The sequence below is a fragment of the Hyphomicrobium sp. genome (assembly GCF_019744875.1).
GTDB lineage: Bacteria > Pseudomonadota > Alphaproteobacteria > Rhizobiales > Hyphomicrobiaceae > Hyphomicrobium_C.
Map to the genome: position 1 here is coordinate 398,747 of NZ_JAIETU010000005.1, position 113,497 is coordinate 512,243.

The following is a 113,497-nucleotide window of genomic DNA, read 5'->3' on the forward strand; positions in this document are numbered from 1 at the left end:
CGAGCCGCTGGAAATGGCAGTGCCGAGCGTGATCGTATCGGCACCCGTGTTGCCGATGATGGTTTCGATGTTCGAGACCGTGCCGGTGTTGGCGAACGCGCCGAGCGTCAGGCTATCCTTGCCGACGCCGAGGTCGATGCTATCCGTGCCGGTCAGCACCTTGCTCAAGGTGACATCGTCAGCGGCCGTGCCGCCGATCAGTGTTTCGACGTTAGCCACCGTGAGCGTGTTGGCGAAGTCGCCAAGGGTCAGCTTGTCGCTGCCGACGCCGAGGTCCACGGATGCCTTTGCCGCGGCTGCGCCGAAGGTGATCGTGTCTGCATCGCTGCCGCCGATGACGGTTTCGACGTTGTAAATCTTGCCCGCGTTGACGAAGTCGCCGAGGGTCAGTTTGTCGTTGCCTCCGCTCAAATCGACGATATTCGACGCGCTGAGCGCCGTTCCGAGCACAACCGTGTCGGACGAGCCCGCACCGCCGATCGTCTCAGCATTCGAGATCGTGATCGAGTTCGATGCTGCCGCGAGCGTGATGCGGTCGTTTCCGGCGCCGAGGTCCACGGAGCTGCCCGTCGCGCTGCGTGCCAGCGTGATGGTGTCGTTGCCGGAGCCGCCGACGACGGTTTCGATTTCGCTGAGCGTTGCGGTGTTGACGCCATCCGCGAAGGTGAGCGTGTCCGCGCCCGCGTCGAGATCGATCGAGGCGCCCGTGACCGCCACGCCGAGCGTGATGGTGTCCACTCCCGTGTTGCCGATGATGGTTTCAATGTTCGAGATCGTGCCGGTGTTGGCGAATGCGGCGAGCGTCAGGGTGTCCTTGCCCGCGCCGAGCTCAATGCTGTCTGTGCCGGACAGCGCTTTGGTCAAGGTCACGGAATCGGAGGCCGTGCCGCCGATCAGCGTCTCGATGTTGCCAACCGTGAGGGTGTTCGCGAAGTCGCCGAGGGTCAGCTTGTCGTTGCCGGCACCCAGATCTACGGATGCCTTCGCAGCCGCGGCGCCGAAGGTGATCGTGTCCGCATCGCTGCCGCCGATGACGGTTTCGACGTTGTAGAGCTTACCCGTATTGGCGAAGTCGCCGAGCGTCAGCTTGTCGTTGCCGGCGCTCAGATCGACGATGTTCGAGGCGCTGAGCGCCGTTCCGAGCACGACCGTGTCGGACCCTCCCGCGCCGCCGATCGTCTCCGCATTCGAGATCGTGACCGAGTTCGATGCTGCCGCGAGCGTGATGCGGTCGTTGCCGGCGCCGAGATCCACGGAACCGCCCGTGATGCCCTTCGCCAGCGTGATGGTGTCGTTGGCAGAGCCGCCGACGATGGTCTCGATTTCGCTGAGCGTTGCGGTGTTTACGCCATCCGCAAACGTGAGCTTGTCCGCGCCCGAGTCGAGATCGATCGACGCACCCGTGACCGCCGCGCCGAGCGTGATGGTGTCTGCGCCCGTGTTGCCGATGATGGTTTCGATGTTCGTGATCGTGCCGGTGTTGGCGAACGCAGCAAGCGTCAGGCTGTCCTTGCCCGCGCCGAGCTCGATGCTGTCCGTTCCCGACAGAGCTTTGGTCAACGTCACGGAGTCAGAGCCCGTGCCGCCGATCAGCGTCTCGATGTTACCAACCGTGAGGGTGTTCGCGAAGTCGCCAAGGGTCAGCTTATCGCTGCCGGCGCCCAGATCCACAGATGCCTTCACCGCGGCCGCGCCGAACGTAATCGTGTCGGCATCGCTGCCGCCGATGACCGTTTCGACGTTGTACAGCTTGCCCGAGTTGACGAAGTCGCCAAGGGTCAACTTATCGCTGCCGGCGCTCAGATCGACGATGTTCGAGGCGCCGAGCGCCGTTCCGAGCACGACCGTGTCGGACGAGCCCGCGCCACCGATCGTCTCGGCGTTCGAGATGGTGACCGAGTTCGACGCCACAGAGAGCGTGATGCGGTCGTTGCCGACGCCGAGATCCACGGAGCCGCCCGTGATGCCCTTGGCCAGCGTAATCGTGTCGTTCGCGGAGCCGCCGAGGATCGTCTCGATGCCCGACAGCGTGGCCGAGTTCGTGCCATCAGCGAAGGTGAGTGTGTCGAGGCCGTTGCCGAGATCGATCGAGCCGCTGGTCACAGCCGTGCCAAGCGTAATCGCATCGGCGCCCGCGCCGCTGACGATCGTTTCGACGTTCGAGATCGTGCCGCTGTTCGCCGACGCGTCGAGCGTGAGCTTGTCCTTGCCAGCGCCGAGGTCGATCGACTGACCGGAGAGAGCGCCATCCAGCGTCACCGTGTCGGCGCCCGTGCCGCCGATGATGGTCTCGACGTTGGCAACCGTGAGGGTGTTGGCGAAGTTGCCGAGGGTCAGCTTATCGTTGCCGGCACCAAGGTTGATCGACGACTTCGGCGCTGCCGATGCAAACGTGATCGTGTCTGCGTCGGAGCCGCCGAGCAGCGTCTCAACGCCCGCGAGCGTGCCGGTGTTGGCAAAGTTTCCGAGCGTGAGCGTGTCGTTGCCGGCGGCCAGGTCGATGCTCGTCGAAGGCGTCAGCGCCGTCGTGATGGTGACCGAATCGGAAGCCGCGCCGCCGATGATGGTTTCCGTGTTGGAAACGGTCACGGTCGAGGCTGACTTGCCCAGCACGAGCTTGTCGATGCCCGCGCCGAGATCGATGACGGACTTGGTCGGGCCTGTGCCGATCGTGATCGTGTTGTTGGCCGAGCCACCGATGATGGTTTCGACGTTGGAAACCGTCGCCGTGTTGGCGAAATCGCCGAGCGTCAGCTTGTCGTTGCCGACTGCGAGATCGATCGAGCCGTTCGAGATCTGCGCGCCGAGCGTGATCGTGTCTGCGCCGGTGTTGCCGAGAATGGTCTCGACGTTCGATACCGTGCCGGCGTTGACGACGGCTGCGAGCGTCAGCTTGTCCTTGCCAGCGCCGAGGTCGACCAGGTTTGACCCGGTCAGCGCTCCGGCGAGAACGACGGTGTTGTCGCCCGTTCCGCCGAGGATCGTCTCGACGTTCGAAACGGTCGCCACGGTGGTGAAGTTGCCGAAGTCGAGCTTGTCGTTGCCGGCGCCGAGATCGAAATTGCCCTTCGAGAGGGCGGAGCCGATCGTAAGCGTATCCGCGCCGGTACCGCCGACGAGCGTTTCAATGTTCGACACCGTGCCGGTGTTCGTGAAGTTGCCGAGGGTCAGCTTGTCGTTGCCGCCGCCGAGATCGACCGATCCGGAGAGCGCGGTCGACAGATTAAGGGTGTCAATGCCGCTGCCGCCAACGATGGTTTCCGCGTTGGAAATCGTCGCGGTGTTGTTGAAGCTGCCGAGGGTCAGCTTGTCGTTGCCGGCGCCAAGGTCGAACGAGCTCTTTACGGCCGCCGTCGACACCGTGATCGTGTTGTTGGCCGAGCCGCCGATGATGGTTTCGACGTTGGCAACCGTCGCGGAGTTCGCGCCGGCGTCAGAGAACGTGAGCTTGTCCAGACCAACGCCCAGGTCGATCGAGCCGTTGATGATCTGCGACGAGATCGTGATGGTGTCCGCGCCGGTGCCGGAGATCACGGTTTCGACATTGGCCAGCGAGCCGGTGTTGGCGAACGCGCCGAGCGTCACCTTGTCCTTGCCGGCGCCGAGGTCGATGTTCTGAGAGTTGGTGAGGGCCTGGGTCAGGGTAACGGTATCAGCGCCCGTTCCGCCTACGAGCGACTCGACGTTCGAGACCGTGAGGGTGTTTGCGAAGTTGCCGAGGGTCAGCTTGTCGGACCCGCCGCCGAGGTCGATCGACGTCTTCGGCGCCGCCGCTCCGAGGGTGATCGTATCGTTCCCCCCGCCACCTATGACCGTCTCGACATTCGAGACCGTCGCGGTGTTTGTTCCGCTCCCCAGGGTCAGCTTGTCGCTACCCGCCGCAAGATCGATGCTTGCGTTGGCCACTGTGCCGGTCACGACCACGGTGTCGGTCGAGCTGCCGCCGATCAACGTATCGACGGTTGCGGCCGTATACTGATTGGCCTTGCTCTTGTTCGGCAGATTAACGACAGCCATTTTAGACCCCGAATTCGCGTTTCCCGCTCACCGCCGATTCATGTCGGCCGGCCCCACACACACTGACCCTCTACATTTCGGTGTCATTTCGCGATGAAAGTCGCCGCTGCCTTGTCGACCCCTTCGACTTGCAGCTACTCGAAATCCAATTTCGAAACACCCTTTACGGGCTTCTTCACCGTACTATTTCAAATAAATGCACGCGTATGCTTTCAAATTAGTAAACTACGGGAAAACGGTGCATTTAACACCTCAAATAAAACTGCTAATTGAAACCAGCTAGTTCGCAACCTTAAGCAATCGTATTATCATCAATGTAGATCCTGTTGAGTCTGCATCATTTTTTAAATTGCATCTAAAACGACAAAAACGGCGTTTCGAGTTGAATATGAATCTCGTCATTTCGGTTTCTATTTCTTACAAATTGGCGATCCGCGCTCGCGCCGGATGATTGCAGCTTGAAATGATGTAGCGTGTGTCGCAGTGGCGTCTTTGATTCGGCATCAGACAATGAACAAGCTTGGTCCCAATGACGCGCGCCCTGCCATCGACTTTTCGCACCGCTTTGTCCGGATATAAGCGCCTGCTTGTATGGGCAGCCGCTTTCAGCGTCTTTGTGAATATCCTGACGCTTTCAATCCCTCTCTATACTATCCAGATGTTCGACCGGGTTTTGCCGAGCGGCAGCGGGGCGACGCTCATCGTGCTGACGATTGCAGTGCTGGGAGGCATCGCGGTCTCGAGCGCGCTCGAGGAAATCCGCGCCCGCCTGCTCGTGGCGCTCGGCGTGCAGTTCGATGCGCAGCTCTCGACGCAGCTCTTCGATCGCCTGGTCGAGCGCGACAGCGCCGCCTCGTTCGGAACCAAGGGGTCGGCGGTTCGCGATCTCGACACGGTGCGCCACGCCCTCACCGGCAGCGCCATCATCTCGCTCTTCGATCTGCCGTGGACGCCGCTGTTCCTCTGCGTCTGCTTTTATCTGCACCCGGTGCTCGGCATCATCTCGCTCGGCGGCGCCGTGACGGTCATGTCGCTGGCCGTGATCAACCAGATGCTCGTCGGGCGGCAAATCGGGGCTTCGGGCAAGCTCAGCGAAGAAAGCTACCGCATGACGGAAGGCGTCATCGGCAACGCGGAGACCGTGCGCGCGATGGGCATGATGCCCGAGATGTCGCGCCGCTGGTCGGCGATCCGCGTGCAGGCCATCGCCATGCAGGCGGACGCGAGCAAGATCAACTCGACGATTTCCAGCGTCATCAAGTTCCTGCGCTACGCGTTGCAGGTGCTTATCATGGGCGCCGGCGCCTGGCTGGCCGTCGGGCGCGAGATCAGCCCGGGCGCGCTGTTCGCCGCCTCTCTCATCTGCACGCGCGCCCTGATGCCCGTCGATCAGCTCGTCGGCGTCTGGCGGCAGATCCTGGCGGCGTGGTCGGCGCTCGGTCGGGTCGAGGAAATCCTTTCCATTCCGCTGCGCCCGGCCGCCATGTCGCTGCCGACGCCCGAGGGGCGGCTCGTGGCGGAGGGACTCTCCTATACCGTGCCTGGCGCATCGGCGCCGACGCTCAACGAGATCTCGTTCTCCGTGAACCCCGGCGAATCGCTCGGCATCGTCGGGCCGAGCGCTGCCGGCAAATCCACACTGGCGCGGCTGATCGTCGGGGCCATCAAGCCATCGGCGGGCAGTGTTCGCCTGGACGGGGCGGAGGTCTGGTCCTGGGCCCGGCCCGAGTTCGGACGCTTCACCGGCTATGTCTCGCAGAACATTGAACTTTTTGAAGGTACGATCGCCCAGAACATCGCCCGCTTCCGGCAGACGGATCCCGAGCTCGTGGTGGCAGCCGCGCGGCTCGCGGGCGTGCACGATCTCATTCTCGGGCTTCCCAAGGGCTACGATACGCCGCTCATGCCCAACGGAGCGCCGCTCTCGGGCGGGCAACGGCAGCGGATTGCGCTGGCCCGCGCCGTGTTCGGAAATCCACGCCTCGTGGTGCTCGACGAACCGAACTCCAACCTCGACGGCGAGGGCGAGGCAGCCCTGCACAAGCTGATGGCGTCACTCAAGGCCAACCGGACCACGGTCATCCTGATCGCGCACCGGCCGAGCGTCCTCGTGTCGCTCGACAAGGTTCTCGTGCTGACGAACGGAGCGGTGGCCGAGTTCGGGCCGGTGGAGCGGGTGATGCCGCGTATCGCACCCGGCTTCCCCATTGGACAACGGCGCATCGCGGAGAGCGCATGAAGCAGGCCCTCGCAAAACTCGAGCTTCTGAAAGCGGAATTCCAGGACGCGGCCTCTCTCGGCGCAACGCCAGGCCCAGGTTCGTCCGATCCTTCGAAGCCGGCTCCGGCCGGCATCGTCGTGCCGCTCGCTCCCACGCCGCAGGCCGCCAGCTCGCGCGATGCCGACCGCCTGATCAAGGCCGGCGTTGCCGTGGTGGTCGGATTCTTCGGCTTTCTCGGCGTTTGGGCGGCGCTCAGCCCGCTCGAAAGCGCCGCCATCACGTATGGAATCGTCAGCGCCGACGGCAACCGCAAGGCGATCCAGCACATCGACGGCGGCATCGTCGATGCGATCCTCGTCAAGGAAGGCGACCGGGTCGAAGCCGGACAGGAATTGATCCGGCTGGATCAGCTTCAGCCGCGCGCGGCCCTCGAAATCCAAAGCGCCGTCGTCGCGACGCAGTCGGCCGTGCTTGCGCGTCTCGAAGCCGAATCCGCCGCAAGGGCCTCGCTCGAGTTTCCCAAGCTCTTGACCGATCGCCGCTCGGATCCCGCGGTCGAGCAACTGCTCCTGTCGCAGACGGAGCTCTTCAAGGCACGGCGCAAGGCAAACGAAACGCAGACCGGCACGCTGCGCGAGCAGGTCAAGCAGGCCAACAGCCAGATCGAGATCTTCGAAGGGCAGGCCCTGGCGGCAGCCGATCAGTACCGCATGGTCAACGAAGAGCTCGGCCCCAAGCAGATGCTGTTCGACAAGGGCTATGCGACCAACGCCGCCGTGATGCAGCTCAAACGCGCCGCCTCGGCGCTGCTCGGCCAGCAGCAGGAATACACCGGCCACGTCGGCCGCCTCCGCCACCTCGTCAGCCAGCTCGAAAGCCAGATCGCCCAGATCGAGAGCGATTTCCGCCTCAAGCTCGCCCAGGAAATCGAGGACGCGCGCAACAAAATCGCCGATGCCCGCGAGCGTCAGCGGGTGGCGCAGGACATCCTGGTCCGCACCAGCATTCGCGCGCCCGTCAGCGGGTTTGTGCTCGGGCTCAACGTCAACACGGTCGGCGGCGTGATCGCCAAGGGCGAACGCCTGCTCGAAATCGTGCCGGCCGAATCAGGCGTCGTGATCAAGGGCCAGCTTCGCCCGGCGGACGCGCTCGAGATCCACGAGGGCATGCACGCCGAGCTCAGGCTCATGACGGCCCAGGGCCGGAAGCTGCCGCTGATCCACGGAATGGTGCGGAACCGCTCCGCGGATGCCCGTCCAAGCGTTGATAATCAAGGGCTTTTCTTCGACGTAAGCGTGGACGTCCCAACCTCCGAGCTGAAGACCCTGGGCGACATCAAGCTGACCCCCGGCACGCCCATCGAGATCATCATCCCGACAGGTTCGCGCACGGTCCTTGAGTACATATTGGAGCCCGTCAAACAGTCGCTCCGTCACGGGATGCGCGAAAAGTAGGATTTTGCGGTCCATTTGCCGGCCGCATTGTTTGGGGGCAAGCAGCCATGGAAGCACTCATCCTTTGCGGCGGTCTGGGCACGCGCCTGCGCGAAGAGACCGAATTCAAGCCGAAACCCATGGTGGAGGTGGGCGGGCGCCCGATCCTCTGGCACATCATGATGCATTATCGCCATCACGGGGTCGGACGGTTCGTGCTCTGCCTCGGCTACAAGGGCGACGCGATCCGCGACTACTTCGTCAACTACCACCAGCGCTCGCACGATCTCGAAATCGATATCCGCACCGGCGGCATCTACACGCGCAGTGCCACGAACTCCGACCGGCTCGACGCCCGCGTGGTGCTGGCTGAAACCGGCCTCGAAAGCCTCACCGGCCGGCGCATTCTGAAGGCGCTGCCGCATATCGAAGGCGATACCTTCCTGGCCACCTACGGCGATGCCGTCGCGGACGTGGACATCGACGACCTGATCGCGACGCACAAGCGCATGGGCCGGCTGGCCACCGTGACAGCCGTGCATCCCTCTTCGCGCTTCGGCGAGCTCGCCATCGACGACGGCATGATCACGAGCTTCGCGGAAAAGCCGCAGGTCACGCAGGGCTGGATCAACGGCGGCTACTTCGTGTTCAATCGCCGCGCCTTCGACATGCTCGATCCGGACTTGAACGAGCCGCTCGAAACCGGCCTGCTGGAGCGCCTCGCCAAGATGGGCGAACTCGCCGTGCACCAGCATGGCGGCTTCTGGCAATGCATGGACACCTTCCGCGAGATGCAGCTCCTCAACGACATGTGGTCGTCCGGCACGGCTCCGTGGCGGGTGTGGAACTAGCATGACGGCGGCGGCCGGCTTATCGCGCACTTTCTGGTCCGGGCGGCGCGTCTTCGTTACAGGACATACTGGATTCAAGGGCGGCTGGCTGATGGGCCTGCTGCAGCGGCTTGGCGCGGACGCGCATGGTTATGCGCTGGCGCCGCCTTCCGAGCCGAATGTCTTCACCGCGGCGGACGTTTCCCGCTTCGGCAGCTCGACCATCGGCGACATTCGCGACGGGACCCGCCTGGCCGCCGCGATGGCGGACGCCGCGCCCGAGATCGTGTTGCATCTGGCGGCGCAGGCGCTGGTGCGTCCGGCACGCGCCAACCCCGTTGACACCTTCTCGACCAATGTCGTCGGCACCGCGCAGGTGCTCGACGCCGTACGCGCCGCGCCGGGCGTCACCGCCTGCGTGGTCGTGACGAGCGACAAGGTCTACGACAACGTCGAATGGCCGTGGGCCTATCGCGAGACCGACCGGCTGGGCGGAAAAGAACCCTACGGCGCCAGCAAGGCGTGCACGGAGCTGGTCGTCGAGTCTTATCGCGCCTCGTACTTTTCGGGCGACGGGCACACGGCGCTTTTAGCTTCGGCGCGGGCCGGCAATGTCATCGGCGGCGGCGACTGGGCCGAAGACCGGCTGATCCCGGATGCCGTGCGGGCCTTCTCGACCGGCGGCAGCCTCACAATCCGCAATCCTTCGTCCGTGCGGCCCTGGCAGCACGTGCTGGAGCCCTTGTCCGGGTACCTGAGGCTCGCGGAAGCGCTCGCGACGGGGGTGTCGCTACCGCCGCCGCTCGCCTACAATTTCGGACCGGCGGCGGACGATGCCGTGCCGGTGCGTGTGATCGCCGACGAGATTGCGTCTCGCTGGGCGGGGGCAGCGAGCTGGAGCCACGATACGCGCTTCCAGCCCTACGAAGCGCGCCTTCTCGAAGTCGACAGCGCGAAGGCGCGGACGCTGCTCGGCTGGCAGCCGCGCTGGCGGCTGGCGCAGGCGCTCGATCGCACCATCGACTGGTACAAGGCATTCTACGCAGGCCACGACATGCACGTCTTCACGCAGCGGCAAATCGATGAGTATCTCAATGGCTGACGTCACGCGCACGATGCCCTGCCGCGCCTGCGGAACGCCGCTCGCGCATGTGTTCGTCGATCTCGGCATGTCGCCGGTCTCCAACGCCATGCGGCGGCCTTCCGAGGCGCACGAGGCGGAAGCTTTCTATCCGCTGCGCACGTTCGTTTGCGAGACCTGCAAGCTAGTCCAGATCGACGACGTGCAGCCGGCGGAAGCGCATTTCCACGGCTCCTACACCTACTTCTCGTCCTATTCGTCGTCGTGGCTCGATCATGCGCGCCGCTACGCGGACATGATGACGGCCCGGTTCGGCCTCTCCGCCGCGTCGAAGGTGGTCGAGGTCGCCAGCAACGACGGCTATCTGCTGCAGTATTTCAAGGCGCAGGGCATCCCCGTGCTCGGCATCGATCCGGCGGCCAACTGCGCCGAGGTCGCCGAGCGGGACCGCGGCGTGCCGACGCTCGTGCGCTTTTTCGGAGTCCAGACGGCCCGCGAAGTCGCCTCCCAGGATGGCGGGCAGGGGAAGGCCGACGTGATCGCCGGCAACAACGTGCTCGCGCACGTGCCCGACCTCAACGACTTCGTCGGCGGCCTCAAGGTGCTGCTGAAGGACGACGGCGTCATCACCATCGAATTCCCCCACCTCCTGGCCCTGATCGACGGCAAGTACTTCGATACGATCTACCATGAGCACTATTCGTATCTGTCGCTGCTCGCTGTCGAGCGGCTGTTCGGAACCCAAGCGCTTGCCGTGTTCGATGTGGAAGAGTTGCCCACGCACGGCGGCAGCCTGCGCATTTTCGCCGGTCACGCCGGCCGCACCCCCGCTGCATCCGAGCGCCTCGTCGCGTGGCGCGCCAAGGAAGCCGCCGCCGGGCTCGACGTTCTCGACATCTACACGGCCTTCGCCGCAGAGGTTCGTCACGCCAAGCGCGCCCTGCTGGCCCAGCTCATCGCCCTCAAGGAGCAGGGCGCAAGCATCGTCGCCTACGGCGCGGCCGCGAAAGGCAACACGCTGCTCAACTACTGCGGCATTCGCGGCGACTTCATCGACTACGCCGTCGACTCGAGCCCGCATAAACAGGGGTTGCTGCTGCCCGGTACGGCGATCCCGGTCTACGCGCCCGACCGCATCTTCGAAACCCAGCCCGATTACGTGCTGATCCTGCCTTGGAACCTCAAGGACGAGATCATGAGCAAGGCGGACGGCATCCGCTCCTGGGGCGGTAAGTTCATCGTGCCGCTGCCCACGCCGCAGATCCTGCCATGATTTTCGAGGCGACGCCGCTCGCCGGCGCGTTCGTGATCGATCCCGAGCCGATCGCCGACAATCGCGGCTTCTTTGCGCGCCTGTTCTGCGCCGCCACGTTCACCACACGCGGGCTCAATCCCCACCTCGACCAGATCAGCATTTCTCAGAACGTCAATGCCGGGACGATCCGCGGTTTTCATCTGCAACGGCCGCCGGCGGCCGAATGCAAGCTCATCCGCGTGACCGCGGGCGCCATCCTCGACGTGATCGTGGACGTGCGGGCGAGCTCGGCGACCTACGGCCGCTGGTTCAGCGTGGAACTCTCAGCGGCCAATCGCCGACTGATCTACGTGCCGGAGGGCTTCGCGCACGGGTTCCAGACGCTGCTGCCCGACACTGAAGTGACGTACCACATCTCGCATCCCCTCTCGTCCGAGCACGCGACGGGGCTTCCCTTCGACGATCCCGATCTCGCAGTGACTTGGCCGATCCCTGAACCGATCACGATCTCGGATCGCGACCGCGCGTGGGCTCCCTTCCGCCAGTTCCAGCCGATCGAGACCAATCATGGCTGATCCGGCGCGCCCACAGGCCACGGTGTTCGGCGCGACCGGGTTCGTGGGCCGCGCGCTCGTGCAGCATCTCACGGCCGAGGGCTACGCGGTCCGCACGCTTACGCGCGGTGACGAGAGTTGGCAGGGCGCGGATCTGGGGCGTGCCTTCTATACGATCGGCCTCACGGCCGATTTTCGCTCGCGGCCGTTCGAGACCATCGACGCGCACGTGAGCCTGCTGACGCGCATCCTGCGCGGAGCCCAGTTCCAATCGTTCGTCTATCTCTCCTCGACGCGCGTCTACGCGACGACGGACACGACGCGTGAGAGCACCGCGATCCCGGTATCACCCGGCAATCCCGATCATCTCTACAACATCTCGAAATTGATGGGCGAGTCGGCCTGCCTCGGGTCCGGCCTCGCCAACGCACGCGTGGCGCGGCTGTCGAACGTGTTCGGCCACGATCTCGCCTCCGAGAACTTCCTGACGGCCGTGCTGCGCGAGGCCGCGAGCGAGAGGCGCGTCTCGCTTCGGACGAGCCTGGCGTCGGAAAAGGATTACGTCTGGGTGGGGGACGTGGTGCGGGCGCTGGAAGCCATCGCGACGCGCGGCACAGATCCGATCACCAACGTCGCGTTCGGCCGCAACGTCACGCACGGCGAGATCATGGATGCTCTGCGCGCCTCTATGGGGGTGGAGATCCGCGTCGCGCCGGGCGCGCCCACGATTGCCTTTCCGATGATCGAAACCGGCAACCTGGACCGGCTCGGGGCCGGCCCGCGCACGTCGCTGTTGTCGATGCTGGACGAACTCGCCGCCGGTTTCCGCAGCTAGTCCTTCAGGGCCCGTCAGTTCATGTCGTCGGGGACGCGCGGGATCGGCAGGAAGGGGACGCCGTCCTCAGCCAAACTCTTGACCTCATCCGAAGACGCCCCGCCGTAGATGCCGCGCGAGGGGCTTTCGTTGAAATGGATCTTGCGCGCCTCTTCCGCGAAGCGACCGCCGACGTACTCGGCCTTGTCCTGGATCTCGTCGCGCACCTTGCGCACCATGCGCCGGATCTCTTCGGGCGGGATTTTCGATGCGTAGGTGTGCGCGGGCTCGGCCGCGACACGCTTTGCAACCGCCGGCGCCATGATGGCCTTGTCGACGGCGTGGCTGCCGCAATGCGGGCACGCGACCTGACTGGCGGCGGACTGCGCCTCATAGGCTGCGCCGCTCTGGAACCACCCTTCGAACTCGTGGCCTTCGCCACACACGAGGCTGAACTTGATCATGACGCGATCTCCTCGGCGGACACGCGCTCCGCCGGTGCGATTTCGAATGATCGGTCGTGCCGCAGGGACGGCACGCGGGATCTGACATCCGCGATCAAGGCCAAATCTACGTCCGCCAAGATGACTGAGGGGTGAACGCCCCCTTCGGCCAGAACCTGGCCCCACGGCGAGACGATCAGGCTATGGCCGTACGTCTCGCGGCCGTGCTCGTGCAGCCCCCCTTGAGCGGCCGCGAACACATAGCATTGCGCCTCGATGGCGCGGGCCCGCAGCAGGGCCACCCAATGGGCTTCGCCCGTCAGGCGCGTGAAGGCCGCCGGGACCGCCAGGAACGAGGCGCCCGCCTTGGCCAGCGCCCGATAGAGGTGCGGGAAGCGCAGATCATAGCAGATCGACAGGCCCAGCCCGCCCCAAGGCAACGGCGCGACGACGGCGCGGTCGCCCGGCGCGTAGTTCGTGCTTTCGCGGTAGACCTCGCCATTCGGCAGGTCGACGTCGAACATGTGGATCTTGTCGTAGCGCGCGACGATCTCGCCCACAGGCGAGATGACGAAGCCGCGGTTGGCGAGTTTCTGGTCATTCGACCCTTCGCCGGTCGCCTTGATCACCAGCGATCCGAGGTGCAGCCAGACCGACAGCTCGCGCGCGAGCGCGCGAAAGTGCTGCAGCGCGGTGCTCGTGCTTTCCGGCTCGGCGGCGGCGAACAGGCGCTCGCGGTCGAGCTCCATCAGGTTCGTAACTTCAGGGGTCTGGATGTAGTGCGCGCCGCCGTTGGCGGCCTCGCGGATCAGTGCGGTCGCGTCGCGGACGTTGCGCGCCTGGTCTCGGCCGGAGCACATCTGAACGAGGCCGACACGAAACGACGCCGGAGAAGCGGGCGATGCCATTGTTTTCCGGGCTCTATTGGCTCGTGCACAGCAGAGGATCGAGCTTGCCGCTGCGATCCAGGCACATCAGGTCGTCGCAGCCTCCGACGTGGCGCTCTCCGATCCAGATCTGCGGAACGGTATTACGGCCGCCGGCCTTGTCGCGCATTTCAGCCCGAAGCCCTGCCTGCCCTGTGACGTCAACCTCTTCGAAAGCCACGCTTTTCGAGCGCAACAGCTCCTTTGCCATGTGGCAGTAGGGGCAGAGGCTGGTGGTGTAGATGGTAACTTTGGCCATATCGTTCAGCGTTCCTCGGCGGCCAGCGCGATCCCGTGCTGAAGATTTAACCTCTCGTGGCGAAATCGCAAAGTGCAGGTGGGCACCATTTCACGGATTTGAGGCCATTTTCCAGCGTGTCCCGCGCTTTGGTTCTAAGCGAGCGGCGCTTTGGCCCGGCGCGCAAAGACGAACCGCGCCCCTAGGCCGGGATCGCGCCGCGATCCGTCACTAGGGCCAGGGCCAGGACATCCACCTCAGCGGCGCCCGCCCGGCTCAGGGCGCGCGCGCAGGCGCCCACGGTCGAGCCGGTCGTGACGACATCGTCGATCAAGAGCACGCGGCGCCCCCGAACCCCGGCGGCGCGGCGCTTCGGGACGGCGAAAGCGCCGGCCACGTTGCGCTGGCGCTCGCCCCGCGACAGGCCGATCTGGCTCGTGGTGGCCCGCGCCCGCTCAAGCGCCATGGGCTCGTAGGTCAATCCCGACACGCGGGCGACCTCGCGGGCCAGAATAGCCGCCTGGTTGAAGCGGCGCACCAGAAGGCGCCCGCGCGCCAGCGGCACCGGCACGACGATGTCACAGTCCGAAAGCAGGTCGCGGCCGGCATCGGCAAGCCACCGGCCGAGCAGGCGGCGGACGTCGTGGCGGTCCTGGAATTTCAGGCCGTGGACGAGATCCTGCATGGCCCCGGTATAGGCCGCGACGGCCCGGGCACGGCGATAGGGCGGCGGGTCTGCGGCCGCGGCGGCGGAGATTATCGGGCCGCCGATATCGAACGGCAGCGGCAGGCCGAGCCGGTCGCAGAGCGGCGGGCGGATAAAGTCGATCCGGCGCCAGCATGAGGCGCACAGGGCATCGTGCGTCTCGATCCGCGTCCTGCAGACGAGACATACGGGGGGCATGACGACGTCCGACAGGGCCATGACCGCGCGGCGGAAGAGACTGTCGCGCGCGCCCGGAACGAGCGGGACCCGCGGCTCGCATTCGCCGTCGCGTTTCCCCTCTTCGGAGGCTGGCTCGCGGCCCACGTCCGACACGTTGCCCCCAATCGCCCCTGGGTTGGACGCCTGCCATTCGCCGCAGGCATGGCGCGGCCTCTGGCGCTCGCTAGAGTGATAGCATAGCCCTTCCCTGACAACGAACCCGCACGCACCGGATGACAGAGCCGCACCGCATTTTCGACAGCGCCCTTCTGGCCGCGCGACGCAACCGCGTCGCGGCGGACGCGCGCGCTCACGACTTTCTGCTCGAACGGGTGGCGGCGGATCTCACCGAGCGGCTCGCGATCGTGCGGCGCGAGTTTCCCGTCGCGCTCGACGCGGGCTCACACCACGGCCTGCTCGGGCGTCAGATCGCGGCGCTCCCGCATGTTGGAGAGGTGGTGTCGTTCGATCCGGCCTTGACGCTGCTCTCGGCTGCGCCCGCGCCGCGCGTGCTCGGCTCGTTCGACGCGCTACCGTTCGCCATGGGATCGCTGGATCTCTGCGTCTCGGGGCTGGCGCTGCATCTGGTCGACGATCTGCCGGGCGCGCTGCTCCAGATCCGCCACGCGCTGAAGCCCGACGGGCTGTTGCTCGCGGCCCTGCTCGGCGGGCAGACGCTCCGGGAGCTGCGTGAAGCGTGGCTCGCCGCGGAGGACGAAGTTCTTGGCGGGGCCTCGCCGCGCGTCGCGCCCTTCGCGGACGTGCGCGACCTCGGCAGCCTGCTGCAGCGCGCGGGCTTTGCGCTGCCGGTGGTGGACGCCGACATCGTAACCGTCACCTACGCCGATCCGCTCGCGCTCATGCGCGACGTCAAGGGCATGGGCGCGTCCAATATGCTGACCGACCGGCGGCGGGTGCCCGTCACGCGCAGGCTGCTGCTGCGGGCGGCCGAAATCTATGCAGACCGGTTCGCCATCGACGAGACGGGCCGCGTGCCGGCCACGTTCGAAATCCTGACGCTGACGGCCTGGGCGCCGCATGAGAGCCAGCCCAAGCCGCTGCGTCCGGGCTCGGCCAAAACGCGTCTCGCGGATGCTCTCGGCGTGCCCGAGCGCAAGCTCTAGGCGGGGAGTTTGCGGACCATGAAACGCGCGTCCGCGTCATAGGTGAGAAGTTTTTCGGCGAGCGTGGGCTCGGCCACCACCTCGAAGCCGAAGCGGCTCCAGAACGGTACCGAATTGTTGACCGCGACGAGCGACAGGTTCGGCACGCCTGTCGAGCCCGCATGCGCAATCACTTCCTGAACGATGGCGGCCGCCGCACCGCTGCCGCGCGCCTCGGGCGCGAATGCGAGGTCGTGGATGTAGTAGGTGCTCGGGTGCTCGGGGATGCGGCCCAACATGACGTTGAGCGCCGGGGGCTTGGCGTAGTGCCAGGGGTGCGTGAGCGTGTAGGCGGAGACCTTTCCATCGACCTCGTACACCGCGCAGCCATCCGGATAAATCCTCTGGCGCTCGGCCACGACCGCGTCGTCCTCGGGATATTTGACATGCACTTGGTCGGCGATCGCCAAGACGGCCGGCAAATCCGCGCTCGTCATTGGCCGCCAAAATCCTTTCGCCGTTTTAACCCGCATACCTAGACCCTTCTGGCGACACATCGGAGACGTCAAAAATGCGCAAGCCCCGAAGTCCGGGTCAAGGCGTCGAAGAGGCCGTCGACGGGACCGCTCAGCCGAGAAGGTCGCGCAGCCAGGGGACGAGCGGCGCATCGGCCGGCGGCATCGGATAGTCGGCAAGGCGCTTGGCGCGCACCCACGCGATCTCCTGGCCTTCCTGCGGCTCGACCTCGCCGTCCCAGTTGCGGCACAGGAACAGCGGCATCAGCAGATGGAACTCGCGGTAGGAGTGGCTCGCGAAGGTAAACGGCGCCAGGCACGTCTCGCAGACTTCGATGCCCAGCTCTTCCTTCAGCTCGCGGCGCAGAGCCTCCTCCGGCGTCTCGCCGGCATCGACCTTGCCGCCCGGAAACTCCCAAAGCCCGGCCAGCGATTTGCCTTCCGGCCGCTTCGACAGGAGAACGCGATTGTCCCGATCGACGAGCGCCGCGGCGGTGACAAGCAGGATCGGCTTGGTCATCGGATGAATTGGACCTTGTGCAGGGAAAACGCGTGCTTATAGGAGAGGCATGGGAACTGCAATTCTCGCGCTCGGACATTATGTGCCCGAGCGGCGCGTTACAAATGCCGAAATCGAAGCGCGGCTCGGCGTGGAACCGGGCTGGGGCGAACAGCGCACGGGGATTCGCGAGCGCCGGTTTGCCGCCGCGGACGAAGCCCTCTCCGACCTGGCCGTCAAGGCGGGCGAGATGGCGCTGGCAAAAGCCGGGATCGACCGCTCCACGATTGGCGCGGTGCTGCTCGCGACCTCGACGCCGGATCATCTGCTGCCGCCGACCGCGCCGCTGGTCGCGCACCGGCTCGGCACGCGGGGCGCAGGCGCCATCGACATGGCGGGCGCATGCGGCGGCTTTCTCTATGCGCTGACGTTTGCCGACGGGTTCGTACGCCAGCACGGCGTGCCCGCGCTCGTGATCGCGGCCAACATTCTTTCACGGCGCTTGAACCTGGACGATCCGACGAGCGCCCTTCTGTTCGGAGACGGGGCGGGCGCGGTTCTGCTGGTGCCGTCCGACCGGGCACGATCGGGCGTGCGCGGCATGCACCTTGCCTCCGATGGGGCGACCTACGACCTGATCCAGATCCCGGCCGGCGGCAGCCGCATGCCGTTTTCTTCCGACCTCGATCCGGCGGCCCTGCTGATGCAGATCCGTGACGGAAAAGCGGTGTTCACGCGCGCAGTTCAGATGATGGGCGATGCGGCGCGCCGCGCCATGGCGCGCGCGAACGTCTCCATCGACGACATCGACTATTTCGTGCCGCACCAGGCCAACGGACGCATCATCGCAGCGGCGCAGCGGCAGCTCGGCGTGCCCGACGAGAAGATGCTGTCGTCCGTCGCGCTCTACGCCAACAGTTCGGCGGCGACCATTCCGCTCACGCTCTCGCTCGCGGCGGAGCGCAAGCCATTTGCGGCGGGCCAGCGGCTGTTGCTCTCCGCCGCAGGGGCCGGCCTTACGGGCGGCGCGATTGTGTTCGAAGTCTAGGTGCTCACTCAGCGGATGGACGCGCCATGCTCTTCACCCTCGCGATTGCTCTCAACGGCTTGTTCCTCGCGCTCGGCGCCTGGGCGTCGCTCAGGCATTTTGCGCGCACGGAGCGTGAACCGCGCGGCGCAAGCCTGCTGACGGCCGCGACCGTGCTCGGCACGGCCCTCAACGTCTGGCTGGCGCTGCGCCATCCCGACCCCACGCCTCTCGAAATCGCGGTCTCGATCGCGCTCATGCTGGTTGCGCTGGCCGTGTTTGCGGCTGCGATCCGCGCGACGCGGCTCGGCGGCCTTTCGCTGGCGTTCAGCGACGCGACGCCGGGCGCCGTGGTCGAAACCGGCATCTACGGCGTGATCCGCCATCCGTTCTACACGTCCTACATTCTCTACTGGCTGAACTGGCTGCCGCTGTCGGCGTTTGACCCGCTCTCGTGCGGGGTGGCGGTTGCCATGATCGCGGCCTATACCGCAGCCGCGCGCAAGGAAGAGCGGCTGCTGACGTCGCGCCTCGGCTCGCCCTATGCCGGGCTCATGCAGCGGACGTGGCGCTTCCTGCCCGGCGTGCACTGAGCGGCCGCACCCGCTTCGCTCATTGAAGCCGCGTGAACTTCGCTCACTGAAGCTGCGTGGGCTTCTCTCACTGAAGCCGTGCGGCGTCAGCAGGCCCATGCGCGTTGGTGGCCAGGGCCGGGCGCGCTTTCCCTGGGCCGAGGTGCGGCTTTGGATTTTGCCGCGCGTGCACCTCGAGATCGGCGAGCAGAATGTTGAGCAACGGGGCAGCGGCGTCGGCGGCGTGCACCTTGTTCGCCCACGGCTGCTGGCCGGAGCCCGTGCCGACGAGCACAACGTAGGAGTAGGCCGCGCCGTTGGCGAACTGCAGTCCGCCCGTCGCCCAGACGTCGACGGTTGCGTTGGGATCGGCCGTGACCTGCGTGCCGGTTTTGGCAAAGTGCAGAGCGAGACCCGGCCGCCGCGTCGCGCACCACGCCGACAGGGACTTCAACGTGCCGACGGACGCGCCGCCCGCCGTGTAGCAGAGCGGTGCTGACAGCAGCGCGCGCAGCAGCGGGGCCGCGCGGCGCTGGATCAGGCGGTTCGGAACGATCGGGGCGCGCACATCGAATCCTGAAACCCGCTTTTCCTCCACATCCGTGAAATCGTAGCGCTTGATGAGCGTGGGCTCGCGCACGGGCGTCGCGCCGCGGCCGATGAGAGACGCCAGGATCACCGCCGACATGTGATGCACCTTGCGCGGCGCGCCCGAGATCTGGCCGAGCACGGCGGCGGTCGAGGGCGGGGTATCGCCTCCCGTTGCATCGCGTGGCGGCATCGTGAAGCCGAACCCGTCGATCAGGCGGCGCATCGGACGCTGGCCCGCGAGCGCGGTGCGATTCAGAAGCGGCGCATTGAGCGAGCAGGCGAACGCGACGATGGCGCGGCGGCCGTGCCGGCCTTGGCCTTTCGCGCACGTTTCGAGCCCGCGATCGGGTGCTGCGGTATCGACGTACAGCGACGCCGCGCTGTCTCGCCCGCTGTTGGCGATGGCGATGGCGGACAGCATCTTGCCGGTCGACGCGATCATGCGCGGGTCACGGGCGGGATCGTAGAGGCCCGTCTCGGGATTGCGGGCCACGGTTGCGCCGAAGTAGGGCGCGGTCTCGCCGCTCTCGAAGTAGCGCACGATGGCCCCCGTCGCGTCGGCGGCAACGACAGTTACGGTCGGCATCCTGCGGCCCGCCCCCTCGCGCGCGGGATCGAGCGTGAAGCCCGGGAGCAGCTTCGGCTGGATGGCCGCGTCGATCTTCGCGAGCTCCGCGCGGATCTTCTCGTGGAAGGCGAGATTGGGCGCGGCGTCGAACGTGGTGGTGACGCCGCGAACATGATCGCGCCAGGCGAAGCCGAAGACCTCCTTCATCTCCTAGCGCAATCCAAAGCGCGCCGACGGCATGAGCGCATTGGCGCGCACCACCGGATTGGCAACGGCCCGCTTCGCCTGATCGGGCGCATAGGCATCGAGCGCCGCCTGCAGCTTGGGTTTCACCTTGGGATCGGGTGGCCCGCCCGCCATGGCGATCAGCTCGAACAGAACCTGCTTTTTCGTTTCCTCGTCCTCAATGAGCGCTTCCGCGCAAACGCGCGCGCGCACCTCGACGATAAAGCGCCAACGGTCGAGACGGACCTCGTTCAGGCGCGCATCGCCCTTGAGGAGAATGATCGGCTTGTTGACGGCGGACGCGAGCACGAACTGCTCGGCCATCGACAGGTCGCTCGAGTCCTTGCCGAACACGACGCGGCTCGTGAGCTCGACGCCGTGCAGCGGCGCGCCGCCCGTGCGTTGCGCAAGCCAGAGATGGTTGGCGACCCACCGCTTGAGGGGCGCGTCGTCGCCGCCGCGGGTCAGCTCGCGATAGATGACGGGCGCCAGCCACCACTCCGCGAGCTTGCGGCGCAGTTTTGTCATGGCGCCTTCGTCCGCGTGCGGCGGTGTGTTGTAGATCACGCGCACGAGCTGCATCGGCAGCGTGGATCCGCCGACGCCGAGGCTCGGCCGCTTGCGCGCGATCGAGCGCAGCAGCGACGAGTAGGGGATTTTGAGAACGCCCGGCAGATCGACGCCGAACGGATTGCGCCACGTGCCGATGTAGCGGTCCTCGTGGTGGACGAGGCATTGCCAGTAGTAGGGCGGCACATCGCGGACGGGGATCGATTTGTGATCGGGGTTGGCGGTGTAGCCGCCGACGTCGATGGCGGTGTCCGTGTAGTTGACGTCGCGCTGGCTATCGAGCCGGGCGTCGAAGGTGCCTACGAAATTGCCGGGGGCGTCGTAGATGGCCGTCGCGATCCAGCGCTCGGCGTCGTAGCGGAGCTTTTCGCCCAGCACGTATTGCCCCGTCATGCCGCGCAACGGCGCGACGACATACACCAGGGCGAGAGCAAAGGTGACGTAGACGGCGCCCGCGACAGCCACATAACGAAGCGGCCCGAGGCGGGGATTGAAGGCGACCCATTCGCCAAACAGGCTCACGATCCGCATCGGAATGCCGATCAGAAGCTCTCGCACGCGGGCGACAAGGCGAAAGAGAAACAGCATGACGCGACAGAAGCCGGAGCGCCCAGCGGGCTGGCTGGCGATTGTGCTGTGGTAGCGGAGGTTTATGGCGGAAGGTCGGGCAAAAGGCGGCGGGCGCCAACGCGGCGGTCAGAAATTGTGTTTTCCGGAGATCGGGTTGTCCGGCGTGTAAGCCCGAGCGCAGAGCGAAACCGCGTCGATGAAAACGCCTCCGGAGATCCCCGCTTCGAGGTCCGGCACTGCTCACGTCAATCGTGGCCGCCCTCGCGGCTCAGGATCCTGACCGCACGTGCGGCTCTTGATCGTGACCGCATGCGCGGCCGGCTATTACATCGTGTTGAGCAACATAAACAGGCCAACGCCGACAGCCGGGCCCAACAATGTGGCCACCACGAGCATCAAAAATGATCGTCCAAGCATAACACTACATACCCCGCACTCAACGCGCCCACCTGCACAGCCGCCCACTGCCCGCAGGTGTAATCCTTGTCCCGCGGAGACCCCTCACCCGCGAAACTTGGAGATAATACAACAAATGAATAATTCCCACACGGGGTTTTCCAATTTTGGCCACAATCTCGTTTCGCAACGGCGAGCGATTTGATGCTGCGTTGCAAATTCAATTCGAAAACGACCAATTATGACTGTTTTTCATAAGCTTTGCGCAAAAGCACTCAGAACATCCGGACACGGATCTTCAGCGCCCGCAGATCCGCGCGCGGCCAAAATATGGGATTTTGTGGCAATTACGCCACGCTCGTTATCCCCCTCAGGATTTTCGAGCCGTGGATAACCTCAGCGCGTCGAACAGGCGGAGCTGGCGCTCGTCCTGCCCTTTCGTTTCGTGCGCGAGCTGCTCGATGCGGTCGAACGGAACCTGCTCGGCCTCGATCAGCGAACGCTGCGCCTTCATCGAGCGGACCAGGCCTTCCTGGACGAGGTGGAACTCGCCGACCGTCTGGCCCGGAAGCACCGCTGCCGGATCGAGACCGCTCTCGCTCTGGAAGGCGGCCTTGAGCTTGCGGAGCGCGGTGTCTTCGCGGACGCGGCCGATGAACCAGCTCGTGATCTGATCGCGGCTCTTGTAGTCGAGGTCGCCCGGCGACTGGGTTGCGAGCATCAGGCCCAGGCCGGCCGAGCGGGCGCGCTTCAGGAGGCTCTGCAGGGGCTCGGCCGTGGCGGGCTTGGCGTTGGCCGGAATGTAGAGGTCGGCTTCGTCGAACATGACGACCGCCTGCAGCTCCTCGTTCGGGTTGCGCTGGCAGAAGCGTAGCGCCTCGGACAGGAACTGCGAGACCCAGAACAGGATGTTCTCGTTGTCGCCGAGGAAGCCCGTGTAGATGATCGAAAGCCGCGTGCGGCCGTCGCGGGTGTAGGGCCCGAGGCCGAGCAGACTTTCCATACGCAGGCTTTCGCCGCCGCCCTCGAAGAGCGCCGAGTTGCGATGGCGGAGGCTGTCGAGCTGGGCGACGAGATCGCGGCGGATACGGCCCGAGGGGTCCATGCGCTGCGTCAGGTCGGTCAGCTCGGGATCTTCATCCTCGAGCAGAAGGATGAGGTCTGCGAGCGTGACCTCGCGGCTGTGGCGGGACCCCAGGATGCGGAGCGCGACCGAGAGCGTGCCGGACTGCTTCTGGTGCGTGGCCGAGTTCTTCAGATGCAGCATGTCGCCGAGGGCGGCAGCCGAGAGGTTGGCCAGGAGCTGCTGTTCATGCTCCGGCAGCTCGTTGATGCCGTTCGGCAGAAGCGTGATCGAGATCGGACGGCCCGACGACCGGCCAGGCGTGTAGACCGCGACGTCGATGGCGTCGGCGAGCTTTTCACGCTCCCCGCGGCGCTCGCCGAACTCGTCGTCGTTGGCGCGCCAGACATCCGGGTTGGCGTAGGAGCACAGGTCGCCCTTGCGGTCGATGAGAACCGCCGGGATGCCCTTGAGCAGCAACTGCTCGATGAGGCAGAGCGCGAGCGTCGTCTTACCGGAGCCCGATCCGCCGAGCACCGCGGCGTGGCGCTTCAGCACGTTCATATTGAGGGTGATCGGCTTGCTGCGTCCGCCGACCTCGCGGCCCGCGAAGATGCTCGTGCCGTTCAGGCCCGTCTCGTCGAGGATGACCGACAGAGGCAGCTCGTCGTCGTTGGCGGGCAGCGGCTCTTCGGATTCGCCGTTGAGCGACCACGGCGGCGGGAGAAGCGCGTTGTTCTCGCGGCGCGCCCCCGGCGCGGCGGCCGTGGCCGGCGCGGATGCTGTCTCCGCGAAGGGTTCGGGCTCACGCGCCGTGCGCGGCAACGTGCGGCCCAGGAGGTCGAGGCGCAGGATGTTGATGATCGGGATGATGTTCGAGAGCAGCTTGGCGTCCTCGAACCAGGCCTGGAAGCCGGGGTCGTTGCGATAGTGGGCGTGGAACTCGCGCACGGTCATCATCCGCTCCCACTCGGGGATCGGGATGGTGAACAGGCGGCCGCCGCCCTCGCGGAATTTGCGGAATGCCTGCGCCGTCTGGTTCTTCTTGTTCGGCGGATAGTCGCTGGCGCGCAGCATCATGCAGCTCTTGCCGGCGATCATCGGCATGACCTTGTCGAGCTGGCGCTTGAGGCCGCCGCCCTGCGTCGGGCGATTGCACAGAAACACGCGCAGCTCGCTCATGTGGCCGGACTTGTGATTGATGCGGACATCGACGCCCGGCACCTCGTCTGAGATTTCGAGACGGCCGACGCTGAGCTTGATGACGCCGCCCCATTCGTCGCGGGCCAGCGACAGCGCCGACGTCAGCACGTCCATCAGCTCGTTTTCGTCGGACGGAATCTCCGCCTCGGACGCACTCTGGAAACGTTCCCACGCGTCGCGGTAGTCGACGGAGGGCGACAGCGGCCGGGACGTGTCGTTGCCCGTATCGGCGCTGCCGAAGATGCCGCCGAGCACCGAGGCCAGCGTCGATGTCCAGGTGCCCTGGTCGGACGGCTCCTCGTCGTCGGTCTGCGGCGAGGTCTTGTCGCGCAGGCGGTTCTGCGCATGTTCGAGCAGGCGGCGTGTGGACAGGCCGCCGAACTCTTCGAAGAACTCGGGGCCGAAATACTGCGCGGGATCGGGGAAGCCGAGGCCGCCGCCCTGGTCCGCCAGATGCTCCAGGCGCTTGGCGATGATGAGGCGCGCTTCCTCGGGCGTGCGCGTTTCGAGAAGCGGCACGGGGCCGGATTTCTCGATGCGATCGATGTAGGACTGCGCGAGCACGCCGCGCACCTGGCCGTAGAAGTCCTCGAGCACGGAAATGATGATGATCGCGTTCGGCAGCCGGTTGGCAATCTGAATGAGATCGCGCGCCGCCTTCTGGAAGCGCTCCTCGGCGTCGTCAAAGAAGCGAAGATCCTCGACCTGATCGATCGAGAACACGAATGCGGCCCGCTCAACGGTCCACATCAGCGTGCCGAGCGCCGTGATGATCTCGAAAGCGCGGTCTTCGCCCGTGTTGGGATCGAGCGCGGCGACAGCCTGGTGGGCGAGCGGCGTCAACTGGCGCGCAAACAGGTACTGGCGCACGCGCTGGTCGATGCGCGGGTCCTTGCGTTCGAGATAGAGCAACGCGCGGACGATGTTGATGTCGAGCTCGAGGTCGCGGAACTTGGCGCTGGCCACGATCTCATCGGCGAGGCGCAGCACGAGCGTGGCGAGGGCTTCGTCCGAAAGGGAGCCTTCGCGCAGCTCTTCAAGCTGCTTGGCGGACAGCACCTCGGAATCCGTCACGAGGCGCGCGGTGAGACGGGCAAGGCCGGTCTCGCCGTCGTGGTCGGGGTGGTAGGGCTTTTCGAGCGAGTGGACGATGCGGCGGAGATAGTAGTCGGCGTAGTTCGAGACGTCCGGCGTCATCTGCGCATAGCCGAAGTAAGCACGGCCTTCCCGATGCGCGGCGGTGCGAAGTGCGCGCAGAAGATGCGTCTTGCCCGCGCCGGACTGGCCATGAAACAGCAGGATGCGCGGCTGCGTGGCGGCACCCTGGCGGGCGCCCGTCGTGATCTCACGCAGGAGGTCTTCAAACTTGCGGCGCGCCTTCGCATGGACGGCCGGGACATCGACGGGATCGGCCCGCCAGATGTCGTCCTCCCATGTGATGCTGTGCTCAAAAGCCTGGGACAGCTTGTCGGTTGCCCCGGCTTCGACGACGTCCTGCTGCATGCTGCCTGCGGTCTCCAACGCGATCGTAACGGCGGGACGCAATCTTCCGAATAAAGAACAACTCTCGGAAGAAACCTCTGCCAACCTCGAATAGACGTGCTTCCAATCGAAGAAAAAATGCCTTTCGGCCGCGCTAGTCTTCGACGCGAACGAAATGCCAAACGGTATTCTTGTAAGCTACGGCCGAGCTCTCGAGGTCCTTGATGGACTTCTTGTCCTTGAGGTCGGCATTGGCGAGAACAATGGCGCCAAGGCGGTGCGCCTCAGCCAGCATGCATTTGAACTCGATCTCGGAGACCTGCCAGGACGGCTCGGTCGTTCGAATCGCTTCCCATACGTGCGAGATAAACGCCTTGCGGCTGCCTGGCCAGCCCTCGGCGCGCGCGGCGGCTGCGGCTTTCACGGCGGTCGCAAACTGCCCAAGATCCGGGCGTTGGGGCTTAGGCTGCGCTTTTGCAGGGGCTGCGTCGTTGGCGACCGGCGCCATCGCCGGGGCCGGCTCGCTGACGCGAACCGGCATGGCCGGGCGCTCGTCCGGGTTCGGAAGCTCCGCTGACCCCGCTTCGAGCGCGCGTGCGCCGAGGGTGCGCAGCACGCCCGTCCGCAGGCCTTCGAGCGTCGAGTCGCGGGCGCCGGCGTTTTCAGCGGCGAGCTCCGCGATGAGCTTGGCGTCGGTCGTGAAGGCGCGCGGGTTTTGTGACAACTGGCCGGCGAGCAGGCGGCCGGCCTTGGCGGAGAGCGACGAGCCTTTGCCGAAGCCCGCCTTGATGCGGTTGCCGAAGGCGCGCTCCAGCGCCAGCACGGCGAGCTGGGCGCGCAGTTTGGTGGGCGCGGCGTTCTTCTTGACCGACAGACCGAAGGCGTTCTGCACGATCATCGTGCGCAGGCCGTCGATACGCGCGAGCTGCTTCAGGCGGGCCGGCGTTTCCTTTTCGAGCCCGAGGCCCTTGGCGATGAGGGCGATGTCGCGCAGTTCGTCCCATGACGCCGGCCACGAAGGTGGCTCGGCCGCCTTGAGGCCCAGATAGCGGGCGGCGGCGCGGGCGCCCATCTCGGTTGCGGACAGGCGGTTCTTGTCCTCGGCGGCGAGGCCGCTGGCGACAAGCTGGGCGATTTCCTTTTCCGCGAGGCGGCGCCAGTCGGCGGGCGATAGCTTGTGCGAAAACAAGGGCGCGAGGTCGGCTACGGCCTCGGCGCGCGTCGCGCCGCCAGTCGCGCTCACACGCACCAGGATCACGTGGCCAACGGCCGTCGCGCGTCCACGACGGGACGCAGCCATGGGGGCACCGCTGCTGAGCGCGGACATCTTCGTACGCCTCCTTCTCGGTGGGCCGCAGAGAGGGGGAAAAGCCAGACGCACGAATCACCGGCTCGATTCGGATAGTTTGCGGGAGAGAGCTTTGACTTCCAAGAGCTTCGGCGGCACGGCGCGAGGTATTTTCCAGCGTTGTAGATGCCGACTTCGGGAAAGCCCAAACCAAGCGCCTACTCGGCTCTACAACACCCGCGTTTTGACGCGTGAGTGCCGCATTCACGACACGTTCATTGGCAAAATTGTAGTTGGGATCAGGGGGGCACGTACCCTTCCGGCAACGTTCGTCATGTCGACACTCGTCATCTCGATGCTGTGCCGGATCAGTCCGTTTCCGTCTCCTGGCCCGTATCCTGGGGGTCTCCCTGTTAGTCTTAACGCCGGGTTAACTGGTTGCTGCGATGGTCGCTAACAGAACCGCGCGTCCACTTGCGGGAGTTACGGGAATGTATCGCGTCACCCTTCGGCTTCTCCTCATCGCCACCCTCGGCGCAAGCCTGTCGGCTTGCAGCCTCAACACGGGCGGCGTCTCCTCCGGCTTCAACGATCTCGGCGGTACGACTGCCTCAATCGATCCGCTTAGCGGATCGCGGGAGCAGACGTCGACCGGCTCCATCGACCGCACGCCTCGCGCGGCGGCCAAGGGCACGCAGGTCGCGGCTTACTCGCCCGACAAGGCGCCCTCCGGATCGTACGAAAAAGCGCCTGCGGGGGCGCTCGCCGATCGCGACTATTCGTCGACCAGCCTCGATCCCGAGATGGCGCGCGACCTGATCAATCAGTATCGCCACGACAACGGGCTCAAGCCGCTGCGGCTCAATGCGACCCTGTCGGAAGCCGCCAAGGGCCATAGCCGCGATCTCGCCAAGTGGGACCGCATCTCGCACTACGGCTCGGACGGCTCCAACCCCTGGGATCGCGTCAAGCGCACCGGCTACAAGCCGCGTCTTGCGGCCGAGAACGTCGGCACCGGGCAGGTCTCGTTCAAGGAAGTTCTCAAGGGCTGGAAGGAAAGCCCCGGCCACAACAAGAACCTGCTGCTCGCGGATGCGAGCGAGATGGGCCTCGCCCTCGTGCAGGATCCCAAGACGGAGTTCAAATCGTTCTGGACGCTCGTCATCGGCGCGCCGATGTAGGCTTCACGGCTTCGGCTTCTTGGCCTCAGTTTCCGACGGCGCGGCCTCTTCTGGAGCCCGCGCCGTTTTCGTTTCGGTGAGCGCGAACTGCAGCAGCACCGTGCGTTGCAGGAACCGGTTGAAGTTGTCGTCCGAGATCAGCGTCAGGATGGTTTCCCCGGCCTCGGTCTCGCTGACGGCCAGGCCTTCGAGATTGTCGATTTCCTGAGACGTGTCGGCTTCGAGCAGCACGTCTCCCGTCGCGGTCGCGCCGGGCTTGATGGCGTCGGCCGGCAGAAGGCGCAGCCGGATGCGCAGCCCTTCGAGCCAGCGGAAGCGGCGCTCGACCAGCACCACCCTGCCGTCGGACAGGCTTGCGGCATCGGTGATGCTGAAGCCCCCGAGGCCCGCGACGGTAAATCCGCGCGGCACGCCGCCGATCCAGATCCAGCCGCGATGCAGCTTCTCGCCGCGCAACGGATTTTCAGCGAACCCGACGAGCGCGCCCTTGCGCGGTCCTCCCGCCAGCACGGTGAGGCTTTCGAAGCCATCCATGCGCATGCGTGACGCCTCTGCCGGCAGCGTCAGATAGGACTTCGGCGGGCCGATGCCCTTCGGCGAGATGTCGAACACGCCGATGCGGTCGTGCTGCTCGAAGGCGATGTAGGCCGTGCCCTTGGCTGGCGATCCGCTGGCGATGGCAATCGCTTCGGCGTCCCGGTCGCGCGCGCGGGTGAGCGGCTTGCCCTTGATGGCCTTGAGCGCGCCGATGCGCGCCGAACGCAAACCCTTGAGGCGCTCGGCGTCGTAGTCGACCTCGGCCGTCATCCAGAGACCAGCATCCGATACGGACACCAGGCTCTTGCCGTCGCGAGAGAGCGCAAGTCCGGACCAGCCGCCGAAGTTTTTCGAGGGCGACGTCAGCACCAGGCCGCCGCGCCAATCGAGACGCGCGTTGACGAACGGCGTGCCGTTCTTCGCGAAGGTCGCGATCGGGCGGGCATTGATCTCGATCGCGTGAGGCGAGATCGTCGTGGTGTCGGGCTTCCATTGTGCCGCGACCGGCGATGCGACGAGCATGGCTGCCGCCGTCACAACGTTCGCTATGCGGCGTGTGCGCACCGGCTTCAGGCGGTCCATCAGCATCCCATCGCAGACCCAGGAGGATAGAATGTGGCCCAGACTTAAGGCGCTTTCGCGTTGGCGCGGCGCGGCCGGCGGCGGCCTGCGCCGGGCTGAACCTTCGGTTCTTCCTCAAACAGCTCGACGAGCTTGTCGGTCATCGCGCCAGCAAGCTCGCCGGGGTCCGAAATCGTCACCGCGCGCGCGTAGTAGCGGGTGACGTCGTGGCCGATGCCGATGGCGATGAGCTCCACGGGAGAGCGCGTCTCGATCTCCTCGATGACCTTGCGCAGATGCTGCTCGAGGTAGCTGCCGGAGTTCACCGACAGCGTGGAATCGTCCACCGGCGCGCCGTCCGAGATCATCATCAGGATGCGGCGCTGCTCCGGGCGCGCCATCAGCCGCTGATAGGCCCAGGCGAGAGCTTCGCCGTCGATGTTTTCCTTCAAGAGACCTTCGCGCATCATGAGTGCGAGCGAGCGCTTGGCGCGGCGCCAGGGCGCGTCGGCCGTCTTGTAGATGATGTGGCGCAGATCGTTGAGGCGGCCGGGTGAGCCGGGCTTGCCGGCGGCGAGCCAATCCTCGCGCGCCTGCCCGCCCTTCCAGGCGCGGGTGGTGAAGCCCAGGATCTCGACCTTGACGCCGCAGCGCTCCAGCGTGCGCGCGAGAATATCGGCGCAGCAGGCCGCAACCATGATGGGGCGGCCGCGCATCGATCCCGAGTTGTCGAGCAGCAGCGTGACGACGGTGTCGCGGAAATCGGTGTCGCGCTCGCGCTTGAACGAGAGCGCGTGCATGGGATCGGTGATGATGCGCGTCAGGCGCGCGGCGTCGAGCGCGCCCTCTTCCAGGTCGAAATCCCAGGCGCGGTTCTGCTGGGCAAGCAGGCGGCGTTGCAGGCGATTGGCGAGACGCGCGACAACGCTCGAAAGCGCCTTCAGCTCCTTATCAAGGAAGGTGCGCAGCCGCTCCAATTCTTCGGGCGTAGAGATCTGCTCGGCGCCGACCTCCTCGTCGTGGGCGCGCGTGTAGACCTTGTAGCCAAAGTTCTCGGGATCATCGAGCACCGAGGTGTTGGGACGCCACGGCTCGGTGGCTTCGATCGCTTCGGGATCTCCGTCGTCGCTCTCGAAATCGTCGGGGTCGGGAAGCTCGGCGGCGCTGGTCGATTCACCGGCGTCACCTTCCTGCTCATCCTGCTCCTGGTCCTGCTCGCCGCCCTCGGCGCCGTCGTCTTCGCTCTCGGCCTCGGCCTCGCCGCCCAGCGGCTCTTCCTCGGTCGTCTCCTCGGTTTCTTCCGAATGGCCCTCAGCCAGATTTTCGGCGAGGTCGAGCGACTGCAAGAGATCTCGGATCAGGCGGCCGAACGCTTCCTGGTTTTCGGCCGTGTCCTTCATGCGGCGGAACACCTGCTCGCCGCACTGCTCGATGTGGGGACGCCAGATGTCGACGAGGGCGCGCGCGGTGTCGGGCGGCGCCTGGCCCGTCAGGCGCTCGCGCACGAGAAGGGCGAGGGCATTGCCGATCGGCGCGTCGGCGCGATCCGTGATGCGATCGAAACGGCCGTGGGCGTATTCATCCTCGCACTTGGCGGTGAGGTTGTCGGCCATGCCGCTCATGCGATTGGAGCCCAGCGCTTCGACGCGGGCGCGCTCCATGGCCTCGAACACCTCGCGGGCGGGACCGGCGGGCGGGGCCAGCTTCCGGTGCACGGCCTCGTCATGGCAGGCGGCCGTGAGCGCGAGGCTGTCGGCCCAACCGCGCAGCACCGCGATTTCACCCGCAGTCGGCACGCGCGACGGCTCGGCGAGGCGCACGACCTTGCCTTCGAGCGCGGGCTTGCCGCCGCCGTAGGTGACTTCGATCTCGCCGTCGCCGGCAATGGCGCGCACGGCGAGGCCGAGCACGCGCTTCAGCGGCTCGGACGGGGCTTCCTTGCGTTTCTGATTTTGCGTCATAGCGACTTGCCGCGCTCGCGCCGGAGAACGCGCTTCCATTCCGCGTCCTCCACCAGCTCGCGCGCTTCGAGGTTGCCCTGGCGGACTTTGAGGAGGGCGAGGCCGAGACCGGCCATTGCTCCGGAGAGACCGCCTGCGATCGAACTCCAGGTTTCGGAGCTTCCCGGCACGAGGACGAGGAGCAGAATGGCGAAGACCACCGATCCGAATGCGGCGCCGACAACCGTCAGCAGGGCCGCGAACAGGATCGCACCGCGCCGGCCGGTGTAGCCGGCGGCGACCAATGCCTCGCGACGCTCGCGATCCTCATCCATGACGGCGGAACCCACGCTTCTCGCCTCAGCCGAGCGCGACGTTGGCTGCGCTCTCCGGCAACTCTTCTCCGAACGAGCGCTGGTAGAACTCCGCCACGAGGGGGCGTTCGAGCTCATCGCACTTGTTCAGGAAGGTGAGGCGGAAGGCGAAGCCGATGTCGTTGAAGATCTCCGCGTTCTCCGCCCACGTCATGACGGTGCGCGGGCTCATGACGGTGGAGAGGTCGCCGTTGATGAAGGCCTGGCGCGTGAGGTCGGCCACACGCACCATGCTCGACACCTGCTTGCGCTTGGCGTCCGTCTTGTTCCACGACTTCACCTTCGACAGCACGATGCGTGCCTCGTCGTCGTGCGGCAGATAGTTCAGCGTGGCGACGATGGACCAGCGGTCCATCTGGCCCTGATTGATCTGCTGCGTGCCGTGATAAAGGCCGGACGTGTCGCCGAGGCCGATGGTGTTGGTGGTGGCGAACAGGCGGAAGGCCTGATGCGGGCGAATGACCTTCGACTGGTCGAGCAGGGTCAGGCGGCCCGAGACCTCCAGCACGCGCTGGATGACGAACATCACGTCCGGGCGGCCGGCGTCGTACTCGTCGAACACGAGCGCGGTGTTGGACTGCAGCGCGAACGGCAGAATGCCCTCGCGGAATTCCGTGACCTGCTTGCCATCCTTGAGGACGATCGCGTCCTTGCCGACGAGATCGATGCGCGAAACGTGGCTGTCGAGGTTGACGCGGATGCACGGCCAGTTGAGGCGCGCCGCGACCTGCTCGATGTGGGTCGATTTGCCGGTGCCGTGATAGCCCTGGATCATGACGCGGCGGTTGTATTTGAAGCCTGCCAGGATCGCGAGCGTGACCTCCCGGTTGAAGAGATAGTCCGGATCGAGATCCGGCACGTGGTCGTCCGCCTTGGAATAGGCCGGCACTTCGAGATCGGAGTCGATCCCGAACACCTGACGAACCGAGAGCTTCATGTCGGGGAGGCCGGAGGAGGCCGGGGCAGTGCTGGTTTGCGCGCGCATTGAGACCCTAAATCGGCAATTGAGGCATCCGAGACTTGGTTCGGACGGGCTGGTTCAGGGCGCTCTAGTCTTCGCCAACGGCAAAGAGGCCCGGGGAGGTTCTGGCGGAGGTCCGATCCGGCGCAGCAAGCTGCCGCGCTCGCCGTCGGAAGGGCTCAGACGAGTCCCGCCTTCTTGAGATAGTTATAGGCTTGGATAATTTCACGCAACGTGTCCGCAGACCGCGTGTCCCCGCCATTCGCGTCCGGATGGTGCCGCTTAACCAACTCCTTGAACCGAGCCTTGATTTCGGCCTTCGTCGCGGTCTCGGTCAGATGTAGCGCATCGAGGGACTTGCGCTCGATCGGCTTCAGCACCCGGCGGCGCTCGACGGGCTCCTCGCGACCCTTGCGCGGGCGCTCGGTAAACAGGCCGTGCGGGTCCTGGTCGCCGCCGCCCCGGGCCTTGCCGCCGGTGGGGGCGCCTTCGCTGGTGCCGTGCGCCCACGAGTTCGCGCCCACCTTCCAGGTCGGGCGGTGGCCGGTGATGGCGTCCTTCTGGAAATCGCTCACCTCGGCATCGCTCATGCCGTCAAAATAGTTGTAGGCGGCATTGTATTCGCGCACATGGTCGACGCAGAACGCGAAGTACTCGCCGTCGCGGCCACGGCCCATCGGCGCGCGGTGCGGAGCCGGGCGATCACACCCCTTCCACTGGCAGGTGGGGTACTGTTGCTTGGACTTCTCTTCAGCCGCGCGTTTCGGGCCGACGCGGATCGAATCGAAGTATTTCGAATTGAGTTTCATGGCTTGGATTATGATCCGCTCGACACCGTCGCACAAGACGAACGCGGCAACGCCATTGCCACATCTCGATCCGTCCGCCTCTCAATGAAAGGATGCTCTATGTCAGCGGAAGCGCGCTTGCGCGAAAAGCTCATGGTGGCCCTCGAACCTACTCGTCTCGACATTGTGAACGAAAGCGAGCTGCACGCGGGCCATCGCTCGTCGCCGAACACCGGCGAGAGCCATTTCCGGATTCTCATCGTGTCACCTCGTTTCGCGGGAGTTTCGCGCGTCGGCCGCCATCGCCTCGTCAACGAGGCGATCGCGGACGAACTGTCCGGGCGCATCCACGCACTCGCGCTGTCGACTTATGCGCCCGGCGAAAGCTTGGGATAGGACGACGTCTCGTCCGCGCCCTCGCGCATCCTGGCCTCGAATTCCGCAAAACTCAGGCCCTTGCCGCCGCGCCTGTGGAAATAGACATGCTGGGCCAGCCAGCGCATCGGCGGCAGCGTCAGCGCGAGATCGATGAGCGGATTTGGCGGGGCCATGTCGAGCGCCGCGCGCATCAGCTTCTTGGCGGTGAAGGCGGGAAGCTCGGACGCCAGAGCGACCGGGGGAGGCGCGCCCATATCCTGCAGATGATCGGCAATGAGCTGCGCAGACCGCCGGCCCAGCTCGAAGGCGAGCTTGATGCCGCCGCCGGTAGCGGGCGAGACCTGCCCGGCCGCGTCGCCGACGAGCATTACGCCGTCGGCTGACCAGGGCGAGACGAGGCCGCCCGCGGGAATGCGGCCCGACCGGCGCTCGACGGCGCGCGCTTCCGCATAGCCGAAGATCGGCTCGGTCGCGGCCAGGAAGCGCTTGAGATCCGGCCGGCGGCCGGGGCCGACCGCGAGACCCGCCTGCGTTACGGAGGGGCCGGGCGCGACCCAGCCCAGATAGCCGGGGGCGAGTTTCGAATCCAGGAAGCAGTGGAGGAAGCGCGGGTCTGCGCGGGACAGGCCTTCGTATTCCACCTCGATGCCGGTCAGAAAGCGCGTGTTGCGCCCGAGACCGAAGGCGCGCGCGACGGCCGACCTGGCGCCGTCCGCGCCGAGGATGTAGCGGGCCGCGATGTTGAGGCCGTGGAAGCGAAACACGCCGCCATCGCGCGAGGCACCTTCGAAGCGCGCGCGATAGAGAATTTTTGCGCCCGCGCGCATCGCCTCACTCGCCAGCCAGCGCAGCACGTTCGCCGTGTCGGTCGTCAGGAAGAAATAGCCGGGCGCGAACAGATCGATGGACCGGTGGTTCGGCGCGTAGAGCCGCACACCATGCACGCGGCGCGTGAGCGCATGAGGAATGTCGATCTCGTCGGCCGCTTCCTTGACGAGGATGCCCGTGGTGGCGACGCGATGGCCGGCTTCGGGCTTTGCGTCGAGCACCGCTACGGAAAGGCCGCGCATGGCCGCCGTGCGTGCCGCGACAAGCCCCGCGAAGGACGCGCCGACGATGACGAGATCATAGGGACGGACCGTTTCCTGCATCCAACTCTCCGCTTCCAAGCGGGCGAAGTGTGCCGCGGGATTGTGGCGTCCTCACGCTATCGAGAGGGATGCGCGATCATTTACGCGGCGTCGCGACCGCCATTGCGCGGTCGGCGGATTTGGCGGGAGCCGCGTCCTGCTGGCCCAACCGCTTGATGCGAACGGCGGCGATCTTGTTGCGGCTTCGGCGCAGGATCTCCATGCGGTAGCCATGGAACGTGAACACCTGTCCGGGCTCCGGGATCATCTGGGCTTCGTGCACCACGAGCCCGGCGATCGTGGTCGCTTCGTCGTCCGGCAGGTCCCAGTCCATCGAGCGGTTGAGATCGCGGATCGGCACGGTGCCGTCGACGTTGATCGTGCCGTCGGCCTGCGGGCGGATCTGCAGGTCGGCGGTGTCGTGCTCGTCCGAGATCTGGCCGACAATCTCTTCCAGAATGTCTTCGAGCGTGACGAGGCCCTGCACCTCGCCATACTCGTCCACGACCATCGCCATCTGGGCGTTGCGCTTCAGGAACTGCTGGAGCTGGTCCTTCAGGGTGGTCGTGTCGGGCACGAACCAGGGCTCGGCGGCGATGCTCATGATGTCGAGCTTGGAGACATCCCAGTTAGCGCGCGAGGGCGCCGAGCAGATCCTTCGTGTTGAGCAGGCCGACGATGTTTTCCGGCTCGTCCTTCCAGACCGGCACGCGCGTATACTGGGAGCGCAGCACCTCGTCGATAATCACCTGCGGGCTTTCGGTGGCATCGAACGTTTCCATCTTGGTGCGATGGACCATGATGTCGGCCACCTGCATCTCGCCGAAGCGGAAGACGTTCTGGATGTACTCGGCTTCGCCGCTCGCGATCTTGCCGTGCTCGGCGGATTCGCCGACCAATCCCTCGATCTCGGCTCCGGAGAGCACTTCGTGCTGGGCGGATTCCTGCACACCCAGCGCTGCGAGAATGGCGCGCGACGCTCCGTTCAGCAGCCAGTTGAGGGGATAGAACAGCCAATAGGAAATATGCAGCGGATAGGCGATCCATCGCGAGACCGGCTCGGGCTGACGTATCGCCAAAGTCTTCGGCACCTGCTCGCCGACGACGATGTGCAGCGACGAGAACACGAGGAAGCCGGTGACGAAGGACGTGAAATGCAGCACCCGCTCCGACAGGCCGAGCGGCTCCAGCAGCGGCTTGAGAATCGCGGAGACCACAGGTTCGCCGACCCAGCCAAGCCCGAGCGAGGCCATCGTGATGCCGAGCTGGCAGCAGGCCAGATAGGGCTCGATGTTGTTCATGATATCGAGCACGAGCGCAGCGCCCGTCTCGCGGCGCTCGATCATCGCCTTGACGCGAAAGCCGCGGCTCTTCACCAGCGCGAACTCGGCCGCGACATAGAACGCGTTGGCGAGCAGCAGAAAAACCGCGATCAGAATTTGAGATGTAATCGAAGTCATCGCTATGCCGCTGCGATCTCACGCTCGAGGAATGCGCGCACGGTTGCCTCGTCGATGTCGCGCGAGACGAACGCCTCGCCGATGTTGCGCACGAGAATGAACGTCAGCCGGCCGTCCTTGACCTTCTTGTCCTGGCCCATGAGCCGCACGAGGTCCTCTGCGTTGGCCTTGCCGCCAGGGATGTCTGCGATTTTCGTCGGGAGCCCGACCGCCTCGATGTGCCGGGTGACGCGTTCGGCCGTTCCAGCTGGGCAGAGGCCGAGGCTTTCGGAGAAGCGGAACGCCAGGCACATGCCGATCGCCACGCCCTCGCCGTGAAGGAGGCGGTCCGAATAGCCGGTCCAGGCTTCGAGCGCATGGCCGAACGTATGGCCGAGGTTCAAAAGCGCGCGGTCGCCGGTCTCGTGCTCGTCGCGCGCGACGATGGCGGCTTTCGCCTTCACACTCGTCTCGATGGCTGTCACCAGCGTTTCCTGGTCGTAGGAGAAGATGCCGTCGTGCGCCTGCTCCAGCCAGCCGAAGAAGCTCGCGTCGCCGAGCAGGCCGTACTTCACGACTTCGGCGTAGCCCGCGCGCATCTCGCGGGGGGGAAGCGTCTTCAGCACATCCGTATCTGCGATCACCAGCGACGGCTGATGGAACACGCCGATCAAGTTCTTGCCCTGGGGCGTGTTGATGCCGGTCTTGCCGCCGACGGAGCTGTCGACCTGAGCCAGCAGGGAGGTCGGGATCTGAACGAAGCGTACGCCGCGGCGCAGGACGCCAGCGGCGAAGCCCGCCAGATCGCCAATCACGCCGCCGCCGAACGCGACGACGAGATCGCCGCGCTCAAGGCCTAGCTCCAACAGGCGCTCGCACAGCGGCGCCAGCTCGCGGAAGCTCTTGGTGGGCTCGCCCGGCTTCAGCACGATGGACCCCTTGTGGCGGCCTTCGGCGCGCAGGCTCGCTTCGAGCGCGGCCAGATGGTGGCTCGCCACGTTTTCATCCGTGACAATGCCGCAGCGCGCCTTGCCCAGACGGCCCGCGATGAGCCGGCCCGCCTCGGCCAGCAGATCCGGCCCGATCAGGACGTCGTAAGCGCGGTCGCCGAGCGGGACGTTGACGGTCCGGCTCGCGCGCGTCGTTGCGGCCAGGGAGTGGGCTAGGGTCGGCATCGGGCTGTCATCTTCTCAGCTACAATCTCTGCGGCACCCACAGCTATCAGATCGAAGGGGATTGCGCCAACGAGGGGTGGTTCGCCACCGCCGCGATGATCTCTGACACAATGGTGTCGTGCGGCACGTCCCGGCTTTCCACCGTAATGTCGGCCTCGGCATAAACCGGATAGCGTGCGGCCATCAGGTTGCGCATCACGCCCTCGGCATCCCCCTTGAGGAGGGGGCGGGTGTCGCGCTTGCCGACCCGGCGCAAGAGCACGTGCAACTCCGCACGCAGCCAGATCGACAGCCCCGCATCGCGAATTTTGGCGCGCGTGTCAGCCATCATGAATGCTCCACCCCCAGTGGCCAGAACCTGGGGCCCGGCCGAGAGCAATCGGGAGATCACCTTCGCCTCGCGGTCGCGGAAGAACGCCTCGCCGTGGTCGTTGAAGATTTCCGTGATCGACTTCTGAGCGACGCGCTCGATTTCCTCGTCCGCGTCGACGAACGGGAGACCGAGGCGGACGGCCAGCCGCTTGCCGATGGACGACTTTCCGCAACCCATCAGCCCGACCAGCACGAGCGACCTCCGGCCGAGCGCCCGGCGCACCGTTTCGATCGTATCCTTTTCGTGGTCCATCGCGTATCTGTCTTCCGGCCGCTTCGCCGCGTCGCGGCGCAGGTCCATTGTCCGCGCACTCTTTACTTCAAGTTTGGCCGGTTGCCAAAAATGCGGCGCAATGTTCTCTCTTGCTGCGGATCTATCGACGTTTGCGTCGCCGCCTTTGGCTTTGCCGACACATTCACTTTGCCGACATACTGGCACTTTGCCGACATACTGGCACTTTGCCGACATACTGGCGCTTTCGCCGACGCACCGACCGGGGACATGTCCTCTATGCCCAGCCTTTTCCGCTTCCTCATCTCCACCGGCTCGCTGGTGGCGCTGGTGTCGGCGGGATTGTATATCCTTGCCAACCAGTTCGAGCCGCAGCGGCACGAGGTGGTTAAGGTCGTTCCGGGCGTCAAAATTCGCAAGCCGTGACGTGAGCCCTCCATGCGCCCCAGTCCGCGCCGCGAGCCCTGTAAGAGCATGAGGCTTTCTGGCCGGATGCGCGCGCGGCGGCGCATTTCAGTCATGAGCGTGGTCTACGGACTATCCCTGCTGGCGCTGAGCGCGGGGGGAACGGGGCTGCTCGCCAGTGCCGCAAATGCCGGCGGCTCCACGTTCACCTCCGAAGATCTTGCCCCTCCCGCCGCGTCCGAGGAAGCCCAGCGCGGCGTGATCCGCGAAGAGCTCGACCCTGTCATTTCGCCGGACGGCTCGGGACTACCTTACGAGCTTTGGAGCGGTCTCTCGCCCGACAAGCTCGCCGAGAGCATCGCGCAGCTCGACCTGCCGCCGCGCTCGCGCACGTTGAACGGGCTGTGGCGGCGGCTGATCGCGTCGGATGTCGCGTCGCCGGGCGCAAGCCCCGCCCGCTTCACGGCGCTGCGCGTGGAAGCACTCGACCAATCGGGCCTGATCGAGGAAGCGGCCGCCGTGCTGGCGCGGGATGCGTCCGCAGAAAAGGACCCGCTCCACATGGCGCTCTCGGCGCGCAGCGAGATCGGCCTCGGCAACGCCGAACGGGGATGCGAAATCGGCAAGGGGCTGCTTGCGGTCCGTTCGGCGCTGCCGAAACCGGTCCAGGCCGACGCCCTCCTGATCAACGGCTATTGCGCGCTTCAGCGCGGAGACGCAGACGGGGCCGCTTTGCAGGCGAGCCTGTTGCGCGACCTCGACCTCTCGGCCTCGCCCGGGGCGGATCTGCTCGATGCGGCGGCGGCGGGTGTCGCGCCGTCTATTCCAACGGGCGTCAAGCTTTCGCCGCTCGACTACCGGATCGGCTCGGTGAAGGGCGGCTTCGACCGCGACCGCCTGATCGGCGCGGCGTCACCGGCGCTGCTGGCCGCGCTCGCGCACGATCCACGCACCGCCCCGGATGTGCGCCTTGCAGCCGGCGAGGCCGCGACCCAGCTTCACATCCTCACGCCCCAGGCGCTGCTGGCGCTCTATCGCGCGCCAGGCGCGGGGGGCGACGCAGGCACCATCGAACGCGCCCGTCTCCTTGCTTCTGCGGAGAGTGAGAAAACGCCCCTCAAAAAGGCGCGTCTCATCCGTGCGTTTCTCGACGAGTCCCGTCGCGTCGGCCTCTACTGGCCGGCCTTGCAACTGATGGCCGATCCCACCCAGGCGCTCGAACCCGTGCCCGAGATCGGGTGGTTCGCCGAGACGGCCATCGAGGTCGCGATCGCGTCCGGCAATTTCGACGCGGCGCGCCGGTGGGCGAGCTTCAGCGGTTCGGCGGACAGTCTGAACCCTGCCGCGTCGCAGCCGTTGGCGCACTGGATCGTGCTGGCCGACCTCGCCGATCCTTCGGCGGGCACGGATCGCGGCGGCGGGCTCGCGGCTGTCGAAGCCATGACGCTCGGCGGCCGGTTCGACGCGGGGCTGCTGCATCGCCTGACGACGGCGCTCGATGCACTCGACCTCGCGGTGCCGATGGCGCTTTGGGACCAGGCCAGCCGCGTGCCGCAACCGGCGGGCGGGCATCTGCCGGACACGGGCGTGCTGTCTGAATTGGCTGAGGCATCGCGCAAGAAGGAGTTCGGGCGAACGGTGCTGCTCGTGATGCGCGCCATCGGGCCCCAGGGCGCGGAAGGCGCGCACCTGATCGCATTCGGAGACTCGCTGCGTGCGCTGAAGCGCGCGGGCCTCGAAGCGGAAGCGCGGCAACTCGCGGTCGAAGGGCTGTTCGCCGCCTGGCCGCGCGCGGTCAGCCAATGACGGCGCTCCTCCCATGAGCGGCGACGACCAGCGTCACATCACGGCGTTTCTCGAAATGATGGCGGCTGAGCGCGGCGCGGCGGCCAACACGCTCGAAGCCTACGGGCGCGATCTTGCCGACTATCTCGCGTTCCTCGCCCGAGCGGGCATCGCGCTAACCGCGGCTGGGAAGGCCGACGTGTCACGCTATCTCTCAGAACTATCGGTGGCCGGTCTCAAGCCGGCGTCCCGCGGGCGGCGGCTCTCGGCGGTGCGCCAGCTCTACAGGTTTCTCGAAGCGGACGGCATCGTGCGCGAAAGCCCGGCGGACGGCATCGCCGGGCCGGGCAAGGGACGCCCGCTTCCCAAAACGCTCTCCGTCGACGAGGTGGACCGTCTCATCGACGCGGCGGCCCGGGCGGCGGACGGCCTGAGCGGGCGCGACCTCGTGCGTGCCGTGCGCCACCATTGCCTGCTCGAGATGCTGTATGCGACGGGCTTGCGCGTGTCCGAGCTGGTGTCGCTGCCTCGAAGTGTGCTGAAGGGCGATCCGCGGCTGCTCACCATTCGCGGCAAGGGCGGGCGCGAGCGCCTCGTGCCGCTCAACACGAAAGCCCGTGTCGCGCTCGACCGCTATCTGGCCCTCGGCTCGCATCCGGAGGACGGCGTGGCGGCGACGGTCGCGACCCGCTACCTCTTTCCCTCGCGCGCCGAGGAAGGCCATCTCACGCGCCAACGGTTCGCGCAGGATCTCAAGGAGACCGCCGCGGCGGCCGACATCGACGCCGACCGCGTCTCGCCGCACGTGCTGCGGCATGCGTTCGCGAGCCACCTCCTGGACCGGGGCGCGGACCTCAGGACCGTGCAGAGCCTGCTCGGGCATGCCGACATCTCGACGACCGAGATCTACACGCATGTGCTCGAAGAACGCCTCAGGCGGCTCGTGACCGAGCATCACCCACTGGCGAAAGACGGGACCTGACCGGCCGATCCGGGGCGCCCGGGCGCTCATTCGCCGTGCTTTCGGGCTGAAACTGACCGGTTTTCTGCGATCGGCTCCCCGCGGTCCTGAGGGCGGCGGTAGGCCGCGCCGTTTACGAAGAAACGGGCGGGGGTTGACAGAAAATCGGCGGGAGGGTCAACGTGCCCCGACTTTCCAATAATTCCGACCGAACTTAGTCCCGCGGCAGGATGAGGCCTATCCTTGGAACCCACGAAGTCTGATCGCCCGATCGCCGTTAGAACGTATCTCGATTTCGAGAAGCCCATCGCCGAGCTCGAGAGCAAGGTGTCCGAGCTCAAGGGGCTCGAGGGCGGCGAAGGCGTGTCGATCTCCGAGGAAATCAAGAAGCTCGAGCAGAAGGCCAAGGCGGCGCTCGTCGACACCTACGGCAAGCTGACGCCGTGGCAGAAGACGCAGGTGGCGCGCCATCCGGACCGGCCGCACTTCTTCGACTACATCAAGGAGCTGATCGAGGACTTCACGCCGCTCGCAGGCGACCGCTACTTCGCCGAGGACGAAGCGGTGATGGGTGGTCTCGGCCGCTTCCGCGGGCGCTCCGTCGTCGTTATCGGGCACGAAAAAGGCTCCGACACGGAAGGGCGCATCCGCCACAACTTCGGCATGGCGCGTCCCGAAGGCTATCGCAAAGCCGTGCGCCTCATGGAAATGGCCGACAAGTTCGGGCTTCCGGTGATCACGCTGGTCGATACGGCGGGCGCCTATCCCGGCATCGGCGCCGAGGAGCGCGGGCAGGCCGAGGCCATCGCGCGCTCGACCGACAAATGCCTCGCAATCGGCGTGCCGATCATCGCCGTCATCATCGGCGAGGGCGGATCGGGCGGCGCGGTCGCGATCGCATCGGCCAACCGGATCCTGATGCTCGAGCACTCGATCTACACCGTGGCCTCGCCGGAAGCGGCGGCCTCGATCCTGTGGCGCGATTCCGCCAAGGCCATCGACGCGGCAACGAACATGAAGATCACGGCGCAGGACCTCGACACGCTCGGCGTGATCGACGTCATCATCCGTGAGCCGGTCGGCGGCGCCCACCGTGACCGCACGCTGGCCATCCAGACGGCCGGAGACGCCATCGCCAAGGCGCTGGCCGAGTTCGACGACAAATCTCCAGTCGAGATCAGGCGGTTGCGGCACGACCGCTTCCTCGACATCGGGCGTCAGTTGTAGACGCGCCTCAGGGCCACAGAAAAGACCTGTCACCCGGCCTCCACAGCTTGGTGGCCGTAACGACGCCGCATTCCGCAGGCACGCTTGACATTCGCGCCCTCGCACTGAAAATATTGGGAAATCCGTAACGTTAATGGAATCTTTACGGTTTCGGGCAGATGGTCGTTCGTATGCGCCAGGGGGAACGCGTGTGCGTCTAAACATCCTCGCTGACAGGATCGTCTCTCGCTTGAAGCTCGCGCTCTGCGCCGGGCTCGTGGGCGGCGTGCTGGCCGCGTGCGGTGCGATGCCCGAAATCCTACCCCCCTCCGAACAGCCTCTGGCTCCCGAAACCGTCTCTCTGCTCGGCAAGAAGGGTATGAGCACGAGCGCACCCATCTTCGTGCGGATCTTCAAGGAAGAGTCCGAGCTCGAAGTCTGGAAGATGCGCGACGACGGGCGCTTCTATCACTTCAAGACCTACCCGATCTGCAATTGGTCCGGCGAGCTGGGGCCCAAGCAGGCGCAGGGCGACATGCAGGCGCCCGAGGGCTTCTATTCGATCTCTGAAACGCAGATGAACCCGAACTCGAAGTTCTATCTGGCTTTCAACCTCGGCTATCCGAACGCCTACGACCGCGCGCTTGGGCGCACGGGCGAGGCGCTCATGGTGCACGGCAAGTGCAAGTCCGCCGGCTGCTACGCCATGACGGATGCGCTGGCGGAGGAGATCTACGCGCTCGCGCGGGACGCATTCCGCAGCGGGCAGACCAGCTTCCAGGTGCACGCGTTCCCGTTCCGCATGACGGCGGAGAAGCTCGATCGCTTCAAGAAGCACAAGTGGTACACGTTCTGGTCGACGCTTAAGCAGGGCTACGACTTCTTCGAGATCAACCGCGTGCCGCCCGCCGTGGCCGTGTGCGAAAAGCGCTACGTCGTGAATGCCGTGATGACCGCCCAGCAGCGCATCGATCCGCTCGGGCGCTGCCCCACGTTCCTGCGGCCGCAACTGCAGCCGTTCTCGCCGCGCGCGTCGGACGGGACGCTCGCCACCGAGCGCATCACGGCGCCGGGCCCCAAGACACGTGACGCAACCGAAGTCGCCGTGACGACGACGCGGGCGCAAGAGGTCTTTGCAAACTCGCAGGCCGCGAATTCGCAGGCCTTTGGCTTCGGCGAGACCGGCGGGCTGCCTGATACGCGCGCGTCCGGCATGACGTTCCCCGGCGCCTCGGCGCTCGGCTACAATCCCTAGTGCAGACGTGAGCAAGGCTCCCAGGTCTTTTGCAGCCAGCGCCTTCTCGGCGGGCTTGCGCCTGATCCTCTTGCTGCTGATCGCTGTTCCCATTCTGGCGGGCATCTATGCCGTCGCGCGCCCTGTGGAGGCCGAGCGCGACTGGATCGGGCTCCAGCGATACTGGCGTGTCACGTTCTCGCGGTTCGGCATTCCGCTGCCGGGCACGCCGGATCTCGGCAATCTCAACGGCCGCCTCGCGGCGCATGGCGTGGCCGCTGGCGATCCGATCCTGATGCGCATCTTCAAGCGTGAGTTCGAGCTCGAGCTTTGGATGATGCGGGACGGCCGCTTCCACCGCTTTGCGACCTATCCGATCTGCAAATGGTCGGGCGAGTTGGGCCCCAAGATCAAAACCGGCGACCGGCAGGCGCCCGAGGGCTTCTATACGGTCGACAAAACCGCTCTCAATCCGAACAGCGCCTGGCACCGATCCTTCAACCTCGGGTTCCCGAACGCGTTCGATCGCTCATTGGGGCGCACAGGATCGTTCCTGATGGTGCACGGCGGCTGCGGCTCGATCGGCTGCTATGCCATGACGAACCCCGTCATCGATGAAATCTGGCGCCTCGTGACGGCCGCGCTCGGGGGCAAGCAATCCCGCTTCCAGGTTCAGGTGTACCCGTTCCGTCTGACCGAGACGAACCTCAGCCGGCATAAGGGCTCGCCACAGCACGCGTTCTGGACCAGCCTCAAGCCCGGCTACGACCTTTTCGAGGCGAGCCAGACCCCGCCCAAGGTCAGCGTTTGCGGCAAGAGCTACGCCTTCGCGCCCGGCGCCGAGGGATATGACGGCAGCTCCGTCATCGAGGCGGGCTGCCAGACGGTCGCGCCGGCGGCCCCTGCCACCGCGCCATAAGCGCCCGGCCGCATCGTTAACGCGCGGCACGTTTTCCACACGGCGCTCATTTTCACGCGGGACTGCCCCGCGCGAGACTGAATTATCGATAAAATGCAGCTATCATTTCGCGGCGCCCCGGCGCGTGGTTCGATCTCGTGGCGTGTTTTTCTCGACAGGGTGAGAGATGGCGGGCTCTAAGCCACGCTCGTGGGTTTTTGCGGCTGCGACTGTGGGCCGGCGCTGTGCGGCCGGGCTGGCGGTTGGCGCCGGACTGGTCGCGGGTGCGCTTGGCCTCGGCGCTGGCGACGCTCACGCGATTTCAATCGAGCTCAAGGATGTCGCAGCGGACCGGATCGAGCGCCAGCGCGCCTTTACCGACGGACGCACGCCGCTTCCCAAAACACCGGATACCGCGCTCTTCAAAGAGCGGCTTGAAGCGGCGGGCGTCAAATCCGGCTCGCCGATCCTGCTGCGCATCTTCAAGGAGACGAGCGAACTCGAAATCTGGATCGAGAAAGGCGACCGCTTCGTGCTGTTCGCCACGTATCCGATCTGCCATTGGTCGGGCACGCTCGGGCCCAAGCTCCGGGAAGGCGACAAGCAGACGCCGGAAGGGTTTTACTCGGTGTCGCAGAAGCAGCTTCGCCGCCTCGGGCGCTGGCCGCGCGCCATCAATCTCGGGTTTCCGAATGCCTACGACCGCGCGCTCGACCGCGACGGCTCCTATATCCTGATGCACGGCGGCTGCTCATCCGTCGGTTGCTTCGCCATGACCAATACGGTCATGAGCGAGATCCACGGGCTCGCGACGGCCGCGATCCAGGGCGGGCAGCGCTACGTGCCGGTGCACGTGTTTCCGTTCCGCATGACCGACGCGGCGCTCGCGGCCCGCTCCGACAGTCCGTGGCACGGGTTCTGGTCGATGCTGCAGACCGGCTATACGTCATTCGAGCGCACGGGACGGCCGCCCCGCATCAGCGTCTGCAAGGGCGCCTATGTCGTCGAGGATGCGCGACCGAAGTCTCTCTCCGCAGAGCGCGACACCGAGGATCGACGCGGGCGCGGGAAATCGCGCAGCGGCATGATGCTCGGCGCGCTGCATGTGGGCTGCCCGGACCCGCCCCCAGTTACGACGGCGGAAAAGACGCACGCCGAGGCCGCGATGCCGCCCGGCGCCGAGACCGCAAAGCCGCGCTGAGCGACGCCCCTCTCCCTCCGTAGCGCGCATTTGCGCGGCTTGCGGCGCGGGCCGCGCATGTCTACACCCTCATCTCCGATCAGCCGGTAAACGAGAGAGATCCGATGCGGGACCCAGCCTCCAACCCAGTCGAAAAGGCCCTTGAGACGTTGATTTTCGCGAGCCGGTGGATCCTGGCTCCGTTCTATCTCGGGCTCGCGCTGTCGCTCGTCGTGCTGCTGATCAAGTTCATGGCGGAGCTGGTCCACATCGCGGCGCACGCGTTCACCTCCACCGAGAGCGAGGTCATTCTCGGCGTGCTGGCGCTGGTGGACATGACTCTGACCGGCTCACTGCTCGTCATCGTCATCTTCTCGGGCTACGAGAATTTCGTGTCGAAGATCGACCACAGCGGACATCGCGATTGGCCGGAGTGGATGGGCACCATCGACTTCTCCGGCCTCAAGCTCAAGCTGCTCTCGTCCATCGTCGCCATCTCGGCAATCCAGCTTCTCAAGCAGTTCATGTCGCTCAACACGGTCTCTGACCGCGACATCTTCTGGCTGGTGCTGATCCACGTCGTGTTCGTGGTGTCGGGCGTTCTGCTGGCGCTTTCGGACCGCATCGCGGGCCACGGCACGAGCGGCGGAAAATCGGATCACTAGCCGCGCGCCCACGGCCGCACGCGGCGCGCATTTCCGGGCGCCAATCGCCCTGTATCGGAAGCCCGCCTGGCGCGGGCTTCCGCCGCGTCAGGCGACGCGCTTGCGCTTCTGTTTGTTCAGGAACGCAAGCATCTCTTCCTGTGGGCGCGCCTTGCTGAACAGGAACCCCTGGCCCTGCTCGCAGCCGATATGGCGCAGGCATGAGAGTTCCGCGTCGGTCTCGATCCCCTCGGCGGTAATGGTCTTGCCCAGCGTATCGCCCAGGCCGACGATGGCGCGAACCACCGCCTGCTTCTCGACATTGCCGCAGATGCCGCTCACGAAGGACCGGTCGATCTTGATCTTGTCGAAGGGGAAGCTGCACAGGTAGCCGAGCGAGGAATAGCCGGTGCCGAAATCGTCCATGGCGATACGCGTGCCGAGGCGGCGCAGGGCGTCCAGCGTCTCGAGCACGGCGCTCGACCGGTCGAGGAACAGCGATTCCGTGATTTCCAGCTCAAGGCGTTCCGGCGCAAGCCCGCTCGTCGCGAGCGCGTCGCGAACCATCGCGCAGATGTCGCCACCGCGAAACTGAACCGGCGAGATGTTGACGGCCACGCGCATGTGCTCGGGCCATGCCATCGCGTCACGGCACGCGCGGCGAAGCACGGCATCGCCGAGACGCGCGATCAAGCCGGCCTCCTCGGCGATCGGAATGAACTCGGCCGGCGAGATCGGCCCCCGCTCGGGATGCGTCCAGCGCACGAGCGCTTCCGCCGCCACGGTATGGCCGTTCGCGAGAGAGACGAGCGGCTGATAGTGCACGTCGAGCGTTCCCATCTCGACGGCGAGGCGAAGATCCTGCTCCAGCTTGCGGCGCGCCTGGGCGCGCGCGTCCATGTCAGCTTCGAAGTAGCGGTAGGATCCCTTGCCGCGCTGCTTGACCTGCGACAGCGCCAGGCTCGCGTTTTTCATGAGCTGGTCGGCCTCGCTTGCGTCGCCGGGAGCAACGGCAATGCCGATGCTGCAGCCGGTGACTACGGGCTGGCCGTTGATCATGTACGGCCGTCCGATCACCTCGATGAGACGCTTGGCGAGCGCGCTGACGTCTTCGATGTCGTTTGCGCCGGCCATGATGATGCCGAACTCGTCGCCGCCGAGGCGGGCGGCCTTCGAGTTCTGGCGCAGCGTCTTGCTGATGCGGCGGGCGACGGCCTGGAGGAGAAGGTCTCCGGCGGCCTGCCCCATCGTTTCGTTGACGGCCTTGAAGTTGTCGAGGCCGATGCAGAGCGACGCGCCGATACCGCCATCGCGCGCGATAGACGCGATCAGCTCCGCGGCGTGGTCGAGGTGGCGGGCGCGATTGGCGATGCCGGTCAGGGCATCGTGATCGGCGAGATAGGCCACCTGCGCCTCGGCGCGGCGGCGCTCCGTGATATCGACGGCGGCGACGAGCACGGCGGGAACGCGCTCGTGCACGATTGCTTGCGAGAAGATGGCGACCTCGATCTTGGTGCCGTCGCGCTTCAGATGCGACCAGTACCGATCGCGCAGGGAACCGGGCGCGGGACTGTAAAGCTCGTCGACGTGGGCATGACCTTCCACGGCATGCAGGCATTGCACGGGCCGGCCGATCAGCTCCTCGGCGGAATAGCCGTAGTGCTCGCGCGCGGACGCGTTGGCGGACAGAATTTGCTTGCCGGCCTGCGAAACGACGTACATGGGTACGGGATTGGCTTCGAACAGCAGGCGGAAGGACGCTTCGCGCTCTTTCAGTTCGGTGATGTCGACGCGCAGGCCCACGACGCCGCCGTCCGCGGTGCGACGCTCATCGATCAGAATGCAGCGTCCGTCCGCAAGCCACTGCTCCTGGCGTCCGGCCGGGGCCATCATCTGCTTGAGGCGGTCGGCAATCCATTCCTCTTCACGGCCCGACGCGGAGGGATAGTCGCCGCGCTCGACGCCGATGCGCAGCGTGTCTGCAAGGCGCACGCCGACTTTGAAGAGGTCGGCCGAGCGATGATAGATCCTTGAATACTGCTCGTTCCACAGAACGTAGCGGCCCTCGCCGTCGAGAAACACGATGCCCTGGGGCAGAATTTCCAACGCCTCGCGAAGTCGCGCATTCGCCGTGCGCGCCGCTTTGACCGCGGTGCGGGCTGTTTCGAGCGCGCCTTCGAGCTCCGAGATCTGCGCCGCCGCATCCGCGCCGTGGCGCGTGGCGACGTCGCCGCTCAGCACCTTGAGCGCTGCCCGCAAAGGCCTTCTCCCGGCGCCCTGCAGCCGACTGTCGATTTTTCGCCTAGTCATTCACAGCACCCACGCACGATGCATTTTCCCTTGCAGCGACTATCCGGTGACCTTGTTAAAGAGCCGTATTGCTGGGCTTTGGGGCGCGGCGCGGAAGCCCTTGGGACAAGGCGCGGATGCATATTTGGCAGGCAGCGCGCGAGGGGCAGCGCCCCGGATCCGGTAAGCTGCGATTAACGCGTGCTCGTTGCGTCGGCAAAACGCGGCGTTCAGAGTGGGGCAACCGGCGCGTGCAAAGAGTGCCCCGCATGCGTCTGCCCAATTGCATTGCATTTGATCTATTTTCGGCAGACTTCCATCGTGGTTAGCGGGACCTTACCGTGCAGCGCTTTCCCATCCTGATCGTGGGCGGCACGGGTGCCTTCGGCGCCCGGATCGCCGAGCTTCTCGCGCGCGACGCCGCCATCGAGGTCATTCTCGGCGGGCGGACGCGCGGTGCGCTCGACGCACAAGCGCGGGTGCTTTCGGGCGCCTCGGGGCGCTCGACCGGCATCGCCGTGCTCGATGCGACGCAGGTGTGCGGAGACGACATCGCCAAGACCGGCGCGGCGCTGGTCATCAACGCCTCCGGTCCGTTCCAGACTTCAGACTACCGGCTCGCCCAGGCGGCCATCGCCGCACCATGCCACTACATCGACCTCGCCGACGCGCCGGAGTTCGTGACGCGCTTTCCGAGCCTGGACAGCGCCGCACGCGCGGCAGACGTGCTGGCGGTTTCCGGGGCAAGCTCCGTCCCGGGCCTGTCGTCGGCGGTGGTCTCGCAGCATCGCGCCGCGTTCAGCCGGCTCGAACGTCTCGACATCGCGATTTCGCCCGGCAATGCCTTCGATCCTGGCGTCGCCACCGTGGCGTCTGTGCTTGGAGGCGTGGGGCAACCGCTGCGTATGCTCGACGGCGGCGCATGGCGGACGGTGTACGGCTGGCAGGGCCTGGAGCGGGTCGATTTCGGCGCGGCCGGGACGCGATGGGCCGGCTACGTCGACGTGCCGGATCTCGTTCTCTTTCCCGCGCATGACGCAGGGCTTCCCGCGGGAGGTCCTGGGCTCGGCACCGTTCGCTTTCAGGCAGGGCTCGAGGTCGCGGCGTTCCACCTCGGGCTATGGGCGGCGTCATGGATCGTGCGGAGCGGCCTGGTTCGCAGCCTTGCGCCGCTCGCGCCCGCCCTGCTGCGGATCAAGCGGTCGTTCGCGGGATTGGGAAGCGACCGCGGAGGCATGGTGGTTTCCATGAGCGGGACGGGCGTGGACGGAGAGCGAAAGACCCTGCGCTGGCTGCTGGTCGCGCGATCCGGTCACGGGCCCTATGTGCCCGCGCTCGCCTCCGTGGCGCTGGCGCGGCGGCTTGCCTCCGGCCTCGAAACGCGGCGCGGCGCGCATGCCTGCTTCGGTCTCGTCGGGCTCGACGCGATGCTGGCGGAAGCGCGCCACCTCGACATCGCGTGCACCCTCGAAGAAAAGCCCCTCCTGCGAGGCGCAGAAGGGGCTGGAAAAACCTGAGTGTCGCGAGACGCGGACTACGTGCGCCAGGGATGCTCCGGAAGATCGGACACGCCGACCACCTTCACACCGGCCTCGGCGACCCTGTGATCGTTTTCAACCGAGCTTCCCGACACGCCGATGGCACCGACGAGAACGCCTTCGTTGTCGACGATCGGCAGACCGCCCGGGAAGGTGATGAGGCCGTCGTTCGAGTGCTCGATGCCGTAGAGCGGACCGCCCGGCTGCGAGAGACCGCCGATCGCGCCCGTCGGCATGCCGAAGAACACGGCCGTCTTCGCCTTCTTGATGGCGATGTCGATCGAGCCGACCCATGCGTCGTCCATGCGATGAAACGCCTTTAGGTTGGCGCCGCTATCGACGACAGCGATACACATCTTGGTCTTGGTCTTCTGAGCCTCCTTGCGGGCGGCGTCGATGATCTTCTTGGCGTCGTCGATCGTTACGTGCATGGGTCTTTTCCTCCGGGAGCGCGGGCAACTTCGCGCGTTTCGTCATATCGCTTCGGCGGTTGCCGATTTCAATCCCTGCGGCGTGCCCCACGCCGCGACGTTTTCTCAGCCCTCGGCCTTGTCGGCGCTCAGCTTGTAGAGGTTGGAGAGCAGTGCATCGAAGCCTCCGGCGCTGCCGCCGGTGTGCAGATCGATGCGTCCCACCTTCTCGACCAGCTTCTCTAGCGCCTCGAGCTCCTTCAGGCGCAGCAGCAGCGGATTGTTTTCCATAAGCTTGGCCGTGTTGAGCAGCGAGCGCGTGGCCGCCGTCTCTTCCTGGCGGCGGATGATGTTGGCCTTGGCGAGGCGCTCGGCTTCGACGACCTTGTTGAGGAGGTCGCGCACGTCTCCGGGCAAGATAACATCCTTAACGCCGATTTCTCCGACCTCGGCGCCCAGCGCGGCTGCGCGTTCGGCCACATAGGCGCGCACCTCGCGGTCGATGGTGTCGCGGGCGGCGAGGATCTCGTCGAGGGAGCGTGCGGCCACCGCCTCGCGGATCGCGAACTGGATCAGACGATAGAGCGTCGCGTTGACGTCGCCTGACGCCATCGCGGACTTTTCGGGATCGACGATGCGGGCGAAGGCCGTCAGCGTCACGCGGATGCCGACGCGGTCCTTGGTGAGGATTTCCTGCGCCGTCACTTCGAGCGGCTGCGGCCGCAGGTCCAGCTTCGCCACGCGCACCTGGCGGCCAATGGCCCAGAACGCATGCCGGCCGGGCGACAGGCGCTCGGTCAGAACGCCATCGACGAACAGGAGCCCGGCCTCGTGGGCTTCAACGACTGTCGCGACGATGGAATTTCCGGAGCGTGCCGCATCCAGCTTATCGAGATGGCGCTTCTCGACACGCAGCGTCTCGGCCGTATCGATCATCTCGACCGCGACCACCGTCAACGTCTTCCAGAATGCGCGTGTGGTGTTCGGCAGCACGAGATGCTTGGGATCGCCGTCCAGCGAAACGATGGCGACCTCCGTCGGGCCGGGCTGGACGATGACGAAGTTCTCGCGCGCGATGTCCGGCTCGGTCTTGGCGAAAAGCAACGCCTGCTCGGGCAAGATCTCGGCTCGCAGGACCTTGACGATCTCGACCGAAAGCTGACCCATCAGGTCCAGCTCGGTGAACCGGCCCGGCCGGAGCAGCTTCTCGAACCGTCCGTCGCGCCGCAGAATGCCGCGCTCGTCGTCCCTGACGATGGCCGTGGTCCAAAACTTGAAACGCGACATGAAACGCTCCGAGAAAAATTGCGGGGCCGACGGGGCGGCCGACGGCGGAAAATTCAGTAGTAGGCGACTAGCGCGATCGCAGGTCACCGGCCGCTACGCCACGACGAGAGAGCGGGCCCTTGCTTGAGCCGCGCGGCTCTGCCTTCCACCGCGCAATCGCCGCCTGCCGATCCCGAAAGATCAACGGGCGCGTTTCGCGCGGCTCCGGCTTTGCCGCGAGGCGGTATCCGCAAGGACGCGGAGCGCTTCGACGCTTGCCTCTGGTCCACCCGTCGGCCGAAGCCTCGGTGGCGAACCATCGGCGGGAGTAGCAACCGGCTTCCGAGATGAGATCGCTTGGAAAACGATTGGCGGGGGATTCGAACCCCCCACAGCGAGAGTAAAAGTCTCGTGCTCTAACCACTGAGCTAGCCTTTGGAGAAGCTTAAGGGAATTGAACCCCCGACCTCCCGGCGACAGCCGGACGCTCTACCACTGAGCTAAAGCCTCGATTAACCCCGAAGACGCGGAACACGCCGCCGCAGAGCGGAGCGCGCCAGCCGGGTCTCAGAGAGCCCGGACACGTGGCGCCACACAGGGGCCGCCAGTAGAGGGGGAAAATCCGGCGAAAATCTACTCTTCCAACCAGAATTTCCGCCAACATCGTTACACGGATGCCACCCCGATCCGCCGACGGTGCATTTGCGGCTCCAGGCGCGTTGCAATGGGGTGGGCCCGGGAGTAACGACGAGGAGGTCCGAGTGCCGCCGGGAACAGCCCTCCGGGGGCGCTCGCGGCAGGTTGGCCGCCAGTTCCGCGCCGGGTGCAGGGCACCTTCGGCCGGGGAGGCGGTTTCATCAGAATAGGACTTGCGATGTCGAGGTTGGCTCTTCCGCTCAGCGCGCTGGCGCAGCGCTATGACGTGGTCGTCGTGGGGTCCGGCTACGGCGGCGGCGTGACGGCGTCCCGCCTGTCGCGTGCGGGCAAGCGGGTGGCCGTGCTCGAGCGTGGCCGCGAAATCCAGACGGGGCAGTTCCCGCAGAAATTCTCCGAGCTCAAGAACGAATTCCAGGTAACGGGCGCAAACTTTCGCACGGGCTCCGAGCAGGCGATCTACGACGTGCGCCTCGGGCGCGACATGCACGTGCTCGTAGGATGCGGCCTCGGCGGCGGCTCGCTCGTCAATGCAGGCGTCTCGCTCGTGCCTGACCGGCGCGTGTTTACCGATGACGCTTGGCCGGGCCAAGTGGCGCAGGACGGCTTCATCGAGGAAGGCTACCGGCGCGCCGAGCAGTGGCTGCGGCCGGCATCCGATCCCCGCGCGCGCGAGATGACCAAATACAAGGTTCTGGACCGCGCCGCAGGCGAGGCGGGCGGGGCCATCGTGGCGCCGCGCATCGCCGTCAGCTTCGAGGATATCGTCAATCCGGCGGGCGTGACGCAGGCCGCGTGCACACGCTGCGGCGACTGCTGCGCGGGCTGCAACGTCGGCGCCAAGAATACGGTGGCGCTGACCTATCTGCCCGACGCCGTGCGCCACGGCGCGGAGTTGTTCACGGGTCTCAAGGTCGACACCATCCGCAAGGGCGCAGACGGCCTCTGGAAGGTCTCGGCGCGCGCTGTCGGCGCGGATCGCGGCACGGTGTCAGACGTCACGATCGAGGCTCCGGTGGTCGTGTTGGCGGCGGGCACGCTCGGATCGACGGAAATTCTTCTGCGCTCGCGCGAAGCCGGGCTCGCCCTGTCGGACAGGCTCGGACAACGCTTTTCGGCCAATGGCGACATCATCGCCTTCGGCTACGGCGCGAAGCCGGCCGTCAACGCCGTCGGCATCGGCTATCCGCCCAAGGTGGCCGACCTCGAAGTCGGCGCGGCCGTCTCAGGCCAGCTCGAATACTACGACGCCGAGACGCTTACGAACGAGGTGCGCGTGCAGGAAGGCGCGTTGCCCTCGGCTTTCGCATCGGTGCTGCCGGTTCTGTTCGTGCCGAACGGGCGGCTGCTCGGCGCGCTGCAGAGCCTCGTCAACGGCGTCTACAAGGGGCCGTTCGCGCACCTGCAGACCTTCTTTGCGGTCTCGCACGACTCGGCCTCGGGCCGCTTCTCGCTCGAGGACAACCAGCTCGCGCTCTCGTGGGCCAACGCCAAGGACGAGCCGGTCTACGCGCACCTCGACAAGATCCTCTCGAAGCTCGTGGCGGCGAGCGGCGGCTCTTACGTCAAGAACCCGCTGGCCGGCACCGTCATGGGCCATCAGCCCGCAACCGCGCACCCGCTCGGCGGCTGCGGCATGGGCCGCGATCGCACCGACGGCGTCGTCGATCACAAGTGCCGCGTGTTCAACGGGGCCGCGAATGCGGGCGATACCGACGTTCACGAGGGGCTCTACGTGATCGACGGGGCGGTCATTCCGCGCTCGCTCGGCGTCAATCCGCTGCTCACCATCACGGCCGTGGCCGAGCGGGCGATGCTGCACTTTGCGCAAGATCGCGGCCTGAGCTACACAACGGCACCCGTCTCGGAGCCGTTTTCCGCCGTCACCGCTCCGGGGCACGCCGCCGCGCCAGCCTGACCGTCCCGGAACCTTCCTTCATGCGCATCGAGTATCACCGCACGCTGATCGCCGACCACGTGCGCAACCAGGCCTTTCACGATGCGCTGGCCGCCGTGATCAAGCGCGGCGAGACGGTCGTGTCGGACATCGGCGCGGGCACGGGGCTGATCGGCCTGATGGCGGCCAAGCTCGGCGCGCGCGACGTGTTCCTCTACGAAGCGGCCGAAGTGGCGGGCGTTGCGGCCGCGGTGCTCAAGGCCAATCGCGCCAAGACGTGCCAGCTCTTGCCGTGCCATTCGACGGAGATGGATGATCCGCCGCGCGCCGACGTCGTGGTGTCGGAAACGCTCGGCAATTATGCGCTCGAAGAAAACATCATCGACACGCTGGCCGACGCGCGCAAACGGCACCTCAAGGACGGCGGCGTCATCATTCCGGCGCGCATCCGCCAGTTCGTCGTGCCGGTGATCTCGGATCGCTTCTGGAACGAGCTGGTCGTGTGGAACGGCGTGGGCTTCGACATCGATCTTTCGGTCGCGCGCACGATGAGCCTCAACAACGTCTATGTGCGCAGCTTCGTAGCGGACGACCTGCTCGCGGGCGGGCGCGCGGCGAAGGAGTGGGACGTCGTCACGCTCGGCTCGGATACGCGCGCGGCGCGCAAAGGCGAGGCGTCGTGGTCGCTCGAGGCCAAGGCCACGATCTACGGGTTCGCCTACTGGTGGGAGGCGGAGCTCTCTCCGGGCGTGACGCTATCGACCGCGCCGGATGCGCCTCGCACGCACTGGGAGCAACTCTTCTTCCCGCTCGGGACACCGATGACCGTCGAAGCCGGCGAGAGCGTGCTGGCCAGCCTCCGGTCGCGCTCGTCAGAAGAGGCCGGCACGCATCTCGGCTGGACGGCCGTGCATTTCGACGCCGCGGGCGCGTCGAAGTCGCGCCAGGCGATGGACCTCGACAAGGGCTGGATCCCCTAAGTCCCGTAAAAAAACGGCCAGGGATTGCTCCCTGGCCGTATCTCTATATCCGGTGCCCCACTTGGTCAGCGGCGACCTAGGCGGTTGCAGGTCCGCGGTCGTTGGCGGGCTCGAACGTGAACGCGACCGACGACGGGTCGTAGTCCGAGACCGGCTGCACAACCGGATTGTTGACGCCGTGCTGTCCGGCCGGGGTGAACGCGGCGCGGGGATCGAACGCGCGCACGAACTCAGCAATGCGCGGCGCGATCTCGCTGCGGAAGCGCGAGCCGTTGAAGATGCCGTAGTGACCGACGCCTTTGTATTCGACGTGCAGCCTCTGGCGCTCCTCAAGCTGCGTGCACAGGTCGTGCGCGGCGCGGCACTGGCCGAGGCCTGTGATGTCGTCCTTCTCGCCTTCGATCGTCATGAGCGCGACGCGGCTGATCTTGGACGGATCGATCAGGCGGCCGCGATGGGTCATCTCGCCTTTCGGCAGCGTATGGCGCACGAACACGCGATCGATGGTGTCGAGGTAGAACTCGGCCGTCAGATCCATGACGGCGAGATATTCGTCGTAGAATTCGCGGTGCTTTTCGGCCGAGTCGCCATCGCCCGTGACGAGGTGGTGGAACAGATCCTCATGCGCCTTCGCGTGGCGCTCGAGGTTCATGGCCACGAAGCCCGAAAGCTGCATGAAGCCCGGATAAACCTGGCGACCGGCACCAGGATACGACCACGGAACCGGCGTGATGACGTGGCTCGCAAACCATTCCGTGCCGCGCTCGATGGCTACGGTGTTGACGGCGGTCGGGCTCTGGCGCGTATCGACGGGGCCGCCCGCGAGCACCATGCTCAACGGAACGTTCGGATCGAGATCCTGCTCCATCAGCGAGACGGCGGCAAGCACCGGCACGGCAGGCTGGCACACGGCATAAACGTGCACGTCGCCTTTGAAGAGCGTCAGCATATCGCGCACGTAGTCGATGTAGTCGTCGAGGCCGAACGCGCCGGCCGACTTCGGCACGGCGGACGCGTCGCGCCAATCGGTGATGTAGACCTCGTGGTTGGGCAGCAGCGTTTCGACCGTGCCGCGCAGCAGCGTCGCGAAGTGGCCCGACATCGGCGCAACGAGGAGAATGCGCGGATCAGCGGCGCGCGATGCGACCGGCATGTCGCGCCGGAAATGGATCAAGCGGCAAAAAGGACGCTCCCAAACGACCTCCTCCGCCACGGGCACGGCGCGCGCCCCCACCTGCGTTTCGGTCAGGCCGAAAACAGGCTTCTCGTACCGGCGCGTGGCGCGCTCGAACACCTGCAGCGCGGCCGACGTGTGGCGTCCGGCGCAGGTCAGCGAGATCGGATTGAACGGGCTCTCGACCAGAAGGCGAAGCGATTCCGCAATGGCCCGCGCGGGCTGCAAGGCGGCATGGCTCATGTCGTACCAGTGATAGAGCAATGGATCAGCTCCCACATTCAAGCAGATCACGCGGGTGATGCCCCACGTAATTCTCTGCCGGTGTATAACGCACGGCCGCTGTCAAATCGCCAAACTTGGGAGCGCGGCCAAACGCCGCCGAAACTTGCACAATATGGCTAAAATCGGTGTCCCCCAGGACACCACAATGCACTGATTCGAGGCGCACCGACGCTAAAGCCCTGCAGGTTGCGCCGTCGACTGAATCTGCGCGGCCACATCGTCGGCCATCTTTGCGGCGTCGACGTTGTGCGGGAAGTGCTTCACGTAGGCCCCGCTCGCGTCCATCAGATAGAAAAACGAGCTGTGGTCCATGTTGTAGTCGGCGGCACTGCTCCCGGCCGGCTGCTTGCGCGCGTAGACGCGGTACGCCTTGACGGCGCCGGCCACCTGCTCGGGCGTGCCCGAGAGGCCGATGATGCGCGGATGGAAGCTCTTCGCGTACTTTCCGACCAGCTCCGGCGTGTCGCGTTCCGGATCGACGGTGATGAACAGGGGCGCCACGCCCTGCGCCTTGTCGCCGAGGCGGTCGAGCGCGGCGGCAAGCACCTGCAGCCCTGCGGGACAGACGTCCGGGCAATTCGTGAAGCCAAAGAACACCAGCATCGGCTTGCCGGCGAAGTCCCGCTCGGTGACGACCTTGCCGTTTCCGTCCGTCAGCGAGAACGGCCCGCCGATTGCCGCGCGGCCGATCGAGGCGTTATCCGCCACCGGAGCGGTCGCCGGGCCGCCGGGCATGATCGTGAGCACGACGGCTGTCATAATTCCCGCCGCAAGCCCGATCAGCAGGGACAGCAGCAGCGCCTTTCGCGACGCTCCCAAAACGGTTGCGGGAGTTTTGCCGTCGGACTGCTTGGTCATGAATGGTTTTCCCTGCCGCGAGCCGCAAATTCGTGCCGGCAATCGCGATTTCAATGGCCGGCTGAGCAATTAGACTTTCCGGCAGATCCAGTTAAGTCCTATTTGGATCACGCATCGCCTGCTTGCAAGCTATGCTAATGTTTTCGGACGATCTCGTTTTCTTACCGCCCTCAGAACCGAAGTAGCTTTCCGGTGCAAGAAAAAATCAGCCAGCGCATTCATTCCCGGCTCGTCTACGGCAGCGACAGCCAGCTGCGCATGCAGACCATCGTCCGTCTGAGGTGGGTCGGCGTCATCGGCCAGATTCTGGCGCTCAGCGTCGTCTACTACGGGCTGGGCTTCGATCTTCCGGTCGGGCCGTGCCTCATCATCATCGCGGTTTCGGCGTGGGTGAACGTGTTCCTGGCGATCCGCTATCCGGCCCGCCACCGCCTGACCTTCAATTTCGCGACCGCACTGCTCGCCTACGACATCGTGCAGCTCGCCTCGCTGCTCTATCTGACGGGCGGGATCATGAACCCGTTCACCATGTTGATGGTGGCGCCGGTCACGGTTTCGGCGGCGACGTTGCCGCTCGGCCGGACCATCGGCCTCGGCATTCTCGCGCTCGGCTGCGCGGGCGTGCTGGCGTTCCATGCCATGCCGCTGCCCTGGTACGTCGACCCGCCGCTGACGCTGCCGACGCTCTACAAGCTCGGAATCCTGGTGGCCGTCGCCGCGTCGATGCCGTTCCTCGCGCTCTACGTCTGGCGGCTCACCAACGAAGGGCGGCAGATGTCGGCGGCGCTTGCGGCCACCGAAATGGTGCTGGCGCGCGAGCAGAAGCTGCATGCGCTCGACGGACTCGCGGCCGCTGCCGCGCACGAGCTCGGCACACCGCTCTCGACCATCACGCTCGTCACCAACGAACTCGACCGGCAGATGGACAAGAACAGTCCCCACCGCGAGGATATCCTGCTGCTGCGCAGCCAGGCGCAGCGGTGCCGCGAGATCCTGCAGAAGCTCACGCGCCAGCCGCCGGACGAGGATCCGCTGCACGCGAGCCTCACGGTCAAGGAGATGCTGCACGAGGCCGCGCAGCCCTATCTCGGCGGGCGGGCCTCGATCGTCGTCAAGGCGGCACCCACGGAAGGCGCGACCGGCCCCGACGCCCGGCTGCCGGAAGGCGTGCGCCGTCCCGGCGTGATCTACGGGCTCGAGAACATCATCGAGAACGCGGCCGACTTCTGCAAAAGCCGGGTCGACGTGAGCGCGGAATGGGACGGCCAGACCGTCACCGTGACGGTCGCAGACGACGGGCCCGGCTTCAAGCCCGAGATCATCGACAATCTGGGCGAGCCCTACGTCACGACACGCGGCGGCAGCCGCAAGGACAAACGGGGCAACAAAGTCTCTGGCATGGGTCTCGGGTTCTTCATCGCCAAGACGCTGCTGGAGCGCTCCGGCTCGCGGCTTCATCTCGAAAACCGGGCCGAGCCCGACCAGGGCGCGGTGGTGCGGATTACCTGGCCGCGCGCGGCGTTCGAGGCGGCCGTGGAACTGCGCGACTATGCGAGCCCTGCGCCGCCGCGGCGGCGCCAGCCGACGAGCCCGGGCGACCCGATCAGCGATTCACTCTAGCAAGAGTTGCGGATACTTTTCAGAAACCACGATTTTTCGGGGGTTCGCCGGCTCGCATTTACTATGAAAGCGTTTTCAGGAAGCCTACATATGCTAAAAATCGCTACCGCTGAAGGGCGGGGCTGATCGGACAATATAAGTCCCACTTCGGGAGGTACGCGGTGGAAACAGAAGATCTCTCATTTCGGCAAGACGAACTGCCCGAGGACCGCTCTCTCATCATCGTCGATGACGACCGTCCGTTCCTGCAGCGCCTTGCGCGCGCAATGGAGCTGCGCGGCTTCGAGGTGCGCAGCGCGCATTCGGTTGCCGAGGGCATCGATCTGATCCGCGCGCAGGCCCCCGCATTCGCGGTCGTCGACATGCGCCTCGAAGACGGCAACGGCCTCGACGTAATCGCCGAGCTGACGCGCGTCCGTCCCGACACGCGCATCGTGGTGCTCACCGGCTACGGCAACATCGCGACCGCCGTTTCGGCCGTCAAACTCGGCGCGGTCGATTACCTCGCCAAGCCGGCCGACGCCGACGACGTGACGGACGCCCTGCTCGCGCCTCACAACGCCAAGGCCGCACCGCCGGAAAATCCGATGTCGGCCGACCGCGTGCGGTGGGAGCACATCCAGCGCGTCTATGAGCTTTGCAACCGCAATGTCTCGGAGACGGCGCGCCGGCTCAACATGCACCGGCGTACGCTGCAGCGCATCCTCGCGAAGCGCGCGCCGAAGTAGCAACCTCACACATCGCCAATCCCGAGCCCCACGGCTGCCCGCAGCGTGGGATCGAGCGTGACTGACAATCGCGATGCCGCCGCGCGCGCCAGGCGCAGCGTCATCGCCTTGCGCACGGGGGCGGCCATGCGCATGAGCGGCGCGGGGCGCAGGATCTCGCCGCCGTAGCGGTCGGCCGCGATCAGACCGGTATCGCCAGGCAAAATATCGATTGGAAAATCGGGCCTTACCGCGAAGAACAGCCGATCCGCATACTCGCGATACTCCGGCCACTTGTGATCGCAGCGAAAATCCTCGATCGACGATTTGATCTCGACGATCCAGATGGCGCCATCCGGCCCGAGGGCCGCGACATCGGCGCGGCGCCCATTCGGCAAGGGCAGCTCCGCGATGGCCGCGAACGCGTGGGCCGCGAGCACGCGCACCACGCCGCGGCAGATCTCGCGCGCCGCATCAGATTGCGGGCCGCCGTGCGAGACGCGTGGAATATCCGGCCCACCAATTCCGTTTTCCACATTGTCCTCGGTGCTGGTCATTGATCTGCCATTTCGGACTGCCACCAAACTCTCACCCGGGCTCTCCGGTCATCGCATTCAGATCGATATCCGCGCTCCGCGCCTCTGCACGGAGTATTCCGGAAGTTGTCCTCAAGAAGGCGCGGTTCTCATGTTCTTCAAGCGGCTCACCAAGGACAAGCAGCCTCCCGCCCCGGTGGTGGCCAAAAGCGATGAAGCCGCACCGGCGGCCGCGCCAAGCACCGCCACCGCAGAAGCAAATGCGGCCGCCGCCGTTCCAGCCCTGCTCAGCCGGACAGAAGCACAATCTCTGTCGGCTGCGGACCTGCGCAAGACGGTCGATCCCGACGCGCTCGGCTTCAAGACGACCGCCGATCTCGAACCTGCGCAGGGGCTGATCGGACAGGACCGGGCCTTCAAGGCCATCGACTTCGGCCTCAGCATGAAGGCGCACGGCTTCAACATTTTCGTACTCGGACCGGCGGCCAGCGGCAAGAGCACGGCCGTGCGCGCGCACGTGTCGAAGGTCGCGGCGGATTCACCCCAGCCTGACGACTGGGTCTACGTCAACCGGTTCGACGATCCGCGGCGGCCCCGCGCGCTCGCGCTGCCGGCGGGGCGCGCGCGTGCGTTTTCGGAGGGCGTCAATGCGGCCCTGCGTGAGCTGCTTGCGACGCTGCCGTCCGCCTTTGCCAGCGAAGACCATCGCGCCCGCCGCCGCGCCATCGACGAAGCGCTACGGGGCTCTCAGGACGACGCGATGGCCGTGATCCACGCCAAGGCCGCCCAGCAGAATATCGCCGTGCTGCGCACGCCGCTCGGCTTCGGCATGGCGCCCATGCATGACGGCCGGGTGGTGAAATCCGAAGTCTTCAACCAGCTCCCCGAAACGATGCGGCGCGACGTGGAAACGCGCATCGCGGCCCTCGAAACGGAGCTCGGCGCGCTGCTCGCGCGCGGGCCCCAGGCCGAGAAGGATCACCGCCGCCAGGTGGCAGCCCTGAACGAAGAGACCGCGCGCCGCCCGATCGAGGAGGCGCTCGATGCGCTCTCGGCCGATTTCTCGGACCTGCCGGAGGTCGCGGGCTTCCTCGCCGGTCTCGAAGCGGATCTCGTGGCCAACTGCGAGCAGTTCGCGTCCGACTTCGCCCCCTCGCGTACGACGACCGCGCTGCAGAAAAGCGTGTTCGCCCGCTATCTCGTGACCGTCGTGGCGGACGCGGGCGCGGATGGTCCCGGCGCACCCGTCTGCGACCTGCCTATGCTGCCGACCGTCGCCTCGCTCGCCGGCCATTTCGATGCGGCGGCCATGGCGCGCCATCCCGACGCTCCGGCGCTCGCCATCCGGCCCGGGGCGCTGCATCGCGCCAACGGCGGGGCGTTGCTGATCGACGCGCGCGACGTCATCGGCGCGCCCGACGTCTGGGCGACGCTCAAGGCGGCCATCAAGGCCAGCGAGATCCGCCTCGCGCCCTGCGCCTCGGACACGGCGGGCGCGCCCGCTTCGAGCGGCCTACTGCCCGATGCCATTCCGCTGGCCGTCAAGGTCGTGCTGTTCGGCGATGCGGAGCTGTTCCACCAGCTCGAGCAATCCGACCCGGACTTCGCGCGCCTGTTCAAGGTGCAGGCCGACTTCGACGAGACGATCGCGCGCTCGAAGGAAAACGACCGCGACTATGCGCGCCTGATCGCGCGGATGGTGGAGATGCACGGCCTCAAGCCCGCGAACGCCGCCGGCGTCGCCCGGCTGATCGAGGAAGCCTCGCGGCTTGCGGAGCATCGCGAGCGGCTGACGCTGGAAGTGGGACGCGTCGCGGACGTGGTGCAGGAGGCGGACTACTGGGCAAGCGAAGCCGGGCGCAAGACGATCACCGGCGACGACATTCGGCGCGCGCTCGACCAGCGGACGCGCCGGGCGGACCGGGTGCGCACGCACGCGCACGACGCCATCGAGCGCGGCGTGGTGCTGGTCGACACGTCCGGATCGAAGACCGGGCAGATCAATGGGCTCTCGCTCGCCCAGAAAAGCGGCTTCAGCTTCGCGCGGCCGGTGCGCATCACGGCGCGCGTGCACCTGGGGCAGGGGCGCGTGACCGACATCGAGCGCGAGGCGACGCTGGGCGGGCCCATGCACTCCAAGGGCGTCATGATCCTCTGGGGCTATCTTGCCGGACGGTTCGCGGAGGATGCGCCGCTCGCGCTTGCCGCGACCCTGGTGTTCGAACAATCCTATGACGCCGTGGACGGCGACAGCGCATCGGCTGCGGAATTGTTCGCCCTGCTCTCGGCGCTGGCGGATGCGCCGCTGCGGCAGGATCTCGCGGTGACGGGCTCCGTCAACCAGTGGGGGGAAATCCAGGCCGTCGGCGGCGTCAACGAAAAGATCGAAGGCTTTTTCGACGTTTGCGCGGCGCGCGGTCTCTCCGGCTCGCAGGGCGTGCTGATCCCCGAAGCGAACCGCCAGCATCTGATGCTGCGCGAGGATGTCGTGGCCGCAGTGCGCGAGGGGCGCTTCAACGTCTCGACCATCAAGACCGTCGACGAGGGGATTGCGCTCATGACCGGCCTCGAAGCGGGCCAGAAGGGCGCCGACGGGTTCGGCGCGGCGACCGTCAACGGGCGCGTGGCGGCCAGACTGCGCGCCTTTGCGGAGCGCTCCCGTGCCTTTGCGGCAGGCCGCGAGCGGGCTGACGCGGCGCCTTCCGGCAGTGCTTCCGCATGATCGCGCACATTGCTCACGCCGACGAACAACGCGGCCGCGTCGTGCTCTGGCTCGGCGCGTCGGGCGAACCGCACGATACGGCGGTCGACGCCGCGGTGCGGCTGGCGCAGGCGTTCCATTCCGAAATCGACAGCCTGTTCATCGAGGACGGGCAACTGTTCGACCTCGCGGATCTGCCGTTCGCGCGCGAGATCTCGCTGTCGGGCCGGCGCACGCGCTCGTTCTCCATGGATGCGCTCGCACAGGACATGCAGACGCACGCCTCCGCGCTGCAGCGGCGCGTGCTGGCGCGGGCGCACGCCGCCGACGTTGTCGCGCATGCCCGGGTGATGCGCGCCGACCCCGTGGGGGCGCTGGCGCGTGCGTGCACCGAGAACGGGCCCTGGAACGTGGTCACAGTCGGCGCGCCGGTGCGGGGCGGCGACGGCGCGGGCCTCGGCGGTCCGGGCTTTGCCGAGCTGTTCGACGCGGTGCAGGCGACGACCGGCATTGTGGTGGCGGGCACGCACGCCCGGCGCACGGCCGGGCCCGTGATTGCCGTGGTGGAAGATCTCGAACGGCTGGCGCCCATGATGCGCGCGGCGGAACGCATCGCGCGCGCGACGGGTGGCGATGCGCGGCTGTGGTTGCTGGATCAGCCGCATGGCCATCCGGATTGGACGGAAGGCCAGATCCGCCTTGTGCTCGGCGCCGATCCGGCCGTGGCGCTGGAGGTTGTCGACATGACCCGCCACACCGTCGGCGACGTTGCCGGGATGATGCGCAGCCAAGGCGCTGGCTTCGTGATCTCGCGTTTCGGCGGGCTGCTGACGCCGACCGATGCCGACGCGGCGCACTTCGCCGAACAGCTCGAAGGGCCGCTGTTCCTGGTTCGATGACGTGTGTCCACCTGCGCCCGGCGGGCTCGCCCCGCGGCTGGCGGTGCGCCCCCGAACTTGCGCTTTTGCGCGTCTCCGCTTACCTGCTCGCCACGTCAACGATCCTCCGCCGCGGCGGAGGCGATGGGAGTGGTCATGCCGGAGTTGCCTGAGGTCGAAACGGTGCGCCTGGGGCTCGAACCCGCGCTGGTCGGCCGGGTGATCGAGCGGGTGATCCTGAACCGCGCCGACCTTCGCTTTCCCTTTCCCGACCGCTTCGTCAAACGGATCAGCGGCGCCCGTGTGTCGAGCCTCGCGCGGCGGGCGAAGTATCTCGTGGCGCATCTCTCGAGCGGCGAAGCGCTCATCATGCATCTCGGCATGACGGGCCGCTTCCACGTGCAGGCCCGGGGCGACAACCGCCCGCACCTGCTCGGCGACTACGAATACGACACCGCGACCGGGGACGACGGCAAGCATGCGCATGCCATCTTCGAAATCGAGGGCGGCGGGCGCGTGATCTACTCCGACCCGCGCCGGTTCGGCTACATGCTGCTGGTTCCGGAGGCGGAGCTGGCGGAGCATCCCGCGATGCGCGGGCTCGGCGTCGAGCCGCTGTCGCCGGATCTCACCGCCGCCTACCTCGCCAAGCGCGCGGCGGGGCGGCGGGTGGACCTCAAAGCGTTCCTGATGGACCAGCGCAACGTGGCAGGGCTCGGCAACATCTACGTGCTCGAAGCCCTGTACGGGGCGGGCCTCAAGCCGTCGCGCGGCGCATCGGCGCTTGCGACGCGCACGGGCAAGCCCACGGCGCATGCGGAGCGGCTGGCGGACACCATTCGCCAGGTGCTCACCGCGGCAGTGGCGGCGGGCGGCTCGACGTTGCGCGACTACCGGCAGGCCGACGGCAGCACGGGGTCGTTTCAAAAGACGTTCCGCGTCTATGGGCGCGAGGGCGAGCCTTGCCTCACCCCCGGTTGCCGGGGCACTGTGCGACGCAGCATCCAGGGCGGGCGATCGAGCTTTTTCTGTCCCGTCTGTCAGCATTGAAAGGCGGGATCGATGGCTTACGAGACCATACTCACCGAAACGCGCGGCCGCGTCGGGTTGATCACGCTGAACCGCCCGCAGGCGCTCAATGCGCTCAACGATCAGCTCATCGCAGACCTCAACACGGCGCTCGACGGCTACGAGGCCGATGACGGGATCGGCTGCATCGTGCTCACCGGTTCCGAGAAGGCGTTCGCGGCGGGCGCCGACATCAAGGAAATGCAGTCCAAGAGCTACATCGATGCCTACAGGAGCGATTTCATCGCGAGCTGGGAGCGCGTCTGCCGCTGTCGCAAGCCGGTGATCGCAGCGGTTTCCGGCTTCGCGCTCGGCGGCGGGTGCGAGCTGGCCATGAGCTGCGACTTCATCATCGCGGCCGACACCGCCAAGTTCGGCCAGCCCGAGATCAAGCTCGGGATGACGCCGGGCGCTGGCGGCTCACAGCGGCTCACGCGCGCGGTCGGCAAGGCGAAGGCGATGGAGCTTTGCCTGACGGGCCGGACCATGGACGCGGCAGAGGCCGAACGCGCCGGGCTCGTGGCGCGCGTGGTGCCGGCGGCCGGGTTGCTCGAGGATGCCCTCAAGACGGCCGAGACCATCGCGGCGATGTCGCCCACGGCGGCGACGATGACCAAGGATTGCGTGAACCGCGCCTTCGAGACGACGCTGGCGGAAGGCGTGCGCTACGAGCGGCGCACGTTCTATTCTCTGTTCGGCACACCCGACCAGAAAGAAGGCATGGCCGCCTTCACCGAGAAACGTCGCCCGCAGTTCCGGCACGAATGATGCGCGTCTGCGTCACGGCCGACATCACGCACAGCGCGAAGATCGCAACGCCGCCCCAGAGAAACACCTCGTTGGCCGCCCAGTCGCCCTTGGCGGTGGCGAGCTTTCCCGTGCCGATCATGTAGACGAGCCCCAGCGCAACGGCGACGCCGTGGATGATCGTCAGCAGCAGGGGAGGGACGGGCATGTTGCGCTCGCGCCCGAGACGCAGCCCGTAAAGGCCGAGCGAGGCGGCGAAGAGGGCCGCGCCCGAGCCGTACTGAAACGCGTGGCGCCACGTGAGATCCGAGAGTGAGTAGACGCCGAAAAGTGCGGACGCGCCCCAGGCATAGACGAGGGCTGCCAGCCAGATGTTGCAGCGGATGGCCTCGCGCACGGCATCGAGACCGGCGTAGCGCGACGGGAAGCTGCCATTGCGCGACCAGAGCGGGGCGTTGATGCCGAGGCCGGTTCCGACCAGCAGCGCGACCAGCAGACCGGCCGACAGGGCGGGCAGGAAATGATCGCCGCGTCCTGCGCCGAGCACCATCATCGTGATGCTCAGTGCACACGCCATCAGCAGCCACGGCAGCAGGGGCCGCAGAGATATGCGCGGGGCGTAAGTTCCGCTCGGCGGGTGGGTGTTCATGCGAGCTTTTGACTAAGGTGAATTCTTCTTACCGTCAATCAATGCGTGCGCTGAGACGATCGCCAACGCCAAGGCGCCAAAAAGAAAAATCCCGTTGCCCGCCCAGTCGACGTCAGATGTGTCGAGGAATTCCTTGTCCGGATCAATGGCGAGACCGATCATCGTCACGATCATGCCGATGAGCTGGCCGATCGCCATATACCGGCCCAGCCGCAGCATCGTGGGATCGTCCTTGCCGTTGGCAGCGTCCTTCGCAAGCAACGCCGAGAAAGCGAAGCAGAGGAGGCCGGCGCCGGCAAAGAACGCCGAGAACAACGGCCATTCGCGCCACTTGAGAACGAGCGTGTAGACGAGCACCAGGGCGATGGCGCCCCAGATCCAGATCAGGCCCATGTAGCGCGCGGTCACGCTTTCGATCGCGCTCCTGGCGGCCGAGGCGGCGATCAGCGTGCGCCGCTCGCTCAGGGCTACAGCGACCAGCAGCAGGTTGACGATGCCGGCCGCGCCAAGAAGCGCGAGCGGCTCGCGCGTGTCGGCCGCGTAGACGGCGCCCGCTGCGCCGAGACCGAGAATGAGAGCCCAGGAGACGAGGGAATGCGTGGTCATGTCAGGATCGTCCCTCCCGTCGCCGGTCTTGTACGTCGCCTGTCTTGCACCAGGGGCGTCTTACACCAAGCACGGGAGACGCCGCAATGCGGCGCGCACCCCTCAGCACCTCAGGGCGTTCAGACGGCGCCGAGGCACCAGGCCAGGATCCCCTTCTGGGCGTGCAGGCGGTTCTCCGCCTCGTCGAACACCACGGACTGGGGACCTTCGAGCACGCTTTCCGAGACCTCATGGCCGCGATAGGCGGGCAGGCAGTGCATGAAGATCGCGCCCTTGTTCGCCTTGGCCATCAACGCGTCGTCGACGGCATAGGGCTTCAGGATCTGCTTGCGGCGCGCCGCGTCGGTCTGGCCCATCGAGACCCAGGTGTCGGTGACGATGCAGTCGACGCCGCGGACCGCCTTGACGGGGTCCGTCATGATGGTGACGTTGGCCTTCTCGCGGCGGACCCATTCGATCACGTCGGCTTCCGGGCGCAGCGCTTCGGGGCAGGCCACGCGCAGCTCGAAGCCGAACTTAGCGGCGGCGTGCATCCAGGATGCGGCGACGTTGTTGCCGTCGCCGACCCATGCGATCGAGCGGCCCTTGATCGGCCCGACATGCTCCTCGAAGGTCATCACGTCGGCCATGATCTGGCAGGGGTGCGACTGGTCGGTGAGGCCGTTGATGACCGGCACGGTGGCATGCTTGGCGAGATCCAGCAGCGTTTCGTGCGAGTTGGCGCGGATCATGATCGCATCGGCGTAGCGCGACAGAACGCGCGCCGTGTCCGCGATGCTCTCGCCGCGGCCGAGCTGCAGATCATTCTGGTTGAGCATGATCGTCTGGCCGCCGAGCTGGCGCATGGCGACGTCGAACGAGACACGCGTGCGCGTCGACGGCTTCTCGAAGATGAGCACGAGCACATCGTCTTCGATGCCCTTGGGGCGCAGCTTGACCGGCACGCGCTTGCCCGCAGCCTTCATGGCATGGGCGGCATCGATGATGCGGCGCAAGGTCTTGGCGTCGATCTCGTCGAGATCAAGGAAATGTCGGATAGCGTTTGCTTTGGCCATGGTGCTCGGGCCGGTTCCGAATTGAGGGTTGAAAAATCAGGCTTTGGATTTCGCCACGCGGGAGAGCGCGCGGGCGAGACGTTCGACGCCTTCGGCGATGTCATCGTCCGACACGGTCAGGGGCGGGAGAACGCGCACGACGTTGTCGCCGGCGCCGACCAGCAGCAGCTTCTCGGACAGCGCAGCGGAAACGACTTCGGGCGGCGCAACTGTCAGCTTGACGCCGACGAGAAGGCCCTGGCCGCGGATTTCGGCGACGAGATCCGGGAACTGGTCCTGGATGCGGGCAAGGCTCTGGCGGAGGCGCAGCGCCTTCTGCTGCACGGCCTCGAAGAACCCGGGCGCCAGGACGATGTCGAGCACGGCGTTGCCGACCGCCGTCGCCAGCGGATTGCCGCCGAACGTCGATCCATGCATGCCGGGCGTAAGGCCCTGGGCCGCGCGCTCGGTCGCGAGCACCGCGCCCAGCGGGAAGCCGCCGCCGATGCCTTTCGCGACGGCCATCAGATCCGGCGTGACGCCGGCCCATTCATACGAGAAGAAGCGGCCGGAGCGGCCGACGCCGGTCTGGACCTCGTCGAACACGAGCAGGATGCCGGCTTCGTCGCAGAGCGCGCGCAGGCCGGCGAGATAATCGGACGATCCGACGTGGACGCCGCCTTCGCCCTGCACGGGCTCGACCATGACGGCGGCCGTTTCAGGCCCGATGGCGGCGCGGACGGCCTCGAGATCGTTGTAGGGCACATGATCGAAGCCCGGCATTTCGGGTCCGAAGCCTTCGAGGTACTTCGCGTTGCCGGCAGCCGCCAGCGTCGCCAGCGTGCGGCCGTGGAAGGCGCCGTTGCAGGTGATGATGCGATTGCGCTCGGGGTTGCCCGCCACCGCGTGGAAGCGGCGCGCGGCCTTGATGACGCCCTCGCAGGCTTCAGCCCCGGAGTTACAGAAGAACACCTTGTCGGCAAAGGTCGTCTCGACGAGGCGGCCCGCCAGCTTCTCCTGGCCCGCCACGCGATAGAGATTGGACGTGTGCCAGAGCTTTTCGGCCTGGTCCTTCAGGGTCGCGACGAGGTGAGGATGGGCATGGCCCAGCGCGTTGACCGCGACGCCCGACCCGAAATCCAGGTAGCGCTCGCCGGTCTCGGTCTCCAGCCACGCGCCATCGCCGCGGGCGAAGACAATATCCTGTCGCGCGTATGTGCTCATGACCGCAGGCGACGGGCCCTGTGATGCACCCGTCTGGCTGGCGGTCGAAGCTGCGAGGGGTTTGGACATCGTGCCCACACCGCTCCCCCAAAAAAGACGAAAGCCGCCCTCCCGGCGGCCACGCGAAAGCAGGCGTGATAAGGGAAGGAGTGTCTAAAGTCAACGTAGTCCGGGATTTGAAGGGGGCTTCGAGGCGGCGGGCGGTCGACGCCGGAATATACATCCGCCAACAGACTACAGCAGCGTCCGGCGGCAATTTAATTGCGGGGACAGATGCGCCGCGCCAATAGCCGTGGGGATCTGGCGACTCAATCTGTGGCGATAGCGCCACTCGTCCCCTGTCAATACCCCCGTTTTCGATAACGGCGCCTTGTACAAGAAAATCAAGTTATTGTAGGTTAACGGCATCCAGACACGACATGTCGCGCTTTACAGCGGCTGATCGGGTGTTCCACGTCTGGGTTGCGTTCGGACCTTGTATATCAACGGCTTAGCCGCGGTCCGCCTCTAGTTCCTGCGTCATCATCAGTTCGCGTTGCGGGTAGCAGCAGCTCCGCTCACGCTTGGCGTGTGTTCATCACGCCGTGCCGGAGTAGCCGCCGCTTTCTCGTGCGCCTTGCCTGTCCGGGTCGTCAGCCTGGAGGGCCACCTTTTGGGGAGCGCAGATACAATGGCCTGGAACGACGAACGCGTCGATCTCTTGAAGAAGCTCTGGTCGGAAGGCCTTTCCGCCAGCCAGATCGCCGGACGCCTCGGTGGCGTCACCCGCAATGCCGTGATCGGCAAGGTCCATCGCCTCGGACTTTCCGGCCGCGCGACCACATCGCGCATGAAATCGCACCGCCCTCGCGCCCGCGCCGCAACGGCTGCCGGCGCGCGCCGCATGCAGCAGAAGACGCGTTTCGCCCAGCAGGGCAACCCGGCGCTGCGCGCGCTCTACCAGCCCGAAGCCGAGCCCTATACGCCGCAGGCCGAAGAGCTCGTCATCCCGATGAAGGAGCGCCGCTCCATCCAGACGCTCACCGAGTGCAGCTGCCGCTGGCCGATCGGCGATCCGCAGGCCTCCGACTTCCACTTCTGCGGTAAGAACAAGGTCAACGGCCTGCCCTACTGCGAATTCCATGCTCGCCGCGCCTTCCAGCCGCCGCAGCCGCGCCGCCGCGAGCGCGAGATCGAACGCCTGCCGGCGCTCGCATCCGCCTCCAGCAAGGAGCCGGCTGACGCCTAAGGCGACGCCTCGCTAAAGTTTCCGGGGGGATGGGTCGGGCATGCCGGGGGGCGTGCCCGACCCAACTTTTTTTGGGAGAGCGGGCTTCGCAATGTCCGGTCAGGCCTTCGGCGGCAGGCGCGCGGCGTCCAGGGCGTCCTTCAGCGCGCGGGCGAAATCGCGGCGCTCGTCGTCGTTGAGGAGACGGGCAAACTCCAGCTCGCGGCCGTGCGAGGCGATTTTCAGATGCGTGCCGCCGTCGGGCCGCTCGGTGAGCAGGAGACGGACCCAATAGGGATTGAATTCGAAGGCGCGCGTTTCGCCGGAAGCGGAAACCTGTTTCAGCGTCAGGGCGTTGGAGGTCAGCTCCACGAGCTCGTAGGCGCGCGCGGCGCGGTAGTTGAGCTTGAACGCGATGTAGATCAGAAGCACGTCCAGGCCGAAGAAGCCCGTCACCGGCCACGCGCCCATGATCAGAAACACCATTCCGGTCACGAAGCTTGCCCCGCCAATGGCGAGCATCAAAATCAGAAAGCCCTTCGGCTCCAGCGAGCGATGCGGGTGGAGGAGGGCGCGAAAGACACTCGCGTCTGCGGGTGCGGGTCCGATACTATCCATCGGAAGAGCCTACCTACGAGATCGATCTTGTCAAAGCGCCCCTCCGTCCCGGATCGTTCCCAGGCGACGCTCCGCCCACGCAAATCCGCCGCCAAGCCCGCCAAAGGCCGCCCCGCTGCACCACGGGCCGCCAAGCCCAAGGCTGCCGCCAAGCGGGGACTGCTGACGTCGGCCGAGATCGCGGAGATCTTCAGGCGCTTCGCGGCGGCAAACCCCGAGCCCAAAGGCGAACTCGAGTACAGCAACCCGTTCACGCTGCTCGTCGCGGTGGTGCTCTCGGCCCAGGCGACGGACGCCGGGGTCAACAAGGCGACGCGGGCGCTGTTCCGGTTGGCGGACACGCCGGCCAAGATGCTCGCGCTCGGCGAAGACACCGTGCGGGAGCACGTGAAAACGATCGGGCTGTTTCGCGCCAAAGCAAAGAACGTCATCCTGCTCAGCGAGAAGCTCATCCGGGAGTTCGGCGGCGAAGTTCCCGAGGATCGCGACGCGCTGGAGACACTGCCGGGCGTGGGCCGGAAAACGGCCAACGTGGTCATGAACGTCGCGTTCGGCGCGGCGACGATGGCCGTCGACACGCACGTGCTCCGCGTCTCGAACCGCACCGGGCTTTCGGACGGCACGACACCGCTGCTGGTCGAGGCGGATCTCCTCGCGCGCATTCCGCCCGAGTACGGCGTGCCGGCCCACCATTGGCTGATCCTACACGGCCGCTATGTGTGCAAGGCGCGCAAGCCGGAGTGCCCCGCCTGCCTGATCCGGGACATCTGCCGCTATCCCGCCAAGACGCTCGATTGAGCAAGTCTCTCGGTTGAGCAAGTCGTCGGCCACGGAGCCCTGAAACCGGGCAGACCGCGGATTGGTTTACCAGTCGTCAACCACCCCCGACAACATTTCCGCCTGCAGCGTCCCGATTAGGCGCCTCTTAAATCCGTCAGCCGGCATACTGCAACCTCATGCCGAGACGCGCATGTGCTGCGCCGGTCATACGGAGATCCGTAGTCTAGATGTCGTGCCGAACTCAACCGGACGCCACGTCCGCCCTTCCGGGCTCCGGAGCGGCGACCGACACAGAGCGCCTGCTCGAGCAGGCCAACAAGCTCTCGTCGCTCAATGCGTGGTTCGAAGTCGCGCTGAACAACATGGCCCGCGGGCTGTCGATGTTCGATGCCGACAAGCGCCTGATCGTCTGCAACGCGCTCTACCGCGAAATCTACGACCTGCCCGAATTCCTCACGGCGCCCGGCACACCGCTGGCGACGATCATCGCCTTCCACGCCGCCCGCGCGGGCTCTGCCAACACGGCCGAGGAAATGAAGCGCCAGCAGGCCTGGATCGAGCAGCACAGCGTGGAGCTGCGCCAGGGCAAGACGTTCACGCACACGCAGCACCTCCAGGACGGACGCATCGTGCTCGTGACCAATCAGCCGCTCGCCGACGGCGGCTGGGTGGACATCCAGGAAGACATCACCGAGCGTACGCTGGCGGAAAAGCGTATCGCGTGGCTGGCGCGCCATTGCCCGCTGACCGAGATCGCAAACCGGTTCCATCTGCGCGAACGGCTCGAACACGAGATCGAAAGCCTGCTTCCGAACGAGCGCCTCGCCGTCCACCTGATCGACCTCGATCACTTCAAACAAGTGAACGACTCGCTGGGACATGCCGCGGGCGACGCCGTTCTGAAGGCCGTCGCCAAACGCATGTGCTCGACGGTGCGCGACACGGATTTCGTGGGGCGCCTCGGCGGCGACGAATTCGCGATCATCCAGAAGCATGTCGTCGACGGCGACCAGGCGGCGTGCCTCGCCAGCCGGCTGGTCACGATCCTGAATGCCCCCTATCGCGTGCTCGGCTCGCGCACCGGCATCGGGGCCAGCATCGGCATCTCGATCTGCCCGGATCACGGCACCGACGCCGACACGCTGCTGCAGCGCGCCGATACCGCGCTCTACCTCGTCAAATCGAGCGGACGTGGCGATGCTGCCATCTACCGGGCGGCCGACGAGCAGATCGCGCGGGACCGCATCGCGCTGCAGGCGGACCTGCAAGGGGCGCTGAAGCGCAACGAACTCGTTCTCCACTATCAACCGGTCGTCGATGTCGCCGCCGGAACGGTCACGGGATGCGAGGCGCTGATGCGCTGGAACCATCCGAGGCTCGGCGTTCTGCCGCCCTCGATGTTCATTCCGATCGCAGAGAAAACCGGGTTGATCGGCGAGATCGGCGCGTGGGCGCTCGGCCAGGCGTGCAAGGACGCCGCCGGGTGGCAGTCTCACATCACAGTTTCCGTCAACCTCTCGGCGTTGCAGTTCGTGAAGGGCGATCTCGCGATCTTCGTAAAGCGCGCGCTGCATGCGTCAGCCCTCGACGCGCATCGCCTCGAGATCGAGGTGGCCGAGGAGGCGCTGCTGAAACGGGAAGCGCACACGCTCGATGTGCTGCGGGATCTCAAGGCAATCGGCGTGCGCGTCGTGCTCGACGATTTCGGAACCGGTTTCGCCTCGCTCGGCTATCTGCAGAACTTTTCGTTCGACAAGGTCAAGATCGACCGGTCGCTGATCACGGATCTCGCGCAGCGGCGGGACAAGATGGCCGTCATGGGCGCGGTCACGGGGCTCGCGCAGACGCTCGGCATCGGCCCGATTGCCGAAGGCGTCGAGCTCATGGAAGAGCTCGAAGGCGCCGCCTTCGCGGGGTGTGCGCAGATGCAGGGCTTCTTCTTCAGCGAGGCCGTCCCCTGCGGTGACGTCGATCGCGCCGTGGCCGACTGCCTCATCAAGCTCGCCGAGTATCCGAAGTAGTCGCAGCGGCGCGTAACGGCGCGCGGGCGGGCGGGCCTAAGGCGTCCGCGCGGCGCTGCGATCAGCACGCACGGCGATGCCGGCCTCCGCCATGTGCTCTTTTGCCTGGCCGATCGTGTACGTGCCGAAGTGGAAGATCGACGCGGCGAGCACCGCGCTCGCGTGCCCATTCTTCACGCCGTCGACCAGATGATCCAGCGTGCCGACGCCGCCCGAGGCGATGACGGGGACCGACACGGCATCGGAAACGGCGCGCGTGAGCGCGATGTCGAAACCGGCTTTCGTGCCGTCGCGGTCCATGGAGGTGAGCAGGATTTCGCCTGCGCCCAGCGCCACGACCTCGCGCGCATAGTCAATCGCGTCGAGGCCGGTCGGCTTGCGACCTCCGTGGGTAAAGATCTCCCAGCGCGGCGCCTCGCCCTCGGCCGACACCCGCTTGGCGTCGATGGCGACGACAATGCACTGCGCGCCGAATTTCTCCGAGGCTTCCTTGACGAACGCGCGGTTGGTCACGGCCGCCGTGTTGATCGACACCTTGTCGGCGCCCGCTTCGAGCAGCTTGCGGATGTCGTCCACCGTGCGCACGCCGCCGCCAACGGTCAGCGGCATGAAGCAGCGCTCGGCCGTGCGCTCAACCACGTCGAAGATGGTGTCGCGGGCTTCGTGGGAGGCCGTGATGTCGAGGAAGCACAACTCGTCGGCGCCCGCGGCATCGTAGGCGGCGGCGGCTTCAACGGGATCGCCCGCGTCGATCAGATCGACGAAGTTCACGCCCTTGACGACGCGGCCGTCCTTTACGTCCAGGCAGGGGATGATGCGGGTTTTCAGCATTGTCTCGCTCGTCACAGCGCTCAGTCGTGTTGGCCGGGTATCATATTCCGATTGGATGCCACAAGACGGGCTGTTCAGACATGGGCGACTTCGAAGGATTTTTAGGCGCAGTTCCGTACCTCATCGGCGTGAGCGCCCTTGGCTTTTTGGTCATCGCGATCGGCGTGCTGTTCAAACGGGAGTGGGCGCGGCGGGAGCTCGTGGCACTCCGCAAGGCGTACCAAGAAACTGACGTAAGCGACCCTCAATACAACACGGTCCGGGCGCTTTACTTAGCCGCGAGGGCCGACCACGACCGGCACGCCGGCGCCGACAAGCTGAGCACGGCCCACGACTCAAGCGGTGATCCCGGGGATGGCGGATCAGGCGGAGACTAGCCGCCGCCACTAAGTGGCGGCCAACAGGGCCAGCGCTTCCTTGGGATCAACGCGCCCGTCGTAAAGCGCGCGGCCTGTGATGGCGCCTTCGAGCATCGCATACTCGGGGCGGAGCAGCGCTTTCACGTCGTCGATGGAGGCAAGGCCGCCGGACGCGATGACGGGAATGCTCGTCGAGCGGGCGAGTTCGGCCGTCGAGTCCAGGTTCAGGCCCTTGAGCACGCCGTCGCGGTCGATGTCGGTGTAGATGATCGCCGCGACGCCGGCGTCCTCGAAGCGAGACGCGAGCTCGATGGCCGTCAGCTCCGACGTCTCCGCCCAGCCCTCGACCGCGACCTTGCCGCCCTTGGCGTCGATGCCGACGGCGATGCGGCCCGGGAAGCGCTTGCAGGCGTCGCGCACGAAGCTGGGATCGCGCACGGCGGCAGTGCCCAGGATGACTCGGCGGATGCCACGGCCGAGCCAATCCTCGACGGTCGCCAGATCGCGAATGCCGCCACCGAGCTGGGCGGGCATGCGGATCGCCTTCAGGATGGCATCCACGGCTGCGGCGTTGACCGGGCGGCCTTCGAAGGCGCCGTTCAGGTCGACGATGTGCAGATAGCCGAAGCCCTGCTGCTCGAAGCTTCGCGCCTGGGCGGCCGGATCGTCATTGAAGACGGTGGCTGCGTTCATATCGCCGAGTTTGAGACGAACGCACTGGCCATCCTTAAGATCGATCGCGGGGAATAGGATCACGTTCTGTCCTGTCCTCTAGCGGCGGGGTGCCGCCATCAGATTGCTACGTTTGGACCCGATCAATAGAACTTGCCGTCTAGCGTCAAGTCCGTGTGTTGCAGCATGCCCAGTCCCGCCCATCTCGTCGCCGACCCGCGCGCCTCCCGCCCGCCGTTGTGCGAGGCCGACGCGGTCGATATCTGGATCGCGCGGTGGCTCAAAATTCGCCGCCGCGACCTCATCAGCCGCTACGATTGCGATCCTCGGCGGCTGTACGAAATCTGGCAGGAAGAACGCTTCGCCGGCAGCCGCGACAAAGCACTGTCGGTGTTCCTCGAGCGGTTTCCCTCGCTTGCCGACCGGATCGATCCGGGACCGCACGTGCGCCACTCGAAAGCAGCTCATCCAGACCAAATGAGGCTCTTCGACTAGCTGCCGAGGCCGCTACACATCGCATGCAGCATTATGCCGTATTGCGCTGATTTTACTTACATGTTTTAGGTTGATGTGAACCCGGGCCTAGCGAATCCAGCGCTTGCGCCGGCAACCGCTGCCACGGTCTCAACGCGCGGCTACCCTCAAGAGAACAAAATTCGAACGGACTCTGGACGTGGTGAGCGACTCATGCCACGTTCCCTCTACGTTCTCACCGCGTCCGACCCCGTCCTCCTCGCCCAACGGAGAGCCTCAAATGCGCACCTATCTCATCTCTTACGATCTCGCCAAGCCGCACCTTCTCAAGCACGTCGTCGCGCAGGCCATCATGGCCGCCGGTCAGAGCTGGGCCCGCCCGCTCGAGCAGACCTGGTTCGTGCGCACGGAGGAAAGTGAGGAAGCGCTCGAGGCCAAGCTGACGCGCATTCTCGATTCCGACGACGGGCTGCTCATCCAGCGCGTCAAGGAAGACGCCGTGCTGACCAACACCTCGGTGCGCTGGTTCAAGCAGCGCCAGGGTGGCGTCGAGATCACTGCCGATTCCAACATCATCGCGTTCCCGATGGCGCCTGCCGGGCCGACCGACGAGCCGGAGCTGCCGTTCGCAGAAGCCTGCTAAGCGGCGCCTGAAACTTCGGCTCGTGAAACTTTGGCGCGTCGGGGAACGTAGAGAGACAGAGCCGGCCGGGTGTTCCCCCCCCCCCTCGCACCCGGTCCTGCTCTTCAAGGGAGGCTTTCGAGCCTCCCTTTTTTGTTGCGCGTGCTTCCTGCCGGAAAACCGGTTCCCACTTTTCCGGAAGCACGCGGTTTGTTGCGCGTGCTTCCTGCCGGATACCTTGACGCTGCATGGCTCCGCCGCTCCATTGGCTTGCACGGCTCCGCCATGACCGGTTCCCACTTTTCCGGAAGCACCGCCGCTTGTTTTGCGTGCCCCGTTGTTGCGATGAGAGGGTCGAGGTGGCGTAGACTGTCGGGAAATCCTTTGCCCGTTCGTCATGGGAAGGAGCGGGCCGGACGGCGTGCCTGCACTATCCGACTGGGAGGGACTTTCAATGCGCTTCATGATCCTGGTGAAAGCGACCGCTGGCTCCGAAGCCGGCGTCCTGCCGACCGAAGACCTGGCCGGGCCGATGGCGGACTACCATGAGGACCTCGCCAAGGCGGGTGTGCTCGTTGACGGCAGCGGCCTCAAACCGACGTCCAAGGGTTTCCGGCTCAAATATGCGGGCGACATGCGGATCGTGACCGACGGTCCCTTCACCGAGACCAAGGAAATCATCGCCGGCTACACGGTGATCAAGGTCAAGTCGGTCGAAGAGGCGCTCCACTGGTTCAAACTTTTTCCGAATCCGCACCAGCAGGATTGCGAAATCGAGATGCGGCAGCTGTACGAACTGGACGACTTCGGACCGCTCGAAGCCATTGACAGGTTCCGGGAGTTGGGCATGAGCGGCGCGGAGAAGAAATCGTCCTAGCGACACGCTTCGCCGGATCCCTCACCATTGGCCTTCTGTCATCGTAGTTTGAGGTGCCGTTACGCGTTCAGGAACTCGCTGGCTTTGAAGAGCGACTGGAAGGGGATGCCGGCGTTTTCATAAAGCGCGGCGGCGCCTTCCTCGCGATCCAGGATCGAGATCACGAGCGTGATCACCGCGCCCGCCGCCGTGAGGGCCTCGACCGCCTTCATGGCGGAGCCGCCCGTGGTGGTCACGTCCTCGACGATGACGACGCGCTTGCCCTTCACGTCCGACAGGCCGTCGATGAGTTTCTTGGTCCCGTGATCCTTCACCGTCTTGCGAACGAAAAAGCCGGGCAGCGGGCGCCCCGCGCGGCGGCTCACGATGGAAATCGGCGTGATGAGCGGCACCGCGCCCATTTCGAGACCGCCGACGATGTCGGCTTCCACATCGGCGAGGCGCGCATAGATCAGTTCGGCCAGCAGCTCGGCGCCCTCAGGGTCGAACATCGAGGGCTTCATGTCGAAGTAGTGGTCGCTCTCCTTGCCCGACGCCAGCACGATGTAGCCGCGCACGAAGGACTTCGACTTGACGATGTCATAGAGGCGCGCGCGGGCGTCGGCGGGACTGGCGGCTGGACTGGTCATGGGGGCAATCTTCCAAAATGAGGTTTTCCTGCTGATAGACGCCCCGCGCACGGGCGTCCACCCATCGGTTGCCCCTGTCCTCGCCGGAAACGGCTCGGCGCTAGGGCGCCCACTTCAGGAAGTTGGCGATCAGGGACAGGCCGAGGGTCTGGCTTTTCTCGGGGTGGAACTGCGTGCCGGCCACGTTGTCCCGGGCGATCAGCGCCGTGACCGGCCCGCCGTAGTCCGTTTCCGCGACGACGGCGGCGCGGTCGGCCGGGACAAAGTGATAGGAGTGCACGAAGTACGCGTGCAGGCCGTTGGCGCCGGCTGGAATGCCGTCGAGCAGCGCGTGCGGGCTTTTCACGTCGAGCGTGTTCCAGCCCATGTGCGGGATCTTGAGCGCCGGGTCGGCGGGCTCGATGGCGCGGACCTCGCCGGAGATCCAATCGAGACCCTTGGTGGTTTCGAACTCCAGGCCGCGCGAGGCGAGCAACTGCATGCCGACGCAGATGCCGAGGAACGGGCGGCCCTTGCCGTGCACCGTCTCCTCGAGTGCGGCGGTCATGCCGGGCAGGGCTTCGAGCCCGCGCTTGCAGTCGGCGTAGGCGCCGACGCCCGGCAGCACGACGCGATCGGCCGCGCGCACATCCTCGGCGCGGGCGCTCACCAGAATTTCCGAGTTGGCTCCGGATTCACGGGCTGCGCGCTCGAACGCCTTGGCGGCGGAATGCAGGTTTCCGGATCCGTAATCGATGATGACGACGCGTTGCATGCGGCTCAGGGCTTTAGGGGAAATTTGCTGCGAAGGCGGGCGGAGAGTTCGTCCAGCGAGCGCTGAATGCGGGCGGCCGTGTCGTTGCGATCGTCAAACCGCGTGCCCCCTGCCGTTGACGGCGTGTCGTCCACGCCCGGCAGCCAGTATTCGAAGAAGCGCCGCTCGGCCTCGTCCTGGCCCGCGGCATTGACGGTTGCGATCTGGCGCCATCCGGCGGCCGACAGGGACCAGCGGCGAAGCTCGCTCATCTCCAGGCCGACGATGAGGTTGAGAAACAGCATCGCCCAGCCGATCCAGTCCGGTTGAGCGCCGAGCGCCTGCATCACGCCCGCCAGCACCGCCGCGACGACGATGTAGAGCGCGAGCGCGCGCCATTCGCCGCGAAACAGCAGATAGAACGGCGAGAAGATCGCGGCCGACCAGGAAAAGCCGTCGCGAATGAACACAAGGCTCTCGGCCCGCTCATCCTTCGAGCCGGCCGTCTGCGGCGGCTCGTGGATCGTGTAGGCCGCCATGCGCGATGGCCGGGCGATGAGCGCTCCAAGCATCAGGCCAACATTCCCTTCGTTGACGGTATGCGGCCCGCCTGCCGCGGATCCAGCGCGACGGCCGCCCGCAGTGCGCGCGCGACGCCCTTGAAGCACGTCTCGGCGATGTGATGGTTGTTCTCGCCGTACAGGTTCTCGATGTGCAGCGTGATGCCGGCATTCTGGGCGAAGGCCTGGAAGAATTCGCGGAACAGCTCCGTGTCCATCTCGCCGATCTTGGGCTGCGAGAAGGCCACCTTCCAGATGAGATACGGCCGGCCCGACACGTCGAGGGCGACCCGCGTCAGCGTCTCGTCCATGGGCAGGTGCACGTCGGCGTAGCGCGTGATGCCCTGCTTGTCGCCGAGCGCCTTCGCCACCGCCTGGCCGAGCACGATGCCGACGTCTTCCGTCGTGTGATGGAAATCGATGTGCAGGTCGCCCTTGGCTTCAAGTTTGATGTCGAGGAGCCCGTGGCGCGCAAGCTGCTCCAGCATATGATCGAGGAAGCCGACGCCGGTCACGATGTCGAACGTGCCGGTACCGTCGAGATCGACGGTCGCGCTGATCTGCGTTTCCTTGGTTCTGCGCGAGATGGTCGCTTGGCGCTTCACGTCGTAGATCCTCACTTCAGCCGAACCGTCGGCGCATCGAGGGCGTCGCGATAGAGCCTTGATTATGCTCCAGCACTCCCCCAGGTATTGCTTCGCCTGCGGCGCTCGCCGCGGCGGGCATCCGGCCCGCCATTATTGCGTTGCCGGACCCAAGCGTCTATCAGCTTCAGGGGCCCCGATCCAGTGCGTGAGGCGCGCTTCGGGGCCGTTCTCGCTCCCATTTTGCCCATCCTCTCCTTTGGCTCAGGTTTTATGTCCCATCCTGCACATTCGACGACCGACGGCGCCTCCTGGCACGCCACCACCATTCTCACCGTGCGCAAGAACGGACGGGTGGTGATCGCCGGCGATGGACAAGTGAGCCTTGGCGCGACGATCATCAAGGCCAACGCGCGCAAGGTGCGGCAGCTTGGCAAAGGCGGCGTGATCGCCGGGTTCGCGGGCGCGACCGCCGACGCGTTTACCCTGTTCGAACGCCTTGAAGCGAAGCTCGAGCAGTATCCCGGGCAGCTCATGCGCGCGGCGGTGGAGCTCGCGAAGGACTGGCGCACGGACCGGTTCCTGCGCCGCCTCGAAGCGATGATGATCGTTGCCGACCGCGACACCACGCTTGTGCTGACCGGCACGGGTGACGTGCTCGAACCGGCTCAGCACGTCATGGGCATCGGCTCGGGGGGAATGTATGCGCTGGCGGCCGCGCGTGCGTTGCTGGACCAGCCGCTCGATGCGGAAGAGATCGCGCGCAAAGCGATGGCGATCGCGGGCGAGATCTGCGTCTACACCAACGACAACCTGGTCGTCGAAAGCCTGCCGTCCTCAGTTTAACCCGGCCACGTTCTGGCGCCTGTTCCCGGCGATGCTGAACGTTTCGGTCGCCGGCCTCAAAGTCGTATCGGAGTAAACACACACCATGCCGGGGCTCCAATGATCACCGACGACCATGTCGCGACTGCCGTCGCGCAGGGCATCATCACGCCCGAGCAGGCAAGCAGGCTTCAGGCGCTCACTGGCGCGCAAGCGCCGGACGTATCCGCCGCCGAGGCCGCATCGGATCCCGATGACGAGCGTTTTCGCCTGATCGGCGGCTTCAACGACGTATTCGTCACCATCGGCGTGGGGCTTCTGATCTCCGCACTGTTCGGGCTCGCGCGCGTGCTCGAATTGACGTCCGGCTTCTCGGTGCTGGCGCTTGTGTTCGCCTGGGGTTTGTCGGAAGTGTTTTCGCGCCGGATGCGGCTGGCGCTGCCCTCGATCGTGCTGGCCTTCATGTTCGCAGGCGCAGCGGCGCTACTCGCGGGATCGCTGGCGGACGGCGCCTTCGCCGCGATGGGCGTGACAAGCGAGGCCGCTGCGTCGTGGTCGCTCGTCGTCGCGGCAGCGGCATCCGCGGTTGCGGCCTTCGTGCACGAGCGCCGCTTTCAGGTGCCGATCGATACCGCCATCACGGCGGGCTCTGTCATATGCGCGACAATCCTGGGCGCGACCGCCGCTTTCCCGGCGTGGTCCGGCGGCCTTACGATCCTGCTTACGGCGCTGTTCGGATTTGGCGTCTTCCTTGCCGCGCTGCGCATCGACGCCACGGATCCGCAACGCGTGACGCGACGGTCGGACGTGGCCTTCTGGCTGCACATGCTCGCAGCCCCCATGATCGTGCGCTCGGTGATGCCGCTCGCGACGGCCGGCACCTCGGAAATCGACGCGCTCCGGGCGCTGTTCATGCTGGCGGCGTTCGCCCTCCTCGGCCTCGTTGCGCTGGTGATCGACCGCCGGGCGCTGCTCGTCTCGGGGCTCACCTACGCGGGCATCGCCATCGCGTATCTTCTTTCGCAGAGCGTCAACCAGGAGGGCCTCGGCCTGTCGCTGACGCTGCTCAGCCTGGCGGCGGTCGTGCTCACGCTTTCGGCCGGCTGGCGCTCGCTGCGCAAGGCCATCGTGCCGCGCCTGCCGCTCGGCCGCTTGCACTCTCTCGTTCCCCCGCCCACGTGAGACGCGCGTGTAGTGATCGGGAAACGCGAATTTCGGAATCGGGACACTAGACCATGACCACCTTCTCTCCGCGCGAAATCGTCTCCGAGCTCGACCGCTATATCGTCGGGCAGGGCGACGCCAAGCGCGCCGTCGCCATCGCGCTTCGCAACCGCTGGCGCCGCCAGCAGCTCGAAGGTCCTCTCAAGGACGAGGTGCTGCCGAAGAACATCCTGATGATCGGGCCGACCGGCGTCGGCAAGACAGAGATCTCGCGCAGGCTTGCCAAGCTCGCGGGCGCGCCGTTCCTCAAGGTCGAGGCGACGAAGTTCACGGAGGTCGGCTACGTCGGCCGCGACGTCGAGAGCATCATCCGCGATCTCGTGGAAGTCGGCTTGGCGCTGGTGCGGGAAGCGCGTCGTAAAGAAGTGCGCGCGCAGGCCGAGAAGAACGCCGAAGAGCGCGTGCTCGACGCGCTCGTGGGCCCGACCGCATCGCCCGGCACGCGCGAATCCTTCCGCAAGCGGCTGCGCAGCAACGAGCTCAACGACAAGATCATCGAGGTCCAGGTCGCGGACGTGGGTGGCGCCAACATGCCGATGTTCGATCTTCCCGGCATGCCCGGCGGCTCCGTCGGCGCGATCAACATCGGCGACATGCTCGGCAAGATGATGGGCGGGCGCACCAAGCCGCGGCGCGTTACCGTGAAGGACAGCCACAACCTGCTGATCGCCGAAGAGAGCGACAAGCTGATCGATACCGAACAGATCACGGCGGAGGCGCTGCACGCCGTCGAGAACAACGGCATCGTGTTCCTGGACGAGATCGACAAGATCTGCTCGCGCGGCGAGACGGGGCGCTCCGGCGCCGAAGTCTCGCGCGAAGGCGTGCAGCGCGATCTCCTGCCGCTGATCGAGGGCACGAGCGTGTCCACCAAGTACGGGCCTGTGAAGACGGACCACGTGCTGTTCATCGCGTCGGGCGCGTTTCACGTGGCGAAGCCCTCGGATCTGCTACCGGAACTGCAGGGCCGTCTGCCGATCCGCGTCGAGCTGCAGGCGCTCTCGCGCGAGGATTTCCGCCGCATCCTGACCGAGCCCGAGGCGAGCCTCATCAAGCAGTACGTGGCGCTGATGGCGACGGAGGGACTCACGATCTCGTTTACCGAGGATGCAATCGATGCGCTTGCGGATACGGCGGTGCTGGTCAACTCGACCGTCGAGAACATCGGCGCGCGGCGCTTGCAGACCGTGATGGAGCGCGTGCTGGACGAGATCTCGTTCGAGGCATCGGATCGCTCGGGCGATACCATCACCATCGACGCCGCCTACGTGACGGGGCGCGTCGGGGAGCTGGCGAAGAACACCGATCTCTCGAAGTTCATTCTCTAGCGCACAGCACCAAGGCATGAGGCGCGCATGACAGCTCTGAAACTCTTTCTCGGTGGCCTCGTGGGCCTGATCGTGGGGTGGATCGGCACGACCATCGCCACGATGGTGCTGGGCGGCTATTTCGGGCTGACCGAGTTTGAAGGCCAGCGCAGCATGACGGCTTTCTTCGGGTTCGGACCGATCGGCGGCTTGGCCGGGTTGATCGCAGGCCTCGCGCTCGGATGGCGCTGGAGCAGAGGGGCCAAGCGCGTCAGCCCATAGAGGCGCGCTTCAACGCCCGCGCCGGCTTACGATGGCCGCCGCCTGCGTGGCGCTGACTTCTGCGCTGTCGCGGCCGCCACGGCCGCCACCGTTGCGGCGACCTCGGCTTCGAGCCAGAGGCGCAATGCCGCCATGGCGCGGGTTTCCTTCCGGTCTGCCGCACGCACGACATAGTACCCGTAGCCATCGACAGTCACGGCGAACGGGCGCACGAGGCGTCCGCTCACCAGCGCGTCGCCTGCGATGATCTCATCGGCAAGCGCGAACCCCTGGCCGGCCTCGGCCGCCGGGACAGTCAGGTGCAAGCCGAGCGTCGGCCCTCCGGGACTCACGCTTTGGGCGATGCCCGCCGCCGTCAGCCATTCGATCCAGTCCCGACGCGACTCCTCCTGCAGGAGCAAAGTCGCGGGCAGATCAGCCGGAGAGCGGATGGATGACGCTTCGAGCAGCGCCGGGCTGCACACCGGCGTCATATGCGTTTGGACAAGTCGGTCGGCGGCGATGCCGCTCCAACCGCCGCGGCCATATCGGATTCCAACATCCGCCTCGTCGCGCGCGAAATCGGCGAGCCGGTTCGTCGAGTCCAGCACCAATTCAATTTCCGGATTGGCCGCTGTGAAGCGGCCGAGACGCGGGATCATCCACAGCGCGGCGAACGAGGGCTCGACACTGACGACGAGCTTCTGGGTCCGGCGGCGGCGGCCGGATGCGCTGTCGGTGGCATGACCCAGGATATCTAAGCCGCGCGTCACTTCTGCGGCGTAACCCTTGCCGCGTTCGGTCAGTTCGACGCCGCGCCCCGTGCGCACGAACAGCTTGATGCCGAGCCACGCTTCCAGATCGCGGATGTGACGGCTGACGGCGGCGTGCGTCACGTTCAGCTCGGCGGCGGCCAGCGTGAAACTCACGTGGCGGGCGGCGGCTTCGAACGCTTTCAGCGCATTGAGAGGCGGCAGACTTCGCGACATGAGGCCATGTAACAATTTCTTACATGCCATGTAAAGCATTGGCGTTTGTAGCGAAACGTCGTGCGGCGCACGGTGCTCCCAACAATTCGAAGGAGATCGCCATGCTTCTCGCAATCGAAAGTTTCGTACGGGTTTTTGAAGATCTGCTCGCGGGCCGGGCCAATGGCCGGGGCGCCGTTCGCGGTGCCAGTAACGATAACGACGACAGCGACGCGACGACACGCCGTTGGACTGCTGGGCGCCGCTAGGTGCTACTCGCCGGCCGAGCAGGTCGGGCACTGTCCGGCATCCCGTGACAGCGGCAGGCCGCAGGATCGGCACATCACGTGGGTGCCGGGCCGCACGCCATGCTCCAGCGACACCCGCTCGTCGAAGACGAAGCACTCGCCCTGCCACAGGCTCTGCTCGGGCGGGATCGTTTCGAGGTATTTTAGGATGCCGCCCTCGAGGTGATAGACCTCCGGAAAGCCCTGCGAGAGCAAATAGGCGGAGGCCTTCTCGCAGCGGATACCGCCGGTGCAGAACATCGCGACGCGCTTGTGCTTCGACGGATCCAGGTTAGCGCCGACGAAATCGGGAAACTCACTGAAGGCGCTCGTGCCGGGATCGATGGCGCCTTTGAACGTGCCGATGCCGACCTCATAGGTGTTGCGCGTGTCGACGACGATCACGTCGTCGCGGCTCACCAGCTCGTTCCATTGCTCGGGCGGAACATAGATGCCGACCTGCTTGCTCGGATCGGCCTCTGGACGGCGCAAGGTCACGATCTCGCGCTTGATCTTCACGCGCAGGTGGCCGAAAGGCGCTTCGTCGGCGTAGGATTCCTTGCTCACCAGATCGGCGAAGCGCGGATCGGCGCGCAGCCACGCCAGAGTGCTGCGGATAGCCGCGTCCGAGCCCGCGATGGTGGCGTTGATGCCTTCGGGTGCAATCAGGATCGTGCCCATGATGGCGCCGTGGCCGCAATGGGCGAACACGGCCTCGCGCAGCGCCTCGGGATTGTCGATCGCGACGAACTTGTAGAAGGCTGTGATGGTAACGGACATCGCGACTCTATCGATCCTGCTTGCTCTCTCAGGCGAGGCTTACCTGATGGCGGCCAGCTCATTCACCGCGCGTTTCACCGCATCGAACACGCCCGGATCGTTCATGGAGTGGCCGGCGGCCGGCACGATTTCGAGGCGGCATCCCGGCCAGCGGCGCGCAATCTCGTAGGCGGCGCGCGGCGGACACAGCAGGTCGTACCGGCTCTGGACGATCACGCCGGGAATTGAGCCCAGGCGGGAGGCGCCGTCAAGGAGCTGGCCGGGCGCCAGGAAAAAACCGTTGGCGATGTAGTGAGCCTCGACAATCGGGGTCGGAGGGATGCGGCCCGTGTCCGCGGGACCCTCCGCAATGACCGCCTCGCCGGGCAGGAATTCCGACAGAACGCGTTCGAACTGGAACCAGCGCCGGGCTGCCGGCCCGTGCACCGCCGGGTCCGGATCTCTCAAGCGCGCGACATAGGCGTTGAGCGGGTCGGCGCGTTCGCCCTCAGGAAGCGCTGCGACGAAGCTCTCGTAGAGGTCCGGACGCAACTGCTGCGGGGCTCGCCGGAACGCCCAATCCACTTCCTCGTCCGTGCCGAGAAAGACTGCGCGCATCACGAGCCCCGCCACCCGCTCGGGATGGGCTTGCGCGTAGGCAAGAGCCAGCGTCGAGCCCCAAGAGCCGCCGACGATCAACATTTTCTCGAAGCCGAAATGGACGCGAAGGCGTTCGATGTCGGCCACGAGGTGCTGCGTCGTGTTGGCGTGCGTGGCGAGATAGGGATGACTGCGCCCGGCGCCGCGCTGGTCGAACAGCACGGCGTGGAAGCGCGCGGCCTCGAACAACAGGCGATGGCCGTGCTGTGATCCGCTACCCGGACCGCCGTGCAGAAACAGCGCTGGAATTCCGCCGCGCGTCCCGATCTCCTCGGCATAGATCCAATGGCCATCGCCGACATCGAGCATCACGGCATCGAACGGGCGCGGCATGTCAGTTTGCGGTGGAGCGGTCACGGGGGGCTATGGTCCTTAAGCGTCCGATCACTCTGAGACAGAGCCCATCCCCGTGCAAGTGCCCAAATTCTAGGCGTTTCTCCGTCGCCTCAGTGAGGCATGGGACAGGAGGCATATTGGAACAGGACGGCAGGCATCCGCGTTCTCTGAGCCAACAGAGGGTGATGCCATGCTCATCAACTACGGGTTCGAGATCGCGATCAACGTTCCCCAGCCTACTCCGATCATTACGCTTCTCGATATCACGGAGGGGCGACGTGCCGACGTGCTGACGGAAAGCGCATTCGTGACGACGCCCGAGGTCTCGAACTCGCAATACCGCGACCAGTTCAACAATCGCTGTCGCCGCATGGTGGCGCCGCCGGGCGATTTTCGCATCACGCTCAACGGCACGATCCGCGACCGGGGCGAGCACGATTTCATCGGCACAAATTTGGCCGAAGTTCCGATCCCCGATCTGCCGGACGACGTGATCGTCTATCTGCTCGGAAGCCGCTATTGCGAAACCGATCAGCTTAGCGACATGGCCTGGAAGGAGTTCGGCGGCGTGACACCCGGGTGGTCGCGGGTGCAGGCGATCGTCGACTTCGTGCATCGCCGTTTGACGTTCGGCTATTCGCACGCGCGCGCGACCCGTACGGCCGCGGAAGCGCATCAGGAGCAGGTCGGCGTTTGCCGCGACTTTGCCCATCTCACCATTGCGCTGTGCCGGTGCCTCAACATTCCCGCGCGCTACGTCAACGGCTACCTCGGCGACATCGGCGTGCCGCGTGACCCGGCGCCCATGGATTTCAGCGCGTGGTGCGAGGTGTATCTCGGCGGGCGCTGGTGCACCTTCGACGCCCGCCACAACACGCCGCGGATCGGACGCATCGTCGTCGCGCGCGGCCGCGACGCAACGGATGTGCCGCTGCTGCACAGTTTCGGTCCGCACGTGCTGAAAACGTTCAAGGTCTGGACGGACGAGGTGAGCGAGGAAGCGCCGGCCGCCGCTTAAGCGGGCGCGCTGCGTCTAAGGCGCGGCGTGTTTGCGGGCCGCGACCTGATTGCGGATTTGCTCGGCAAACGCAGGCGCGCCGAAACAGCGGAACGTGAGCGTCGTGCCGTCGTCGCCGCGGACATCCACGATCCGCGTGACCCAGCCGAAACGATCCTCGACCGAGAGGACGCGGTCGAGAGCCACCGCCTGGGAGGTGTCGGCCGCATGCGCGGCGGCGTTGACGGCGTTCGGTCCGAAGTACACGGCGTCCTCCGTCAGCGTCACGGCGCCGCCGACCCAAAGACCGCCCATGCGCTGGCGCAGCCAATCCACGCCCGACGCGCCGCCGAACAGGAACATGCGCCTCGCGCCCGTGCTCATTTCAGCATCGGGAATGAAGGCGTTGGCGTACTTCCACGAAATGACTCGAGGCTCGGAGCCTCGGGATTCTGGGAGTGGGTGAGCCGCGGTCATGGGACGACCTCCGCGTGTGCTGAAATCCAAACCGGATCCAACTGACAAACGGCGGTCTCGGCTGTTCCCTCCGAAACTCGCCGTCCGGCTACACGTCCAGGTTGGCCACGGTGAGCGCGTTTTCCTGAATGAACTCGCGGCGCGGCTCGACGACATCGCCCATCAGCTTCGAGAAAATCTCGTCCACCTCGGACACGTCGCCGATCTTGACCTGCAGGAGCGTACGCACGTCGCGATCGAGCGTGGTTTCCCAGAGTTGCTCCGGGTTCATCTCGCCCAGACCTTTGTAACGCTGGAGCGACAGGCCCTTGCGGCCGGCCTCGTAGATCGCATCCAGGAGCGTGCGCGGCCCGAAGATGGTGAGCGTTTCGCCCTTGCGGCGCAGCTTCGTGCCGAGGCCGTACACCTCCGCCAGATGATGGCGCTTTTCATTGAGACGGCGCGCGTCGAGGGATGCCAGCAGTGCGCGGTCGAGAGCATGCGCCTCGGTGACGCCGCGCACCTCCCGCTTGAGCAGGAAGCCGTCGTTGCCGAACATGCCGTGCCAGCCCTTCTCCGTTTCTTCCGCGACCTCGTTGAGACGGGCTGCGATCATGGCGGCCGTGGCGTTGGCGCTTTCCGACGACTTGACCAGCTCCGTGTCGAACGCGCCGGCGATGGCGGCCTGCTCGACGACGAGGCGCGAATAGCGCGAATGAAGCTGATCAATGGCACCGACGATGCCGCGCGCCTGATCCACGATTTCGCGCAGATCCTTACCGGCGCGCTCCTCGCCGCCAGCCACGAGCACGTTGTCCTCAAGGCCTGAGTCGATCAGGTAGTCTTCGAGGGCGCGCTGGTCCTTAAGGTAGGTGCCGCTTTTGCCGCGGCTGACTTTGTAGAGCGGCGGCTGGGCGATGTAGACGTGGCCGTGCTCCACCAGATCGTGCATCTGGCGATAGAAGAACGTCAGCAGCAGCGTGCGGATGTGGGCGCCGTCGACGTCGGCGTCCGTCATGATGATGATCTTGTGGTAGCGCAGCTTCTTCAGGTCGAAGTCGTCGCGGATGCCGGTGCCGAGCGCGCCGATGATGTTCGTCACCTGCTCGGACGAGAGCATCTTGTCGATGCGCGCGCGCTCGACGTTGAGAATCTTACCTCGGATCGGCAGCACGGCCTGATACTCGCGCTTGCGGCCCTGCTTGGCGGAGCCACCGGCCGAGTCGCCCTCGACGATGAACAGCTCGGTGTTGGCGGGATCACGGTCCTGGCACTCGGCCAGTCCGCCCGGCAGACGCAGGCCGTCGAGCGCACTCTTGCGGCGCGTCAGTTCGCGCGCCTTGCGCGCCGCCTCGCGGGCAATCGCCGCTTCGACGATCTTGCCGACGATGGTCTTGGCTTCCTTCGGATGCTCCTCGAACCAGGCCGTCATCTCCTCGAAGACGACGCTTTCGACGACCGGCTTCACCTCGGAGGAGACGAGCTTGTCCTTCGTCTGGCTGGAGAACTTCGGGTCCGGAACCTTGACGGAGAGCACGCAGGTGAGGCCTTCGCGCGCATCTTCGCCGGAGAGGTCAACCTTCTCCTTTTTGGCGATGCCGCTATCGCCCGCGTACTTGTTGATGACGCGGGTGAGCGCGCCGCGGAAGCCCGCGAGATGCGTGCCGCCGTCGCGCTGCGGGATGTTGTTCGTGAAGCAGAGGACGTTCTCGTGGTAGCTGTCGTTCCACCACAGCGCGACCTCGACGCCGACGCGATCCTTTTCTGTGCGGATCATGATCGGCTCGGAAATGAGCGCCTGCTTGGAGCGGTCCAGATAGCGGACGAATGCGGCCGTGCCGCCGTCGTAGCTGAATTCCTCGCGCTTGATGTCGGCGTGGCGCGCGTCGGTCAGCACGACCTTCGCGCCCGAGTTCAGGAACGCGAGCTCGCGCAAGCGGTGCTCGAGCGTCGCGTAGTCGAACTCGATATTGGTGAACGTGTTCGGGCTCGGCAGGAACGACACCTCGGTGCCGCGATTGCCGTTGCCGTCGCCCACGACCTTGAGCGGCGCAACCGTGACGCCGTCGTTGAACTCGATCATATGCTCCTTGCCGTCCCGCCAGATGCGCGCGCGCAGCCACGTCGAGAGCGCGTTGACGACGGACACGCCGACGCCGTGCAGACCGCCCGACACCTTGTAGGAGTTCTGGTCGAACTTGCCGCCCGCATGCAGCTCCGTGAACACGATCTCGGCGGCGGAGCGCTTCGGATCCATGTCGTCGTCTTGCTTGATGCCGGTCGGAATTCCGCGCCCGTCGTCGCGCACTGTGCAGGAGCCGTCCGGGTTCAGCGTGACCTCGCACGCGTTGGCATGGCCGGCGAGAACCTCGTCGATGGCGTTGTCGACGACTTCGTAGATCATGTGATGCAGACCCGACCCGTCGTCGGTGTCGCCGATGTACATTCCGGGGCGTTTGCGCACAGCCTCCAGGCCCTTCAGCATCTTGATGCTGTCGGCGCCGTAGTCGTCGGGTGAGGGTGTTTTCTTGGCGGGTTGGGCGCTCATTCAGGACCTGTCGGAACGTGTCTTTTCTGTTCGACCGAAGTCTACCACAACGCCCCTTCGAACGGCGCAAAAAAGCACCTTTTCCCGGCGTTCTGGGGCTCTAAAAGCTTTATTCTATTCAATGCGTTGGCTGGGTGCGGCGGTAAAGTGTCCGGCTCAGCCTCCAGGTGTCACCAACCCGTGATCTACGCGCCAGAATTGCGCGCCTCCGACCAAACTGGAAAATGCCTGATGATCCGTTCCCGTCATCCAGGCCTGCGTGCCGAGCCGCAGCAGCTCCGCGAACAGAGCGCCGCGCCGGTCGCTGTCCAAATGGGCCGTCACCTCGTCCAGCAGCAGCATGGGCGTCATGCCGTCGCGCCGCACAGCGACCAGCTCGGCGTGCGCCAGCAACAGCCCGATCAGCAGCGCCTTCTGCTCGCCTGTCGACGAGAGCTTGGCGGCAATCCCCTTGGGGCCGTGGCTCACCGAGAGGTCGGAGCGGTGGGGGCCGTCGAGCGTGCGGCCAGCCGCCCGGTCGCGTTCGCGCGCCTCGCGCAACGTGCGGGCGTAGCCATCCTCGACGTCCACGGCAGGCCGCAGCGCGAGATCGTTGTCGACCGCGCCTTCGAGACGCGCCGCGCTCCACGGAAACGGGCTCGCCGGATCGCGCGCGCGGCGGGCTTCGATCATGGCCGTCAGGGCGGCCACGGCTTCGGCGCGGGCTGCGGCCATGGCGATGCCCATCTCGGCCATCACAAGCTCGAGGCCGTCGATGGCGCCGCCCCGCGTTACGCCGTCGGAGAGCATCCGGTTGCGCTGTGCCATGGCGCGCTCGAAGCGGCCGGCGCGGGTCCGGTGGCCGGGGTCGAAGCAGACGATCAGGCGATCGAGAAAGCGGCGGCGCTCGGAGGCGGGGCCGGTGAACAGTCCATCCGTCGCCGGGGTGATGCCGACCAGCTCCACATAGTCGCCGAGCGCGCCCGATCCGGATTTGGCGTCGCCGTCGATGCGCACGAGGCGGCCGGATGCGCGCTCGCCGCGCTGATCGTCCGGCGCGAGGCCCGTGCCGATGGCCACGGAGCCAACGGACGTATGGACGCGTGCGGCCACGCTCCAACTGCCGTCACCGCCGGCACGCGCGAGATCGGGAAACGGCGTCTGGCGCAGGCCCTGGCCGGGCGCGAGCAACGAGACCGCTTCGAGAATGTTCGTTTTGCCGGAGCCGTTGGGTCCGGTGAGGACGACCGGGCCGGGGGTGAGCTCGAGCGCGAGCGCGCCGTAGTTGCGGAAGCCCGTCAGCGTCAGGCGCTCGACCCAGAGGCGGGGTGCGGGGGCCGCGGCGTGGGGCGCGTCATGTTCGATCGCCGAGGCCAAACGTTGCATCTCGCATGTTCGATCGGAGCGCGCCCTCGCATGGCGCAGACAAGGGTTCGCGCATCCTGTTCATGTCTTCGCCGAGGCGTCTCTTCGCTGAGACGTCGCGTCGCCCGACGAAGAGGGCGCGCGGCACAGGAAGAACTCTAGACGCGCATCGGCATCAGCACGTAGAGGGCCGTCTGGTCTTCGCCGCCGCGGATCATGGTCGGCGAGCCCGCGTCGGCGAGCAGGAAGCGGGCTTCCTCGCCTTCGAGCTGGCCGGCGATGTCCAGGAGATACTTTGCGTTGAAGCCGATCTCGAGCGGGGCTGCCGAATAATTGACCTCGATCTCCTCGGTGGCGCTGCCGCCTTCCGGGTTGTTGACCGACAGCACCAGCTTGCTTTTCGCGAGATTGAGCTTCACGGCGCGGCCGCGCTCGCTGGCAATCGTCGAGACGCGATCGACGGCGCTGATGAAGTCCGCGTTGGCGACGCGCATTTCCTTGTCGTTGCCCTGCGGAATGACGCGGCCGTAGTCCGGGAAGGTGCCGTCGATGAGCTTCGACGTGAGCGTCACGGGGCCGATTTCAAAGCGCACCTTGGAGGCGGAAACCGAGACGTTGACGGTGTCGGCGCTTTCTTCGATCAGGCGATGAAGCTCGTGCACCGTCTTGCGGGGAATGATGACGCCCGGCATGCCCTCGGCGCCTTTCGGGCGCTGCAGCTCGGCCTGGGCGAGGCGGTGGCCGTCGGTCGCGACAGCGCGCAGCATCGACGTCGCGCCAGCGTCGGCGATGTGCAGATAGATGCCGTTGAGATAGTAACGCGTCTCCTCGGTCGAGATCGCGAAGCGCGTCTTGTCGATCAGGCGCTTCAAGTCCTTGGCCGCGACCTCGAAGGAATGGCCGAGATCGCCGGCGTTGATGTCCGGAAAATCCTCCGGCCCGAGCGTCTGCAGAGCAAAGCGGGCCTGGCCGGCCGCGAGCGTAAGGCGCTCCTTCTCGGCGTCGCGGCGGATATCGACCTGGCTGCCGTCCGGAAGCTTGCGCACGATGTCGTGCAGGATGTGGGCGGGAACGGTGACGGCGCCCGGCGCGCCGACTTCGGCCCGCACCTCTTCGATAACCTCGCGCTCGAGATCGGTCGCCTTCAGTTCGAGAGCCTGTCCCGAAGCCTTGAGCAGAACGTTGGAGAGAATGGGAATCGTCGTCCGGCGTTCGACGACGCTGGTCACGTGGCCGAGCGCCCTCAGAAGTTCACCGCGTTCGATCACGAGCCGCATCGGTTGCCTCGAATTTTGCGAGCCGCACCCTCACTCGAGGATGGCTCGCCGATGGGACGAAGGTTCGCCGTCCGACCTCTGACGACCAGAGGGGTGAAAAGGCTCAGCTTCATCATGGATGAAATATGGCGTGCGACGCACAACTTGCCCCGATCAGGGCCACCATTTCAAGTGGTCGCGCCCGGATTCCCGCCTGTTTCGCGTCGCGGTACGGCAATTTGCGCCCGCCCGGCCAAAAAGCTTCGGGAGCAGCATCCGAAGATACCGCTCCCGCCCCGCTCAGACATGGCGCCGATCTCCCTCGACAGGCCATGCCCAATTCTCGATTTCTTTGTTTTCTCAGCGTCCTGTTAGTGGCCGATCATCTTCTTCAGCTCGTCGATTTCGTCCCGCAGGCCCGCATCGCCGGCAATCACGCCTTCGATCTTGCGAATGGCATGCAGAACCGTCGTGTGATCGCGTCCGCCGAAGCGGCGTCCGATCTCGGGCAACGAGCGATGCGTCATCTGCTTGGCGAGATACATGCCGATCTGACGCGGCCAGACCACCGAGCGGTGACGGCGCTGTGAGAGGAGGTCCCCCTTCGACACACCGAAATGGCGCGAGATGATGCGAAGGATGTCCTCGATCTTGATCCGGCGCGGCTCGACGCCCTGGAACAGGTCGCGGACGACGTTCTCGGCGATGTCGAGCGTGATCGGGGCGTGCATATGCTGCCACGTCAGGAAGAGACGGTTGACCGCGCCTTCGAGCTCGCGGCCGCTTTCCGTCAGGCGGCTGGCCAGGATCTCGACCACGTCGCGCGACAGCTCGAACGTCGGATCGATGCTGCGCTTTTCAACCACGCGCTGCTCGACGACGCGCATGCGCAGCTCGTAGTCAAAGCTGCCGATTTCAGCCACGAGACCGCGCTGAAGGCGCGAGCGCATGCGCTCGTTCAGACGGTCGATCTGCGCGGGATGACGGGCCGAGGCCACGACGATCTGGCGGCCGCCGTCCAAGAGCGCGTTGATGATGTGGTCGAATTCCTGTTCGGTCTTTTCGCCCTGCATGAACTCGAGGTCGTCGATGAGCAGCAGGTTGATCGAGCGGAACTTCTCCTTGAAGGAGACCGCGTCCTGCGCGCGCAGCGCCTCGACGAACTGGTAGCGGAAGCGCTCGGCCGTGAGATAGAGCACCTGCGCGTTCTGCGCCCGGCGCTTCACCTCCCAGGCGACCGCCTGGAGGAGATGGGTCTTGCCCATGCCGACCGACGAATAGAGATAGAGCGGGTTGAAGGCGGGGCTGTCGGTCAGCACCGTTTCGGCGACCTGCATGGCGCCTGCATAGGCCATGCGGTTGGGAGCGCCGACAACGAAGTTCTCGAACGTGTGATGGGGATCGAGAGGCGAGCCCTCGAAGCCATCGACGCTCGTGCGCCCGGCGACGGGGCGGGGAATGGCAGCGGGACGAACCGGCTCGAACCCACCCATCGGGCGCAGCTCGGCGGTTGCTTCGCGCATCGGCTTGACAGGCTCGGCCGGTACGATGGCCGGACGCGACGACGATCCGCCGGGCTGGCGAACGAGCACTTCGACGTTTTCAGCCGTCTTGAACTCGAACCGGCAGCACGCCAGCAGCTCGTCGAGATAGTGCGATTGGATCCACTTGCGGAGGAACACGACCGGCACAGAGACCTTCACGGTCTTGCCGTCGAAATCGTCGAACTCAAGCGCGTTGAACCAGCTCGTGTAGATATCTTCACCCAGGCGGGCGCGCAGCGTGGCGCGCACCTTGGCGCCTTTTCCGGCCGTGCCCGTGACGTCACCGTTCGAACCTGCGTTCGAAACCGCCGGTACGGCATTGTTCGACACCGCAGGAGCGGTGACGGACTGGCCTACCGGGGCCCGAGCGGTCCGCTCGAGTGCCGTAAAAGATAGCTCCGCTTTTGAGATGGCATGCATAGACGTTTACCCCGCGCACTTGTTTGCTCCGTCTTCCGCAAGACGGATGACCCTGTGGCTCTGCCTGTTCGCCCAAACGGGCAGCGCCACTACTCGTTGACCCTCTAGCCTTGCTTCCAGGGCAGCCCGGCGGCCTTCCAGCCGGCCACCTGCCCTCGCTGCCGACGGTCGTCGAGAGGGCCCTCGAAACCGTCCGCAACATTGCGGCAGCGCGGATATCCCGCCTCTGCCATGACGTGCGCCGCCGCATGGCTGCGCGCGCCCGACCGGCATATGAAGAACAGCTCTGCGTCCTTCGGTACGCCGGACTTTTCGAGATGGCTCACCAACTTGTCGGCGAACTCAGGATCGACCTGAGAGTCCGGAAAGGTCTGCCACTCAACCGTCACAACACGCTTGTTCAGAGAGCTCAGATCGGGGAGTCCGACGAACGTCCATTCTGCTCTCGTCCGCACATCGACCAGAACAGCGTCGGCGTCAGCCTGGAGACGGGCCCAAGTTGCATCAGCGGGCACATCTTCAATTTTGACGGTGTCGTTCAAACTCTTAACCCCAACCTCGGCACCAGCAGCCTCGGAGCATCGCCCCAAACACAGATGGTTAATGAAGTAAGCATGCAGTAGACGCTCAGTAAAATGCTACCGCATTCCGAAGATACCTACGGAATACTCGCACTCAACTGAACTCATGAACAATTCAGGATGACTATACGCAACCAGACCCTGAGTCCGAGGCGGCGGGGGATACTAGACTTTACAGTCGATGTCGGCCCGTCGCGCTGACGAGGACTCTTTTAACGGGTCGCTAACTTCTTAGCAAGCGGGCGGGCGGGCGCAGAACCGGTTCGAAACCCGGGGGATGAGCGGTGGGTGCAACGTGGAAAACTTGAGTCCTATCCACAGCACCAGTGGGGAAACTCTTTGACCCGAAAGCCAATTCGAGAGCCCGCCAACGGGTGCCGAAACGAAATGCGGCGCTCGTGTGATGAGCGCCGCGGATGGTGTTTTTTGTTTGGTGGGGAGGCGGAGGGGAGCAGCTGGAAATTCGAGTCTTGGGAGACTGACCGAGAGCTGCCCCGAAATACCGTCACTTAGATGTCTTGAATGAGCGAGTCCGGATCGTTCGGGCGCTCTTCCCTGTGGCGAACAGGTGACATGTTGAGTGCTGACAAATAGAGCCAGCGAAAGAGCGGTGAATAGACCCCGCGGTTACGCCATCGCCTTGATGCGCTGAGCGAGGCGCGACACCTTACGGCTCGCCGTCTTCTGATGCATCACGCCCTTCTGAGCGGTGCGGACGAGAGCGGGCTGTGCGGACTTGAGGGCGGTTGCAGCGGCGTCCTTGTTGCCGGATGCGATCGCTTCCTCGACCTTGCGGACTTCAGACTTCACCGCAGAGCGGCGGTTCTTATTGATTGCAGTGCGGCTCACCATCTGGCGAGCGGCTTTCTTTGCCGATTTCGTATTGGCCATCTCAACTTCCTTCTTTGCGGAGAGCCGAGACCCAGCCGGGCGGCCTCTCCATGACTTTAGCGACTGTACGACGTATCCATTCCGCGCCGGGGCATATGCCCGGACAAACCCGTGCCCGCAGGCGCTGGCTGAAATGCGTTGACCGCCCGAAACCTGCGTTCCGAGCGGCTTTTCGATGAGACCGCCGACCCCGTTTTGGGCGGGATTGCTGGTCCGATGGCAGGTCTATAGCTTCGGGGTGTGTGCGCGGTCAACGGATTTGGCCGGATTCCGGGGGTCTGCGGCGTTGGAAGCGGCGATTTCAGGCCGTTTTCCATTTGATCGAGCAGCCGACGGAGGGCGCCTGATCGGCCGGGCCGCGGCCGGTGGCGGCTACGGCCTTCATGGCCCCGAACAGATCGCGTCGGGCGCCGGCCGGGGCGGGGTTCTTGCCGCTGGCGTCCAGCCGGCCCCGGTACTGCAGACCCAGGCCAGCGTCGAAGCCGAAAAAGTCCGGCGTGCAGACCGCCTGGTAGCGGCGGGCGACGTCCTGGCTCTCGTCGTAGAGGTAGGGGAACGGAAAGCCGTGTGCGGCCGCTGTCTCGGCCATGCGCTCGAAGCTGTCCTCGGGATAGGCCGTCGCGTCGTTCGACGAGATCGCGACCGTCGCGACGCCGAGGGCTGCGAGATCGCGCGCGTCGCGCACGATGCGCTCGAGCACCGCCTGGACGTAGGGGCAGTGGTTGCAGATAAACATGACGAGGGTGCCCTTCGGGCCGCGCAGCTCGTCGAGGGTGTATATCCGGCCGTCGGTCGCCGGGAGCCGGAAGGCGGGTGCGGCCCATCCGAAGTCGCATAGGGGCGTCTGCTCGGCCATAGCGAAATCTCCTTGAGCTCAATCGCGGTCTTCAATTTCGTGCTTCCTATCGGGCACTCTCTCTGCACGGCTTCGCCATGACCGGTTCCCACTTTTCCGGAAGCACTCTGTTTTATCGTGCTTCTTATCGGAAAACCGGTTCCCACTTTTCCGGAAGCACTCTCCGAAAGCACTCTAGGCCCGCGCCGTCAGGGGGCGCGACTTGCGGCGAGCCGTCCGGCGTCGAGGTGCTCGAAATCGAGCGTCGTCTTTGCGAACACGCGGGCGCGTGCGCTCGCTTCAACAGTATCGCCGGTGGTCAGCAAAACGAGGCTTGGCGGTGCGGCGTTCCCCGATGCGCCATCCGCTGCCGGCGTCTCGCCGAGATAGTGCGGGTGGCGCGAGAGATAGTCTTCAAGGCTGTCGGCGACGATCTGGGGCTGCGAGAGAATGCGCGTGGCAGCCGGCAGATGGCGGCGGAACAGGTGCTCGACGAGCGGGAAATGCGTGCAGCCCAGAATGGCGCGATGCGGCGGCTCGCCGCCCGACTGCGCCATCGCGCCGTCGATGCCGGCGACGACCAGGCGCTCCAGGCTCTCTTCGGGAACGTCGCGCTCGATCGCGCCCGCCAACTCGGCGCAGACCTGCTGCACGACCGTGACCTTCGGGCAGCGCTTGCGGATCTCTTCGGCATAGACGTTGGACGCGATGGTGCGCGTGGTGCCGAAGACGGCGATGCGATCGGTGAGGAACTTCTGCGGATACTGGGGCGTGGTGACGGCCCAGGGCGTCTGCGTGGCGGCTTCGACGGTCGGCGCAACAATGCCGACAACGTTGTGGCCCACCGCGGCCCAGGGCGTGGACGGAAGCCACGTCGTTTGCAGACGGCGGGCGGCCACGGCGGTGGCCGTATTGCAGCCGAGCAGCACCAGCTTGCAGCCGCGCTCAAACAGCGCCTCGACGCCGATACGCGTCAAGTCGATGATGTCTTCCGACGGCCGGTCGCCGTACGGGACGTGGGCGTGATCGCCCAGATAGACAAAGGATTGCCCGGGAAAGCGCTCGGTCAGCGCCGAAAGCACCGTGAGACCGCCGAGGCCAGAATCGAAGACGCCAATCATGCGCGCCACTGATGGCAGGGAACGGCCGACGCGGTCAACTGCCTCGGCCCCCGGATGTCCATCGCAAGACTTCGCAGGCTATTCCGCCGCTTCCGACGGCGAACGCCCTGCGGCTGCCTCGTCCTGCTCGGCGGACTTCAGTGCATCGAGGCTCGGCATCGAGATCGTGCTGTAGCCGCAGTCGACGAAATGGACTTCGCCGGTCACTGCCGCGGAGAGGTCCGACAGGAGATAGAGCGCGGAGCCGCCGACATCGTTGAGGCTCGGCGTGCGGCGGAGCGGCGAATGCTCCTTCTGGAAGTTGAAGATGACGCGAGCGTCGGACACGCCGGCGCCCGACAGCGTGCGCATCGGACCTGCCGACATCGCGTTGACGCGGATGCCCTGCGGGCCAAGGTCGGCGGCGAGATAGCGCACGGACGCTTCGAGCGCGGCCTTGGCAACACCCATCACGTTGTAGGAGGGGACGGAGCGTGTGGCGCCGCCGTAGCTCAGCGTCAGCAGCGATCCGCCGTTCGGCATAAGCGGCATGGCGCGCTGCGCGATCTCGGTGAACGAGAAGCACGAGATCGCCATGGTGTTCGTGAAGTTCTCGCGCGTCGTGTTGACGTAACGGCCGGACAGCTCCTTGGGATCGGAGAAAGCGAGCGCGTGCACGACGAAATCGAGGCTGCCCCAGACTTCCTTGACCCGGTCGAAGACCTTGTCGACGGTGGCGAGGTCGAGCACGTTGCACGGCTCGATGATCTCCGCGCCGATCGATTGGGCCAGCGGCACGGCGCGGCGGCCGAAGGCGCCGTCCTGGTAGCTGAAGCCGAGCTTGGCGCCCTGCCCATGAAGCGCGCGTGCAATGCCCCAGGCGATGGAACGATCGTTCGCAACGCCCATGATCAATCCGCGCTTGCCCGCCATCAGGGGACCAGGATTCGAAAGGTCGTATTCGGCCATGGAAGTCCTCGCACTCGCACCAAACTTGCGGCCGATCTCGAACCAGCCGCTTCCATTTTTGTAAACTTTCATACCCGGCACGTCCTTCGGGGCCGATCCCCTATGGCGCGCAGCCGTGCAAGAATTCAGCCATTATAGCGATTGAACACCAGAGTTGCATTTGTCCCGCCGAAACCGAAGCTGTTCGACATGACACAGTTAAGCTCCGTGTTGTCGATGCGGGCACGGACAATCGGCATGTCTTCGAATGCGGGATCCAGCTCCTCGATATTGGCACTCTCACAGATGAACCCGTTGTTCATCATGAGGATCGAGAAGATGCTCTCTTGCACCCCAATGGCGCCCAATGAATGTCCCGTAAGGGACTTCGTCGCCGAAATTTTCGGGATCGTTTTACCGGCGAAGACCTGCCGGATGGCCTCGATCTCCTTGAGATCGCCCACGGGCGTGGCCGTCGCGTGCGGGTTGATGTAGTCGACCGGATGAGCAAGCCCCTTGCCGTCCAGGCCCTTCATGGCGAGCTGCATGCAGCGGGCCGCGCCTTCGCCGGACGGAGCCACCATGTCGTGGCCGTCGGATGTCGCGCCGTAGCCCACGATCTCGGCGTAGATTTTTGCACCACGCGCCTTGGCGCGCTCGAGCTCTTCCAGCACCAGCACGCCCGCGCCGCCCGCGATGACGAAGCCGTCACGATTCTTGTCGTAGGCGCGGCTGGCGGTCGCCGGTGTATCGTTGTAGCGGGACGACATGGCGCCCATGGCGTCGAACAGCACCGAGAGCGTCCAATCGAGCTCTTCGCAGCCGCCCGCGAACATCACATCCTGCTTGCCCCACTGGATCATCTCGGCGGCGTTGCCGATGCAGTGGGCCGACGTCGCGCAGGCCGACGCGATGGAGTAGTTGACGCCCTTGATCTGGAAGCTCGTGGCGAGCGCGGCCGAGGGGCCCGAGCACATCGCCTTGGGGACCTCGAACGGCCCGACCTTCTTCGGATCCTTCTGGCGGGTCGTGTCGGCCGCCCAGACGATGGCGCGCGTGGAGGGGCCGCCCGACCCCATGACGATGCCCGTGCGCTCGTTGACGACTTCGCCCGGCTCGAGGCCGGAGTCGCGGATCGCCTGATCCATCGCGATGTAGTTCCAGCCCACGCCCGCTTCCATGAAGCGCTTCGGCTTGCGCGGCACCTGGGCTTCCCAGTCGAGCTTCGGCTCGCCGTGCACCTGGCAGCGGAACCCGAGCTCGGCGTACTTGTCCGCCTTGACGATTCCGGACTTGGCCTCACGCAACGAGGCCAGCACCTCCTGGGTCGTGTTCCCGATCGAAGACACGATGCCCATGCCGGTGACGACTACTCGCCTCATCGACAACCCCTTCCTCGCCTCGAAGACATTTCGTGCACGTCTGCCGCCTTCATGCTCACGCGGCCGCCGGCGCTTCACCGCTCTCGAACAGGCCGACGCGCAGGTCCGTGGCCGTGTAGATCACCTGACCGTCCGCTTTCAGCGTTCCATCTGCAATGGCCAGCTTCAAGCGCCGCAGGATGACCCGTTTCATGTCGACAACGTACTCTACCTTTTTGACCGAAGGCAGAACCATGCCGGTGAATTTGACCTCGCCGACGCCAAGGGCGCGGCCGCGTCCCGGCGCACCAAGCCAGCCGAGGAAAAAGCCCGTCATCTGCCAGAGCGCGTCCAGCCCCAGGCAGCCGGGCATCACGGGATCGCCCTTGAAGTGGCAATCGAAGAACCAGTCGAGGCGCTCGTTGCCGGCCACCGCCAGCTCGGCCACGATCTGGCCCTTGCCGTGCGCGCCACCGTCTTCAGATACCAGGGAAATGCGGTCGAACATCAGCATCGGCGGCAGCGGCAACTGCGCATTGCCCGGCCCGAACAGCTCACCGCGTCCACATGCAAGAAGATCGTCGAATTCGTAGCTTGAACGGCGCTCGGCCATAGATCCGTTTCATCCCTCTCAGGTGCGCACGTCCGGGTTCGCCCCAAGCCGCGTTGTCTAGCACATCCGGCAGACGTTCAAACGATATTAAGGCTCACCGTCAAGTCGTGGGTTCGGAAGGGAGGCGGATTGTCCAGAGGACATGCGCGAATCGCGCCTCGGAGCCCCGCGGAGGCGCCTGGCAGCCCAGGCCCGCCTTTTTCACGGCAGAATAGGAGTTTACCCCGAAAAAAGGCCGTTCGCCTACGGGTTGCGATTGCGTACGCCTCCTTTTATACTGACGTGGTAGCATAATGTAGCCGTTCACGCGGCCGACAACCCTGGGCAGGCCGCTGTCCCGGATAGCGAGTTTGATTTTTCATGATCGAAGACGTCACGGACGACCTAAATTCCGGCGCCGGCGAGGAGAGTCTCGCGGAGGGCGCGCTTGCGCCTCTGCAGTCGTCAATCGCAGAGCGCCTGCGCAGGGCCGGCCTGCGTCCGACGCGCCAGCGCGTGGCACTCGGTACGCTGCTGCTCGGCGGCGAGGATCGGCACGTCTCGGCTGAAATGCTGCACGCGGAAGCGCTGGCACAGGGCGAGCACGTGTCGCTGGCTACCGTCTACAACACGCTGCACCAGTTTACGGGCGCGGGCCTTCTGCGCGAGCTGGCGATCGACGGCGGCAAAGCCTACTTCGACACCAACGTGTCGAACCACAACCACTTCTTCATCGAAGAGCACGGCCAGCTGATGGACATCCCGGGCGACACGATCCGCGTCGACGGGCTGCCCGAGCCGCCCGAGGGCATGCGCGTCAGCCATATCGACGTCGTCGTGCGTCTGGTGCCCATAAAGCCTTAGCGCCGTTGGTCGATCAGTTGACGACCTCGTTCTCGTAAACACCCCAAAGCTGTTTCTGGAGCACGTAGCCCCGGAAGCGATCGATCGTGACATGACACCAGCGCCCGTCGCAGGAATGGACGTTGGCGATCACACCGGCCTCGACATTGACCACGGCGCGCGATCTCTCGCTGTCGCTGTCGCGAACAGGCACCTGGGGCGCCGCCTGCCCCGGTTTCACGTCCCAGGGCGTTACAAGCGCCGTGCGCCGCCCGGACAGCAGAGATTGCACCACCCACCCGGTCGCGCCTTCCGCATCGCGCACCTGCCGCCAGCCCTCGAGCTCGCTCAGCACCTCGAGCGGCAGCCCCGCCTGTCGGTAAACCCAGGATGTCGGGTAGTCCGTGCCGGGGCCCGCGCGCAGGTTCACGCGATCGGCCTTCAGGCTGACGAACCGGGGCAGCGGCAGGCCGCTTTCCGATTTGCCCGTGCTCGCGGCCGGGCCCGCTTGGGCCGATGGGGCCGCCGCGCCCGCCAGGGCTGCATCCGCCAGGACTGTTCCGGCAGCGGCCATGGCCATGACGGCCGCGACCGCGCCCACTGCCCCGCGCGCCATCCAAGCCTTCCGGCTCCGCTTCATGCCCATGCCCCGCACATTGCCCTTTTGTACAGACTCCTTATTGATGCGCCCAGACAATCCATCACTTTGTCACGGACATGACCTTCTGTTAGACACTGCCTGAACCTAGGACACGTTCGCGTTGCAAAACATGGAACCGCGACGGGAACGTGCTTCAAATCCCAGTTTTCGGACCTGATCACGGTTTCGACGCACGAACGCTCGTTGCCGCAGATTGAAGCTCCCTGCCGCCGGTGGAAGACATATGCCCAGCCCTGTGAAGAAGCCAGTCGTCATCGTCACGCGCAAGCTGCCGGACGTGGTCGAAACGCGCATGCGCGAACTGTTCGATGCGCGCCTCAACGCCGACGACACGCCCATGACGCAAGCCCAGCTCGCCGACGCCGTGAAGGTCGCTGACGTGCTGGTGCCGACCGTGACGGACCGGATCGATCGCGCGGTCATCTCGCAGGCCGGGCCGCAGTTGCGCCTGATCGCCAACTTCGGCACCGGCGTCGACAACGTCGATCTCGATACGGCGCGCAACCGCGCCATCACCGTCACCAACACGCCGGGCGTGCTGACCGAAGACACCGCCGACATGACCATGGCGCTGATCCTGGCCGTGCCGCGCCGCGTGCCGGAAGGCGCCGCCTATCTTCGCGACCCCAAGAACAAGTGGGCCGGCTGGTCGCCGACGTGGATGCTCGGCAACCGCATTTTCGGCAAGCGCCTCGGCATCGTCGGCATGGGCCGCATCGGCCAGGCCGTCGCCCAGCGGGCCAAGGCGTTCGGGCTGCAGATCCACTATCACAACCGCAAGCGCCTCTCGTCCGATGTCGAGCAGGAGCTCGACGCGACGTACTGGGAAAGCCTCGACCAGATGCTGAGCCGCATGGACATCGTGTCGATCAACTGCCCGCATACGCCGGCGACCTATCATCTGCTGTCGGCACGGCGCCTGAAGCTGCTGAAGCCCACCGCTTACATCGTCAACACGGCGCGCGGCGAGGTGATCGACGAGAACGAGCTTGCACGCATGATCGAAGCGGGCGCCATCGCCGGCGCCGGTCTCGACGTGTTCGAGCACGAGCCCGCCATCAATCCCAAGCTGCTGGCCTCCGACCGCGTGGTCGCGCTGCCGCACATGAGCTCGGCCACCATCGAAGGCCGCATCGACATGGGCCAGAAGGTGATCATCAACATCAAGGCCTTCCTGGACGGCCATGCGCCGCCGGACAAGGTCCACCCGGCGATGTTCTGATCCGGCCAGCCGGCACTCAGCTCATGTAGTGCGTAGCGACCAGCACGTAGAACGCCACGGTGGCGAGGTAGCCCGCAACCAGCCAGTTGCGGCTTGCCTCCGTGATGGGCTCGGTGCGGCGGCGTGAGGCGGCCGGGCGGAACACCATGGGTGCGGTGAGGGACAGGATCGCCGTCAGCACGTACCATTCGAGATAGACCGAGACGCCCGCGCCCACGATGAGCGTCAGCATGTTGATGACGGACGCGATTTCCGGGTCCGATCGCGACAGCGCGGCATCGACGATCTGGCCGCCATCGAGCGGGAGCACGGGGGCGAGGTTGATGCCGTTGAGGATGGCGCTGGCCAGCGCCAGCACCTCGAACATGGGATCTTCCGTCACGACGGCGCCGGCGACGAACGCGCCGGTCGTCAGCACGGAGAAACCCGGCCCCATGAGCGCGACAAAGCCGCGTTCCCCCTCATTGCGGTGTCGCGCCGCCGACACGGCCACGCCGCCGATGAACGGTATGAAGTAGACCCCCTGCACCGGCAGTCCGACCCAGCGCATGGCAATCGCATGCCCGCCTTCATGTATGACGAGCAGCAACAGGAGAACGGCCGCGAACTGCCAGTTGAACAGGTAGCTGAAGCTTGCGTAGGTGAGCGCGCCGGTCAGCACGGCCGCGCCGAGACGCGAAGCGGGCGGCTTGGCGGTTCCGGCTTCCTTTTCGCAATAGCGCTTGAGACGCCGCCCGTTGATGCGGGCGCCGAGCGGAATCAGCACGCGGCTCCAGAACGTCTTGTGGGTGAGTTCATGCACCATGGTGAGGCGCGTCGCGTCCCCGCGCGGCTCGAAGGTGCACGCAACGAAGTGGTCGCGGCCCGGCGCGACGCTCGGCGCGCTGCCGTCATTCAGGATCTCGATGAGCAGGGCCTCGCGGGGGCGGTTTTCAACCTCGCGGTAGGCCATCTCGATGGCTTTGTCGCCGACCGTGACGTGACCTTCGTAGACGTCCGATGTTCCGGGACGGGGCGCCACCTTGATGCCGATCTGCTGGGGGCCGTCGAACTCGATTTCGTGAGCCGAGCAGGCGCGCCAGACGATATCGACGGGCGCATCGATATCGACGGCGGCGACGTAGCGGCGACGCTTCCGGCCGAACAGCGCATCGGCGGCGGCGTTCATGAGCAGGTACAGGGATGTCAGAAGATCGGTGACCAGCGTCATCGCTCAGCTTTCGGTCGGCGTGAAAGGATAAGCATGCACGGTCCCGGTTGGACGAGGGACCGCCGCATCGTGATCGCGACCATTGAAGCCTGAGATCGCGGCCTCAGTCTGTCCCGGCTGGAACAGCAGGGCGCGGCTCGGCGTAGGCCGAGAGGTCGAAGATCGTGGGATGCTCGCCGGTCAGCGGATTGTCCGGATCCCAGCCGACGCGGACGGTTTCGAAGCGCGTGTCCTTGGCGTCGTAGAGCAGCAGGCGGCCGGCGAGCGACGCGCCGAAGCCGGTGATCTCCTTGATGACCTCTGTCGCCTGGAGCGTGCCGATCACGCCCACCACGGACCCGAGCACGCCGACCTCCGAGCAGTTCGCGACGGTGCCCGGGGGCGGCGCTTCGGGGAAGAGGCAGCGGTAGCTCGGCAAGGGTTTGCCATCGGCGCCGTCTGCGAACGGTTTCAGGGTCGTCAGGTAGCCGTCGAACGGCCCCACGGCCGCGTGCACGAGGGTGCGGCGGGCGAAGTAGCAGGCATCCGACACGAGAAAGCGGGTGGTGAAGTTGTCCGAGCCATCGGCCACGATGTCGTAGCGCGAGATGATCTCGGCCGCGTTCGACGCGTCGAGGCGCGTCTCGTAGGTCTCGACCACGACATGCGGGTTGAGGGCAGCGAGAGCCTCGCGGGCGCTGTCGACTTTCGGGCGCCCGACATTGGCCGTGGTGTGCACGACCTGGCGCTGCAGATTGTCGAGGGACACCCGGTCGTCGTCGATGATGCCCAACGTGCCGACGCCGGCGGCGGCCAGATAGAGCAGCACGGGGCTGCCGAGGCCGCCCGCGCCGACAACCAGCACGCGCGCCTGCTTCAGCTTGGCCTGGCCCTGTCCGCCGATGTCATGCAGCAGCAGGTGGCGCTTGTATCTCTGGATTTCCTCTGGCGCGAGGGCCATCGTTTCGCTCTCCGGTGCGGCGCTCTGCGGAGCCGGCCGAGGCCTCATCCGGGATTGGGGCCGGAGCTCGTGCTGCGCGCGTTCTTGCTCGGCTCTGCCGGGCTGATGGCGGGCGCCGACCAAGGCCCGCGAATCCGAAATGCGCCGGCCGCCCTGGCGGCCTTCGTGTCGGCGCTGGTCTCCAGTTGTCCGATGGAGAGTAAGAGATCGATCGCACCCTTGTCGACATCCACGCTGCCGGCCACGGACAGCACGCGATCGTCCGTCCGGGCTTCGACCGCATCTGTCGTGATGACGCCGTTGCTGGCCTTGAAGCGGGCGACGAGCGAGTTGAGGGCGGTCGTGCGGGCGGCTGCAGGGCCCCAGCCGCGCGGCGGCGTGGTCTTGGAGGCCTCGGAGAGCGCGTCGATATCGATGCCGAGGCGCCCGCCTTCCGGCATTTCGAGCGACATGGTGCCGGAAACGGTGTCCAGCACCTCCGCCTCGGTCGCGCCGCGTGCCGTGAGATGGACGGCGATATCGCCTGCGCCCTCGACGATCGGCGGCACGAGGCGACCCGCGGCGATCGTGGGCAGATCCATATCCTCGAGCGCGGCGCGGAGGGTGTAATGCGGTTCGGCCCCCGTCATATCGATGGCGAGCTGGCCTTCTCCCTTGCCACCCTGCTCAAGCTCGATTTCCGCAAGCTCCCCATAGAGCTTGCCGCCCTGGACCGAAATGCTCGCGGCGAACCGGCCGAGCCGCGTCGAGCCGTTCATCACGTTGCCGGTCGAGATGCGCACGTCCGCGTCCGTCGCCCTGATGAAAGAGGGCTCGGCGAAGCCCGGCATTCTGAGACCCGACGCCCATTGCGACGCGCGGGCCAGCGGCGAAGTGCTGGCCGGGGCCAGATACGGCGCGACGTCGAAGTTCGGGAACGCCAGGGTGCCTTCGATGATCGGACGCTCGGCGCCAGACTTGAGGGAAAGCGCGCCCGTCGCGGCATTACCGTCGAGCGTGATTTCGGCGTGCTCGAACGAGACCGAATTGTGCCGCAGCGTGAGCGCGCCTTTGGCGGTGAAGGCTCCGAGCCCGCGTCCGTCCGGCCAAGTGATGCCGAGCCAGTCGGCGGCCTTGCGCGCATTGGGCAGCGAAAGCTCGGCATTTTCCGCTGTGATCTTGGCGCTTTCGCCCAACGTCAGGCGCCCGTCGAATGCGGTCTTCATCAGCTTGCCATTGATTTCGGCGTGCACGCGGACGAGGGCGTCCTTGCCGTCGTTCGCAATCGAGGCGAACGCGACGTCGAAATCCAGCGGCTCGCCACGGACCTCCATCCGGCCCTTGGCCTTCACGAGCCCGTTTCGGTCCGTCACGACCTCGGCATTGACGTTCTCGATGGTCTCGACGGTTCCGGCCGGCGACGTGACGGCGACCTGCGAATTCAGGAAGAGGAGCGAGCGGAACTTGAAGGTCTTGAGAGCGGATACGATCGGGCCCAGCGGATCGGCCGCGTCGGTGGCGGGCTGAGACAACGGAGACGCTGAGCCGTCGACGACGATGCGGGCATTGTCCAGCGCGAGATCCGAGCCGCCCCCGAGCACCAGGGCGCGGAACACCTTGCCCACGGCGCTGCCGCCCGCGTTCTCGCCAATCAGGGCGACGTTGCCGCTCTCGATGACCACACGCGGCGTGGTCGAAATCTCGAGAGGCGCGGCGATGGTGATGGTCTCGCGGTTGTCCGCGTGGACGGACGAGCCCGGCAGGGGCGCAGTCCCGCGCGATCCTATCAGAACAGGTCCGACGAGGGCCGCACCGATTAAGCCGAGCGAGGCAATCGCTACAGCCAACGGACGACGCTTTTCAGCTTTGCCGACCATGAGGAACGCTGTTCCGCGTATGAGATGTCACTACGAAAAACCGGCAATTCCCCGCAGCCGGCTTGCGCATCTTACTTACTGAAGACGCGTTGCGCGCGCAATACATGACACAGCCCAAAATGCCTGCTGAACGAACAGAAACTGCCCAATTTTCAATGCTCTAAGGGTTCGCTCCCAAAATCTTGGATGCTCTGGCTCCGGAGTTTTCTAGAACGAACCCGCGGAAAAGAAGCCGGGAGGCGACGCATTTTTCGCGCACGCCTCCCGGGGCAGTTTTTCAGGTCATCGTGCGTGGCATCGCCTGCGCGCTAGTCGATCTTGAAGCGCGCCTGCTCCGTTGCGTGGCCCGGCAGCGTCAAGGAGACGACGACCGTGGTGCCCTTGGCGGCATTGAAGCTGCCCGAGCCCTTGAGCGCATTGCCCGTGGCTGGCGCCAGCGTCACGACCTCGGTCTTGCCATCTGCAAGCACCGTTGCGGTCGCCTTGGCGGCGCTGACGTCTTCTTCTTTGCCGTCCTCATGCGTGACGTAGAGATCGAGCGTGCCGCCAGTGGCGACGAGCTCCAGGTGATGGTGCCCGCTGTGCACGACGATGCCGTTGTGCTTGGCCTCGTGATCGTGGGCTTCCTCGTGGCCTTCTTCGGCGCTGGCCAGCCCGCCGCCGAGCGCGAACGCCATGGCGAGAGCAACTACAAAGCGCTTCATGATCGGTAACTCCTTCTTGGTTGCGTTTAAAAAGCTTCGGCGTGAACGTTCTTGGTGGCCTCCTGCGCCAGGCGTTCGAGCGGCTTGCGGCCAAACAGCAAGAACAGGACTGGGGTCAGGAAGGCGTCCAACAGGGTGGCGGTGACGAGACCGCCAAAAATCGTGATGGCGACAGGATGCAGCAGCTCCTTGCCCGGCTCGTCGGCGCCGATCATGAGCGGCACGAGCGCGACACCGGCCGCGAGCGCCGTCATCAACACCGGCGTCAAGCGTTCGAGCGTGCCGCGGACGACCATGTGGCGTCCGAAGCGCTCTCCCTCGAAGAGCGTCAGGTTGATGTAGTGGCTGATCTTCAGGATGCCGTTGCGGGTGGCGATGCCGGCCAGCGTGATGAAGCCGATGGCGCTCGCAACCGAGAACGGTTGTCCCGCAATCCAGAGCGCCGCCACGCTGCCGATCATCGCGAGCGGCACGTTGCCCATGATGATGAGGGCCAGCGCCGTCGAGCGGTAGCGCGTATAGAGCACCACGAAGATCAGCGTGAGCGACACGACGGAGAGCAGCGCAATGAGACGCGAGGCTTCCTCCTGGGCCTGGAACTGGCCTTCGAGGCTCGTGAAGTAGCCTTGCGGCAACGTGACCTGCGCGATCTCACGGCGCACGGCCTCGACGATGCCCGCCATGTCGGACCCGTCGGTGTTCGCCAGCACGGCAATGCGCCGGCGACCGTTCTCGCGCTGGATCTGATTGGGCCCGTCCGTTTCCAACACGTCTGCGACGCTGCTGATCGGTATCCGGCCCGCCGGGCTTTCGATCAGCATCTCGCTCAAGGCGCGCGTGGTTCGGTCGGCATCTGACAGCCTCAGCACGACATCGAAGCGCTTCTGCTGATCGATGATTTCCGAGACGACACGGCCGTTGGAGAGCGTTTCGAGCGCGCTCGTGATGGTGCTCGGGTTCAATCCGTAGCGCTTGGCCTTTTCGTAGTCGATGCGGACCTGCAGCTCCGGAATGCGCACCTGCTTTTCTGTCTGCAGGTCGACGATGCCGGGAATGGCTTTCAGCCGCCCTTCCAGCATGGCGGCGAGGCTGCGCAAGGTGTCGTAATCCTCGCCGTAGATCTTGAGCGCGATCTGGGCGCGGACGCCCGACAGCATGTGGTCGAGCCGGTGCGCAATGGGCTGGCCGACGGTGATCGAGGCCGGCAGCACCGAGAGCCGCGAGCGGATATCCGCCAGCACCTGCTCGCGCCCGCGAGACGACGGGCGCAGGTCGACGTCGATTTCGCTCGTGTGGACGCCCTCGGCATGCTCGTCGAGCTCCGCGCGTCCCGTGCGCCGGCCCACGGAGTGGACCTCCGGCACCTCGGACACGAGGTTCTCCGCGATGCGCCCGATGCGGTCCGATTCCGACAACGAGATGCCGGGCTGGAAGGAGACGCCAACCAGCACGGTTCCTTCGTTGAAGGCCGGCAGAAACGCACGCGGCAGCATGACCGCGCCGATGACCGCCACCGCGACCGCGGCGACGGGCATGCCGATCACGAATGCTGGCCGTTCGAAGGACCATTCGAGGCCGCGCTTCTGCCAGCGCTTCAGCACGCGCACGAGCGGGCTTTCATGCTCTACGAGTGATTTCATGCGCGGCAGCAGCCAGTAGCAAAGCACGGGCGTGACCGTCATGGACACCAGCAAGCTGGCCAGGATCGAGACGATGAAGGCGATGCCGAGCGGCGCAAACAGACGGCCTTCGATGCCCGACAGCGCGAACAGCGGCAGGAAGACGAGCACGATGATCGCCGTGGCATAGAGAATGCCCGAGCGGACCTCGATGGACGCTTCCGCGACGACCTGTTCCGTCGGGCGGGGGTCCCTGGCGCCCGCGGCCCTGTGAAGGCCGAGGCGCCGGTAAATGTTCTCGACGTCGACCACGGCGTCGTCGACGAGCGCACCGATGGCGATGGCCAGGCCACCGAGCGTCATGGTGTTGATCGACAGCCCCATGGCCTCGAAGACGATGATGGTGGTCAACACCGAGAAGGGGATAGCGAGCAGCGAGATGAACGTCGTCTGCCAGTTGAGCAGGAACGCGAACAGAACAACGGCCACGACAATGAGCGCTTCGACAAGCACGCGCTGCACGTTGTTGATGGACGCCTCGATGAACGTTGCCTGCCGGAACTGGATGTCCGTGACGCTGACGCCCTCCGGCATCACGCGCTGGATCTCGGGCAGGATCCGTTCGATCTCGCGCGTGATCGACACCGTGTCGGCGCCCGGCTGCTTCTGGACGCCGAGAATGACGGCGGGCTTGCCTTTGTAGCCGGCATCGCCGCGCTTGGCGCGCGCCGCGAAATCGACGGTGGCGACCTGGCTCAAGGTGACAGGCTGCCCGCTGCGATAGGTGACGACGAGGTTGCGAAGGTCTTCGATACGCGTCGAGCGCGCAATGTTGCGGATCAGGAACTCGCGCGTACGCTGGTCCACGAAGCCGCCGCCGGTGTTGACGCCGAACGCCTTGATGGCCTCCTGGATGGCATCGAAACTAATGTCGAGACCGGCCATGCGGCGCGGATCCGGAACGACGCGGTACTGGCGCACCTCGCCGCCGATGGGGATGACCTGCGAAACGCCGGACACCGTCAGGATCTGCGGGCGCACCGTGAAGTCGGCCAGTTCGCGCAACGCCATCGGGTCGACTTTTTCGCTCGACATGGCGATCAGCATGATCTCGCCCATGACGGAGGAGATCGGCCCCATCTGCGCGATGACATTCGGCGGCATCTGCTCGCGCACGAGCTGAAGGCGCTCGGAGACCTGCTGGCGCGCAAGATAGATTTCCGTCGACCAGTCGAACTCGACATAGACGATAGAGAGGCCCACGCTTGAAACGGAGCGGACGCGGGAAACGCCGGCCATGCCGTTCATGGCCGTCTCGATCGGGAAGGTGACGAGTTGCTCGACCTCTTCCGGTGCGAAGCCCTGCACCTCTGTCATCAGCGTGACAGTCGGCCGGTTGAGATCGGGGAAGACGTCGACGGGAAGCCGCCCAAGCGCGAGCAGACCGTAGACGCTCATCGCGATGGCGGCGGCGAGCACCAGCAGCCGGTTGGAGAGACTGGCGCGGACAATGGCGTTGAACATGTCCGGGCCCTCAACGCACTTGATTGATGATTTCGGCGCCGTCGGTGACGACCCGGTCGCCATCCTTCAGGCCTCCCGTGACGATGACGCGCTCACCGTCCAGCGGCACGACACGCACGGGGCGCGGAGCAAAGCGCTCCGGCTCGACTTTCACCCACACCTGGCTGAGCCCGCTCGTGCCGCGCACGACGGAGGCGCCGGGCACGACGATGCCGTCGACGGGCGCGCCGTGCTGGACCAGCACCTTGACCGTGACGCCGATCGCGAGAGACGTATGCGCCTCGTCGACCTTGAACATGAGCTGCACCGACTGCTGGCGCAGGGCGGGCGCGCGGCCGATGAAGGTCAGAGGGATCTTGTGCCCTTCGGCGTCGACTGCCGTGGCACCGGCGACGAGAGCGTCGTTGTCGCTGCCCGAAATGCCGATCGCCTCGATCCAGAGCTGCTTGGGATCGACGACCTCGAACAGCGTATCGCGCGCGCTCACAACCTGGCCGGCCCGCACGTTCGCCACCGAAATGATGCCGGAGACGGGCGCCTTGAGCTCGAGCCGTTCGCCCGACTTCGGCTCCAGGACGCGCTTCTGCTCGCGCAGAGATTCGATCTCGGAGCGCGTGTCTTCGATCTCTCGCTGGGGAACGTAGTCGCCGGAGATGCGCGTCAGGCGGGCGAGCTTCTGCTCGGCGATGCGAAGCTTGCCTTCCACATCCGCCGTGACCTGCTGCAGCGTGCCGCGCTCGTAGACCGGCATGGCGGGCGCGATGAGAGCGAGGATTTCGCCGGCCTTCACGGTCTTGCCGACGTAGGACAGCTCTCCCTGCGTCAGCTCCACCTCGCCGTCCATCGGGGCTTGCACGCGCCCTTCGTGGGCGGGATCCGCCACGACCGTGCCGACGAGTTCCCGGCCGGCGAGCGCCTTGCCGGTTTTGGCGATTTGCGTGCGCACGTGCAGGAGGCGCTGCGTGGACTTGGGAAGGAAGACCTCACCTGTCGGCAGCTTCGACGGGGCGATGCCGGACATCACGGGCGTTGCGGCTTCGCCGCCGTGGTCGTGGCCGTCATGCGCCTTGGCAGGCGGTGGCGGGAGGGCGGCCAACACGACGGCCGCGAGGAGAATGGCAGAGACGCGCGTGGCCGATCCGTGCGGCGCGGCCTCTGGCGCAGGCGCGGCGGGCGCGGACAGATCGTCGGGCGGAAGGCGGATGGGCCGGAACGCAAACGAGAGGAAGAACCCACCGAACGCGGCCGTCAGCGCCACGATCCAGAGCACGGGGTTCTTCCACAGGCCGTCGCCTCCGACCGCCGCTTCGACTTCCTCCGGAACGACGAGCATGCCCGCCAACAGATCGGCGCTGCCGTCCGCCGTGACGGTGAACGTCAGCGGCTTGCTGCCCGGGGCGTCCACCCATTCGGCGTCGATTTCGTAGACGCCGTTGCCGAGTTCTTCGACAGCGCCCGGCGGGACGCCTTCACCGGTCACCTCGATTTTGGCGCCCGTGACCGGTTCGTTGGTGGCCATGCGGTCGAGATAGATGGTCAG

At 65.9% G+C, this 113,497-nt stretch carries 101 protein-coding genes, 2 tRNA genes and 1 pseudogene (2 of these 104 cut by a window edge); 43 read left to right on the forward strand and 61 right to left on the reverse strand.

Annotation, left to right across the window (positions count from 1 at the left end; genetic code table 11):
- A protein-coding gene (locus tag K2Y42_RS11865) for a hypothetical protein (RefSeq protein WP_291152618.1) crosses the window boundary here: on the reverse strand, positions 1-4,017 show its start. It extends 15,270 nt beyond the left edge of the window; the window shows 4,017 of its 19,287 coding nt (coding positions 1-4,017); the start codon lies at positions 4,015-4,017; the stop codon falls past the left edge of the window.
- A gap of 529 nt (positions 4,018-4,546) precedes the next feature.
- On the opposite strand from K2Y42_RS11865, the gene K2Y42_RS11870 reads away from it, so the two are divergent.
- The 7 genes from K2Y42_RS11870 to K2Y42_RS11900 are packed head-to-tail and all read left to right on the forward strand — an operon-like array spanning position 4,547 to position 12,226.
- A complete protein-coding gene (locus K2Y42_RS11870; protein ID WP_291152621.1) occupies positions 4,547-6,256 on the forward strand; it encodes a type I secretion system permease/ATPase in 1,710 nt (569 codons plus the stop codon).
- A complete protein-coding gene (locus K2Y42_RS11875; RefSeq protein ID WP_291152623.1) occupies positions 6,253-7,692 on the forward strand; it encodes an HlyD family type I secretion periplasmic adaptor subunit in 1,440 nt (479 codons plus the stop codon). Before K2Y42_RS11870 ends, K2Y42_RS11875 begins: the two co-directional genes overlap by 4 nt.
- Positions 7,693-7,739: 47 nt before the next feature.
- Positions 7,740-8,522, forward strand: coding sequence for a sugar phosphate nucleotidyltransferase (locus tag K2Y42_RS11880; RefSeq protein ID WP_291152626.1), 783 nt, complete (start codon positions 7,740-7,742; stop codon positions 8,520-8,522).
- Between the two features lies 1 nt (position 8,523).
- On the forward strand, positions 8,524-9,603 hold the full coding sequence (gene rfbG, locus K2Y42_RS11885) for a CDP-glucose 4,6-dehydratase (protein WP_291152628.1): 1,080 nt from the start codon (positions 8,524-8,526) through the stop codon (positions 9,601-9,603).
- Positions 9,596-10,855 carry a class I SAM-dependent methyltransferase gene (locus K2Y42_RS11890; RefSeq protein ID WP_291152629.1) on the forward strand — a complete coding sequence of 420 codons (1,260 nt, stop codon included), beginning with the start codon at positions 9,596-9,598 and terminating at the stop codon, positions 10,853-10,855. The genes rfbG and K2Y42_RS11890 overlap by 8 nt, the downstream gene beginning before the upstream one ends.
- A complete protein-coding gene (locus tag K2Y42_RS11895; protein WP_291152631.1) occupies positions 10,852-11,412 on the forward strand; it encodes a dTDP-4-dehydrorhamnose 3,5-epimerase family protein in 561 nt (186 codons plus the stop codon). The genes K2Y42_RS11890 and K2Y42_RS11895 overlap by 4 nt, the downstream gene beginning before the upstream one ends.
- Positions 11,405-12,226, forward strand: coding sequence for an SDR family oxidoreductase (locus K2Y42_RS11900; RefSeq protein WP_291152632.1), 822 nt, complete (start codon positions 11,405-11,407; stop codon positions 12,224-12,226). Before K2Y42_RS11895 ends, K2Y42_RS11900 begins: the two co-directional genes overlap by 8 nt.
- A gap of 14 nt (positions 12,227-12,240) precedes the next feature.
- Here K2Y42_RS11900 and K2Y42_RS11905 read toward each other — a convergent pair whose 3' ends face one another.
- The 4 genes from K2Y42_RS11905 to K2Y42_RS11920 form a co-directional block, all read right to left on the reverse strand.
- Positions 12,241-12,669, reverse strand: coding sequence for a DUF1178 family protein (locus K2Y42_RS11905; RefSeq protein ID WP_291152633.1), 429 nt, complete (start codon positions 12,667-12,669; stop codon positions 12,241-12,243).
- Complete coding sequence (locus K2Y42_RS11910) at positions 12,666-13,556, reverse strand: carbon-nitrogen hydrolase family protein (protein ID WP_291152635.1); 891 nt, start codon at positions 13,554-13,556, stop codon at positions 12,666-12,668. Before K2Y42_RS11910 ends, K2Y42_RS11905 begins: the two co-directional genes overlap by 4 nt.
- Positions 13,557-13,569: 13 nt before the next feature.
- Positions 13,570-13,833 (reverse strand): glutaredoxin 3, encoded by a 264-nt coding sequence (gene grxC / locus K2Y42_RS11915; RefSeq protein ID WP_291152637.1) that lies wholly within the window; start codon positions 13,831-13,833, stop codon positions 13,570-13,572.
- A 181-nt stretch (positions 13,834-14,014) separates the two neighbouring features.
- Positions 14,015-14,851, reverse strand: a complete 837-nt coding sequence (locus K2Y42_RS11920; protein ID WP_291152639.1) for a ComF family protein — start codon at positions 14,849-14,851, stop codon at positions 14,015-14,017.
- 119 nt (positions 14,852-14,970) lie between these two features.
- Between K2Y42_RS11920 and K2Y42_RS11925 the strand changes: the two genes are divergently transcribed.
- Positions 14,971-15,861 carry a methyltransferase domain-containing protein gene (locus tag K2Y42_RS11925; RefSeq protein WP_291152641.1) on the forward strand — a complete coding sequence of 297 codons (891 nt, stop codon included), beginning with the start codon at positions 14,971-14,973 and terminating at the stop codon, positions 15,859-15,861.
- On the opposite strand, the gene K2Y42_RS11930 is transcribed toward K2Y42_RS11925, so the two are convergent.
- Complete coding sequence (locus K2Y42_RS11930) at positions 15,858-16,337, reverse strand: GNAT family N-acetyltransferase (protein WP_291152643.1); 480 nt, start codon at positions 16,335-16,337, stop codon at positions 15,858-15,860. The two genes, K2Y42_RS11925 and K2Y42_RS11930, sit on opposite strands and share 4 nt — an antisense overlap.
- 130 nt (positions 16,338-16,467) lie before the next feature.
- Entirely contained in the window at positions 16,468-16,875 is a 408-nt protein-coding gene (gene mutT / locus K2Y42_RS11935) for an 8-oxo-dGTP diphosphatase MutT (protein ID WP_291152645.1), read from the reverse strand.
- Between the two features lie 49 nt (positions 16,876-16,924).
- Between mutT and K2Y42_RS11940 the strand changes: the two genes are divergently transcribed.
- Both K2Y42_RS11940 and K2Y42_RS11945 read left to right on the forward strand, forming a co-directional pair.
- Positions 16,925-17,902 (forward strand): beta-ketoacyl-ACP synthase III, encoded by a 978-nt coding sequence (locus K2Y42_RS11940; RefSeq protein ID WP_291152647.1) that lies wholly within the window; start codon positions 16,925-16,927, stop codon positions 17,900-17,902.
- A 26-nt stretch (positions 17,903-17,928) separates the two neighbouring features.
- Complete coding sequence (locus K2Y42_RS11945) at positions 17,929-18,474, forward strand: isoprenylcysteine carboxylmethyltransferase family protein (protein ID WP_291152649.1); 546 nt, start codon at positions 17,929-17,931, stop codon at positions 18,472-18,474.
- A gap of 67 nt (positions 18,475-18,541) precedes the next feature.
- Here K2Y42_RS11945 and K2Y42_RS11950 read toward each other — a convergent pair whose 3' ends face one another.
- From K2Y42_RS11950 to K2Y42_RS11965, 4 genes are all read right to left on the reverse strand, one after another.
- Entirely contained in the window at positions 18,542-19,819 is a 1,278-nt protein-coding gene (locus K2Y42_RS11950; protein WP_291152652.1) for a hypothetical protein, read from the reverse strand.
- A gap of 3 nt (positions 19,820-19,822) precedes the next feature.
- Complete coding sequence (locus K2Y42_RS11955; RefSeq protein ID WP_291152653.1) at positions 19,823-20,995, reverse strand: transglycosylase domain-containing protein; 1,173 nt, start codon at positions 20,993-20,995, stop codon at positions 19,823-19,825.
- A 748-nt stretch (positions 20,996-21,743) separates the two neighbouring features.
- Positions 21,744-25,142, reverse strand: coding sequence for a helicase HerA-like domain-containing protein (locus K2Y42_RS11960; RefSeq protein WP_291152656.1), 3,399 nt, complete (start codon positions 25,140-25,142; stop codon positions 21,744-21,746).
- Positions 25,143-25,275: 133 nt separating this feature from the next.
- Positions 25,276-26,448: a hypothetical protein gene (locus K2Y42_RS11965; RefSeq protein ID WP_291152659.1), complete on the reverse strand. Its 1,173-nt coding sequence runs from the start codon at positions 26,446-26,448 to the stop codon at positions 25,276-25,278.
- A gap of 452 nt (positions 26,449-26,900) precedes the next feature.
- Here K2Y42_RS11965 and K2Y42_RS11970 point away from each other — a divergent pair, with 452 nt between their 5' ends.
- Positions 26,901-27,590: a CAP domain-containing protein gene (locus K2Y42_RS11970; protein ID WP_291152662.1), complete on the forward strand. Its 690-nt coding sequence runs from the start codon at positions 26,901-26,903 to the stop codon at positions 27,588-27,590.
- A 3-nt stretch (positions 27,591-27,593) separates the two neighbouring features.
- On the opposite strand, the gene K2Y42_RS11975 is transcribed toward K2Y42_RS11970, so the two are convergent.
- The 5 genes from K2Y42_RS11975 to K2Y42_RS11995 all read right to left on the reverse strand — a co-directional run bounded on the left by K2Y42_RS11975 (position 27,594) and on the right by K2Y42_RS11995 (position 32,772).
- Entirely contained in the window at positions 27,594-28,709 is a 1,116-nt protein-coding gene (locus K2Y42_RS11975) for an esterase-like activity of phytase family protein (RefSeq protein ID WP_291152665.1), read from the reverse strand.
- A gap of 44 nt (positions 28,710-28,753) precedes the next feature.
- A complete protein-coding gene (gene cobT, locus K2Y42_RS11980) occupies positions 28,754-30,649 on the reverse strand; it encodes a cobaltochelatase subunit CobT (RefSeq protein WP_291152668.1) in 1,896 nt (631 codons plus the stop codon).
- On the reverse strand, positions 30,646-30,978 hold the full coding sequence (locus K2Y42_RS11985) for a hypothetical protein (RefSeq protein ID WP_291152670.1): 333 nt from the start codon (positions 30,976-30,978) through the stop codon (positions 30,646-30,648). The genes cobT and K2Y42_RS11985 overlap by 4 nt, the downstream gene beginning before the upstream one ends.
- A gap of 10 nt (positions 30,979-30,988) precedes the next feature.
- Positions 30,989-31,987 carry a cobaltochelatase subunit CobS gene (cobS, locus tag K2Y42_RS11990; protein WP_291152672.1) on the reverse strand — a complete coding sequence of 333 codons (999 nt, stop codon included), beginning with the start codon at positions 31,985-31,987 and terminating at the stop codon, positions 30,989-30,991.
- Positions 31,988-32,142: 155 nt separating this feature from the next.
- On the reverse strand, positions 32,143-32,772 hold the full coding sequence (locus K2Y42_RS11995; protein WP_291154031.1) for a J domain-containing protein: 630 nt from the start codon (positions 32,770-32,772) through the stop codon (positions 32,143-32,145).
- Between the two features lie 99 nt (positions 32,773-32,871).
- On the opposite strand from K2Y42_RS11995, the gene K2Y42_RS12000 reads away from it, so the two are divergent.
- The gene (locus tag K2Y42_RS12000; RefSeq protein WP_291152674.1) at positions 32,872-33,147 is read left to right on the forward strand and encodes a BolA family protein; all 276 of its coding nucleotides are present in this window, start codon (positions 32,872-32,874) and stop codon (positions 33,145-33,147) included.
- On the opposite strand, the gene K2Y42_RS12005 is transcribed toward K2Y42_RS12000, so the two are convergent.
- The 4 genes and pseudogenes from K2Y42_RS12005 to K2Y42_RS12020 all read right to left on the reverse strand — a co-directional run bounded on the left by K2Y42_RS12005 (position 33,120) and on the right by K2Y42_RS12020 (position 37,546).
- Positions 33,120-34,280 (reverse strand): NAD(P)/FAD-dependent oxidoreductase, encoded by a 1,161-nt coding sequence (locus K2Y42_RS12005; protein WP_291152677.1) that lies wholly within the window; start codon positions 34,278-34,280, stop codon positions 33,120-33,122. The two genes, K2Y42_RS12000 and K2Y42_RS12005, sit on opposite strands and share 28 nt — an antisense overlap.
- 76 nt (positions 34,281-34,356) lie before the next feature.
- Positions 34,357-35,719: pseudogene (locus tag K2Y42_RS12010) on the reverse strand (hemolysin family protein).
- Between the two features lie 2 nt (positions 35,720-35,721).
- Positions 35,722-36,873, reverse strand: coding sequence for a 3-dehydroquinate synthase (aroB, locus tag K2Y42_RS12015; protein WP_291152680.1), 1,152 nt, complete (start codon positions 36,871-36,873; stop codon positions 35,722-35,724).
- Between the two features lie 46 nt (positions 36,874-36,919).
- Entirely contained in the window at positions 36,920-37,546 is a 627-nt protein-coding gene (locus tag K2Y42_RS12020; protein ID WP_291152682.1) for a shikimate kinase, read from the reverse strand.
- A gap of 42 nt (positions 37,547-37,588) precedes the next feature.
- On the opposite strand from K2Y42_RS12020, the gene K2Y42_RS12025 reads away from it, so the two are divergent.
- The 8 genes from K2Y42_RS12025 (at position 37,589) to K2Y42_RS12060 (ending at position 45,811) form a co-directional block, all read left to right on the forward strand.
- Positions 37,589-37,903 (forward strand): hypothetical protein, encoded by a 315-nt coding sequence (locus K2Y42_RS12025; protein ID WP_291152684.1) that lies wholly within the window; start codon positions 37,589-37,591, stop codon positions 37,901-37,903.
- 93 nt (positions 37,904-37,996) lie between these two features.
- Entirely contained in the window at positions 37,997-39,688 is a 1,692-nt protein-coding gene (locus K2Y42_RS12030) for a hypothetical protein (RefSeq protein ID WP_291152687.1), read from the forward strand.
- A 13-nt stretch (positions 39,689-39,701) separates the two neighbouring features.
- Positions 39,702-40,649 carry a site-specific tyrosine recombinase XerD gene (locus K2Y42_RS12035; RefSeq protein WP_291152690.1) on the forward strand — a complete coding sequence of 316 codons (948 nt, stop codon included), beginning with the start codon at positions 39,702-39,704 and terminating at the stop codon, positions 40,647-40,649.
- 249 nt (positions 40,650-40,898) lie between these two features.
- Entirely contained in the window at positions 40,899-41,855 is a 957-nt protein-coding gene (locus tag K2Y42_RS12040) for an acetyl-CoA carboxylase carboxyltransferase subunit alpha (protein ID WP_291154033.1), read from the forward strand.
- Between the two features lie 229 nt (positions 41,856-42,084).
- Positions 42,085-43,089 (forward strand): murein L,D-transpeptidase family protein, encoded by a 1,005-nt coding sequence (locus K2Y42_RS12045; protein ID WP_291152692.1) that lies wholly within the window; start codon positions 42,085-42,087, stop codon positions 43,087-43,089.
- A gap of 7 nt (positions 43,090-43,096) precedes the next feature.
- A complete protein-coding gene (locus K2Y42_RS12050) occupies positions 43,097-43,987 on the forward strand; it encodes a murein L,D-transpeptidase family protein (protein WP_291152695.1) in 891 nt (296 codons plus the stop codon).
- A 166-nt stretch (positions 43,988-44,153) separates the two neighbouring features.
- A complete protein-coding gene (locus K2Y42_RS12055; RefSeq protein WP_291152697.1) occupies positions 44,154-45,167 on the forward strand; it encodes a murein L,D-transpeptidase family protein in 1,014 nt (337 codons plus the stop codon).
- A gap of 104 nt (positions 45,168-45,271) precedes the next feature.
- Positions 45,272-45,811, forward strand: a complete 540-nt coding sequence (locus K2Y42_RS12060; RefSeq protein WP_291152700.1) for a TIGR00645 family protein — start codon at positions 45,272-45,274, stop codon at positions 45,809-45,811.
- Positions 45,812-45,898: 87 nt separating this feature from the next.
- On the opposite strand, the gene K2Y42_RS12065 is transcribed toward K2Y42_RS12060, so the two are convergent.
- Positions 45,899-48,049, reverse strand: coding sequence for an EAL domain-containing protein (locus K2Y42_RS12065; RefSeq protein WP_291152702.1), 2,151 nt, complete (start codon positions 48,047-48,049; stop codon positions 45,899-45,901).
- Between the two features lie 371 nt (positions 48,050-48,420).
- Between K2Y42_RS12065 and K2Y42_RS12070 the strand changes: the two genes are divergently transcribed.
- A complete protein-coding gene (locus K2Y42_RS12070) occupies positions 48,421-49,596 on the forward strand; it encodes a saccharopine dehydrogenase NADP-binding domain-containing protein (RefSeq protein WP_291152705.1) in 1,176 nt (391 codons plus the stop codon).
- Between the two features lie 17 nt (positions 49,597-49,613).
- Here K2Y42_RS12070 and K2Y42_RS12075 read toward each other — a convergent pair whose 3' ends face one another.
- From K2Y42_RS12075 to K2Y42_RS12090, 4 genes are all read right to left on the reverse strand, one after another.
- Entirely contained in the window at positions 49,614-50,048 is a 435-nt protein-coding gene (locus K2Y42_RS12075) for a heme-binding protein (RefSeq protein WP_291152707.1), read from the reverse strand.
- A gap of 105 nt (positions 50,049-50,153) precedes the next feature.
- Positions 50,154-51,314: a slipin family protein gene (locus K2Y42_RS12080; protein ID WP_291152710.1), complete on the reverse strand. Its 1,161-nt coding sequence runs from the start codon at positions 51,312-51,314 to the stop codon at positions 50,154-50,156.
- A 348-nt stretch (positions 51,315-51,662) separates the two neighbouring features.
- Positions 51,663-51,727: transfer RNA gene (locus K2Y42_RS12085), tRNA-Lys, on the reverse strand.
- 2 nt (positions 51,728-51,729) lie between these two features.
- Positions 51,730-51,803, reverse strand: a tRNA-OTHER gene (locus K2Y42_RS12090).
- 364 nt (positions 51,804-52,167) lie between these two features.
- Here K2Y42_RS12090 and K2Y42_RS12095 point away from each other — a divergent pair.
- Together K2Y42_RS12095 and K2Y42_RS12100 are read left to right on the forward strand one after the other, a co-directional pair.
- Positions 52,168-53,865 carry a GMC family oxidoreductase N-terminal domain-containing protein gene (locus K2Y42_RS12095; protein WP_291152712.1) on the forward strand — a complete coding sequence of 566 codons (1,698 nt, stop codon included), beginning with the start codon at positions 52,168-52,170 and terminating at the stop codon, positions 53,863-53,865.
- A 20-nt stretch (positions 53,866-53,885) separates the two neighbouring features.
- Positions 53,886-54,824: a 50S ribosomal protein L11 methyltransferase gene (locus tag K2Y42_RS12100; protein WP_291152714.1), complete on the forward strand. Its 939-nt coding sequence runs from the start codon at positions 53,886-53,888 to the stop codon at positions 54,822-54,824.
- Positions 54,825-54,900: 76 nt separating this feature from the next.
- On the opposite strand, the gene phaZ is transcribed toward K2Y42_RS12100, so the two are convergent.
- Together phaZ and K2Y42_RS12110 are read right to left on the reverse strand one after the other, a co-directional pair.
- Positions 54,901-56,262 carry a polyhydroxyalkanoate depolymerase gene (gene phaZ, locus K2Y42_RS12105; RefSeq protein ID WP_291152717.1) on the reverse strand — a complete coding sequence of 454 codons (1,362 nt, stop codon included), beginning with the start codon at positions 56,260-56,262 and terminating at the stop codon, positions 54,901-54,903.
- A gap of 192 nt (positions 56,263-56,454) precedes the next feature.
- The gene (locus K2Y42_RS12110; protein ID WP_291152720.1) at positions 56,455-57,141 is read right to left on the reverse strand and encodes an SCO family protein; all 687 of its coding nucleotides are present in this window, start codon (positions 57,139-57,141) and stop codon (positions 56,455-56,457) included.
- Positions 57,142-57,333: 192 nt separating this feature from the next.
- On the opposite strand from K2Y42_RS12110, the gene K2Y42_RS12115 reads away from it, so the two are divergent.
- The gene (locus K2Y42_RS12115; RefSeq protein ID WP_291152722.1) at positions 57,334-58,761 is read left to right on the forward strand and encodes an ActS/PrrB/RegB family redox-sensitive histidine kinase; all 1,428 of its coding nucleotides are present in this window, start codon (positions 57,334-57,336) and stop codon (positions 58,759-58,761) included.
- A gap of 161 nt (positions 58,762-58,922) precedes the next feature.
- Positions 58,923-59,489, forward strand: coding sequence for an ActR/PrrA/RegA family redox response regulator transcription factor (locus tag K2Y42_RS12120; protein ID WP_291152724.1), 567 nt, complete (start codon positions 58,923-58,925; stop codon positions 59,487-59,489).
- Positions 59,490-59,494: 5 nt separating this feature from the next.
- On the opposite strand, the gene K2Y42_RS12125 is transcribed toward K2Y42_RS12120, so the two are convergent.
- Entirely contained in the window at positions 59,495-60,025 is a 531-nt protein-coding gene (locus K2Y42_RS12125) for an MmcB family DNA repair protein (protein ID WP_291152725.1), read from the reverse strand.
- A gap of 130 nt (positions 60,026-60,155) precedes the next feature.
- Between K2Y42_RS12125 and K2Y42_RS12130 the strand changes: the two genes are divergently transcribed.
- From K2Y42_RS12130 to K2Y42_RS12145, 4 genes are all read left to right on the forward strand, one after another.
- Entirely contained in the window at positions 60,156-62,726 is a 2,571-nt protein-coding gene (locus K2Y42_RS12130; protein ID WP_291152727.1) for an AAA family ATPase, read from the forward strand.
- Positions 62,723-63,604 (forward strand): hypothetical protein, encoded by an 882-nt coding sequence (locus K2Y42_RS12135; protein WP_291152730.1) that lies wholly within the window; start codon positions 62,723-62,725, stop codon positions 63,602-63,604. The genes K2Y42_RS12130 and K2Y42_RS12135 overlap by 4 nt, the downstream gene beginning before the upstream one ends.
- A gap of 135 nt (positions 63,605-63,739) precedes the next feature.
- Positions 63,740-64,633, forward strand: a complete 894-nt coding sequence (gene mutM / locus K2Y42_RS12140) for a bifunctional DNA-formamidopyrimidine glycosylase/DNA-(apurinic or apyrimidinic site) lyase (protein WP_291152732.1) — start codon at positions 63,740-63,742, stop codon at positions 64,631-64,633.
- 12 nt (positions 64,634-64,645) lie between these two features.
- Positions 64,646-65,419, forward strand: a complete 774-nt coding sequence (locus K2Y42_RS12145) for an enoyl-CoA hydratase (protein WP_291152735.1) — start codon at positions 64,646-64,648, stop codon at positions 65,417-65,419.
- Here the strand turns inward: K2Y42_RS12145 and K2Y42_RS12150 are convergent.
- The 4 genes from K2Y42_RS12150 to K2Y42_RS12165 all read right to left on the reverse strand — a co-directional run bounded on the left by K2Y42_RS12150 (position 65,382) and on the right by K2Y42_RS12165 (position 68,911).
- Positions 65,382-66,047 carry a hypothetical protein gene (locus tag K2Y42_RS12150; protein ID WP_291152738.1) on the reverse strand — a complete coding sequence of 222 codons (666 nt, stop codon included), beginning with the start codon at positions 66,045-66,047 and terminating at the stop codon, positions 65,382-65,384. The two genes, K2Y42_RS12145 and K2Y42_RS12150, sit on opposite strands and share 38 nt — an antisense overlap.
- Positions 66,048-66,059: 12 nt before the next feature.
- Positions 66,060-66,653, reverse strand: coding sequence for a hypothetical protein (locus K2Y42_RS12155; protein WP_291152740.1), 594 nt, complete (start codon positions 66,651-66,653; stop codon positions 66,060-66,062).
- Positions 66,654-66,772: 119 nt separating this feature from the next.
- Positions 66,773-67,708, reverse strand: a complete 936-nt coding sequence (argF, locus tag K2Y42_RS12160; protein ID WP_291152742.1) for an ornithine carbamoyltransferase — start codon at positions 67,706-67,708, stop codon at positions 66,773-66,775.
- 36 nt (positions 67,709-67,744) lie between these two features.
- Positions 67,745-68,911 (reverse strand): aspartate aminotransferase family protein, encoded by a 1,167-nt coding sequence (locus tag K2Y42_RS12165; protein ID WP_291154035.1) that lies wholly within the window; start codon positions 68,909-68,911, stop codon positions 67,745-67,747.
- 670 nt (positions 68,912-69,581) lie between these two features.
- Here K2Y42_RS12165 and K2Y42_RS12170 point away from each other — a divergent pair.
- On the forward strand, positions 69,582-70,139 hold the full coding sequence (locus tag K2Y42_RS12170; RefSeq protein ID WP_291152744.1) for a GcrA family cell cycle regulator: 558 nt from the start codon (positions 69,582-69,584) through the stop codon (positions 70,137-70,139).
- A 99-nt stretch (positions 70,140-70,238) separates the two neighbouring features.
- Here K2Y42_RS12170 and K2Y42_RS12175 read toward each other — a convergent pair whose 3' ends face one another.
- Positions 70,239-70,736 carry a DUF2244 domain-containing protein gene (locus K2Y42_RS12175; RefSeq protein WP_291152747.1) on the reverse strand — a complete coding sequence of 166 codons (498 nt, stop codon included), beginning with the start codon at positions 70,734-70,736 and terminating at the stop codon, positions 70,239-70,241.
- Between the two features lie 27 nt (positions 70,737-70,763).
- On the opposite strand from K2Y42_RS12175, the gene nth reads away from it, so the two are divergent.
- Positions 70,764-71,534 (forward strand): endonuclease III, encoded by a 771-nt coding sequence (gene nth, locus K2Y42_RS12180; protein WP_291152750.1) that lies wholly within the window; start codon positions 70,764-70,766, stop codon positions 71,532-71,534.
- Positions 71,535-71,743: 209 nt separating this feature from the next.
- Positions 71,744-73,537, forward strand: coding sequence for an EAL domain-containing protein (locus K2Y42_RS12185; protein ID WP_291152753.1), 1,794 nt, complete (start codon positions 71,744-71,746; stop codon positions 73,535-73,537).
- A gap of 36 nt (positions 73,538-73,573) precedes the next feature.
- Here the strand turns inward: K2Y42_RS12185 and hisF are convergent, their stop codons facing one another.
- Positions 73,574-74,368 carry an imidazole glycerol phosphate synthase subunit HisF gene (gene hisF / locus K2Y42_RS12190; RefSeq protein ID WP_291152755.1) on the reverse strand — a complete coding sequence of 265 codons (795 nt, stop codon included), beginning with the start codon at positions 74,366-74,368 and terminating at the stop codon, positions 73,574-73,576.
- Between the two features lie 80 nt (positions 74,369-74,448).
- Here hisF and K2Y42_RS12195 point away from each other — a divergent pair, with 80 nt between their 5' ends.
- Entirely contained in the window at positions 74,449-74,745 is a 297-nt protein-coding gene (locus tag K2Y42_RS12195; RefSeq protein ID WP_291152757.1) for a hypothetical protein, read from the forward strand.
- Between the two features lie 9 nt (positions 74,746-74,754).
- Here K2Y42_RS12195 and hisA read toward each other — a convergent pair whose 3' ends face one another.
- Entirely contained in the window at positions 74,755-75,483 is a 729-nt protein-coding gene (hisA, locus tag K2Y42_RS12200; protein ID WP_291152758.1) for a 1-(5-phosphoribosyl)-5-[(5-phosphoribosylamino)methylideneamino]imidazole-4-carboxamide isomerase, read from the reverse strand.
- A gap of 102 nt (positions 75,484-75,585) precedes the next feature.
- On the opposite strand from hisA, the gene K2Y42_RS12205 reads away from it, so the two are divergent.
- The 3 genes from K2Y42_RS12205 to K2Y42_RS12215 all read left to right on the forward strand — a co-directional run bounded on the left by K2Y42_RS12205 (position 75,586) and on the right by K2Y42_RS12215 (position 77,372).
- Positions 75,586-75,894, forward strand: a complete 309-nt coding sequence (locus tag K2Y42_RS12205; protein WP_291152759.1) for a hypothetical protein — start codon at positions 75,586-75,588, stop codon at positions 75,892-75,894.
- Between the two features lie 259 nt (positions 75,895-76,153).
- Entirely contained in the window at positions 76,154-76,516 is a 363-nt protein-coding gene (locus tag K2Y42_RS12210) for a hypothetical protein (protein ID WP_291152761.1), read from the forward strand.
- A gap of 433 nt (positions 76,517-76,949) precedes the next feature.
- Positions 76,950-77,372: a YciI family protein gene (locus tag K2Y42_RS12215; RefSeq protein WP_291152763.1), complete on the forward strand. Its 423-nt coding sequence runs from the start codon at positions 76,950-76,952 to the stop codon at positions 77,370-77,372.
- A gap of 59 nt (positions 77,373-77,431) precedes the next feature.
- Here the strand turns inward: K2Y42_RS12215 and pyrE are convergent, their stop codons facing one another.
- From pyrE to hisB, 4 genes are all read right to left on the reverse strand, one after another.
- The gene (gene pyrE / locus K2Y42_RS12220) at positions 77,432-78,001 is read right to left on the reverse strand and encodes an orotate phosphoribosyltransferase (RefSeq protein ID WP_291152765.1); all 570 of its coding nucleotides are present in this window, start codon (positions 77,999-78,001) and stop codon (positions 77,432-77,434) included.
- Positions 78,002-78,101: 100 nt separating this feature from the next.
- Positions 78,102-78,755, reverse strand: a complete 654-nt coding sequence (gene hisH / locus K2Y42_RS12225; protein ID WP_291152768.1) for an imidazole glycerol phosphate synthase subunit HisH — start codon at positions 78,753-78,755, stop codon at positions 78,102-78,104.
- A 5-nt stretch (positions 78,756-78,760) separates the two neighbouring features.
- Positions 78,761-79,306: a DUF2628 domain-containing protein gene (locus K2Y42_RS12230; RefSeq protein ID WP_291152771.1), complete on the reverse strand. Its 546-nt coding sequence runs from the start codon at positions 79,304-79,306 to the stop codon at positions 78,761-78,763.
- Positions 79,306-79,899, reverse strand: a complete 594-nt coding sequence (hisB, locus tag K2Y42_RS12235; RefSeq protein ID WP_291152773.1) for an imidazoleglycerol-phosphate dehydratase HisB — start codon at positions 79,897-79,899, stop codon at positions 79,306-79,308. Before hisB ends, K2Y42_RS12230 begins: the two co-directional genes overlap by 1 nt.
- A 252-nt stretch (positions 79,900-80,151) precedes the next feature.
- On the opposite strand from hisB, the gene hslV reads away from it, so the two are divergent.
- The 4 genes from hslV to K2Y42_RS12255 all read left to right on the forward strand — a co-directional run bounded on the left by hslV (position 80,152) and on the right by K2Y42_RS12255 (position 83,516).
- On the forward strand, positions 80,152-80,724 hold the full coding sequence (hslV, locus tag K2Y42_RS12240; RefSeq protein ID WP_291152775.1) for an ATP-dependent protease subunit HslV: 573 nt from the start codon (positions 80,152-80,154) through the stop codon (positions 80,722-80,724).
- Between the two features lie 99 nt (positions 80,725-80,823).
- On the forward strand, positions 80,824-81,885 hold the full coding sequence (locus K2Y42_RS12245) for a hypothetical protein (RefSeq protein ID WP_291152778.1): 1,062 nt from the start codon (positions 80,824-80,826) through the stop codon (positions 81,883-81,885).
- A gap of 53 nt (positions 81,886-81,938) precedes the next feature.
- The gene (gene hslU / locus K2Y42_RS12250) at positions 81,939-83,255 is read left to right on the forward strand and encodes an ATP-dependent protease ATPase subunit HslU (RefSeq protein ID WP_291152780.1); all 1,317 of its coding nucleotides are present in this window, start codon (positions 81,939-81,941) and stop codon (positions 83,253-83,255) included.
- A 27-nt stretch (positions 83,256-83,282) separates the two neighbouring features.
- Positions 83,283-83,516 (forward strand): hypothetical protein, encoded by a 234-nt coding sequence (locus tag K2Y42_RS12255; RefSeq protein ID WP_291152782.1) that lies wholly within the window; start codon positions 83,283-83,285, stop codon positions 83,514-83,516.
- Between the two features lie 26 nt (positions 83,517-83,542).
- Here K2Y42_RS12255 and gcvA read toward each other — a convergent pair whose 3' ends face one another.
- The 3 genes from gcvA to pip form a co-directional block, all read right to left on the reverse strand.
- The gene (gene gcvA, locus K2Y42_RS12260; protein WP_291152785.1) at positions 83,543-84,484 is read right to left on the reverse strand and encodes a transcriptional regulator GcvA; all 942 of its coding nucleotides are present in this window, start codon (positions 84,482-84,484) and stop codon (positions 83,543-83,545) included.
- 251 nt (positions 84,485-84,735) lie between these two features.
- Positions 84,736-85,530 carry a rhodanese-related sulfurtransferase gene (locus K2Y42_RS12265; RefSeq protein ID WP_291152788.1) on the reverse strand — a complete coding sequence of 265 codons (795 nt, stop codon included), beginning with the start codon at positions 85,528-85,530 and terminating at the stop codon, positions 84,736-84,738.
- A 39-nt stretch (positions 85,531-85,569) separates the two neighbouring features.
- Complete coding sequence (gene pip / locus K2Y42_RS12270) at positions 85,570-86,526, reverse strand: prolyl aminopeptidase (RefSeq protein ID WP_291152791.1); 957 nt, start codon at positions 86,524-86,526, stop codon at positions 85,570-85,572.
- A gap of 169 nt (positions 86,527-86,695) precedes the next feature.
- Here pip and K2Y42_RS12275 point away from each other — a divergent pair, with 169 nt between their 5' ends.
- Complete coding sequence (locus K2Y42_RS12275; protein ID WP_291152793.1) at positions 86,696-87,523, forward strand: transglutaminase family protein; 828 nt, start codon at positions 86,696-86,698, stop codon at positions 87,521-87,523.
- A 15-nt stretch (positions 87,524-87,538) separates the two neighbouring features.
- On the opposite strand, the gene K2Y42_RS12280 is transcribed toward K2Y42_RS12275, so the two are convergent.
- The 12 genes from K2Y42_RS12280 to fabA form a co-directional block, all read right to left on the reverse strand.
- Positions 87,539-87,979 (reverse strand): hypothetical protein, encoded by a 441-nt coding sequence (locus K2Y42_RS12280; protein WP_291152795.1) that lies wholly within the window; start codon positions 87,977-87,979, stop codon positions 87,539-87,541.
- A gap of 88 nt (positions 87,980-88,067) precedes the next feature.
- A complete protein-coding gene (gyrB, locus tag K2Y42_RS12285; protein ID WP_291152797.1) occupies positions 88,068-90,506 on the reverse strand; it encodes a DNA topoisomerase (ATP-hydrolyzing) subunit B in 2,439 nt (812 codons plus the stop codon).
- A gap of 156 nt (positions 90,507-90,662) precedes the next feature.
- Positions 90,663-91,871: a DNA replication/repair protein RecF gene (gene recF, locus K2Y42_RS12290; RefSeq protein WP_291152799.1), complete on the reverse strand. Its 1,209-nt coding sequence runs from the start codon at positions 91,869-91,871 to the stop codon at positions 90,663-90,665.
- A 137-nt stretch (positions 91,872-92,008) separates the two neighbouring features.
- Complete coding sequence (dnaN, locus tag K2Y42_RS12295; RefSeq protein ID WP_291152801.1) at positions 92,009-93,127, reverse strand: DNA polymerase III subunit beta; 1,119 nt, start codon at positions 93,125-93,127, stop codon at positions 92,009-92,011.
- A 350-nt stretch (positions 93,128-93,477) separates the two neighbouring features.
- Complete coding sequence (gene dnaA / locus K2Y42_RS12300; RefSeq protein WP_291152803.1) at positions 93,478-94,980, reverse strand: chromosomal replication initiator protein DnaA; 1,503 nt, start codon at positions 94,978-94,980, stop codon at positions 93,478-93,480.
- 194 nt (positions 94,981-95,174) lie between these two features.
- A complete protein-coding gene (locus tag K2Y42_RS12305; RefSeq protein ID WP_291152805.1) occupies positions 95,175-95,612 on the reverse strand; it encodes a rhodanese-like domain-containing protein in 438 nt (145 codons plus the stop codon).
- 666 nt (positions 95,613-96,278) lie between these two features.
- A complete protein-coding gene (gene rpsT, locus K2Y42_RS12310) occupies positions 96,279-96,542 on the reverse strand; it encodes a 30S ribosomal protein S20 (RefSeq protein ID WP_291152807.1) in 264 nt (87 codons plus the stop codon).
- A 301-nt stretch (positions 96,543-96,843) separates the two neighbouring features.
- Positions 96,844-97,398 carry a thioredoxin family protein gene (locus K2Y42_RS12315; RefSeq protein WP_291152809.1) on the reverse strand — a complete coding sequence of 185 codons (555 nt, stop codon included), beginning with the start codon at positions 97,396-97,398 and terminating at the stop codon, positions 96,844-96,846.
- Between the two features lie 188 nt (positions 97,399-97,586).
- Positions 97,587-98,498, reverse strand: coding sequence for an aspartate/glutamate racemase family protein (locus K2Y42_RS12320; RefSeq protein ID WP_291152811.1), 912 nt, complete (start codon positions 98,496-98,498; stop codon positions 97,587-97,589).
- A gap of 78 nt (positions 98,499-98,576) precedes the next feature.
- Entirely contained in the window at positions 98,577-99,446 is an 870-nt protein-coding gene (locus K2Y42_RS12325; protein ID WP_291152812.1) for an SDR family oxidoreductase, read from the reverse strand.
- Between the two features lie 125 nt (positions 99,447-99,571).
- Complete coding sequence (gene fabB, locus K2Y42_RS12330) at positions 99,572-100,807, reverse strand: beta-ketoacyl-ACP synthase I (protein WP_291152815.1); 1,236 nt, start codon at positions 100,805-100,807, stop codon at positions 99,572-99,574.
- A 55-nt stretch (positions 100,808-100,862) separates the two neighbouring features.
- The gene (fabA, locus tag K2Y42_RS12335; protein ID WP_291152818.1) at positions 100,863-101,399 is read right to left on the reverse strand and encodes a 3-hydroxyacyl-[acyl-carrier-protein] dehydratase FabA; all 537 of its coding nucleotides are present in this window, start codon (positions 101,397-101,399) and stop codon (positions 100,863-100,865) included.
- 360 nt (positions 101,400-101,759) lie between these two features.
- Here fabA and irrA point away from each other — a divergent pair, with 360 nt between their 5' ends.
- A complete protein-coding gene (gene irrA, locus K2Y42_RS12340; protein WP_291152820.1) occupies positions 101,760-102,242 on the forward strand; it encodes an iron response transcriptional regulator IrrA in 483 nt (160 codons plus the stop codon).
- A gap of 13 nt (positions 102,243-102,255) precedes the next feature.
- Here irrA and K2Y42_RS12345 read toward each other — a convergent pair whose 3' ends face one another.
- Positions 102,256-102,861 carry an SH3 domain-containing protein gene (locus tag K2Y42_RS12345; RefSeq protein WP_291152822.1) on the reverse strand — a complete coding sequence of 202 codons (606 nt, stop codon included), beginning with the start codon at positions 102,859-102,861 and terminating at the stop codon, positions 102,256-102,258.
- Positions 102,862-103,105: 244 nt separating this feature from the next.
- Between K2Y42_RS12345 and K2Y42_RS12350 the strand changes: the two genes are divergently transcribed.
- Complete coding sequence (locus K2Y42_RS12350; protein ID WP_291152825.1) at positions 103,106-104,104, forward strand: D-glycerate dehydrogenase; 999 nt, start codon at positions 103,106-103,108, stop codon at positions 104,102-104,104.
- 16 nt (positions 104,105-104,120) lie between these two features.
- On the opposite strand, the gene K2Y42_RS12355 is transcribed toward K2Y42_RS12350, so the two are convergent.
- The 6 genes from K2Y42_RS12355 to K2Y42_RS12380 all read right to left on the reverse strand — a co-directional run.
- Positions 104,121-105,314 carry a hypothetical protein gene (locus K2Y42_RS12355; RefSeq protein WP_291152828.1) on the reverse strand — a complete coding sequence of 398 codons (1,194 nt, stop codon included), beginning with the start codon at positions 105,312-105,314 and terminating at the stop codon, positions 104,121-104,123.
- Between the two features lie 103 nt (positions 105,315-105,417).
- Entirely contained in the window at positions 105,418-106,254 is an 837-nt protein-coding gene (locus K2Y42_RS12360; RefSeq protein ID WP_291152830.1) for a HesA/MoeB/ThiF family protein, read from the reverse strand.
- A 44-nt stretch (positions 106,255-106,298) separates the two neighbouring features.
- Positions 106,299-108,110: an AsmA-like C-terminal region-containing protein gene (locus K2Y42_RS12365; RefSeq protein WP_291152831.1), complete on the reverse strand. Its 1,812-nt coding sequence runs from the start codon at positions 108,108-108,110 to the stop codon at positions 106,299-106,301.
- 308 nt (positions 108,111-108,418) lie between these two features.
- Positions 108,419-108,814 (reverse strand): hypothetical protein, encoded by a 396-nt coding sequence (locus tag K2Y42_RS12370; protein ID WP_291152832.1) that lies wholly within the window; start codon positions 108,812-108,814, stop codon positions 108,419-108,421.
- A gap of 26 nt (positions 108,815-108,840) precedes the next feature.
- Positions 108,841-111,957, reverse strand: coding sequence for an efflux RND transporter permease subunit (locus K2Y42_RS12375; RefSeq protein WP_291152835.1), 3,117 nt, complete (start codon positions 111,955-111,957; stop codon positions 108,841-108,843).
- Between the two features lie 10 nt (positions 111,958-111,967).
- Positions 111,968-113,497, reverse strand: partial view of an HlyD family efflux transporter periplasmic adaptor subunit gene (locus K2Y42_RS12380; RefSeq protein WP_291152838.1) — the 3' portion only. Its footprint extends 207 nt past the window's final position; 1,530 of the gene's 1,737 nt are visible here — the last part of the coding sequence; its start codon lies beyond the right edge, outside the window; its stop codon occupies positions 111,968-111,970.

What these genes read in the sequence shown, in the direction of transcription:
- K2Y42_RS12255 (WP_291152782.1), top strand. Translation starts at nt 83,283, where the DNA reads ATGACAGCTCTGAAACTCTTTCTCGGTGGCCTCGTGGGCCTGATCGTG.
- K2Y42_RS11950 (WP_291152652.1), bottom strand. Translation starts at nt 19,819, where the DNA reads ATGAAGGAGGTCTTCGGCTTCGCCTGGCGCGATCATGTTCGCGGCGTC.
- K2Y42_RS12030 (WP_291152687.1), top strand. Translation starts at nt 37,997, where the DNA reads ATGAGCGTGGTCTACGGACTATCCCTGCTGGCGCTGAGCGCGGGGGGA.
- K2Y42_RS12365 (WP_291152831.1), bottom strand. Translation starts at nt 108,110, where the DNA reads ATGGTCGGCAAAGCTGAAAAGCGTCGTCCGTTGGCTGTAGCGATTGCC.
- K2Y42_RS12165 (WP_291154035.1), bottom strand. Translation starts at nt 68,911, where the DNA reads ATGAGCACATACGCGCGACAGGATATTGTCTTCGCCCGCGGCGATGGC.
- K2Y42_RS12020 (WP_291152682.1), bottom strand. Translation starts at nt 37,546, where the DNA reads ATGGACCTGCGCCGCGACGCGGCGAAGCGGCCGGAAGACAGATACGCG.
- K2Y42_RS12075 (WP_291152707.1), bottom strand. Translation starts at nt 50,048, where the DNA reads ATGCACGTAACGATCGACGACGCCAAGAAGATCATCGACGCCGCCCGC.
- K2Y42_RS12135 (WP_291152730.1), top strand. Translation starts at nt 62,723, where the DNA reads ATGATCGCGCACATTGCTCACGCCGACGAACAACGCGGCCGCGTCGTG.
- K2Y42_RS12125 (WP_291152725.1), bottom strand. Translation starts at nt 60,025, where the DNA reads ATGACCAGCACCGAGGACAATGTGGAAAACGGAATTGGTGGGCCGGAT.
- K2Y42_RS12345 (WP_291152822.1), bottom strand. Translation starts at nt 102,861, where the DNA reads ATGAAGCGGAGCCGGAAGGCTTGGATGGCGCGCGGGGCAGTGGGCGCG.
- K2Y42_RS11995 (WP_291154031.1), bottom strand. Translation starts at nt 32,772, where the DNA reads ATGAAACTCAATTCGAAATACTTCGATTCGATCCGCGTCGGCCCGAAA.
- K2Y42_RS11890 (WP_291152629.1), top strand. Translation starts at nt 9,596, where the DNA reads ATGGCTGACGTCACGCGCACGATGCCCTGCCGCGCCTGCGGAACGCCG.
- K2Y42_RS12100 (WP_291152714.1), top strand. Translation starts at nt 53,886, where the DNA reads ATGCGCATCGAGTATCACCGCACGCTGATCGCCGACCACGTGCGCAAC.
- gyrB (WP_291152797.1), bottom strand. Translation starts at nt 90,506, where the DNA reads ATGAGCGCCCAACCCGCCAAGAAAACACCCTCACCCGACGACTACGGC.
- K2Y42_RS12110 (WP_291152720.1), bottom strand. Translation starts at nt 57,141, where the DNA reads ATGACCAAGCAGTCCGACGGCAAAACTCCCGCAACCGTTTTGGGAGCG.
- K2Y42_RS12315 (WP_291152809.1), bottom strand. Translation starts at nt 97,398, where the DNA reads ATGGCCGAGCAGACGCCCCTATGCGACTTCGGATGGGCCGCACCCGCC.
- dnaN (WP_291152801.1), bottom strand. Translation starts at nt 93,127, where the DNA reads ATGCGGCTCGTGATCGAACGCGGTGAACTTCTGAGGGCGCTCGGCCAC.
- cobS (WP_291152672.1), bottom strand. Translation starts at nt 31,987, where the DNA reads ATGCGCGCGCAAACCAGCACTGCCCCGGCCTCCTCCGGCCTCCCCGAC.
- K2Y42_RS11925 (WP_291152641.1), top strand. Translation starts at nt 14,971, where the DNA reads ATGACAGAGCCGCACCGCATTTTCGACAGCGCCCTTCTGGCCGCGCGA.
- K2Y42_RS11910 (WP_291152635.1), bottom strand. Translation starts at nt 13,556, where the DNA reads ATGGCATCGCCCGCTTCTCCGGCGTCGTTTCGTGTCGGCCTCGTTCAG.
- cobT (WP_291152668.1), bottom strand. Translation starts at nt 30,649, where the DNA reads ATGACGCAAAATCAGAAACGCAAGGAAGCCCCGTCCGAGCCGCTGAAG.
- K2Y42_RS12280 (WP_291152795.1), bottom strand. Translation starts at nt 87,979, where the DNA reads ATGACCGCGGCTCACCCACTCCCAGAATCCCGAGGCTCCGAGCCTCGA.
- aroB (WP_291152680.1), bottom strand. Translation starts at nt 36,873, where the DNA reads ATGCCGACCCTAGCCCACTCCCTGGCCGCAACGACGCGCGCGAGCCGG.
- K2Y42_RS12170 (WP_291152744.1), top strand. Translation starts at nt 69,582, where the DNA reads ATGGCCTGGAACGACGAACGCGTCGATCTCTTGAAGAAGCTCTGGTCG.
- K2Y42_RS12150 (WP_291152738.1), bottom strand. Translation starts at nt 66,047, where the DNA reads ATGAACACCCACCCGCCGAGCGGAACTTACGCCCCGCGCATATCTCTG.
- K2Y42_RS12375 (WP_291152835.1), bottom strand. Translation starts at nt 111,957, where the DNA reads ATGTTCAACGCCATTGTCCGCGCCAGTCTCTCCAACCGGCTGCTGGTG.
- hisH (WP_291152768.1), bottom strand. Translation starts at nt 78,755, where the DNA reads ATGCAACGCGTCGTCATCATCGATTACGGATCCGGAAACCTGCATTCC.
- K2Y42_RS12080 (WP_291152710.1), bottom strand. Translation starts at nt 51,314, where the DNA reads ATGTCGCGTTTCAAGTTTTGGACCACGGCCATCGTCAGGGACGACGAG.
- hisF (WP_291152755.1), bottom strand. Translation starts at nt 74,368, where the DNA reads ATGCTGAAAACCCGCATCATCCCCTGCCTGGACGTAAAGGACGGCCGC.
- K2Y42_RS12205 (WP_291152759.1), top strand. Translation starts at nt 75,586, where the DNA reads ATGCCCAGTCCCGCCCATCTCGTCGCCGACCCGCGCGCCTCCCGCCCG.
- grxC (WP_291152637.1), bottom strand. Translation starts at nt 13,833, where the DNA reads ATGGCCAAAGTTACCATCTACACCACCAGCCTCTGCCCCTACTGCCAC.
- K2Y42_RS11880 (WP_291152626.1), top strand. Translation starts at nt 7,740, where the DNA reads ATGGAAGCACTCATCCTTTGCGGCGGTCTGGGCACGCGCCTGCGCGAA.
- K2Y42_RS11940 (WP_291152647.1), top strand. Translation starts at nt 16,925, where the DNA reads ATGGGAACTGCAATTCTCGCGCTCGGACATTATGTGCCCGAGCGGCGC.
- gcvA (WP_291152785.1), bottom strand. Translation starts at nt 84,484, where the DNA reads ATGTCGCGAAGTCTGCCGCCTCTCAATGCGCTGAAAGCGTTCGAAGCC.
- K2Y42_RS12350 (WP_291152825.1), top strand. Translation starts at nt 103,106, where the DNA reads ATGCCCAGCCCTGTGAAGAAGCCAGTCGTCATCGTCACGCGCAAGCTG.
- K2Y42_RS11900 (WP_291152632.1), top strand. Translation starts at nt 11,405, where the DNA reads ATGGCTGATCCGGCGCGCCCACAGGCCACGGTGTTCGGCGCGACCGGG.
- argF (WP_291152742.1), bottom strand. Translation starts at nt 67,708, where the DNA reads ATGGCCAAAGCAAACGCTATCCGACATTTCCTTGATCTCGACGAGATC.
- hslV (WP_291152775.1), top strand. Translation starts at nt 80,152, where the DNA reads ATGTCCCATCCTGCACATTCGACGACCGACGGCGCCTCCTGGCACGCC.
- K2Y42_RS12060 (WP_291152700.1), top strand. Translation starts at nt 45,272, where the DNA reads ATGCGGGACCCAGCCTCCAACCCAGTCGAAAAGGCCCTTGAGACGTTG.
- K2Y42_RS11870 (WP_291152621.1), top strand. Translation starts at nt 4,547, where the DNA reads ATGACGCGCGCCCTGCCATCGACTTTTCGCACCGCTTTGTCCGGATAT.
- rfbG (WP_291152628.1), top strand. Translation starts at nt 8,524, where the DNA reads ATGACGGCGGCGGCCGGCTTATCGCGCACTTTCTGGTCCGGGCGGCGC.
- K2Y42_RS11930 (WP_291152643.1), bottom strand. Translation starts at nt 16,337, where the DNA reads ATGACGAGCGCGGATTTGCCGGCCGTCTTGGCGATCGCCGACCAAGTG.
- hslU (WP_291152780.1), top strand. Translation starts at nt 81,939, where the DNA reads ATGACCACCTTCTCTCCGCGCGAAATCGTCTCCGAGCTCGACCGCTAT.
- fabB (WP_291152815.1), bottom strand. Translation starts at nt 100,807, where the DNA reads ATGAGGCGAGTAGTCGTCACCGGCATGGGCATCGTGTCTTCGATCGGG.
- fabA (WP_291152818.1), bottom strand. Translation starts at nt 101,399, where the DNA reads ATGGCCGAGCGCCGTTCAAGCTACGAATTCGACGATCTTCTTGCATGT.
- K2Y42_RS12155 (WP_291152740.1), bottom strand. Translation starts at nt 66,653, where the DNA reads ATGACCACGCATTCCCTCGTCTCCTGGGCTCTCATTCTCGGTCTCGGC.
- recF (WP_291152799.1), bottom strand. Translation starts at nt 91,871, where the DNA reads ATGCAACGTTTGGCCTCGGCGATCGAACATGACGCGCCCCACGCCGCG.
- K2Y42_RS12025 (WP_291152684.1), top strand. Translation starts at nt 37,589, where the DNA reads ATGCGGCGCAATGTTCTCTCTTGCTGCGGATCTATCGACGTTTGCGTC.
- K2Y42_RS11905 (WP_291152633.1), bottom strand. Translation starts at nt 12,669, where the DNA reads ATGATCAAGTTCAGCCTCGTGTGTGGCGAAGGCCACGAGTTCGAAGGG.
- K2Y42_RS12005 (WP_291152677.1), bottom strand. Translation starts at nt 34,280, where the DNA reads ATGCAGGAAACGGTCCGTCCCTATGATCTCGTCATCGTCGGCGCGTCC.
- K2Y42_RS11970 (WP_291152662.1), top strand. Translation starts at nt 26,901, where the DNA reads ATGTATCGCGTCACCCTTCGGCTTCTCCTCATCGCCACCCTCGGCGCA.
- K2Y42_RS12360 (WP_291152830.1), bottom strand. Translation starts at nt 106,254, where the DNA reads ATGGCCCTCGCGCCAGAGGAAATCCAGAGATACAAGCGCCACCTGCTG.
- K2Y42_RS12000 (WP_291152674.1), top strand. Translation starts at nt 32,872, where the DNA reads ATGTCAGCGGAAGCGCGCTTGCGCGAAAAGCTCATGGTGGCCCTCGAA.
- K2Y42_RS12195 (WP_291152757.1), top strand. Translation starts at nt 74,449, where the DNA reads ATGGGCGACTTCGAAGGATTTTTAGGCGCAGTTCCGTACCTCATCGGC.
- K2Y42_RS12130 (WP_291152727.1), top strand. Translation starts at nt 60,156, where the DNA reads ATGTTCTTCAAGCGGCTCACCAAGGACAAGCAGCCTCCCGCCCCGGTG.
- pyrE (WP_291152765.1), bottom strand. Translation starts at nt 78,001, where the DNA reads ATGACCAGTCCAGCCGCCAGTCCCGCCGACGCCCGCGCGCGCCTCTAT.
- K2Y42_RS12265 (WP_291152788.1), bottom strand. Translation starts at nt 85,530, where the DNA reads ATGTCCGTTACCATCACAGCCTTCTACAAGTTCGTCGCGATCGACAAT.
- K2Y42_RS12095 (WP_291152712.1), top strand. Translation starts at nt 52,168, where the DNA reads ATGTCGAGGTTGGCTCTTCCGCTCAGCGCGCTGGCGCAGCGCTATGAC.
- K2Y42_RS12145 (WP_291152735.1), top strand. Translation starts at nt 64,646, where the DNA reads ATGGCTTACGAGACCATACTCACCGAAACGCGCGGCCGCGTCGGGTTG.
- K2Y42_RS11895 (WP_291152631.1), top strand. Translation starts at nt 10,852, where the DNA reads ATGATTTTCGAGGCGACGCCGCTCGCCGGCGCGTTCGTGATCGATCCC.
- K2Y42_RS12055 (WP_291152697.1), top strand. Translation starts at nt 44,154, where the DNA reads ATGGCGGGCTCTAAGCCACGCTCGTGGGTTTTTGCGGCTGCGACTGTG.
- rpsT (WP_291152807.1), bottom strand. Translation starts at nt 96,542, where the DNA reads ATGGCCAATACGAAATCGGCAAAGAAAGCCGCTCGCCAGATGGTGAGC.
- K2Y42_RS12355 (WP_291152828.1), bottom strand. Translation starts at nt 105,314, where the DNA reads ATGACGCTGGTCACCGATCTTCTGACATCCCTGTACCTGCTCATGAAC.
- mutM (WP_291152732.1), top strand. Translation starts at nt 63,740, where the DNA reads ATGCCGGAGTTGCCTGAGGTCGAAACGGTGCGCCTGGGGCTCGAACCC.
- K2Y42_RS12215 (WP_291152763.1), top strand. Translation starts at nt 76,950, where the DNA reads ATGCGCTTCATGATCCTGGTGAAAGCGACCGCTGGCTCCGAAGCCGGC.
- K2Y42_RS11965 (WP_291152659.1), bottom strand. Translation starts at nt 26,448, where the DNA reads ATGTCCGCGCTCAGCAGCGGTGCCCCCATGGCTGCGTCCCGTCGTGGA.
- K2Y42_RS12175 (WP_291152747.1), bottom strand. Translation starts at nt 70,736, where the DNA reads ATGGATAGTATCGGACCCGCACCCGCAGACGCGAGTGTCTTTCGCGCC.
- mutT (WP_291152645.1), bottom strand. Translation starts at nt 16,875, where the DNA reads ATGACCAAGCCGATCCTGCTTGTCACCGCCGCGGCGCTCGTCGATCGG.
- K2Y42_RS12320 (WP_291152811.1), bottom strand. Translation starts at nt 98,498, where the DNA reads ATGATTGGCGTCTTCGATTCTGGCCTCGGCGGTCTCACGGTGCTTTCG.
- K2Y42_RS11875 (WP_291152623.1), top strand. Translation starts at nt 6,253, where the DNA reads ATGAAGCAGGCCCTCGCAAAACTCGAGCTTCTGAAAGCGGAATTCCAG.
- K2Y42_RS11975 (WP_291152665.1), bottom strand. Translation starts at nt 28,709, where the DNA reads ATGGACCGCCTGAAGCCGGTGCGCACACGCCGCATAGCGAACGTTGTG.
- K2Y42_RS12230 (WP_291152771.1), bottom strand. Translation starts at nt 79,306, where the DNA reads ATGCTTGGAGCGCTCATCGCCCGGCCATCGCGCATGGCGGCCTACACG.
- K2Y42_RS12370 (WP_291152832.1), bottom strand. Translation starts at nt 108,814, where the DNA reads ATGAAGCGCTTTGTAGTTGCTCTCGCCATGGCGTTCGCGCTCGGCGGC.
- K2Y42_RS11960 (WP_291152656.1), bottom strand. Translation starts at nt 25,142, where the DNA reads ATGCAGCAGGACGTCGTCGAAGCCGGGGCAACCGACAAGCTGTCCCAG.
- K2Y42_RS11955 (WP_291152653.1), bottom strand. Translation starts at nt 20,995, where the DNA reads ATGCTGTTTCTCTTTCGCCTTGTCGCCCGCGTGCGAGAGCTTCTGATC.
- K2Y42_RS11945 (WP_291152649.1), top strand. Translation starts at nt 17,929, where the DNA reads ATGCTCTTCACCCTCGCGATTGCTCTCAACGGCTTGTTCCTCGCGCTC.
- K2Y42_RS12210 (WP_291152761.1), top strand. Translation starts at nt 76,154, where the DNA reads ATGCGCACCTATCTCATCTCTTACGATCTCGCCAAGCCGCACCTTCTC.
- K2Y42_RS12275 (WP_291152793.1), top strand. Translation starts at nt 86,696, where the DNA reads ATGCTCATCAACTACGGGTTCGAGATCGCGATCAACGTTCCCCAGCCT.
- K2Y42_RS12035 (WP_291152690.1), top strand. Translation starts at nt 39,702, where the DNA reads ATGAGCGGCGACGACCAGCGTCACATCACGGCGTTTCTCGAAATGATG.
- irrA (WP_291152820.1), top strand. Translation starts at nt 101,760, where the DNA reads ATGATCGAAGACGTCACGGACGACCTAAATTCCGGCGCCGGCGAGGAG.
- K2Y42_RS12325 (WP_291152812.1), bottom strand. Translation starts at nt 99,446, where the DNA reads ATGGCCGAATACGACCTTTCGAATCCTGGTCCCCTGATGGCGGGCAAG.
- K2Y42_RS12245 (WP_291152778.1), top strand. Translation starts at nt 80,824, where the DNA reads ATGATCACCGACGACCATGTCGCGACTGCCGTCGCGCAGGGCATCATC.
- K2Y42_RS12185 (WP_291152753.1), top strand. Translation starts at nt 71,744, where the DNA reads ATGTCGTGCCGAACTCAACCGGACGCCACGTCCGCCCTTCCGGGCTCC.